Origin of the sequence: Huijunlia imazamoxiresistens (assembly GCF_037132455.1) — a bacterium.
Lineage (GTDB): Bacteria > Bacteroidota > Bacteroidia > Chitinophagales > Chitinophagaceae > Flavisolibacter > Flavisolibacter imazamoxiresistens.
Genome location: NZ_JBBBEI010000004.1, coordinates 115,344 through 230,686 on the forward strand (window position 1 = coordinate 115,344; position 115,343 = coordinate 230,686).

Here is a 115,343-nt window from a genome sequence, read left to right on the forward strand (position 1 = left end):
TATCCAAAAAAAGGCGCCCCAAAAGCTTTCCCTCTACGCCGACACCTTTAAAAAATGGGCGGACCTCATTATCAGGAACGGCGTGCCTTTTAACAACTGGAACCTGTTCGAGGCCCGCTTTATTTCCCTCATCGCCATGGTGCTGGAGGCAGACAAGGACTACAAGGACGGCCGGGGCATGCAGTACTACCTCGACCAGATCCTGAATAAAGATGCTACCCGCCAGTGGGCCTTTACCACCCTGGTGAAAAAAGGCTTTGATCCCAAAACGGCCCTTTGGAGCGAATGCCCGGGCTATTCGGTGAACGTGGTGGGCGATTTTACCGGCTTTGTGCAGCTCTTCGACCGCCTCCTGCACTTTGATCTATTGCAACAGGTGCCCCTCATCGAAAAATCGGTGCTGGCCACCGCCCAATACCTCTATCCCAATGGGTATACCGTGGGCTTTGGCGACACCCATTACGGCCGCCTGTCCACCGCCCCCGCGGAGCAACTGGTACAGAACGCCCAAAAGAATAACAAGCCCGCACAGGAAGAACGTTTTACGGGCTTCGTCAAAATGATCGAAGCGCTGAACCGCCAAACCGCCGGTTACGGCGGCACGGCTGCAGGCGGGCATGGGGGCGGCGGCCTGAACGCCCTGCTGAACCGGTCCGCCTTTTCCCTAAAGGCATCCATACCGGCTGGCCGGCTGGAAGACTTTGTGAGCCCCACCTTTTATGCGCCCAACGTGAGCTACTTCGTACAGCGCAACGGCCTCGACCCCGTCAACGGGCTGATGATCTCGCAGGCCGGCTCCGAAGGCAACCATGCCCACGCCAACGGCATCGCCATGGAGCTTTTTGGAAAAGGGGTGGCCCTGGCCCCTGAAATGGGCATCGGCACCTCCTACTTCCAGCCCGACTATGCCGAATACTATTCGCAGTTCCCGGCACACAATACCGTGGTGGTCGACGGCATCTCGGCCTACCCGACCATGAAAAGCCACCATGGCTTTACCGTAAAAAGCTGCTACCCGGCCCCGGAAATGAAGAAAGGCATTTTCCCTTCCGTCACTTTTTCGGACCTCTATTTTCTGGAGCCCGAAACCAATGCCGATCAGGACCGTACCATGAGCATTATCCGCACCTCGGATTACACGGGCTATTACGTGGACGTGTTCCGGTCGCGGCGGAAGGAGGGCGGCGACAAGCGCCACGATTATTTTTACCACAACCTGGGCCAGCAGCTCGAGGTAACGGCCGCCGACGGCAGTGCCCTGGCACTGCAGCCCACCGACAAGCCGGCCTTTGCCGACGGCGACCTCTTTGCCTACGACTACCTCTGGGACCGCCGCTCGGTAAAAACGGCAAAAGATATCAGCGCCACCTACCGACTGAACGTTCCGGGAAGGGAGGAAGTGCGGATGCACGTCTGGATGAAAGGGGTTGGGGGCCGCGAGCTGTTCACGGTGAAGGCGCCGCCCTCCAAAGCGTTCCGGCACGATGCGATGATCCCCGATTCCATTGCGTCCCTGCCGATCCATACCCTTATGGCCCGGCAGACCGGCGAGGCCTGGAGCCGCCCCTTTGTGGCGGTGTACGAGCCTTCCTCCGGCAATACGCCTCCCTCCATCCGTTCCATTTCCCCGCTGGTTTTTGCCAATGCGGCCGGCGTGGAAGGGATTCGGGTAGAGGGTGTACGGGGCGACCGCCAGTATATTTTCTCCGGCGACGGCAGGGGAGGAGCGGTGTACGGCGATAAGGCCTTTACCGGCACCTATGCCGTCATCCATGAAGAAAAGGACGGGAAGGGGTACCTGTTCCTCGGCAACGGCGAAAAACTGGCATCAGGCGGGTATGCGCTTGCCGCCAAAGCGGGCAGCGTAGCGGCCACCCTGGACCGGACGGCCGAAGGGATCTTTGTTGCGGCCAGCCGGCCGGTAACGCTGACCCTTCCGGCGGAAGCTTTGGGCAAAAAGACCGTTATCCGGCTGACTGCCGAAGGCAAACAGCTTTCCCTTACAGGCAAAAAAGGAACCCGGAACGGGAAGGCGGTGCTGTCGTTTGAGCTGCCCGCCCTGCCCTACATCAAAATTCTGAATTGAGCAACCAGAACAAACCATCACAAAACCGTAGCCGTTGGCAGGGGCGGAGCGCCTTTATCCCAACGGCTTTATCCGGAACATTTGCTAAAACGATAAACCAACTCATTTTACTTTATGACCTTCAAGTACGATAAACGGACGGTGCTGACGCTGGATGCCGGGGGAACCAACTTTGTGTTCTCCGCCATCCGGGGCAACGAGCCGGTGACCGAACCCCTTTGCCTGCCCTGCTATGCCGAAGACCTGGAAAAATGCCTGGAGATCTTTGTCCAGGGATTCACCGCCATCATGGAGCGGCTGGAAGAGCCGCCGGTGGCCATCTCCTTTGCCTTTCCCGGTCCCGCCGACTACCCCGGCGGCATCATCGGCGGCCAGCTGCCCAACCTGCCCGCCTTCCGCGGGGGCGTGGCCCTGGGCCCTTTTCTGGAAGAAGCCTTCGGCCTTCCGGTCTTTATCAACAACGACGGCGACCTCTTTGCCTACGGCGAGGCACTGGCGGGTGTTTTACCCGCGATGAACAAACAGCTGGAAGCTGCCGGCAGCGCCAAACGCTTCCGCAACCTGCTGGCCCTGACCCTGGGCACCGGCTTTGGCGCGGGCGTGGTCATCGGCGGCGAGCTGCTGATCGGCGATAACTCCTGCGGGGCCGAGATCTTTCCGAGCCGCAACCACAAATATCCCGACTACATCGTGGAGGAAAGCGTGAGCATCCGGGCGGTGAAACGCGTCTATGCCCGCCTGTCGGACGACCCCACCAACCTGACACCCAAAGAGATCTTCGACATCGCCGAAGGCACCCGCCCCGGCAACCGGGAAGCGGCCCGCCAGTCGTTTGCCGAACTGGGCGAGATCGCCGGCGACGCCATTGCCAACATCATTGCCATGCTCGACGGCCTGATCGTGATCGGCGGCGGCCTGGCCGGCGCCCACAAGTACTTCATGCCTTCCCTGATGGCCCAGTTGAACGGCACCATCGCCATGATGGACGGCACGGTGCTGCCCCGCATTCCCGCCCGGGTGTACAACCTCGAAGAGGAAAGCGGCCTGGAAGCCTTCCTGAAAGGATCGACTACCCGGATCCAGGTGCACGGCACTAACCGCCTGGTGGATTATGACGGGGCCAAGCGCACCGGCGTGATCCTGTCGCGGCTGGGCGCCAGCAAGGCCATTATGCTGGGGGCCTATGCCTTTGCCCTGAACGAGCTGGATAAGAAGGCCTCCTTTGTGGCGTCTTCCCTGCTCTAACCTTTTTGCCGTTGCTCCGGCCCCGCTGGACGAAAGGTTTTGAAAATGCCCCCATTGTTCCGGATTTTCGAATTTCCTGGTTACCCGATATTGTAAACAACCAAACAAACGACCATGTCCCTTTTATTGGAAAAACAACAAACGATTGCTCCCTCCGCGGCGCCCCCAAAAGCCCGCTTTACTGAAAAGAAATTCCTCGTTACCCTGGTGTTCGTCACCTCCCTGTTCCTGCTGTGGGGACTGGCCATCTCCATGGGCGACGTGCTGAACAAGCACTTCCAGAACGTGCTCAACGTGTCCAAGGCCGACTCCACCCTGGTACAGTTCTCCATCTTTACCGCCTATGCCGTCATGGGTATCCCGGCCGGCCTGTTTATGAAAAAGTTCGGCTACAAGAACGGCGTGCTGCTGGGACTGCTGCTCTACGCCGCCGGGGCCTTCCTGTTCGTGCCGGCCGCCAATGCCGAATCCTTTACCTTCTTCCGCCTGGCCCTGTTCGTGCTGGCCTGCGGCCTGGCCACCCTGGAAACCGTTGCCCACCCCTTCGTGGCGTCCCTGGGCGACCAGCGCACCTCCGACCAGCGCATCAACTTTGCCCAGTCGTTCAACGGCCTGGGTGCCATCATCGGCCCCTTTATCGGTGCCGAAGTGCTCTTTGGCGCCGGCGAAGCTGCGGGCAGTGAAGGACTGGCTTCGGTAAAAACCCTCTACATCGTCATCGGCTCGGTGATCGCCGCTATTGCCCTTGCCTTCAGCTTTGTAAAGGTGCCGAAGCTGCAGGATCCCCATGCCATCGTGGAGGCCGAGGCCGACGCCTATGCCGTTCCCTCCGATGTGGAAGACCTCAAACACCCAAGAAAGCTGTTCCAGCACCGCCACTTCGTGTGGGCGGCCATCACCCAGTTCTTCAACGTGGCGGCGCAGGCCGGCACCTGGGCGTTCTTCATCAACTTCGGCGTGGAGAAAATGGGTTTTACCGACCAGCAGGCCAGCCGCTACATGATGCTCTTTATGGTGATGATGATGGTGGGCCGCTTCGTGGGTACGGCGCTGATGCGGTTTATCGCCCCCAACAAGCTGCTGGCGACCTTTGCCCTCGGCAGCATCATCTGTTGCCTGGTGGTGGCGCAAAGCCTGGGCTGGACCTCCTTTATCGCCCTGCTGATGATCAACTTTTTCTTCAGCATCATGTTCCCCACCATCTTCTCCCTGGGCTTAAAGAACCTGGGGCCCAAAACGCAGCAGGGTTCTTCCTTTATCGTGATGGGTGTTGTGGGCGGAGCCGTCTTCCCCTACTTCATGGGCCTGATTGCCGACAAGGACATCGCCCATGCCTACTACCTGCCCATCCTTTGCTACGCCATCATCTTTATGTTCGGTGCGAGGCTGTATAAGGTGAGGAAATAAGGGCCACTGCCTGTTGACTATTGACTATTGACTATTGACTATTCCGCAATTTATGAAGAAATATATTTTAGCCGGAGCCGTAACCTTTGCCCTGCTGGGCGGCCTGGCCGCTTTTAAAAGCGCCTTTGACGTGAACAAGGCGCTGGATTACAGCGTGGGGCAGGTGGCCAGAACCACCCGCATCGCGAAGGCGTATAACCTGCTGCCCCGCAGCATAGCCAATGGAAAACAGGAGTGGCGCCAGGTGCCCATCGACGACTGGTGCAGCGGCTTCTGGCCCGGTCTGCTCTGGTACACCTACGAATACACCAGGGACCGCCGCTGGCTGGAGAAAGCCGACGGCTTTACCGCCGCCCTCACGCCCCTGGCCTACCGGCAGGCCACCGACCACGACCTGGGCTTCCAGATGCTCTGTTCCTTTGGCAACGGCTACCGCCTGACCAGGGACCCCTACTACCGCCGCGTGCTCCGGGCGGCCGCCGACACGCTGGCCACCCTGTACAACCCGAAAGTGGGCACCATCCTTTCCTGGCCCCGGCCCGTTCCGGGCACCGATTACCCGTTGCGCCACAACACCATCATGGACAACATGATCAACCTGGAGCTGCTGTTCTGGGCATCGAAAAACGGCGGAAGCCCTCGGCTCTTTGATATAGCGGTAAAGCATGCGACTACCACCATGAAGAACCACTTCCGCCCCGACTACACTTCGTACCACGTGGTGGTGTACGATACCGCCACCGGCAAAAAGGTAAAAGGCATCACCCACCAGGGTTATTCCGACAGCAGCCTGTGGGCAAGGGGCCAGTCGTGGGCCATCTACGGTTATACCATGTGCTACCGCGAAAGCAAAAAGCCTGAATTCCTGGACTTCGCCCAAAAGGTGACGGACGTGTACCTGGAGCGGCTGCCGCAGGACGGCATCCCCTACTGGGACTTTAACGACCCCGCTATTCCCAATGCCCCGAAAGACGCTTCGACGGCCTGCGTGGTGGCCTCGGGCCTGCTGGAGCTTTCCACCTTTGTCAAGGACAAAGCCAAGGCGGCGCACTACCGGGCTAAGGCTGAAAAGATGCTGGAAGTCCTCTCTTCGGATCCATACCGGAGCGGGTCGGCCAACCCGGCGCTGCTGCTGCATTCCACCGGCCACAAGCCGGCAGGAGGGGAGATCGACGCCTCCATCATCTATGCCGATTACTACTACATGGAAGCGCTGTTGCGGTTGAAAAAACTGAAAGCAGGCAAAAGCATTTACAGCTCCCTCCCGGCCTCCCCCGGTGGGGGAGGAGTGGGGGCGCACTCCGCAGAGAATTAGCACAGGTAATTATCAGAAAAGCTATATGAAGAAGCTGCACATTTTAGTATTAAAATTATTATCCTATTGTAATAAGTATCTGTGCCCTCAATGGCGGAGGGCGCCCCAGCTCCTCCCCCACCGGGGGAGGCTGGGAGGAGGCTTGCTTATTGCAGGCCTGCTGGCCCAAACGGCAGGGGCGCAGAAAACCGCTTCGTTTAGGGTGCGGAACCCGCTGAACAGCGAATGCACGGACGAACTGGTGGTCCTGAAACGAAAGGACATCGAAAAGAAATTGGGCGCTGTTCCCGAAGGCAAATTTTTGACCGTGACCGCAGCGGGGAAACCGGTGGTGGTGCAGCTGGACGATGTGACCGGCGACCGGCGCTGGGATGAAGCCTTGTTCCTCCATTCCTTCGGGCCGAAAGAGGCGGCCGTCTTTAAGCTGGCGGTTGCGGATAAAGGAGCCGAAGGGGCGGTCCGCGCCCATGTGCGGTTGAAAAAGAAGGCCGCGGATGACAGCTGGGGGCCGGCCATTGCCCGCGAGGAAATGCCCCTGCGGCGGCCGGCGACGGATTTTTCCAAAAACCCGCTGCCCGACTACCTCACCGAAGGACCCGCCTGGGAAAACGACAAGGTGGCTTTTCGTCTTTATCTCGATGTCCGCAACAACAAAGACATCTACGGCAAGACCACGGCCCGCATGGTCCTGGACAGCGTGGGCACGAAGGCGCAGCCTTCCTACCACGAGCTGCACGACTGGGGCATGGACATCCTGCACGTGGTGAAATCGCTGGGCGCCGGCGCCCTGGCCCTGCAGGTGCCCCGAGGGGATGGCACCGACACCCTCATCCGCCTGGGCGGGCAAAACGTCAAACGAACGGTGTATGAAGCGCTGGCCGACGGTCCGGTGCGGGCCCGTTTTCGCATGACGTATGACTGGGAGGTAGGAGGCAAACCGGTGCAGGTGGCAGAGGAGATCCGCATCTGGGGCGGCCAGTACTTCTATGAAAGCAAGGTTACGGTGAAGGGCGCGCCTGCCGGCACGAAGCTGGTCACGGGCATCGCCGATTTTTATGACAACGTGTTTCAATGTTTTCCTGCGGGATCGTCGCAGGTAGTTTTTAGCCACGGCCGGCAGTCGGAAAACAAGGATTTTTTGGGGATGGCAATATTAATGCCTCGAAGAGGCTTTGCCTTTGCCGGATCGGCCCCGGCGGCGGGCTCGGAAGTGCTCACTTCCTGGCTGGCGGCCCAGGATATCCGGGAAGGCGCGCCCTGCACCTATCGCTATTATGCGGGGTGGGAGCGGACCGACCAGCGCTTTGCCCGGTTGCCCGGTTTCAGGGATTTTCTACGGGAGCAGGCGGTCCGGGAGGGCCAGCCGGTGACCATTCACTGGTAAGTCCGTTACGTTGTTTGCCGCCCGGGTCCTCCCGGGCGGTTTCTTTTTAAAAAGAGGGCGGAAAATTTGGTGCGAATGCCGCTTTTGTGCTAATATTGCTAAATCGATTAAATGATAAATCGATTTAGCGAAAAACCTGCCGCTGATAACGATTGAAAACTTCTAAACGCTTGCACACATGAAACGCTTAACGCTTCCTTCTGCCCGGGGCGCCTGAGGGCCCGCCCTTCCTGCCGCAGGGCTGTATCCAGAAAAAATTGATCAAGATCTAATCCTTCCCGGCCCCTTCCGCCGGAGGAAATTCATAACCCCTTCTTCTTCCTCAACAACCTGATATGTCAAAACAGAAAAACAAAGCTGGTGGCTTTATCCCCGGAAAAGCGCCCGCTCAACGATTCTTGCGCCGGGGCGTACCGGCCCTATTCCTGGGTGCCCTGCTGTGTTTCAGCGACGCCGCTTCCGCACAGGAAGGCTTCCATACCGTTACCGGTGTCGTCAAAGGCGCCAACGGCGAACCCATTCCCGGGGTTACCGTAACGGTGAAAGGCTCGGCCATCGCCGTCGCCACTGCCGCCGACGGTACCTACACCATCAAAGTGCCCTCCTCCAAAACCGTGCTCCGGTTCAGCTCCGTGGGCTTTGCCCCGCAGGAACAGGCCGTGGGCAATAAAAATACCCTGGCCATTTCCCTGGCATCCGAAGCCGCCGCCATGCAGGACGTGGTGGTGGTGGGCTACGGCACCCAGAAGAAAGGCTCCCTTACCGGCGCCGTGGCCTCGGTCAACTCCAAAACCTTCCAGGACCGCGGACCCGTGGCCAGCCCGCTGGCCGCCCTGCAGGGCCAGGTGGCCGGCGTCACCGTTACCCGTACCTCGGCCCAGCCGGGCCGCGAGGGCTGGAACTTTCAGATGCGGGGACAAACCTCCGTTAACGGCTCCGACCCCCTGATCATCGTGGACGGCGTTCCGGTGCCCAACACCAGCGCCCTGAACTCTATGAACCCCAATGACATCGACAATATCTCCTTCCTGAAGGACGCCGCCGCTTCCATTTACGGCTCCCGGGCTTCCGGGGGCGTGGTGCTGATTACCACCAAAAGGGCCAAAGCCGGTAAGGTGAACGTGGATTACAACGGTTCGGTTTCCCGCAAAGTGCTCGGCCTGCAGCCTAACCTGGTGGACGTTTCGGGCTGGGGTCCCATGATCAAAGAAGCCCGCGCCGCCGACGGCTACGGCGCCGCCGACCTCTGGTACAGCCTGGCCAGCGCCGCCATCTATGCCAAGGAGCACGGCTGGAACTGGATGAACAAAAAGCAGTACGATTCCCTGGGCTTCGTGGGCTTTGCCGACGTAAAGGATTTTATGTTCTTTCCCGGCACCATGCAGGATGTGCTCTGGGGCAACACCACCTCCACCGAGCACCAGCTGAGCGTTTCCTCCCGCACAGAGAAGCAGGGCTACCGCATTTCGCTGGGCTATCTCAACGACGGCAGCCTGCTCAAATGGGGCAACAACACCAACCGCCGCTACAACGTACGCCTGGCGCATGACTACCAGTTTTCTCCTAAGCTGAAGCTGGAAAGCAATGTGTCGCTGGAAAAGACCGATATCATCCAGCCCACCGGCATCGGCGCCGTCCTGAACAACGGTGTGCAGCCCGGCCTGCCTACCGCCACCATCGATGGCAAGCCCTACCTTTGGGGCACCGGCATCGGCAATGCGGCTCCCAACGCCATCGCCGAATCGGGAGGCGACAACAAGGAATACAATACCCGCCTGACCACCAACTTCAACCTCACCTACAACGTGAGGAAGCACCTGAAGGCCGTGGGCAGCGCCGGCTATTATTTCAACAATACCGACTACCGCACCCGCGAGAACATTATTCCGTTTTACGACTACAGCGGTACCACTAACATCGCCAACCTGGCGCCGACCGGCTCGCGCAGCTACTACCAGCGCGGCGCCCGCAAGGAAGGGTACTACAGCCTGAACGGTTACCTCGATTGGGGAAAAGCATTTGGCGACCACGACGTAAAAGCCATGGCCGGCGCCCAATATGAGCGATTCGAGTGGAACCGCTTTTTCGCCAGAACCTGGGATGTGCTGAACGATGTGCCTTCTTCCCTGGGCAACAGCTTTGGCGACAATACCTCCAAAACGGTGGTGGAAGCCCAAAGTCACAACGCCCTGGCCGCTTATTTCGGCCGCCTGAACTATGCCTATAAAGGAAAATACCTGCTGGAAGCCAACGCCCGCTACGACGGCAGCTCCAAGTTCGCCCCGGCCGACCGCTGGAAACTGTTCTACGGGTTTTCCGCCGGCTGGCGGGTGCTGCAGGAGGAATTCATGAAGGATGTCACCTTCCTCAACGACCTGAAGCTGCGCGCCTCCTGGGGGAAAGTGGCCAACCAGAACGGCATCAGCGATTACGACTATATCCAGTTCCTGGACCTGAAATACGCTACCGGCGCTTCCTCCAATCCCTTCCCTATTGTGGGAACGGCCCCGGTGGTACGGGTGGTTCCGGGTACCCTGGCGGCTCCTGACCGCACTTGGGAAACCGTGCAAACCTCCAATGCCGGCCTGGACTTCAGCCTGCTGAACAGCCGCCTGTCCGGTACCGCCGACTACTATATCAAGCGCAACATCAATATGTTGCTGCCCCGGACGTATCCCGATATCTTGGGCACTACCGCTCCCAGAGGTAACAACGGCGAGCTGAGATCCTGGGGATGGGAAGCCTCGCTGAACTGGCGCGATAAGATCGGCGCCGTTACCTACCGCATCGGCGGCAATATTTCCGACAACCAGAACAAGCTGGTGGATTACGGCGGCCAAAAGCTGATCAACTATTCGACGACCGACCTCGGGTTCAACTCCACGGTGGAAGGTTATCCCATGAACTCTTATTTCGGCCTGGAGTACGGCGGCCGCATCCAGACGCAGAAAGAACTGGATGAGTATAAAAAGCTGGCCACCAACTCCAACGTACTGCCCCTGGGCACCGGCGTGACCAATGGCCTGCAGCTGGGCGACAATAGGTATGTGGACAGGAACGGTGACGGCAAGATCTCCTTCCCCGAAGACGCCGTCTTCCTGGGCACCGACGATCCCCGCTTTACCTACTCCTTTACCGGCGGCGCGGAGTACAAAGGATTCGACTTCGGCTTTATCTTCCAGGGCGTGGGCAAAAGAGGCCTGCAGCGACTGGGCAACTGGCGGATGCCGGCACAGGTGATCTACCAGGCGCAGAACGCCGCTTTCGAAAACCAGTGGTGGACGCCTTCCCGCACCGACGCTTATTATCCCCGGATCTCCACCACGGGCACGATCAACAACTACAACTATTACCCTTCCGACTGGCTGATGGAAAACGGTGCGTACCTGCGCCTGAAGAACGTGGTGCTGGGATATACATTGCCCAAAACACTGGCGCAACGGGCAAAGCTTCAGAAAGTGCGGGTATACTTCTCCGGTAATGACCTGTGGGAAGCCAGCAACATCCGCGACGGCTGGGACCCCGAATCGCCCCGCGGCGTTTCCAACAGCGGCGACAACAACAACAACGGTGTGGCCACTTTCAGCCAGCGTTTTCCCTTCTACCGCAACATGACCTTCGGCGTCAACGTAACCTTCTAATGTACCCCTCAACGCAACGATTAAAATGCGCGTGCACATGAAAAAGACAACCTTCAAATACCTGCCTCTCCTTGCCGCGGCCCTGGCCTTTGTACAGGCCGGCTGCAACAAGATCACCGACATGAAACCGATCCAGGAAATCTCCGATGCGGATTACTGGAAAACCGCCGACCAGTTCCGGCTGGCCGCCAACGAGTTCCTGACCTTCGAACGCAGCTTTACCGACGTGCTCCAGGATGGTCCGCATTCCGAACTGCGCAGCGACCTGCTCACCGGCAGCAGCAAGAACGTGTTCAGCAGCGGCGTCAATGCCATCACCGCTTCGGACGGCAACTGGAAAACCGGCTTTTCCCGGATCCGCTCCGTGAACTACCTGCTGGAAAAAGCGGCCACCTATGCCCGGCCGGCCGAGATCGCCCAGTACGTGGCGGAAGCCAAATTCTTCCGGGCCTATGTGTACTTCGACCTGCTGCAGCAGTTTGGCGGCGTGCCCATCCTCACCAAACCGCTCAATACCACTTCCCCCGAGCTGTCGCTTTCGCGCAGCGGCCGCGATGCGGTGGTGGATTTTATCATCCAGGACCTGGAAGCAGCTATTCCGGTACTGGCCCTGGAAAGTGCCCTGCCCGCCGCCCAGAAAGGCCGCGTGAGCAAGGGCGCCGCCCAATCCTTCCTGGCCCGGGTGGCCCTGTACGAAGGTACCTGGCAGAAGGCGCGCAGCGGTGCCGCCGCCCGCTACAACGGCCTGCTGGACAAGGCCATCGCCGCCAGCGACTCCGTGATCGCCTCCAACCAGTATGCGCTCTACGCCCCGGCCGCCCTGGGCGACTCGGCCCAGAAATACCTCTTCATCCTGGAAGACGCCAAGTCCAACCCGGCCGGCCTGAACAAGTCCACCAACAAGGAGTACATCCTGGCCAACCGCTATGACCAGGCCTCCCGCCAGGTACGGTTCAACATTACCCAAACGGTGACCAACAATGCCGCCGTCAACTGGCCGACGCGCAAGCTGGCCGATATGTATCTGATGCAGAACGGCCTGCCCATCGACCATCCCAAATCGGGTTTCGGCAATCCCGATTCCGCCCATAAAGGCTATGCCACCACCCGGTCGGAATACGAGAAACGGGACAACCGCATGAGGTACACCCTGATGATCGACTCCAACTATTACTGGGACAACAAAGCCGTCAGCAGCCGGGTGAGCTGGGCCGGCGATGCCGCCGATATTGCGCACTCCAGGGGCCGTCACAACGCGGCTTCCGGCACCGGCTATGCCAACCAGAAATGGGCGGCGGAGCGGCTGGTGGCCGACCAGGAAGAGTCGTACGACTACCCGGTGATCCGTTTTTCGGAAGTGCTGCTGACCTATGCCGAAGCCAGGTTCGAGCGGGACGGGGCTATCAGCGACGCGGACCTGGACAAATCCCTCAACAAGGTGCGCCAGCGTGTGAACAAGAACATGCCGAAGCTGACCAATGCTTTTGTGGCCGCCAACGGGCTGGACCTTCGCAAAGAACTGCGCCGCGAACGGACCGTGGAGCTGTATTACGAAGGTTTCCGCCTGGACGACCTGAAACGCTGGAAAACAGCGGAAGTGGAAATGCCGATGGACCTCCAGGGCATTACCTGGAAAGGATCCCGCTGGGAAACCCGCTGGACCGCCATCAGCAACCAGGTGAAGAACAACATTTATACCCTGGAACAGGGCCGGAAGTGGGAGCAGAAACACTACCTGCTGCCCATTCCCACCCAGCAGATCACGCTCATGGGATGGGAACCCTCAAAGGACCAGAACCCCGGCTGGTAACGGGCCAACTTCAGGATTCCGGGACGGTTTTGTCCTTCCGCCTCTTTTCTTTCGATTCCTTTTGCAACAGCCGGTGGGTCCGCCCTCCGGCTGTTTTCTTTCCCCTAATTTCAACCGACATGCATAAACCCTTTTTGTTCTTTTTCCTTTGCTGCCTGTTTTGCCGTTCGGCCTCCTGCCAGGAGTGGCAGTGGATGGTGCCGGTGGAGGGCGCCGTATCGAATGAGACCGGTGAACGGCCCCGGGCCTTCCTGTGGATCCCGCCCGCCTGCCGGCAGGTGCGGGGCGTAGTGGTGGGCCAGCACAACATGCTCGAGGAAGGCATCCTGGAGCATCCCGCCTTCCGCCGCGAGCTCGCCCGCCTGGGCTTTGCCGAGATCTGGGTCAGTCCCTATTTCGACCTCACCTTCGACTTTACCCGGGGAGCGGGCGGCCGCTTTGCGGCCCTGTTACAGGCGCTGACCGTGGAATCGGGTTATTCCGAGCTGGAGTGGGCCCCCGTTGTGCCCATCGGCCATTCGGCCCTGGCGTCCTATCCCTGGAATTTCGCGGCCTGGAACCCCGGGCGTACCCTGGCGGTGATCTCCCTGAAAGGCGATGCTCCCCTGACCACCCTTACCGGCAGCGGCCGGCCCAACCCCGCCTGGGGCGACCGCAATATGGAAGGCGTGCCCGGGCTGATGGTCATGGGCGAATACGAATGGGGCGAAAAGCGGCTGCAGCCCGCCCTGGATTTTCAGGAACAGTATGGGGCCGCCCCCATCGCCCTGCTGGCCGATGCCGGCCGCGGGCATTTTGATTATTCCGACGAGCTGGTGGCTTACCTCGCCCTGTTCCTCCGCAAGGCCGCAAAATTTCGGTTACCCAAAGCCGTTATACCCGGCCAGCCGCCCCGGCTGCAAGCCGTCGATCCCCGTAACGGCTGGCTGATCGACCGCTGGCGGGGCGACAGCGCCCTGCAGGCAAAGGCGGCGCCTTACCACCGCTACAGGGGCAACCGCAGGGAAGCCTTCTGGTGTTTCGATGAAGAAATGGCCCGGGCCACGGAGCGCCATTATGCCCGCAACCGGGGAAAGCGGCCCCAATCCCTGGTATGGGTGCAGCAGGGCAAAACCGTTCCCCGCTCCCCTTCCCATGCCCAAATGCACCTCCAATGGCAACCGCAGGAAGATGGCGTGACGTTTTCTGTAGCGGTCGCCTTTCCGGATTCCTTTCTCCATCCCGGCAAAGGGAAAATAAGCATAACGCGTATCTGCGGCCCCGTGGAACAGGTAAATGATACTACCTGCCGTGTTTCCTTTTACCGCATGGGCCTGAACAATCCCAAGCGCACCGGCGACGTCTGGCTGCTGGCCAGCCATCCCGGCGACCGGCGCTACAAAAGCGCCGTGCAGCAGGCCAACCTGCGCATTCCCCAAAAAAATACCGGAGGGGAGGAGCAGCGGATTACCTTTCCGCCCATCGATGCGATCAAAAAGGGTACTGCCTCCCTTGCCTTAAACGCCCTATCCACTTCCGGCCTGCCGGTTTCTTATTACGTGCAGCAGGGACCCGCGGAGGTGCGCAACGGCCGGCTGGTGTTGACGAAAATCCCGCCGCGCAGTCGCTTCCCCATCAAGGTCACCGTCGTGGCCTGGCAATACGGAAAAGCCGGCAAGGTGCAAACCGCCGCACCCCTGGAACAGACCTTTTTTATTAGGGATTAGGGGAGAGGTTTTACGCCACACAAAAAAGTTTTGGAAATGTAGAGGACTTTTTCCGATCTTTGCTAAATCGATTAACCAATAAGGCCGCTGTCACAAGCGCTGCTCCGTAAAACCGAAACGATCACCTCCTAAAACGATTGCCATGTTACCCGACACTTCCAAAAAATACACCCTGCCGCCGGCGGAAAACGGTTTACCGTTATCCTTTACCCAAAAACATTTCGATACAAGCAAGCAATAGTTGAAGGCCGCTGTTTCCACAGCGGCCATTTCTCCATCTAAAAATCCCTGTTCGCATAATGACCCTCTTTTCCCGGCCTACCCTTTCGCTCCTGCGGTATGCATGCCTGCTGCTCCTCCTCACCGGCAGCCTTTCCGCCCGGGCGCAACAAGTCCTTGCCCCCACCCGCCAGGACCTGGCCTCTCCCGACAGCAATTACCTTTTTGCCTTTTACCAAAAATCCCTGGCCGATGGTAAAAAGCAGATGTACTACACCCTTTCCTACAAGGGACGGCCGGTAGTGCTGGAATCCGAACTGGGCGTGCAGGTGGAAAACGGCCTGTTCGAGTCGGCCCTGGCGATCCCCAACGATTCCAGCCGCCTGTGGTGCGAGAACCTGGATTTTCAAAAAGCCTCCCGTTCATCGCAGAACGAAACCTGGAGACCGCTTTACGGCGAACGCAGCTCCATCCCCGACCACTACAACGAACTGGTACTGGATTTCCAGAAATACGGCAGCGGCGATGCGCCCACCGAAGGGCATTCGGGTACCATCTACGACAAGCGCCGCAGCTACCAGCTGCAGCTGGTGGTGCGGGCCTACAACGAAGGCGTGGCCTTCCGCTACCGCTTTCCCGAAAACAGCAACGGCCTCTTCATGCACATCACCGGCGAGCAAACGGCTTTTACCCTGCCTGCCGGCACCCAGGCCTGGTACGAGCGCTGGGCCCAGGGCCCCTACCAGAAGCGGCCCCTGGAGGGCTGGACCGACGAGTGCGAACGTCCCCTGACCCTGGAGCTTCCCGGCGGCCTGACCGTTTGCCTGGCCGAGGCCATGATGGTGGATTATGCCCGCACGAAGTTCCGCCTCCAAAAACCAAATACCCTCGTGGCGTCCCTCTACGGCAGCGTGGACGTGATCACGCCCTACGCCACCCCCTGGCGCGTGCTGATGGCCGCCGAACAACCGGGCCGCCTGCTGGAAAATAATTACCTTATTCTCAACCTCAACCCCGCCAGCCGCCTGCAGGGAAATACCTCCTGGATCAAACCGGGAAAAGTGTTCCGTTCGGGCCTGACCTCCAAAGAAGCGCTGGCAGCCGTAGACTTTGCCGCCGCCCGCAACCTCCAGTATGTGCACCTCGATGCCGGCTGGTACGGTCCCGAAATGAAGGTGGCTTCCGATGCCTCCAAAGTAGCGGAGGGCCGCGACCTCGACCTGCAACAGCTGATCAAATACGGCGCTTCCAAAAACGTGGGCATCATGCTGTACGTGAACCAGCGTGCCTTGTACCGCCAGGCGGATTCGCTGTTCCCCCTCTACCGGAAATGGGGCCTGAAAGGCCTCAAATTCGGCTTTGTGCAGATCGGCTCGCAGCACTGGAGCACCTGGCTGCACGAGGCGGTACGCAAGGCGGCGGAAAACGAGCTGATGGTGGACATCCACGACGAGTACCGGCCAACGGGCGTCAGCCGCACCTGGCCCAACCTGATGACCCAGGAAGGGGTCCGCGGCAACGAGGAAATGCCCGACGCCGCCCACAACACCACCCTGCCCTTTACCCGCTATATTGCCGGCGCCGGCGACTATACCGTTTGCTACTACAACAGCCGCATCCAAAATACCCATGCCCACCAACTGGCCCTGTCGGTGGTGAATTACAGCCCCCTGCAATTTCTCTACTGGTACGACAAGCCGTCCAACTACGGCGGCGAACCGGAAGTGGAATTTTTCGATAAGGTAAAAACCGTCTGGGACGAGACCCGCGTGCTGAGCGGCGCCATCGGCGGGCACATCGTCACCGCCCGCCGCAGCGGCGAAGAATGGTTCGTGGGCGCCCTCACCAATACCGGGGCCCGCCAGCTGAAGGTGCCCCTGGGCTTTTTGGAAAAGGGCAAAAAGTTTGTGGCCCACCTGTACGTGGATGATAACAGCGTGCCCACCAAAACCAAGGTGGCCGTGCGCCGCTACCTGGTGGAGGCCAAAGACGTGCTGTCGCTGTCGCTGAAAGCCAGCGGGGGCGCGGCCCTGCACCTGCTGCCCGCTACTGCCGCCCAGGTGAAGGCCCTGAAAAAGCTGCCTTCTTCGGTACAGTAATGTCCGGATCGCATTCTATTTTTTCATCATTGCCTATTGCCCATTGTCTAATGTCTATTGCTTATGTGTCAGAATTTAGTTTTTAACAAGTTCGCCCGCACGGCGCCGCTCCTGAAAGCCGGGCTGTTGTTCCTGCTGCTGTTCCTGTTCGTCGTCCCTGCCGCCCTGGCGCAGCTGCGGGCCATCAGCGGCGAAGTAAAGGATAGTAAAGGCGCCGCCCTGGAAGGGGTGAGCGTGGCCCTGAAAAATACGGCCACCCTGGTGCTCAGCGACAAAAGCGGTCGCTTTTCGCTGAACGTCCCCGAAGCGCTGCCACAGCCCGTGCTGGTGTTTTCTTCCGTGGGCTTTTCCAAAAAAGAAGTACCCGTGACCGGTACCGCTCCTTTGCTGGTGGTGCTGCAGGAAGACGTCGCCTCCCTGGGCGATGTGGTGGTGATCGGCTATGGTACCGTGCGCAAAACCGACGCTACCGGCTCGGTGGCCAAAGTGAACATGGCCGACCTTCAAAAGGCGCCGGTGACCTCCTTCGAACAGGCCCTGGCGGGCCGCGTGGCGGGCGTGCAGGTAAGCTCCACCGACGGCCAGCCCGGCGAAGCCTTCAACATCGTTATCCGCGGCAACAACTCCGTTACCGGCAACAACTCGCCGCTCTACGTGATCGACGGCTTTCCCATCGAAAGCCCCGACAACAACGTGCTGAACCCGGCCGAGATCGAAAGCATCAACGTGCTGAAGGACGCCTCCGCCACCGCCATCTACGGCGCCCGGGGCGCCAACGGCGTCATCGTCATTACCACCAAAAGAGGAAAGGCGGGCGCCCCCGTGGTGACCTACAACGGCTACCAGGGTTTTTCCAAAGTGACCCGCCGCATGGAGCTGATGAACCCCTACGATTTCGTGCGCCTGCAGCTGGAGATCAACCCTTCGCTCAACACGGCCACCTACCTTACCCGCGGCGGCAAAAGCCTCGAAGACTACCGCAACGTTCAGGGGGTGGACTTCCAGGACCAGCTGTTCCGCAACGGCCCCTTTTCCAACCATTACCTGTCGCTTTCCGGCGGCAACACGCAAACCCGCTACACCCTGTCCGGCTCCTACACCGACCAGAAGGGTGTGGTGGTGGCCAGCGGCTTCAAACGGGCCCAGGGCCGCTTCACCCTCGACCAGCAGGTGCGCCGCAATTTCAAAGTAGGCCTCAATGCCAACTATACTTACAGCCTGGCAGACGGCACCCAGCCGCGCAACCAGACCTCGGCCATCGGCGGCAACGACATCGCCTTCAACCTGCTTCAAAATGTCTGGTCGTACCGCCCCGTAACGGGCAGGGACAGCCTGGACGCCGACCTGCTCAACGAGCTGGCCGACCCCGATGCCGTTCCCGGCGACCCAAGGGTGAACCCCCTGTTCTCGGCCCTCAACGAGTACAACAAACGGAAGAACAACACCTTCGTGGCCAACCTTTATGCCGAGTGGGACATTACCCGCAACTTGAAGTTCCGAACTACCGGAGGCGCCAACCTTTCCAGGGGCCGCAACGAGGTGTTTAACAATACCAAAACCCGCGGCGGCAGCCCGCTGACCAGCCAGGGCCAGAACAACGGCGTGAACGGCAGCGTCCTCACCCCCGAGGTCAACGACTTCGTCAACGAAAACACCCTGACCTATACCAGGCGCTTTAACCGCGACCACGAGCTGACCCTGCTGGGCATCTACTCCTTGCAGTACAACCGCACGAGGGCCACGGGCTTTTCCGCCATCAAGGTGCCCAACGAAAGCCTCGGCATCGCCGGCCTCGACGAAGGGCAGATCGCCACCACCACCTCCACGGAGTCGGAATTCGGCCTGCAGTCCTTTGCCGCCCGTGTCAACTACAACCTGTTTCAAAAGTACCTGTTCACCGCCTCGCTGCGTGCCGACGGCTCCTCCAAGTTCGACCCCAACAGCGGCAACCAGTACGGCTATTTCCCTTCGGGCGCCGTTGCCTGGAAGCTGGGCGAAGAACGGTTTATTAAAAACATCAAGGCCATTTCCAGCGCCAAGGTCCGTGCATCTTACGGCGTTACCGGCAACAACCGGATCGGGCCGTTCGACTACCTTTCGCAGATCACCTTTTACAACAACCGCAACGCGTATTACTCTTTTGGCAATGCGCTTACCCAGGCCTTTGCCATCGAGCGGCTGGGCAACGCGGACCTGAAATGGGAAAGCACCGGCCAGGTCGATATGGGACTGGAACTGGGCTTTTTGAAAGACCGCATCCTGTTCGAGGCCGACGTGTACCGCAAGCGCACCTACGACCTGCTCCTGAGCACGCCCCTGGCGCCGGGTTCGGGCTACACCACCATCACCGCCAACGTGGGCAAGACCGAGAACAAAGGCCTGGAGCTGACCCTCAATACCGTGAATGTGAAACAGCGGGACTACAGTTGGAGCACCAACTTCAATATCTCCTTTAACCGCAACAAGGTGCTGGCGCTGAACGGATCCGACGACCGCATCATCTCCATTGTGGGCGGGCAGGGCAACGCCCTGGCCAACGTGCCGGGCTATATCGCCAAGATCGGCCGGCCCATCTCCCAGATGTATGGTTTTGTGTACGTGGGCAACTACCAGCTCGAAGACTTCGACCTCCTGCCTAACGGCGTGTACCAGTTAAAAGACAACGTGCCCCATGCCGGCGGCAGCGCCAACGTGACCCGCGCCAACCAGAAGCCCGGTGACCCGAAATACGCCGATATCAACGGCGACGGACTGGTGAACGACGACGACATCACCATCATCGGTGATCCCAACCCGGTGCACATCGGCGGCTTTACCAACAATTTTACCTACAAAAATTTCGACCTCAACGTGTTTTTCCAGTGGTCGTACGGCAACGAGGTGTACAATGCCAACCGCGTGCATTTCGAGGGCGGCACGCCCCTGGGCGCCACCAATACGGCCAACCAGTTCGCCTCCTACAATGACCGCTGGACGTTTGACAACCCCGGCAACAAGTACTACCGGGCCTTTGCCATCAACAGCCAGTACGCCAACGGCACCCGCGTCACCAGCAGCAGGGTAGTGGAGGACGCCTCCTTCCTGCGCCTGAAGACCGTGCAGCTGGGGTATAACGTCGACGCACACCTGCTGAAGCGCACCGGCATCAAATCGCTCCGCGCTTATGCCGGCGCCCAGAACCTGTATACCTGGACGAAGTACACCGGCATGGATCCCGAGGTGAATACCAGGGGTACCGGCCTCACGGCAGGCTATGATTTCTCGGCTTACCCCCGGGCCCTGACCTATACGTTCGGTCTCAACCTTTCCTTTTAATCCAAACGACGACTCCGCATGAAAAATAAGCTACTGGCACTAACGCTCCTGGCCCTGCTGGCCGGAGGCGCTTCCTGCAAAAAGATCCTCGAGGCCGAGCCTTCCGATTTCTCGGTCCCCGGCAATTATTTCCAGACCGAGACGCAGGTGAATTCCTACCTCGCCTCGGTGTACGATGTGCTCAACGACGGCAACTGGTACAACAACCAGTTCCGTGCGAATATATCCGAAGGCACCGACGAATCCTACAATACGGCCAGCATCGGTTCGCCCTACCCGGCCCATTACAGCGCCTCCTCCAGCGATGCCAGCATCACGGGCTTCTGGCAGGCCATTTACCGCGGCCTCGACCGGGCCAACACCCTGCTGGAAAACCTGGACCGGGCTTCCCTTTCCGCCGATAAAAAAGCCCGCGTGCTGGGCGAAGCAAAGTTTTTACGCGCCTATTACCTCTTTACCGCCACCCAGTGGTTCGGCGACGTGCCCCTGAAGACCACCTCCACCAAAACCCAGGGAGATGCCCAAATTGCCTTTACGCCCTCGAAAGAGGTATACGATTTCGTGATCAGGGAAATGACCGAGGCCGAAGGCCTGCTGGCGGCGCAAAAGGCCAGTACCCTGGCCTATAACGAGCGGGTAACCTACACCACGGTGCAGGGCATGCTGGCAAGGGTCTGCCTGTTTGCCGCCGGCAACCCCGTCAACGACACGAAGCGGTATGCCGAGGCCCTGGACTGGGCGAAGAAGGTCAAGGCTTCGGGCGAACACAGCCTTCACCCCGACTACCGCCAGGTTTTTATCAACCATTCCGCCGATGCCTACGACAACGTGAACCGCGAAAGCATGTGGGAGGTGGGCTTCAAGACCGATGCCGCCAATACCGCCCTGCGCGAGCAGATGTCCAATAACGTGGGCGTATCGGTGGGAATCAACAAATGGGGCCGGATCACCAGCACCACCCGTACCACGGCGGTGTTGTACCGGACCTACGGGTCCACCTATGATGCGGCCAGAAAGCAGGACCTGACCCCCGACCTGCGCCGCGACTGGAACGTGGCGCCCTACACCCTGGGCGGCGTGCCGTCCACCTCCTCGCAGGAAACCGTGCCCACCATCGAGCCGGTGGCCTGGAACTCGTGGTGGATGCGCTTCAGCGGCAAATGGCGCCGGCAGTACGAAGTGGTGGTGCCCCGCGACAACAACAACCTGCCCCAGAACTTCCCGCTGCTGCGCTATGCCGACGTGCTGCTGATGCTGGCCGAGGCCGAGAACGAAGTGAACGGACCTACCGATATCGCCTATGCGGCCGTTAACGAAGTGCGCCGCCGCGCCTGGGGCAAGGGCAACCGCGTGACGGGGGTGACCGTGACCAATGGCGGTTCGGGCTATACCGCCGCGCCCCGGGTGACCATCGCGCCTAGTTTGACGGGGCCCGGCGAAGGCTATGATGCCGCGCTGGCCACCGCCACCGTTTCGGGCGGCAAGGTCACGGCCATCAACGTTACCTCCTCGGTAGGTTTTTACAACAGCGTGCCGGCGGTGATCCTCACCGGCCTGGGCACCGGCGCTACCGCCACGGCCGAATTGACGCCGGTAGATCCCGCTACTGCCGATGTGCCCCTCGGCCTGTCCAGGGAAGCTTTCCGGAAATTCCTGCAGGACGAGCGCCTGCGCGAGCTGGCGGGGGAGGCCCTCCGCCGGGCGGACCTGAAGCGCTGGAATGTGCTGGAGGCGACCGTGAAAAGCCGGTCCGACCTGGCGGTGAACGGCTCCGCGCAGCGGTTCTCCGACAACACGCAGGTGATCCCGCCGGTCAGCAATGCGGGCGACCGCACGACGGCTTCCCATGACGGCGCCAACGTGTCGGCCCGCAGCATGTTCCTGCCCATCCCGCTTTCGGAGATCCTGAACAACCGCCTGGCCAAGCAAAACAACGGTTATTAACAACAACCCCATTCTTTCAACTCCTTTTCTGCGATTAATATGAAAAAGCTATTTTTTGGTTTGTTCGGGCTCTGCCTGCTGCAGACTGCCTGTAAAAAAATGCAGGTAGACGCACCCGACCTGGACATTACCCTGGAGAACGCCAGCCTGAAAGCCGGCGACACCGCCCGGTTCCGCTTTTCGGGTTATGCCGATTACATCAGCTTTTACTCCGGCGAGCCGGGGCGGGACTACGAGCGCCGCGACAGCTTTACCCGTACCGACGGCGTGCCGGAGCTCCAGTTCAGTACGGCGGTGAGCGCCGCGGGTACCGGCATTACCACCGGCCGCAACCTCTCGGTGCTGGTCTCTTCCGACTTCAGCGGCGTGTATACGGCCGAAGGGGTGGCCCGGGCCACCTGGACCGATATCACCGGCCGGGCCACCCTAGCCACCGGCACCAGCACGGTGGCGTCGCCCGTCATAAAGCTGGACGACCTGAAGGTCGCCGGCAAGCCCCTGTATGTTGCGTTCAAATACGTGACGTCCGACGCGGCGCTGAAGCAGCGGCAGTGGACCGTCTCCGCCTTCCAGTTCCGCACCCGCTTCCCCGACAGCACGGTGTACACGCATGCCGCCGCCAATGCCGATGCGGTCCTTACTCCCGTCAACGCAGCCGGGGATTCGGCCACCTGGGTGTCCGGCACTACGCTGACGCACGTGGGCCTGAACGCCGCTTACCCGGTAGATGAGGACTGGGCCATCTCCCGCCCCTTCGACCTTACCCGTGCCGCCTCCCTGGACGCTGCCCGCGGCGGTGCCAACGCCCTGGGCGTAGTGACCGTCAAGAACCTGGCCCTGACCGGCACCGTACCGGAGCAGTTTGTTTGGAGATATGCTAAAGCCGGCACGTATAAAGCGGTCTTTATCCTGCGCAATGCCACCATTGAGGAAAGCAGGGAGGAGAAAAAGGAGTTTACCATAACGGTTGCGCCGTAGGGCGCAGGCGGGCGTAAAACCTCTCCCCCGCCAAAAATACTTTCCCTAATTTGCTAAACCGATTTAGTTTTTCGCTTACTTTTGTTTTCGGCGCTATCTGCTAAATCGATTAACGGTTGCACATCGCTGCCGCTGCCATTTACCACGCTTAAATACGCTACAACAATGACGAACGTTTGCTTTGCCCCGTTCCGGCTCCTCCGGACCGTGAACCCCTACTTTTTGTCAAAACCCCGATGGGGCCTGGTGGCTTCCCTTTTAGCCATTTTATTGTTCCCTTCCGGCGCCTTTGCCCAGGAGGGCGCCCTCCAGGACGACTTTTCCACCGGCAACCTGAATAACTGGAAAACTTCTACTGCCGGGGCCTCGGCCCAGCTGGTGAACAACCGCCTGGTGATCACCGCCGCCCTGCAGGCGAATGGAAAATACCGCGGCGACCTCCAGAAAACCGGCGGCGCCACCCTCCATGCCGGCACGTATCCCATCGTCGCCATCAGGATCAACAAGCCGCCCCGCTGCAACTGGTTTTTCGACACCAACCTCGGCTCGTACAACAATGCCAACAACAACGCCACCAAGATCGTGACCACCGGCGGCAACGTGTACTACTGGGACCTCTCCACAGGCAAGCTGGGTACCACTACGCTCTCCACTACCCAGCCCACCACGCTCTCCACCTTCCAGTTCAAGATCGCCGACATCGATTTCTCCTCCACCGAGCGGACCGCCCAGGATTATTCCTATGAAGTGGACTGGGTACAAACCTTCCGTTCGGTAGATGAATTGCGGACCTTCCTGAATCCTTCGGGCACCGCCGACCCGGTCTTCGAATACACCGGTGCCTTTACCCATCCCGGCCTGCTGCACACCACCGCCGACCTGGCCCGTATAAAGGACCTGGTGACCCGCCAGGTGAGCCGCCCCTGGAAAAGCTACCAGCTGTTGCTGGCCTCTGCGCGCTCTTCCGCTTCCTACGTCAAGGCCGGACCCTTTAAATACCTCACCCGCGATGCGTCGCTGACCGTGCAGACCCCCACGGGTACCGCCTCGGGCGGCGCCGTCAAAAACGGCGTGGAAGCGGACTTCCTGGCCGCCTACTACAACGCCCTGCTATGGAACATCACCGGCAACGAAGCCCATGCCCAGAAGGCCGTGGAGATCATTGACGCTTATTCGGCCTACACCGTGGGCATCCAGGGGGCAGACGAAGAGCTGAACGGCCTGTACGGCTTTATCCTGGCCAACGCGGCGGAGCTGATGCGCTATACCTATCCTTTATGGGCACCCGAAAAAGTGCAGCAGTGCCAGGACATGCTCCGAAACGTGTTTTATCCCACCCTCCAGTACTTCCGCCCCTGCGGCCACGGCAACTGGGATATTATCTGCATGAAGGCCCTGATGGCCATTGCCGTCTTCAGTAACGACAACGCCATGTACAACAAAGTAGTGAACTATTTTTACTACGGCGAGGGCAACGGCAGCATCAAAAACTACGTACTCACCGATGCCGGCCAGCTGCAGGAAAGCAACCGCGACCAGCCCCACAGCATGCTGGCGATCGGCTCAATGGCCGAACTGGCCGAAATGGCCCTCAAACAGGGTCACGACCTCTATTCGGCCCACAACAACGCCATCCTGCGGGGCTACGAGTATACCGCCAAATACAACCTGGGCTACGACGTGCCCTACCAGACCAGCTACGACTTTTGCGAAAAGAATTACCAGGACTATACGCCGGAAGCGATTTCCGCCGTGGGCCGCGGGCAGTTCCGCGCCGTATTCGAGATCGGCTACAACCACTACGTTTTTCGCAAGAGCAAATCCATGCCCTACACCCTGGAGGCCCTGGGTACCGTGCTCAACCCCGAAGGCGCCCCCTTTGGCGCCGACAACCCGGGCTACGGCTCGCTGTTCTTTTACCTGAACGCAGCAAGCGACTATACCTTCAGCGGGGGTAGCAACACCACCGCCGGCCTGGTGAATGATAACTTCAACGGTGTTGCCGACGGCTGGGTGGCCGCCACTTCCGGCGCCACCGCCACCACCGGGGCGCAGGAGCTCACCATCAGCATGAAGCAACAAACCAACGGCACCTACCGCGGCGACTTCAAACGCAGCGCCGGCGCCGTGGTGCACGCGGGCAATTATCCCATCCTGGCCATCAGGATCAAAAAGCCGCCGGTCGTGAACATGACCTTCGATACCAACCTCGGCGCCTTCGGCAACGGGGCCAACAAATGGACCGGCAAGGTGGGCGACGACATTTACTATTACGACCTGACCAGGGGTTTCGGCGCCGCCCCCAGCTTCCTGTCCACCACGGCGCAAACGAACCTGACCACCTTCCAGTTCAAGATGGCCGACGTGCCGGCCACAGGGCAGACCTCCTATACCGTGGACTGGGTGAAAACTTTCCGCAGCCTGAACGAGGTGCTGGCCTATGACCCGAAAGCCGGCCTGGTCGACGATAACTTTACCACTACTACCGACGGCTGGGCAACTGCCACTACCGGCGCCACGGCTGCTGCGGCCAATGGCCAGCTGCAGGTAGCCCTGGCCCCGCAGGCCAACGGCTCCTTCCGCGGCGACATCAGGCGCACGGCCGGCGCCCTGCTGTACCCCGGCAACTATCCCATCCTGGCGGTCAAGATGAAACGGCCCCCCACCGCCAGGCTGACGTTTGATTCCAACCTGGGCGCCCTGGGCAACGGCAGCAACCAATGGACGGGCAAGGTGGGCGACGATATATACTATTACGACCTTTCCCGGACCGGCTTTGGAGCTTCCGGCACGCTGCTGACCGCGCCTACCTCCCTGACCCTCTTCCAGCTGAAAGTAGCGGACATTACTTCAGGGGAGACCAGCTACCAGGCAGACTGGGTAAAAACCGTAAAGACGGTGGAGGAGCTGCAGCAGTTCGTGGCACCCCGTTACCAGGACATCCTGTTCCCGCTGCCGCAGGAGAAGAAGGTGGGCGATGCGGACTTTTCCCCGGCTACCGCCACTTCGGGACTGGCAGTTACCTACACTTCCTCCAATAGCGAGGTGGCCACCGTGGTGGACGGCCGGTTGCATCTTGTCGGTGCCGGCACCACCGCCATCACCGCCAGCCAGCCCGGCGACGCCGGTTATGTGGCCGCCGAACCGGTGACCCGCAGCCTGACCGTCAGCAAGATCGAACAGGTCATCAGCTTTGGCCCCCTGGAGGAGCAAGCCTATGGCGGGGCCGACTTCGATGCCGGCGCCACCGCTTCTTCCGGCCTGCCGGTAACCTACACCTCCTCCCATCCGGAAGTCGCCGAGATCGTGAACGGCCAGGTGCGGATCAACGGCCTGGGCACTACTGTCCTTACGGCGGCGCAGGAAGGAAATAAGCAGTACGAAGCGGCACCGGCAGTAGTGCAAACGTTAACCGTAAAGGATAAGAAAGCCCCCGCCCAGCCCCAGGCGCTGACCACCACCAAAACCGCCGACGGCAAGGTGGGACTGATGTGGCAGGCTTCCTCCGACGATATCGGCGTAGCGGGTTACTATGTATTCCTTAACGGGCAGCAACTCAACGAACAGCCGGTGAACGCCACCAGCTATGTCACCGAAGTGCCTGCCGGCAGCCTGGTGTATGCGTATACCGTCATTGCAGCCGATGCGGCCGGCAACCTCTCTGCCGAAAGCGCCACGGCCCTTTTTTCCAACAGCAACGGGGGTGGCAGCGTCAACAGCTCGCTGGAGATCCTCAAAATATTCCCGAACCCCAACGGGGGCAACTTCAAGGTGCGGCTGAACAGCGAGCAAACCGGCACGGTGACCACCAGCATTTTCAACAGCAGCGGCTTGCCGGTGCAAAGCGTCAGCGAAGGCAAGAGCGGGGAGGTGTACCAGCGGGAGTTCAGGCTGCAAAGCCTGCCCAAAGGCATGTACCTGGTACGGGTAGCCATAGGCTCCTTTGTACAAACCGCCATCGTCCTGATCCAATAAACCCATTCAGACCATTATTCACAAGAACAACACAGCATGCAACAAAAAATATTTCCGTTGGAAGGGCAGGTGCAGCCCTATAACTGGGGCGGCTTTACGTTTATCCCGCAATTGCTCGGTAAAGAGGAAAATGGCCGGCAACCCAGTGCCGAATATTGGCTGGGCGCCCATCCCAATTATCCCGGCTTTGTGCAGGCGGGCGACGTCCGCCTGTCGCTGGACCGGTTCATTTCCTTGAACCCGGAAGAAGTGCTCGGGCAGGACGTGGCCCGGACCTTTGGCGCCCTTCCGTTTTTGCTAAAAGTGCTGGATGTGCGCCAGATGCTGTCCATCCAGGTGCATCCCTCCAAAGCGGCCGCCGCTGCGGCGTTTGCGGACGAAGACAAAGCCGGCATCCCGGTTTCGGCGCCCCACCGCAACTACAAGGACAGGAACCACAAGCCCGAACTGATGGTAGCCCTGGGCGACTTCTGGCTGCTCCACGGATTTAAGGCGGAAACCGCCCTGCTGCAAACCCTTTCGGAAGTGCCGGAATTCCAATGCCTGGCGGAAGCATTTCAAAACGGGAGCTACCGGGGCCTGTATGAAAAAGTGATGCTGCTGGAACCATCCGAAGTGGACCGCATGCTGTCGCCCCTGGTGGCGCGCATCCGGCCGCTCTACGCCCGGGGCGTCCTGCCCAAGAGCAGCGCCGACTTCTGGGCGGCCCGGGCGGTGGAAACCTTTTGCCAAAAAGGGCAGTATGACCGCGGCATTTTTTCCATTTACTTTTTCAACCTCCTGCACCTGCGCCGGGGCGAAGGCATTTACCAGCCCGCGGGCATGCCCCATGCCTACCTGGAAGGGCAGAACGTGGAGATCATGGCCAATTCCGACAACGTGCTGCGGGCAGGGCTGACCGACAAGCACATCGACGTACCGGAACTGCTAAAACACACCCGCTTTGAAGCCACCCTTCCCAGCGTGCTGGGGTCGGCTGCCGGAACCGAAAGGGAAACCTGTTTTCAAACCGAGGCCGCCGAATTTGAATTGCGGCAGTACCGCCTGGCGGCAGGAGAGGAGCTGCAGCTGCAGGCCGGTAGTTCTGAGATCCTGCTGGCGCTGTGGGGCAGCCTGTCGGTGCAGGCCGGCAGCGCGCAGCGGCCGCTGGGCCGGGGGGCTTCCCTGTTCCTGGCAGCCGGCACCCCGTACACCGTTACGGCCGGCGCCGCTTCCGAGCTGTTCCGCGCCACCGTGCCGGGGAAATAAATCTGTAAAGGCCTGTATAAGCTAAATCGATTTAGGTGTATATTTGTGTTTCTGTGATGGGATACAACGATAAACGACGTATGAAAATGAATTTTCTATCCGCTAAGGTTTTGCCTGACTTCCCCGGACGCCCGAAAGCACAGGGTTCGAAACCCTGCACAGCCGTTGGCAGGGGCGAGCAGTCTTTCCCAGGGTTCCGAACCCTTTTACGGCCTTTTCTGCTGGCGGGTTTGCTGGCTGCCGGCACGGTGGGGCAGGCCCAGTCGCACTACCCCGGGCAACACGTGGGTAAATTTGTCGTGAACGACCAACTCCGCCCGGAAGTGTCCGCCTTCGACCTGTCGGACGTGCGCCTGCTGGACAGCCGCTTTCTGCAAAACATGCAGCGGGAGCAAAAGTGGCTGCAATCGCTGGAGACCGCCCGCCTGCTGCATTCCTTCCGCACCACCGCCGGCGTATATGCCGGCAACGAAGGCGGCTATTTTACCGTGAAAAAACTGGCGGGCTGGGAAGCCCTGGACTGCGAGCTCCGCGGCCATACCACCGGCCACCTCCTCTCCGGCCTGGCCCTGATGTATGCCTCCACCGGCGACGATCAATACAAGCGCAAAGGCGACAGCCTGGTCGCCGGCCTGGCCGAAGTGCAAAAGGCCCTGAACCAGGACGGCTACCTGGGCGCATTTCCCCAGGAACTCATTAACCGCAACCTGGCCGGCCAAAAGGTATGGGCGCCCTGGTACACCCTGCACAAAATCCTGTCGGGACTGATGGACCAGTACCTGTACACCGGCAACAAGGAAGCGCTGGACGTGGCTTCCCGCATGGGTTCCTGGGCCTACAAAAAGCTGCAACCCGTAACGCAGGAGCAGCGGGCCCGCATGCTGCGCAACGAATTCGGCGGCATCAACGAATCCTTTTACAACCTCTATGCTCTTACCGGCAACAAGGACTACCAGTGGGTGGCCCGCTTCTTCTACCACAATGAAATGCTGGACCCGCTGAAGGAAGGCAGGGATATCCTGGAAAAGAAACACGCCAATACCTACATCCCCAAGCTGCTGGGTGTGACCCGCGACTACGAGCTCGAAGGCAAAGGCGACGGCGGGGCCCTGGCCGCCTTTTTCTGGCAAACGGTTACCGGCCACCACTCCTTCGCCACCGGCAGCAATTCCGATAAGGAAAAATTTTTCGCCCCCGACCACCTGTCCGAACACCTGACCGGCTATACGGGCGAGACCTGCAATACCTACAACATGCTCAAGCTGACGCGGCACCTGTTTGCGCAGACCGCCGACGTGAAGTATGCCGATTTTTATGAAAAAGCCCTGTACAACCATATCCTGGGCCAGCAGGACCCGGCCACCGGCATGGTCGCCTATTTCCTGCCGATGCTGCCCGGCGCCCATAAAGTATACAGCACCCCGGACAGCTCGTTCTGGTGCTGCGTCGGCAGCGGCTTTGAGAACCACGCCAAGTACGGCGAAGCGATTTATTACCACAGCGCCGGCGGGCTGTACGTGAACCTGTTCATTCCCTCCGAACTGGACTGGAAGGATAAAGGCATCCGGCTGCGCCAGGAAACCAGCTTTCCCGAAGAGGGCAGCACGAGGTTCACGATCGAGGCGGCCAAGCCCGTTGCCACGGCGCTGCACATCCGGTATCCTTCCTGGGCGGTGGCCGGCGCTACCGTGAAGGTAAATGGCAAAAGCGTCCCGGTGAAAGCAAAGCCGGGCAGCTATATCACGCTGACGCGTACCTGGAAAACAGGCGACCGCGTGGAGGTGACCTATCCCATGACCCTGCGGGCGGTTCCCGCCAACGACAATCCGAACGTCGTGGCCTTTGCCTACGGGCCGGTGGTACTGGCCGGGAAGATGGGCACCCAAGGTATGGAGGCGCCCGCCCCCCATTCCAATCCGAACCTGTACAACGATTATTACACCTACGAGTACCATGTGCCCCAAGGCCTTCAAACGTCATTGAAAGGGGATGTGAAAAAGCCCCAAACCATCCTGGGCCCCGTGGCCGGTGAAAAGCTCACGTTCCAAACAAAAGAGGGAATAACGTTCAAACCCCTGTACGACATCCACCGGGAGCGCTACGTAGTGTACTGGCAAATCCAGTAGGGTCTTTGGCCCCTTGAATCGTTTAAAAAGACTTTTATCAACCAGAGATGAAAACGATCCGTTTTTTTATCAGCATCCTTTTGCTGGCGCTTTCCCAGGAGCTGCTGGCCCAGGCCTTTACGCATCCCGGCATCCTGCACGGCCGTGACGACCTGGAGCGCATGAAGGCCGCCGTGGCGGCCAAAGCGCAACCCATTTTTGCCGGCTACGAGCTGTTTTTGCAAAACCCCGCTTCCCAGTACACCTACAAGATGCAGGGCCCGCTGGAAATGGTCGGCCGCAACCCCACGGTGGGGCAGGGCACCTACGACAGCGACGCCAATGCCGCCCACCAGAATGCGCTGCTGTGGGCGATCACCGGCGACCGGCGCTATGCCGACAAAGCACGGGAGATCGTGAACGCCTGGTCCGCCACCCTCAAAAGCATCACCGGCCGCGATGCGGTGCTGATGGCCGGCCTCGGGCCGTTTAAGATGGTGAATGCCGCCGAACTCCTGCGCCATACCGGTGCCGGCTGGCCTGAAGCGGAGGTGCAACAAACGGAAAAGCATTTTAAGGAAGTGATCTACCCGGTGCTCCAAAACTTTGCGCCCTTTGCCAACGGCAACTGGGATGCCGCCGCCATCAAAACGGTGATGGCCATCGGGGTGTTCTGCAACGACCGCGACATATTTGAGCGGGCCCTCCGCTATTACGTGAACGGGCACGGCAACGGCCGGCTGACCCACTACATCCTCAACGAAGACGGGCAGATCCAGGAAAGCGGCCGCGACCAGGGCCATACCCAGTTGGGTATCGGCATGCTGGCCGAGTGCTCGGAGATCGCCTGGAAGCAGGGCCTCGACCTTTATGGCTATGCCGACAACCGCCTGCTGAAAGGATTCGAATACGTCGCCAAATTCAACCTCGGGAGCGAGGTGCCTTTCGTGGAAACCCTGGACCGCACCGGCAAGTACCACCATAAAACTATTGCCCGCCAGGACCGGGGTCCCCTGCGGGCCGTGTACGAGCAGGTGTATAACCATTACGTAAAACGGAAGGGGCTGTCGGCTCCATATACGCAGCAGGCAGCGGAAAAGCTCCGGCCCGAAGGCCCCGGCCGCCCCGGCGCCGACCACCCCGGCTACGGCACCCTGTTCTTTACCCGCCCTGTTGACGATCAAAAAATTATTTCTATCCCCCCTACTCCCGGCGGGCTGATCGCCACAGGTTCGCCCAAAGAAATTCGACTCTCCTGGATCGCTTCGGCTACAGCCGCCCGTTATACCGTGAAAAGAGCCACCCATAGCGGCGGTCCGTATACCACGGTGGCCCGCGACCTGTCCGCTTCCCATTTCACCGACAAGGGCGTGAAGCGGGGCGTAGTGTATTACTATACCGTTGCGGCGGCCAACGCCGGCGGCGAAAGCGGCAACGCTGTGGAAGCCACCCAATGCGCCGGCCTGCCCCAGCACTGGCAGCAGCAGGATATCGGGTCGGTAACCGCCGGCCATACGCAGTTCGACGGCCGGCAGTGGACCCTTACCGGCAGCGGCGGGGGCGTGGACAGCACCCGCGACGGCTTTCACTTTACCGGGCTTCCGCTGGTCGGCGATGGCACCCTGACCGTTCGCTTCGTGCCACAGCCCGGCTCGCAGTTTTCGCGGATGGGACTGATGCTGCGCGAGGGCGGGAGTGACAGCGCCCCCTTCGTGTCGCTGCTGCTGTATCCCGGAAAGACCGGCCAGGTGGAAGCGCCCGACTGGCACGTGCGCCTGCTGGCGCGCCGGAAGCCCGGGGCACCGGCCGCCGCGGCCTTCACCGGCCCGGGGCTGGCCGAACCCGCCGTTACCTTCGGCCGCCTGACAGGCTATTTCTGGCTGCGCCTGCAGCGGAAGGGTAAGGACGTTTCCGCCTTCACCTCCTACGACGGCCGCACCTGGACGCCGGCTGGCAGCGTGACCGCCTTTTTGGGGAAAAGCCTGCGCGCCGGCCTGGCCGTAGCCTCCGGCATGCCGAACCCCACTACGGTATTCTTCGACCAGTTTTCCATAAACGGGAAGGCGGTTGCCGCGAACCTCGAAATGCCCGCCGCTCCCAACCGGTCGCAGGCATGGGTGGCCGATCAGGGCAACGGTACCTACACCAACCCCGTCCTGTACGCCGATTATTCCGATCCCGATATCATCCGGGTGGGCGACGATTATTTCATGACGGCCTCCAGCTTCCATTGCATGCCGGGGCTGCCCATCCTGCATTCCAGGGACCTGGTGAACTGGCGCATCCTCAACTATGCCCTTCAAAAGCAGGTGCCTTCCGATTTTTTTGACGTGCCCCGCCACGGCTACGGCGTCTGGGCGCCGGCCCTCCGCTACCATAAGGGCACGTACTATATTTTCTGGGGCGACCCTGATCACGGCATCTACCGGGTGAAGACTAAAAACCCGGCGGGCAAATGGGAAGAGCCGGTACTGGTAAAAGGGGGCCGTGGCCTGATCGATCCCTGCCCGCTCTGGGATGCCGACGGCAAGGCCTACTTGGTGCATGCCTGGGCGGCCAGCAGGGCGGGAGTGAACAGCCTGCTCACCGTTTACCAAATGAGCCCCGACGGCGCGCGGCTGCTCGACGAGGGAAAGAACGTTTTTTCCGGCCACGACTTCCACCACACTACCGAAGGGCCCAAGCTGTATCAACGCGACGGCTACTACTATATCATGGCGCCCGCCGGCGGCGTGGCAACGGGCTGGCAGCTGGTGCTGCGGTCCCAAAACATTTACGGTCCCTATGAGGACAGGATCGTCATGGACCAGGGAAGCACCAACATCAACGGTCCCCACCAGGGCGCCTACGTGGAAACGCCCGGGGGCGAGCCCTGGTTTTTACATTTCCAGGACCTGGGCGCCTACGGCCGCGTGCTGCACCTGCAGCCCGTAACCTGGAAGGACGGCTGGCCCGTGATGGGAACGGACAAGGACGGCGACGGCAAAGGCGAGCCGGTGCGGACGCACCAAAAGCCGCGGGTGGGGAGACCCTACCCGGTGGCTACGCCCCAGGAAAGCGACGAATTCAATTCCGATACCCTGGGGCTGCAGTGGCAGTGGCAGGCCAACCCCAAAGTAACCTGGAGCGCCCTGCTGCGGGAGAAAGGCTTTTTGCGGCTCTTCGCCTTCCCGCTGCCCAAAGAGGCGGTCAACCTGTGGCCCGTACCCAACCTGCTGTTGCAAAAATTCCCGGCCCCCTCTTTTACCGCTACCACCAAGGTGAAACTGAATATCGAGTGGGACGTGTGGGAAAGCAAGAAGGCCGGCCTGCTGGTCATGGGGAACGATTATGCCTACCTCTCCGTTTCGAAAAATGAAAAAGGTTTTAGCGTGTCCCAAATAACCTGCTCCGATGCCCTGAACGGGGGGGAAGAGGAAGTGCTGGCGGCGCAGCCTATTGGCGGCAGCACCGTTTATTTGCGGGTGGAGGTCAAAGCGCCGGACGCCACCTGCCGGTTCAGTTACAGCGAGGACGGCCAGACCTTCCGCCCGCTGGGAAAGCCCTTTACGGCCAAACCCGATAAATGGGTAGGGGCCAAGCTGGGACTTTTCTGTACCAGCCGCCCCGACGTGCGCACCGGCAGCTATGCCGATTTCGACTGGTTCCGCATTTCCAGATAAAGCAGCCGGACGGGACACTTTTAAAGCTGATGACAACCCGTAAGACTGTCATGCCTCACTGCGTTCGGCATGACAGTCTTACGGGTTGTCACCCGGCTTATGGTGGCTGCTCTAAAAGGTTCCCGGCCTGACCATCTTAAAATTGAGCTTTTCCCTCTGCTCCCTCTTTTGCAGGATTGCCGTAATTTCCCCTCCAGCCTGCAATCCCTAACCGTAATAGATCAACGAATCGGCGTACGGATGGTCGGCGCCGGCGACCCGGCCGCCCCCAAAAGGCTTCCAGGGTACGGTCCTGGCCGGGGGCGTCACATTAAAATCTGATTAAAATTGCCCGCAGCTTGCCCAGTAAGTAAAAACATTAGAAATATTTATTTCCGTATCCAGTTTGTCATTAATTACTTTTGTCGCCTTAACTATGAAACGATCAGTACTGTTTTACCTGGTGGACGACGATGCCGACGATGCGTCGATATTTGAAGAAGTGCTCCTGGAAGTGGCGCCTGCAGCCTGTTTGCAATGGGCCAAGGACGGGGAGGAGGCCCTGGAGCTGCTGCGGGCGGCCGAAGTGTTGCCCGACCTGGTGTTCCTGGACCTGAACATGCCGCGGCTCAACGGAATGGAATGTTTAAAGCAACTGAAAAGCGAATCCCGGTTACAGGAAATCCCCGTGATCATGTACACCACTTCCTCGCAGGCCAAGGACATCGAGGAAGCGCTGCTGACCGGCGCCCTGTGCTTTATTACCAAGCCTTCCAGCATGAAGGGGCTGCGCGACATACTCGCCTCCTTCAGCGGGACCCTGCCCGGCGACCTGCCCGGTACGCTGCGCTCCCTGAGTAAGACGGCCGATACCTTTATCGCCTGCTGACCGGAAAGCAGACCAGATAATTTTTACCTTGAAACCCTATTGATCCCGGGATACCGTACCGTCCAAGGAGAATCAGCATACCCTTAACCATATGATTCTGATTGTTGACGACAAGGAAGAAAACCTGTTTTCTTTAAAAACCCTGCTCCGTTTGCACGCCTATACGGTGGATACCGCATCGTCCGGCGAAGAGGCCCTGAAAAAGATCCTGATCTACGACTATGCCCTCATCATCCTCGATGTGCAGATGCCGGGCATGGATGGTTACGAGGTGGCCGAGACCATTATGGGCTACAGCAAAACCCGCCACATCCCCATCATCTTCCTGTCGGCGGTGAACATCGACAAGCGCTTTATTTCCAAAGGCTATGAGTCCGGCGGCGTGGACTACGTGACCAAACCCTTCGACGCCGACCTGCTGCTGCTGAAGGTAAAGACCTTTTACCGCCTGTCCGAGCAGACCCGGGCGCTCAAAAAGGCCCAGGAGGCGCTGAAGGAAGAAGTCGAAAACCGCAAAGCCGCCCAAAGGGCCGTGGAGAACGCCAACCTGCAGCTGGAGGAAAAGGTGGAGGAGCGCACCCGCGACCTGGTGCAAACCAACCGCGAGCTGGAGATCCGCAACGCCGAACTGCAGCAGTTTGCCTCCCTGGCCACCCACGACCTGCAGGAGCCGCTGCGCAAGATCATCACCTTCTGCAACCTGGTACGCGACCGGTACCTGGACCAGGCCCCCGAAGCAGAGGCCTACATGACCAAGATCATCGCCTCCTCCGAACGGATGCGCAGCCTGATCAACGACCTGCTGAACTATTCGAAGCTGTCCATCCAATCCTCCTTCCGCCATACGCCCCTCGACGAGGTGCTGAACGAAACCCTGGCCGACCTGGAGCTGTCGGTGCGGGAAAAAAACGCCACCCTGCTGATCGAGCCGCTGCCGGCCGCCGAAATCGTGCCCGGGCAGATCCGCCAGGTGTTCCAAAACCTGATCAGCAATGCCCTGAAGTTCGCCAAAAAGGATGCCGCCCCCGTTATTCGCATCTGGAGCGAACGGGTGGAAGAGCACATGCCGGGCGAGGAGCCGGGCGAAAGCTTTGTCCAGGTGTGCATCCGCGACCACGGCATCGGCTTCAATGAGCTCTACCTGAAAAAAATCTTTACCATCTTCCAGCGGCTCCACCGCGGCTCGGAATACGAAGGCACGGGCATCGGCCTGGCCATCGTGAAGAAGATCGTGGAAAAGCACAACGGCTCGGTAACCGCCAGCAGCAAGGAAGGCGAGGGCGCCACCTTTGTCATCCGGCTGCCGCTGCGCCAAACCCCCGTCTGCCAACCAGCCATTCAATAGATTTCGGATTTCGGATTTCGTCTCGCCTCAGGCGAGAGGAACCCTTCAAAGAAGAAAGACTCCTACAACGATCAAGGGGATCCGACATCCGACATCCCAAATCCGAAATTTCATTTGCCCTGTACCCTTTAAATAACCGTACATGAACGTATTTAAACGCAACCTGCTGGCAGGTTACGGCCTGTCTCTTTTTTTACTGGTCATCAGCGCGGTGGCCTCTTATATCAGCATCCGCAACCTGCTGTATCATGCCACCATGGTCAACCATACCAACGAAGTCATTAAACAGCTCGATGCCGTGCTGGCATCGGTGCGGGAGGGCGAAACCGGCCAGCGGGGCTACCTGCTCACCGGCGATGAAAAATTCCTCGCCCCTTACCGGGGCGCCTACAACCGGGCCCGCGAAACCCAACGCGACCTGGTGGCGCTGACCACCGACAACCTGCGCCAGCAACGGGATATCGAAACCATGAAAGGCCTGGTGGACGAGCGCTTTGTCATCCTCCAAAGCGTTATCGACCACAAGCTGCGCACCGGCAAGCTGAGCACGGAAGACCTGGAAAAGGGCCGCAGCACGATGCAGCGGCTGGCCTCCCTGGTAAAGCAGATGCAGCAACGCGAGCAAGCCCTGCTGACCGCCCGTACCGAAAGCATGAACCGGTTTGCAGCCGCCACCCCTGCCTTTATTATCGTGGCGGCCCTGCTGTCGGTGCTGGTGACCGTCGTGTCCTTCCTGCGGGTGAACCGTGACTTTAAAGCCCGCCTGGCCCTTCAAAAACAGCTGGAGCTGAAAGACCGGGAGGTATCGCGCCGCATCGACGTAATCCAGGGAATAGCCGAAAAGATCTCCTCCGGCGACTACAAGACCCGGGTGAACGTGGAGCACAACGACCTGCTGGGCACCATGGCCGGCTCGCTGAATAAAATGGCCGAATCGCTGGACTATTCCTTTGCTTCCCTGTCGGAAAAAGAATGGCTGCAGACCGGCGCCGCCACCCTCAACGACGAAATGATCGGCGACAAGGACGTGCCCACCCTGGCCCAGAATATTTTGGATTTCATTACCGGGTATTCGGGCAGCCTGGCGGGCGCCTTTTACGTACAGAACGATGAAGAACAGCTGCAGCTGGTGGGCAGCTACGGGCTGCCCGCCGGCGTCCGCAAGCAACGGCTGCAGATCGGCGAGGGGCTGGCCGGCCAGTGCGCCGCCTCGGGCAGGATGATGGAAGTGAGCGGCCTGTCGGACAGGGATTTCGTGGTCAGCTTTGCCGCCGGCGACGTACGTCCCCATTCCATTATCGCTATCCCCGTGCTGTTCAACCGGGCCGTGAAAGGGGTCATCGAGCTGGCCAGCCTCAACGGCTATTCGGCCACGGTCCGGACGTTTCTGAAAACCGTTTCGTTCAATACGGGCATTGCCCTCAATACCGCCCAGGACCGCCGGCGCGTGCAGGAGCTGCTGGAGGAAACCCAGGCCCAGGCCGAGGAGCTGCAGGCCCAGCACAGCGAGCTGGAAAACAGTAACGCGGAGCTGGAGGCCCAGGCCGAAAAGCTGCAGGCCTCGGAAGAGGAATTAAAGGTGCAGCAGGAAGAGCTGCTGCAGGCCAACCAGGAGCTGGTGGAGCGCAGCCGGATGCTGGAGGAAAAAACGGGGCTGGTGCTGGAGCGCAACCTCGAGATCCAGCGGCAGTCCGAAGAACTGCGGCTGAGCAGCAAGTACAAGTCGGAATTTTTGGCCAATATGTCGCACGAGCTGCGCACGCCGCTGAATTCCGTACTGCTGTTGTCGCGGCTGCTGTCCGAAAACCATGAAGGCAACCTCTCGGAAGGCCAGGTGGAGTATGCCCAGGTGATCCAGAAGTCCGGCCGGGGCCTGCTGCTGCTGATCGACGAGATCCTCGACCTGTCGCGGATCGAAGCGGGCAAGATGGAGGTGGAAGCCGGCGAGGTGCCGGTCGACACCCTGGCCGCCGACCTGCGCGGGCTCTTCCTGCCACTGGCCATGGAAAAAGGCGTGGTCTTTTCCGTGGAAAAGGCCGCCGGGGCGCCGGGCCTGCTCCAGACCGACCGGATGAAGGTGGAACAGATCCTGCGCAACCTGATTTCCAACGCCCTCAAATTCACCCGCCAGGGTTCCGTGGTCCTGCACATTGCGGCCCGGGAACAGGGCATCGCCTTTACCGTGAAGGATACGGGCATCGGCATCCCCAGGGAAAAGCAGCAAAGCATTTTCGAGGCCTTCCAGCAGGCCGACGGCTCCACCCGCCGCCAGTACGGCGGCACCGGCCTGGGCCTGTCCATCAGCCGGCAGCTGGCCCGCCTGCTGGGTGGCGAGATCTACCTGGCCAGCGAGGAAGGCAGGGGCAGCGAATTTACCCTGGTGCTGCCGCTGCAGGCGCCCAAGGCCGCCGCACCCCTGCCCGAGGTGCCGCTGGCAGTGCCTGCTGCCGACGGGCAATTCCTCGCCGGGCAGATCCCGGCCCCCGTGCCCGATGACCGCGACAATATTACCAACGGCGACCGGGTGATCCTGGTCATCGAGGACGATACGGCCTTTGCCCAGGCGCTGCTCGAATATACCCGCGGCAAGGGCTATAAGGGCCTGGTAGCTGTTCGGGGCGATGAAGGCATCGAGCTGGCCCGCCGGTTTTTGCCTGCAGGCATCCTGCTGGACCTGCAGCTGCCCGTCAAAAGCGGCTGGGAGGTGATGGAAGCCCTCAAAAGCGACAAGGCCACCCGGCCGATACCGGTGCATATGATGTCGGTGCACGAGATGAAAACGAAATGCCTGTCGAAGGGAGCGGTGGATTTTCTGAACAAGCCGGCCTCTCCCGGGCAGATGGACGAAATGTTCCGTAAGATCGAGGAGGTCCTGAGCCGTCATCCCAAGAAGGTGCTGATCGTAGAGGAGAACCTGCAGCATGCGCAGGCGCTGGCGTATTTCCTGGAAAACCACCAGGTAAGCGCCGAAATCGAGAAATCCGTGGGCGAGGGCATCCGGTCCCTGGACCGCAGCGGCGTGGATTGCGTCATCCTCGACATGGGCATTCCCGCCCACCTGTCGTACGAGGTGCTGGAGGAAGTGAAGCGGACGCCGGGTTACGAGCACCTGCCCGTGATCATTTTTACCGGCAAGAACCTTTCGCCGGCCGAGGAGCTGCGCATCAAGCAATACGCCGATTCCATCGTGGTGAAGACCGCCCATTCCTACCAGCGCATCCTCGACGAGGTGTCGCTTTTCCTGCACCTGGTGGAGGAGCACCAGACGGGCGCCAAAACCACCCGCTACAAAAAGCTGGGCGACCTGGGCGAAGTGCTGCAGGGCAAGACCGTGCTGGTGGCCGACGACGACGTGCGGAACATCTTTTCGCTGACCAAGTCGCTGGAGCCTTATGGCGTGGAGGTGGTTTCCGCCATCGACGGGCAGCATGCGCTGAAGCTGCTGGAGGAGAACCCGCAGGTGAACCTGGTGCTGATGGACATGATGATGCCCGAGCTGGACGGCTACGAGGCTACCCGGCGCATCCGCGAGAACCCGGGCTACCGCGACCTGCCCATCATTGCCGTAACGGCCAAGGCCATGACCGGCGACCGCGAGAAATGCATCAATGCCGGCGCGTCGGATTACATCACCAAGCCGGTGGACGTGGACCAGCTGATCTCGCTGCTAAGGGTATGGTTGTACAGTTAACAGGCGGCCTGCCGCCAGCAAATAAAGAAACAGGAGTTGAAGGATATGCATAGTGTCGAACACATGGTAAAGGACGAGGAGCTGGAGCTGTTGCTGGCCGAGCTGCACCAGGCGTATGGGTACGATTTTTCCAACTACGCCCGGGCCTCCCTGAAAAGAAGGGTGAACCGCCTGCTGATCATCGACCGGCTGCCCGGCTTTGCCGAGCTGTTTTCCCGGTTGAAGAACGATCCGGCCTACCTGCCCCACGTGGTGCAGGAGCTGACGGTCAACGTCACGGAAATGTTCCGCGATCCGCAGGTGTTCAAAACCCTGAGGGAAAAGATCTTGCCGGTGCTGGCCACCCATCCCTTCATCCGGGTATGGCATGCGGGCTGCTCCTCGGGGGAGGAGGTGTACTCCATGGCCATCCTGCTGCAGGAGGCGAACCTGCTGCACAAGTCGCTGCTCTACGCCACGGACCTCAATCCGTCGGTGCTGGAGAGCATCCGCAACGGCGTGTTCCCATTAAGCCAGATGAAGCAGTATTCCGAGAACTACATTTTGTCGGGCGGCAAGGGCGAGTTTTCTTCCTATTACACCACCAAGTACCAGTGGGCGAAGTTCGATGAAGGCCTGCGGCGGCGGATGGTGGTGTCCACGCACAACCTGGTGTCCGACCGTTCGTTCAACGAGTTCCAGCTGATCCTGTGCCGCAACGTGCTGATCTACTTCAACAAGGAGCTGCAGGACCGGGTGCTGACCCTGTTCGACGACAGCCTGGAGAAGCTGGGCTTTTTGGTGCTGGGCGCCAAGGAAAGCCTGCGGTTTTCCACCGTGGCGCCCAAATACGTACAACTGGAACCCAAAGAAAAGATCTGGCGGAAGATGAAGTAGCTTTTGCAACAGTAATAATTCTGGCGGCCACCTGTGAAACTGTCATGCCGAACGAAGTGAGGCATCTCCTCGATAACAAAGGAACGCTTCTATTTGAAGGAGGGTTTACTTTACCTGCAATAGGCTTTTCGTGTCCCGAGGAGATTCCTCACTGCGTTTATAATGACAGCTCTACAGGTTGTCACCAGCTTTGGAATAGCTGTTTTGAAAGAAGTCCAAGGGTGGAGAAATCTATTCGGCTTTCTGATCCTTTATTGCGGCTTTTTCTAATTGTATGCTTATTTTATTTAATGAATATTCCTGTTCTTCTTTCCTGTATATTTTTTAGAAAAGCCCTTCATAGACTTTCCTCAAATAACCTTCTCTGGTAAAAAAGCGTGGCCATTTTTTCTTCTTTCAATATTAAAAAAATAAAAATTTTTCTTTTATTGGAAAATGCCCCAATTTTGCCCCATTGAAATCGTAACGATACCGAAAAGGTATTGTCCTTCCTCCCCGGTTTGGGGAATAACGGACAGAGTCAATACCTTTTCATTTTTGCTAAAGTGAGGGTTATTACATGAGCGCTGGTTTTAATGTTTGAAGTGCGTTCCCTCCTTTCCGGATTGCTGCCCATATTTTTTACTAAAAATAAAAGTCAATATTAATATGTCAATCGCCAAATTAGAGTACATCTGGCTGGATGGCTATCAGCCTATGCAAAGCCTGCGCAGCAAAACCAAAATTGAAAGAAACTTCTCCGGCAAGCTGGAAGACTGCGCCATGTGGTGCTTCGACGGTTCTTCTACCGAGCAAGCCCTGGGCGGTTCTTCTGACTGCCTGCTGAAGCCCGTGTACATTGTGAAAGACCCGCAGCGTAAGAATGGTTACCTGGTAATGTGCGAAGTGCTGAACCCCAACGGCACCCCCCACGAAACCAACGGCCGTGCAATGATCGAAGATGATGATAATGACTTCTGGTTTGGCTTTGAACAAGAATATTTCCTGTGGAACCCCGCTACCGACAAGCCCCTGGGCTTCCCCGAAGGCGGCTACCCCCGTCCCCAGGGTCCTTACTACTGCTCCGTAGGCGCCCAGAACGCCTTTGGCCGCGACATGGTGGAAGAGCACCTGGACGTATGCCTGGAAGCTGGTCTGAACGTGGAAGGCATCAACGCCGAAGTAGCTGCCGGCCAGTGGGAATTCCAGATCTTCTCCAAAGGCGCCAAAGAAGCCGGCGACCAGATCTGGATTGCCCGCTACCTGCTGGAAAGAATCGGTGAAAAATACGGAGTAACCGTGAACTGGCATTGCAAGCCCCTGGGCACCCTGGATTGGAACGGCAGCGGCATGCACGCCAACTTCTCCAACACTGTCCTGAGAACCTGCGGCAGCAAAGAAACGTACGAAAAGATCTGTGAAGCTTTCCGCCCCGTGGTGACCGAGCACATCGAAGTTTACGGCCCCGACAACCACCTGCGTCTGACCGGCAAGCACGAGACTGCCGCCATCACCGACTTCAAATACGGTGTATCTGACCGTGGCGCTTCGATCCGTATTCCCATCGGAACCGTGGAAAGAGGCTGGAAAGGCTGGCTGGAAGACCGTCGTCCCAACAGCGCCGCCGATCCGTACAAAGTAGCTGCACGGATTATCAAGACCGTGAAGTCTGCTGAAGTGGAAGAGCAACTGGAAGCCGAGCAAAGAGCTTAGTGCCTGGGGGAACAGGGGCAACCCATTCCTGCAGTGATTAGAAAATATGTTCATGATCGTATAGGATGCCGGGACTGGTCCCGGCATCCTTGTTTTTTTACCGTTCTGCCTACATTTGGTTAAATTTCGTTTATGAAAAAGCTGCTGTCTTTTTGCATGGGTATGCTGCTGGCCGTTCCGGCGCTGTATGCCCAGAAGGGAAACAACCAGTTGAAGCTGCTGGCGGAAACGGGCCTGCCGGGGCGGCAGGACAAGATCGGCTGGGGGGTGCAGGTAAAAGGCGCGTATGGAGCCGGCCGGGCGGCACAGCTGACGCTGATGACCGGGCTGTCGCGGTTCTCCTCGCGGGAGGGGCATGTGCAAACGGTGACCCGGCTGGTGCCGGTGCTGGTGGGGTATAAGAAAAATGTGGGGCGGGTGTACGTGGAGCCCCAGGCCGGTTACGGCGAGCTGGGCGGGAAGGTCGACCTGGGCGGCGATTTTGCCCGGCCGTCGGTGGGCGCCTTTTTCTGGGCCGTGGGTGGAGGCTACGACCACGGGCGCCTCGATGTAGGCGTGCGGTACCAAAGCGCCCACGAAGCCGAGGGCGCTGCTGCCGGCATCTGGCGCAACAAGGCCTTTCATTTTACCGGCCTGCATATCGGCTATAACCTCTTTGCCCCAAAGAAATAAAAATAGGGGCCCGTACCGTTGCTGTATAACCGAAGCCCCTATTCTTGCGAATCGATCCGACAGGTGAATGCTAAACTACGCGAAGGCATTTTGTCAGAATACCTCCAGTGATGAACTTTCCCAAACGGTTTTTTCCGTGGCTTTTACCTGGATGGAGCCGTTGGACGAAAGCACCACGTTTCTCAGGGTGTATAAGCCGGGTTTGAAATTTTCAGGAAAGGTCAGACCCTCCACGATAGCCTGGGCAGGAATGTTGCCGCCATCGCCGCCTTCCAGTGTTTCCAGTACCTCGATGGATTTCATCGGGCAGAAATACATCACCATCTTGCCTTGTTCGTTTTCCAGGCGCACCGGCGATAAGTTGGCGGTTACGGTTTCGCCGTGGGTCAGTTTTTCTTCGTTCATCTTTTGCCGCAGCACATGTGGTTGTGAGTAGGAAGAGATCACCACCGGGGCTGATTTTTCTGTTTCCGGGTTATAAGCCCTTTTGGCACCGAAAAGGTTGCTGAAAAAGGAAGTTTGTTCTTGTTTCATAACTCTTAATTTTAAATGTTATCGAATGGCTGTGAAGCGCGAAGCATGGGGCCTGGCAACAGGCTCCCCGGACCCTCCAGTCCAGGAGCTCGGGTCCTCCGTATCCAGGCAGCAAATTGGTATGGTTGTTCTCCTTTGGAATGTATGGTCCGTAGCAGCTATGGTAGCGGCTGTATAAGAGTTATCCGGAAAAGTTGTTGATCAGCTATTGGGCTAAATTGTGGCTAAAAAGAAGAACGTGCTCTATTAATTATTTGACAATTATGGAATAGGGTATGCTGCATGAGAAGGTAAAATTCTTTAGAAAAAAAGAGGCGTTGCGGCCGGGCTTTGAAGGGGGCCGCCGCTCCTGTTTCCAACAACCGTGCACATGGCAAAATTTATCTCTACCACCGACCTGGCAAAGGCGCTGCAGCTGTCGCCCTCTACCATTTCCCGGGCGTTGAACGACCATTATTCCATCAGCGCCGCCACCAAGAAGCGGGTGCTGGAATACGCCCGCAAGGTGGGCTTTCAGAAAAACGCCAACGCCCTGAAGCTGCTGCACCATAAAACCAATACGGTGGGCATCCTGCTGCCCGAGGTTACTTCCTATTTTTCTTCCGAACTCATCAAAGGCCTCAAGGAAGTGTTTGACCCCTCCGGGCTCGACATGATCATCCTGCAGTCGGGCGAGCGCCTCGACAAGGAAAAGCAGAACCTCAAATTCCTCCTGTCCGCCCGGGTGGACGGCCTGGTATATTCGCCCTCCAAGGAAACGGCCACACCCCACCACCTGGAGCCGGCTTTCAAGAACCGGATCCCCTTTGTCAACCTCGACCGCGGCCTGGCCGGGCTGAACTGCAGCCGGGTGATGGTGGACGACGAGAACGGCGCCTTCCAGGCGGTGCAGCACCTGGTGCGGGGCGGATGCCGCCGCATCGCCCACCTGGCCGGTCCCGCCAATGTGCTGAACGCACAGAACCGCCTGAAGGGCTACCGGCGGGCCCTGGCCGCCTACGGCCTGCCCTTCGACCCGGCGCTGGTGCGGGAAACGGGCTTTAAGCTGCGCGAAGGCATCGGGCGGATCGAACAGTTTTTCGATGCGGCGCCGCCCCTCGACGGCATCTTTGCCGCCAATGACGAGATCGCCCTGGGCTGCCTGTTCGTGGCCCGTCAACGGGGCAGAGGGGTGCCGGAAGACCTGGCGGTGGTAGGCTTTGATGATGAAGTATACGCCTCTTATTCCCATCCTTCCCTGACCAGCGTGCACAGCCCCATCGTGGAAATGGGCCGCCTGGCTGCCCAGTACTGCCTGCAGCAGATCAATGACGAAGCACCGGTCAGCCATGAAATCACCCTGTTGCAACCCCAACTCGTGATCCGGGAGTCGTCGCTGCGCAAATAATTTACGGGTTTGCTTTCCTGCGCCAGCGCAAAGGTTTGCGTGAATTCCCGGGCGTATTCTTGGAAGGGGCGAACCTTGCATTCTAATTTTGCTGCAACTATTGCGGCCCGGCTACGGGCCGTCTTTTATTCACATAACCAATTCCTTATACATGAACCAAGTATCCGTAAAGGACGGGCAGGAGCAGGTAGTGCGCCTGCAGGCAGGCGCTATGGCCGTGCCGGCCGGGCCATCCGTCCGGAACAGGAAGCTGCAGCTGGCCGTGATGGCGTTCTTTTTTGCCCAGGGCCTGTGCTTCGCTTCCTGGGCCAGCCGTATCCCCGATATCAAAAGCATGCTCCAGCTGAGCGAGGGGGGCTTGGGCAGCATCCTCATGGCCCTGCCGGCCGGGCAGCTGACCGCCATGCCGGTCTCCGGCCGCCTGGTCACCCGCTTCGGCAGCAAGAAGATGGTGCTGCTGGCGATCCTGCTGTATTCGGCGGCGCTGATCAACATCGGCATGGCCTCCCAGGTGTGGCAACTGGTACTGGCCCTCTACCTGTTCGGCATCTGCGGCAACCTGGCCAATATTTCCGTGAACACGCAGGGCGTGCTGGCCGAAACCCAGCTGAAGCGCCCCGTTATGGGGTCCTTTCACGGCAGTTGGAGCCTGGCGGGCTTTACCGGTGCCTTCCTGGGTACCCTGCTGGTGGCGCAGCACCTGACGCCCGTGGCCCACTTCGGGATCATCGTCGGCCTGGTCGGCCTCCTGGTCTTTTTTGCCCACCGCCACCTCATCCCCGGCACCGAAGCGGCAGGAAAAGGCGCCCGGCGCCCCCTGTTTTCGTTGCCCGACAAACGGCTGCTGCAACTGGGCGTAATCGGTTTTTGCTGCATGGCCACCGAAGGCGCCATGTTCGACTGGAGCGGCGTGTATTTTCAAAAAGTGGTGCAGGCGCCGGCAGCGCTGGTGACCCTGGGCTATACGGCCTTTATGTGCACCATGGCTACCGGCCGCTTCCTGGGCGACCGCCTGGTGCGCCGCTTCGGCCAGAAGCAGCTGGTCCGGGCCAGCGGGGTGCTGATCGCCGCCGGCCTTGGCCTGTCGGTGGCCCTGCCTTCGCTGGTACCGGTGACCGTAGGCTTCCTGATGGTGGGCTTTGGGGTGTCTACCGTGATCCCCACGGTCTACAGCGCTGCCGGCAAGGCTACCTTCATTGCACCCGGCCTGGCACTGGCTACGATCTCCAGCATCAGTTTCCTGGGCTTCCTTATCGGGCCGCCCCTGATCGGCTACATCGCCGAGCTGGCCAGCCTGCGCTACTCCTTTGCGGTGATCGCCCTGCTGGGATTCGGCACCAGCCTGCTGGCCAGCCGGGCCCGGCTGATAAAATAGGTCAAAAAAAAAGACGCTGCGGTGGCAGCGTCTTTTTTTTTTGGGGCACAGGCGAAGCTTAGCGGGACAGGATGTCCTGGCGGGCCACATCCTCGGTGATGAGGCAGCGTTCGCCTTTCAGGATGTCGAAGATCTCGCCGTTGGCGCCGGTCACCTTCAGCTCGGCTTCTTCCTTCTTATAATTTTTCTTGAGTTCCTTGCGGCGCAGGGCTTCGTAGAAGCGGCGCACCTCGGTGCGGTTTTGCAGGATGAGGCCGGGTACCTGCACCGGCTTGTTGCCTTCCATGGCCACCATGGTAAAATAGCTGGTGTTGGTATGTTTGGCCAGGTGGGTCTTCACATTCTCGGTAATGACCTTGATGCCGATCACGATCGAAGAATTGCCCACGTAATTTACCGAGGCCAGCAGTGAAACGATCTCGCCCACTTCCACCGGGGCCAGGAAATCCACCGTATCGATCGAAGCGGTCACGCAATAGGCGTCGGCATGCTTGGCGGCACACACATACGCCACCTTGTCCATCAGCGACAGGATCACCCCGCCATGGATCTTTCCCCCGAAATTGGAGTACGAAGGGATCATCAGTTCGGTCAGCGTCGTTTCGGAAGCGGAAACGGTTTTGTAGCCCTCTGTCATAAGCTTGGAATAAGAGTAATAAGTTATTTATATAAAAAATTGCTATACAAGGCAATTGGGCAAATTTAAGCAATTGTTTGATGAGCTTGTCGTAAATATTTTAGGTTGGCGTATTGTTATAATATGTGTCTGTTGAAAACGATCCCCGTTTTTGGAAAAGGATTTTTGGAACGGCTTTTTGTACTTTTTTTTTAGTTATGTTTCTTTGTCCTTCCGTACCCTGCCACGAATAGGCAGGGATCTCCTTCAGGACCCGTTTGCGGCCGTTGGCCGGGGCCGGTACCGGGGAGATCGAAAACGTTAAGGTGTCCTAGTTCTCAGCCGGGTCTGTACGTTCCCGGGACAATTTTAACAGTACCGTATATGATCCTGATCGTTGACGATAAGCCGGAAAACCTCTTTTCGCTGAAAAGTATCCTTGAAAGAAATCAGTTTGAGGTGGATACCGCTTTGTCCGGCGAGGAAGCGCTGAAAAAAGTGCTGAAGTCCACCTATGCCCTCATCATCCTGGATGTGCAGATGCCGGTGATGGATGGCTTTGAAGTAGCCGAGGCCATCAGCGGTTTCAGCAAGACCAGGGATACGCCGATCATCTTTCTTTCGGCGGTGAATACCGACAAAAAGTTTATTGCCAAAGGCTATGCTTCCGGCGCCATCGACTACGTGACCAAGCCGGTGGATCCCGATATCCTCCTGTTGAAAGTGAAAACCTTTAACCGGCTGTACCAGCAGACCCACGAATTGAAGCGGGTGCAGGCCGCCCTGCAGGAGGAAATAGAAGTGCGGAAGTCGGCCGAAAGGGCGCTGCGCGAAAACGTCCGCGAGCTGCAGTCCATCATCGAATCCGTTCCCCAGATCGCCTTTACCGCCACGGCCGGCGGTACCATCGAATACGTCAACCAGTACTGGTTTCATTTTTCCCCCGGCAAGGACCTGTTTCCCGAAACTCCGCCCGGCGAGGAGCCCCTCCTCCGCAAGTGGAACGAGGCGGTGACCACCGGCGAGCCCCTCGAGCTGGAAGTACAGATCCGGGAGCTCCGCACCGGCGAGTACTACCACCACCTGCTGCGGGCGATGCCGGTCCGGCCCGACGGCACCATCACCCGCTGGGTAGGCACCTTTACCAACATCCACCAGCAGGTACGGCTCAACGAGATCCTGGAGCAGAAAGTGCAGGACCGTACCCACCAGCTGGTAAAGGTCAACAAGGACCTCGAGGCCAGCAACATCGACCTGCAGCACTTCGCCTACGTGGCCTCGCACGACCTGAAGGAGCCCCTGCGCAAGATCCAGACCTTTATCAGCATCATCAAGGACCGGTCCGTGGAGCCCGAAAAGCTCAGTCTCTTCCTGGAGCGCATCCACCGTTCCTCGGAGCGCATGAGCCAGTTGATCAACGACCTGCTCGACTTCGCCCGCCTGTCGGAATCCTACGTGTACGAAATGACGGACCTGGGCGAGCTGCTCCGCGAGGTGCTGGCCGACCTGGAGATCAGCATCCATGAAAAGGGCGCCATCATCACTATGGACCCGCTGCCGGGGGCCGAAATCGTCCCGGGGCTGATCCGGCAGGTGTTTCAAAATATCATCAGCAATGCGCTGAAGTTTTCAAAGCCCGGCCTCCCGCCGGTCATCCACATTACCGCCGACCGGGTAAGCGAGGCCGGCCCCGGGGCGGAGCCTTCCCCCACCGGCTGCTACAACCGCCTGGTGGTTTCCGATAACGGCATCGGCTTCGACCAGCAATATGCCGAAAAGATCTTTACCCTGTTCCAGCGGCTCAACACCCGCGAGGAATACGAGGGCACCGGCATCGGGCTGGCCGTGGCCCGGAAGATCATCGATAAGCACCATGGCTTTATTACCGCCCGGGGCGAACCGGGAGCGGGTGCTTCCTTTATCGTGATCCTGCCCATCAGCCAGCAGGCGGCCGCAGCGGAAAATGGGGACAAGGAATGCCCGGCCTGAGAATGGTAGTAGAAACCAGGGTACATTGCCCATTGCTTATTGCCCGTTACTTATTGCCCTTTTACTTCCAAACCCCGATCCTGCATGAACAGGCTTTTCCGATACATACCCCTCCCGGTAAAACTGATTTTGATCGGCTTTTTTCCCCTGCTGTTCCTGGTGTTCCTCTCCTTCCAGGTGTATAAGGAGGAGCGGGCAAAAATAAAGATCCTGGATGGCTACCTGCACAGCATCCGGCAGTGCGGGTATATCACCCGGCTGGTGGACGAGCTGCAGAAAGAAAGGCGCTACAGCTATGGCTTCCTGGTAAAACGGCAGTGGCGGGCCGAGCTGAACCTGCAGCGTACCGCCACCGATGCCGCCTGGAGCACGCTGGCCACCCATACCGGCACGGCGTTGCGGGGCATGGAAAAATACACGCTGCTCTACCGGATCGACAGCCTGCGCCTGCACATCGACGAAGCCAGCCTGCCGCCCAACGAGGTCATGAACTACTATACCAACGTCATGCTCCGGCTGGCCTCGCTCAACAACCTCTCGGCCGGGAATATCGGTTACCTGCACCCGGTAGAAAGGGAGCTGGCCGGCCAGCGGCTGCTCTCCCAGATGTCGGCGTACCTGGGCCTGATGCGGCTGAATGTCTATAATGCCCTCTATAAGCAGGAAACTTCTCCCCAATTCATCACCGACCTGAAGGAAGCATACGACCTGTTCCGGTCGTACGAGGCCGAGTTCAGGCTCCGCTCCACCCCGGAATCGGTGGCGGAGCTGGAGCGCCGCCTGCGCCATACCGCCCTCCTGCCCGTGATCGGCTACCTGGAAACAGCCATCCGCGAGGGCCGGCTGGCACCCGGCTCCGAGCCGGAACGCTGGTGGTACGTTTCCCTGAATGCCGTTCTGCGGCTGAACGAGCTGCAGCAGGGGCTGGTAAAAAATGCGGAGGAAAAGATCAAGGACATCTACGACCAGGAACGAACCAGGCAAACCTATACCGTGATCGTCCTGGCGGCCCTGATTGCCCTGGTGGTCGCCATCATCGCCTTTACCATCCGCAGCATTACCGGGCAGCTGAGCCAGCTGAAAGAGGCGGCGGGCCGGATCGCCTCGGGGGCTACCGGCATCGACCTCCACATTGCGTCCAATGATGCCATCGGCAGCCTGGCCCGGTCGTTCCTGCTGATCGACCAGAACAACCGCGGGCTCACCGAGGCGGCCGATAACATCGGTAAGGGCGATTTTTCGGTTACCGTAAAGCCCCGGGGCGAGGAAGATTTACTGGGAAACGCCATCGTGCGGATGAAGCACCGCCTGCGGCAGTACAAGGCGGACAACGAGAAAAAGCTCTGGATCCTGGGCGGGGTGGAGCAGGTGAATAAATGCCTGCAGGGCGAAAAAGGCCTGCTGCCCCTGGCCGACGACTGCCTGCATGCACTGGCCCAGTACCTGGACGCGCAGGTGGCCCTGTTCTATATCAACCACGACAATGTGCTGCACTTCAGCGCCGGCTATGCCGTGTCCGATTTCAACGAGGTGCCCGACCAGGTGCCGCTGGGCGAAACGGTGCTGGGGCAGGCGCTCAAGCACAAGCAGGTGGTGCGGCTGGCCGGCATGCCCGATGGGTTTTTAAAGATCCGCACCGGCTCGGGAAGCACCCCTCCCAAGCAATTGCTGGTGGTGCCGCTGGTACACAACGATGAGGTGGAAGGGGTGCTGGAGATCGGCGCGCTGCACGAATTCGACGAGGAGGCCCTGGCACTGATCGAGCAGGTGCGGCCCCGCATTGCCGTAGTGGTGCGGACGGCCCGGAACCGGGCCAGGCTGCAGGAGCTGCTGCGCCAGACCGGCGAGCAGGCCGAAGAGCTGCGCCGCCAGCAGGCCGAGCTGGAAAGCATTAACGCCGAGCTGGAAGAACAAACCAACCGCCTCCAGGCATCGGAAGAGGAACTCAAGGTGCAGCAGGAAGAGCTGATGCAGGCCAACAGCGAGCTGGAGGAGCGGTCCGGCCAGCTGGAAGAACGCAACCGCGTCATCCGGGAACGCAACCGCGAGGTCCGTAAAAAGGCCGAGGAGCTGGAACAGAGCGCCCGCTACAAATCGGAATTTTTGGCCAACATGTCGCACGAGCTGCGCACACCGCTCAACTCCATCCTGCTGCTCTCCCGGCTGCTGGCCGAGAACGGCGAACGCAACCTCACGGGCGAACAGGTGGAATATGCCTTGGTGATCCAGAGCTCCGGCAAGGGCCTGCTGGAGCTGATCGACGAGATCCTGGACCTCTCGAAGATCGAGGCCGGCAAGATGGAGCTGGAGTACCGGCCGGTGGCCCTGGAAGATATTACCGCCGACCTGAAGGCCCTGTTCGGACCCGTGGCCCGCGAAAAAAAGATCGAATTCAGCATTCACGAAGCCGCCGGTGTGCCGGCACGCATCGTTACCGATAAAACACGGCTGGAGCAGGTGCTCCGCAACCTGATCGCCAACGCCCTGAAGTTCACGGCGCACGGGTACGTGCACCTGCAGATTGGCCCGGTGCCCAACCGGCCTTCCTACCTGTCGTTTTCGGTAAAAGATACCGGCATCGGCATCCCGAAGGAAAAGCAGCAGCTCATCTTCGAAGCCTTCCAGCAGGCCGACGGTTCCACCAGGCGGGAATACGGCGGCACCGGCCTGGGCCTGTCCATCAGCCGCGAGCTGACCCGGCTGCTGGAAGGGGAAATCACGGTGCGCAGCGTGCCGGGCGAAGGCAGCGAATTCACGGTGACCGTGCCGGTAGGGGCGGGCCGGGCGGAAGCGCCGGCCCCAACGGCCCAACCGGCAGCGGCCCCGGCGGGCGCGGAGGAAGCTACCCCGGCGGCGGCAGTGCCCCGCCTGGTGGTGCCTTCCATCCCGCCCCCGCTTCCGGACGACCGCGAGGCCATCGATCCCGGCGACAAGGTCATCCTGATTGTGGAGGATGATGTGCCGTTTGCCCGGGCCCTGCTGGACTTTACCCGCTCCCAGGGCTTCAAAGGCCTGGTGGCCGTCCGGGGCGACGAAGGGCTGGCGCTAGCCGGCCGCTACCAGCCCGTGGGCATCCTGCTCGACCTGCGCCTGCCGGTCAAGGACGGCTGGGAAGTGATGGAGGAACTGAAGAAAGATCCCGCCACCCGCCATATTCCCGTGCACATCATGTCGTCGGAAGAAGCCAAAAAGGAAAGCCTGTACAAGGGCGCCGTGGACTTTATCAACAAGCCCATGGCGCTGGACCGGATGAAGGAGATCTTTGACCGCATCGAGCAGGCCCGGGAAAGAGGCAGCAAAAAGGTGCTGATCGTGGAAGAGCACGCCCGCCATGCCAGGGCGCTGGCCTACTTCCTGGAGCCCTACGGGGTACATGCCGCTATTTGCGGCAACCGGCATGAATGCCTGGAAGCCCTGCAGCAGGATGGGGTGGACTGCGTGATCCTGGACCTGGACCTGACGGACCGCAGCAGCTTCCCCGTGCTGGAGGCCATCCGCAGGGAATCGGGGCTGGAGCACCTGCCGGTGATCTGGTTCACCGGCAAACAGCCGGGCAAGGCCGACGAGGCCGCCATTCGCCAGTATGCCGATACGATCGTGATCAAAACCGCCCAATCCTACCAGCGCATCCTTGACGAGGTGTCGCTGTTCCTGCACCTGGTGCAGGACGGCGAGGGGGCAACGGCGGGGGCGGGCCCGGGTCCGGCACTGTTTGGCGAGGTATTGGCCCATAAGAAAGTCCTGATCGTCGATGACGACGTGCGCAACATCTTTTCGCTGACCAAGGCCCTGGAGGCGCAGCAGATGACCGTGCTGTCGGCTATGGACGGGGCCGAGGCCCTGCGGCAGCTGGAGGCGGCGCCCGATGTGGATGCCGTGCTGATGGACCTGATGATGCCGGTAATGGATGGATATGAAGCCATCCGGCGGATACGGCTGGCGCCCGCCTTCGCCCACCTGCCGGTCATTGCCGTTACGGCCCGGGCCATGGCGGAGGACCGCGAAAAGTGCATGGAGGCCGGCGCATCGGATTTCATTACCAAGCCCGTCGATACCGACCAGTTGCTGTCGCTGCTGCGGGTGTGGCTGTACGATAAGGGATTTGATCATCATTAAGCGCACATGGAAATCATCATCACGGAGGAGGAGGTGGCGCTCTTGCAGCACGACCTGTTCGAAAAGTATGGATACGACTTTCGCAACTATTCGCTGGCTTCGCTGCAACGGCGTATCCAGCGGCTGGTGGCCCTGGACCGGTTCCGCTCTTTTGCGGAATTCCGGTACGTGCTGCAAAACGATCCTTACTACCTCAAGCGGTTCGTGGAGGAGGTAACGGTCAATGTAACCGAAATGTTCCGGGATCCTCCCTTTTACCAGTTCCTGCGTACGCAGGTGCTGCCGGCGCTGTCGGGGCTTCCGCTGATACGGGTATGGCATGCCGGCTGCGCCACGGGGGAGGAAGTTTTTTCCCTGGCTATTTTGCTCAAGGAGGCCGGGCTGCTGCACAAGTCGCTGCTGTATGCCACCGACCTGAATCCCGCCGTGGTGCAGAAAGCCATGACCGGCGTGTTTCCCCTGCAGCAGATGCGGCTGTATTCCGCCAACTATTTACGTGCCGGCGGTCGCCAGGATTTTTCGGCCTACTATTCGGCCAAGTACAACGTGGCGAAGTTCGACGAATCGCTGCGCCACAAAATGATCTTTGCCACGCACAACCTGGTTTCCGACCGTTCCTTTCACGAGTTCCAGCTGATCCTCTGCCGTAATGTGCTGATTTATTTCGACCAGCAGCTCCAGGCGAAAGTTCTGGATACCTTTGACAGGAGCCTGGAGGTGCTGGGCTTTTTAGCGCTGGGGGCGCGGGAAACCCTGCGCTTCAGTTCCCTTGCTTCCCGGTACAAGGAATTTTCATCGGGCCAGAAAATATGGAGAAAGATATCCTGAATATAAACTACAGCCTGCTGGTCATCGGCGGTTCGGCGGGAAGCCTGAACGTGCTCTTCGACCTGCTGCCCCGCCTGGACGCCGGCCTGTCGCTTTCGATCCTGATCGTGGTGCACCGGATGCCCAGTGCCGATTCGCAGCTGGCGGAGCTGCTGGCTTCCAAAACGCCGTTGCCGGTAAAGGAGGCCCGCCAGAACGAGCCGATCCTGCCGGGCACCATCTACCTGGCGCCGGCGGATGACCACCTGCTGGTGGAACAGGACCGGCGGCTGACGCTGGACCATTCCCCAAAAGTGCATTACTGCCGGCCTTCCATCGACCGGACGTTTGCCTCGGCGGCGGAAGTTTACGGCCCTTCGCTGGTCGGCCTGCTCCTGTCGGGCGCCAATGAGGACGGCACCGACGGGCTGCGGGCCGTGCGGGCGGCGGGCGGCCTGAGCCTGGCGCAGGACCCCGACACCGCGGAGATGGCCTACATGCCCCGCAAGGCTATTGAAAGCGGGGTGGTGAACCGGGTGCTGCAACCGGAGGAGCTGGCCGAAACCGTGAATGGTTTAAATGCCTGAGCCCATAAAATCCTTTTCATTTACTTTAACAAACTCCCGTCAAACTTCTTCTTTATCACCCCGTCTCAGTATTCAGAACACCGGCACCCCGGTACCATCATTAAAAAAACAAAAAAAATAAAACCAGGCGTATGAAGAAGTTTTTTACCATCATGAGTGTAGCAGCAGTAATGACCGCTTGCACGACCACACCGAATAATGTAGCTCCTGTAACCGCCGCACCGGCTGTGCAACCCGCTCCCGCAGCGGCTGCCGATACCGCCGGCCTCGCACAGTACAAGGAGTGGAAAGAACAACAGGCAGAGGAAGCCGTTAAAGAAAGCAAACCGGCCGTTCATTATGCAGTAGCCAAGGCTCCTGTGAAAAAAGTAAAAAGATCCTACCAGGCACCTGTAAGCAGGCCGGTGGAAAGCGAGCCGGTGGCTGCCCCTGTACCTGCCACACCCCCGGTTGCGGAAACCCCCGCCACTCCTGCACATGAGGAAGTAGCCATGAACGACGAATCTTCGAATACTGCGCAGGCCGAAGAAAAGAAAGGCTGGAGCAACAAGGCTAAAGGCGCCGTGATCGGTGGTGCTGCCGGTGCAGCCGCCGGGGCCATCATCAACAAAAAGAACCGGGCCGTAGGTGCCGTGATCGGTGGCGTAGTAGGCGCCGGTGGCGGTTTGATCATCGGCAACAAAATGGATAAAAAAGCCGGACGATAGTTTTTATGTGAATGTTGGACTTATGGTCGGCAGGGTCTTATCGGAAGATAAGGCCCTGCTTTTTTTATGCCCTTAGAATAATTTCACGGTGGCCTTCCGGTCCACCCGCAACACCGATTGCTGGCGGAACAGCGTTTTATAGTGCCCGCGCAGGCTGTCGATCTGCCGGTTCAGCCGCGGCGTCATCCGGTTGACCGAAGTAACGATATAGGAGGGTTCGCGTACCAGGCGGTGTAGGGCCGTATCATACCAGTTGCCCATGGCCGCGGTGACGGTGCTGCCGTTGGCGAACACGGCTCCGATGTGGCGTTCGGCAAAAGCATTCCATTCCTGTTCGCTCACTTTTCCGCCTCCGGGTTTCAGTTGGCCGAAGTACAGGTCCGTCTGTACCATCCGGGGGCCGGAGCAGGCGCAAAGCAGGAGGCAGGGGAGGAGGAGGCGCATGTTTTTGCATAAAGGTAGGAACTTGCCTGCGGGACCCCTTTACCCGGAAGGCGGGAAAATTACCCAATATTAGGTATTGGAACGGACCTGTTGCCCTTACTACCTTTGCCCGAACAATCGCAACCGAAACTAACTATTTATGGGGATCGCCTTTTTGAAGCTTCAGGTGCCGTGTCGTCCCCGGGATTACAGAAAAGAGGTAAAGTAAGCGAAAGAATAATCATCTTTTTTCATACGAAAAAGGCCTTCCTGCATGTGTTGCCGGAAGGCCTTTTTCGTATGCGGCTGTTCGTTTAGCTTCTTATGGCTTGCCGGCGTTGGCAGGGTCGGCATACACCACCTTATTCCCTCCCTCATCCACATTGTAGTTTTCGCAACAGGAATTCAGGTAGTACTTTTTTTGCTTTGCTTCGGGTTTGGTAAAGTTGAAGGTGCAGTTTTTGTACCGCATGCCCCGTACGACGGCCACAAAGTCCCTGCGGGGCAGGCTGTCGTTGTTGATGCTAAACCTGCAGTTGTCGAACTGGTATTTTTCTTCAGGAGCCCAGGCGGCACTGGCCTGGATCCATACCAGCTTCTTTGTATTGGAAACAAAGCTGCAATCCCGGAACGACACTCTTTTCCGGCCGTTCGATTCCACCAGGAAATTTCCATAGGGCAATTTCCCCTCATAAGGCTTGTCCTCGAAGTGGCAGCCTATAAAGCGGGTGGCATCAGCATCCGTTTCAGCTTTGTAGCCATGCACGAACGATCCGTAGATCTTGCAGTCGGTAAAGGTGAACGCAGGCCTGTTTACCCAGATGGACCAGGTTTTTGTTCCCCAGAACGTGCATTTTTTGAACGTACAGTTGCGGCTCGGCCCATTGTCGGCCACCATTCCTACGCCTCTGTTGTTGATGAATTCACAGTTTTCAAACCGGCCGTTGGTGATCGGCCCCCTTTCCGCTTCAATGTCCACCCCTGCTCCGGGGGGCGAAAAGAACCCGGCCTGTCCGGTATGGTTGAATTTGCTGTCTTTTACCAGCAGGTCGTTGCCGCCGATCCAGGAAAGTCCCTGCCGGCCGTTGTATTCAAAGACAGAGTTCAGGATCTTTATTTCGTCCTTGGTATTGGTTTCCTTGTTGCCGACGCTGATGCCGTCAAGGGCAAAGTGGTGGGCGTTGATGCCGGAGACGGTGACCTTTTTGCTGTTCCAGATGAACAGGGCGGTATGCGGCAACTGGATGCCCTTGTCGCCATAAACGCCGCCCCGGATCGTACCCTGGAGGTTGCCGTCCAGTTCCAGGTTTTTGATTTCCACCTCCCGGCAATCCCGCAGGTTGATGAAGTGGCCGATGGTGGCGGCCCAGGCGTACTTGGTAAAGTATTTGGAGTTGCTGAATTTCTGGCCGGTCTGGGGGTTAAAGGCGCCGAAGCGCAGGCTGTCGGCGTATACCACCCGGGCTTTGTCCTTTCCTTCGATGATCAGGTTGCGCACGCCGGTCAGCAACAGGGCATCGTAACCCAGGTAGGCCGGCTTTCCTTCGGCTCCCTGGGTGAAGTCCTGTTTGCCGATAAGGTAGGTGCCCCTGGAGATGACCAGCCGGCCATTTCCGCCCCTGCTGTTAAAAAAAGCGGCGGCCTTTTCAAAGGCGGCATGGTCGTTTGTTTTGCCATCGCCCCTGGCCCCGAACGATTTGATGTCTTTGGTCACAAAATTCTGGGCATAACCCTGGAAGGAGAGCAAAAGAAGAAGAGTGGTGAGCATTTTGATCATGGTTAAAAGTAGCCCATCATGCAGGCGGGCGCCGCAAACAAATCGTTAATAATCTTTTTCGGCGGCCCTTTTGTCCCTTTAGCCCTTTGCGTCCTTCATCCTATCTTGCCGGCCAATATGCTGAGGCGGATGAAAAAGTTTTTCCAATCCTTTGAACAGGTGCAGGTGGCCCGCCACCTGCTGTACTGGACGCTGCTGGTGCTGCCGGTGGCGGTGGCGGTGGGCGCCTTCGTGGCCCTGTTCCTGTGGCTGCTCGACTGGGCGACCGTGACCCGCTGGAACCACCTGTGGCTGGTGGGGTTGCTGCCGCTGGCCGGCCTGCTGATTGTGTGGGGGTACCGGCAGTGGGGAAAAAATGCCGCCGCCGGCAACAACCTGATCCTGGAGGAGATCCATAAACCCGGGGGCGGCGTGCCGGCCCGGATGGCGCCGCTGGTGCTGGTGTCCACCGTGCTGACGCATTTGTTCGGCGGCTCGGCCGGCCGCGAGGGCACGGCCGTCCAGATGGGCGGCTCCCTGGCGGCCCTGTTTGCGCGCTGGTACCGGCTGAAGCAGGCGGACAAGCGCATCCTGCTGCTCTGCGGCATGTCGGCCGGCTTCGGCGCCGTGTTCGGCACCCCCCTGGCCGGAACGGTCTTTGCCCTGGAAGTGCTGGCCATCGGCCGCATCCGTTATGAAGCCCTGGTGCCCTGCCTGATCGCTGCCCTGGCAGCCGACGGCACCTGTTCGGCCCTGGGCATTCACCATACCAAGTACAGCATTGCGTTTAGCCACCAGGGGCAGGCGCTTCCCCTGGTGTCGTTCGACCTGCTGTTGCTGGCCCAGGTGGCGGCCGCAGGAGTGGCTTTCGGGCTGGCAGGCTACCTGTTTGCCGCCCTGTCGCACCGCATCAGGGACGCCTCGGCCCGCTACCTTCCCTATCCGTGGCTGCCGCCGCTGGCGGGCGCCGCCCTGGTGCTGGGGATCAGCTATGCCCTGGGTACCTTCGATTACCTGGGGTTGGGGGTGACTCACCCGCGGGGCGGCGTCAGCATCCTGTCGGCTTTCCAGGAAGGGGGAGCCGACACCTGGAGCTGGCTGTGGAAACTGCTGCTGACCGCCCTGACCCTCCATACGGGCTTCAAGGGCGGGGAGGTGACCCCCCTGTTCTTTATCGGCGCTACCCTGGGCAATACCCTGGCGGGGCTGGCCGGCGCCCCGGTTGATTTATTTGCCGGCCTTGGCTTTATTGCTGTATTTTCGGGCGCAACCAACACCCCCCTGGCCTGTACGCTCATGGGGGTGGAACTTTTTGGTTCCGGCAACGTGCTGTATTATGCGGTGGCCTGCTTTACCGCCTATTATTTCAGCGGGCATGCCGGCATTTATTCGGCCCAGCGGGTGGCCGTTACCAAGCTGCACCAGCCGGCAGGGGAGCGGTAAGCAGACATTATTTTTTGAACAGAATTTATTATAGTTTTTCTATGTTTTGGTACGAAGAGGAAGTTAAGCGGGTGGAAAAGGAGTCGGGCCGGTGTGCCTACGTACCCGAAGTGATTTTTTACGGCAGCTCGTCGATCCGGCAATGGGACAGCCTGTACAAGGATTTTCGGGAATATAAGCCGCTGAACCTGGGTTTTGGCGGCTCTACCCTGGCGGCCTGCGTCTGGTATTTCGACCGCATCATGGCCCCGCTGGAAAAGGCGAAGTCCCTGATCATCTATGCCGGCGATAACGACCTGGGCGACGGGCGGCACCCCGAAGAGGTGTTCATCTCCTTCCGCCAGCTGGTGGCGCAGGTGCGGGAAAAGTTCGGGAATATCCCCATCGGCTTTATTTCCATCAAGCCCTCCTTCAGTCGCTGGCACATCATCGACCGCATCCGGTTTACCAACAAGATCATTGAAGCGGACGTAGCCCGGAAAAAGGATAACCTGTATTTTATTAACACCTATGATGCAATGACGGATAAGAACGGTTTGCCGATCCATAAGTTTTTCGGGGCGGACGGGCTGCACCTCAGTGCCGAGGGCTATGCCCTGTGGAAAGAGATATTGTTCGGTCAATATTCATTTATTCTATAGTCTGCTGATTTAACTTGCACCTTCAATTTACCATTCTACAACTGTGAACAGAGAATATCATAAATGGTATAGTCCGAGCCTGGGGCGGGATATGGAGCTCCTGGTTTTTGGCAATGCGGGTGTACCCGTTGTATTTTTCCCTACCCGTACGGCCCGTTTCTACGATTATGAGAACTGGAAGATCATCGAGGCCCTGCGGGGCAAGATCGAAAAGGGGCTGTTGCAGGTGTACTGTGTGGACAGCATCGATGCCGAAAGCTTTTATTCGGCCCATACCCATCCCGGCCAGCGAATCAACCGGCATATGCAGTACGAGCAGTACATTATCAACGAAGTGCTGCCGCTGATCCGGAAGAAAAACAGCAACGACTACCTGATTTCTGCGGGCTGCAGCCTGGGCGCCTACCATGCCGTGAACATTGCCTTCAAGCATCCGCAACTGTTTCGCAAGGCCGTGGGCATGAGCGGCCGCTACGACCTGACGGTGGCCCTGGATAACTTCCGCGACCTGTTTGACGGCTACCGCGACGAGGCCATTTTTTCCAACATGCCCAACCAGTTCGTTCCCCACCTGACCGATCCGCGCGCCCTGGACGCGCTGAAGAAAATGGACATCGTTTTCGCCATCGGCAAGGAGGACGCCTTCTTCGACAGCAACCGGAGCCTGAGCCAGTCGCTGCGCGAAAAGAAAGTGCTCCACGCCATGCACGTCTGGGAAGAAGAAGCCCATCGCCCGAGGTACTGGCGGCGTATGGTTCAATTGTATTTGTAAATTCACATGCGAAATAGGAATTGGTTAATTGGTTAATTGGGATATTAGGGCCTAAAGGCGGCGACGATGGAGCCGAAGGTTCCACCAAATTCCCAATTTCCCAATTAACCAATTAACCAATTAACCAATCCCTCATACTTTCCGCCTCTTTCCACTCCTCGAATCACTCCATTCATTGATCTTCGTCACCTGGTTTGCTGCGGCACTGACCGTTCTTTGCCTCCTGACCTTTCAACTGCAGCACCATGAGTTATTATGCTCCTTCCGAAATAGCGGCGCATTTTAATAAAAGCGCCCAACAAAAAGATTCCTATACCACGCCGCGTTTGCTGATCTACTCCCTGCTGGGGGGCGCTTTTATTGCGCTGGGCGGCCTGCTGGCCCTGGTGGTGACCGGCGGTATGCCGGGAGTGGCGGCCGCCAACCCCGGCCTGAACAAACTGCTGTTTGGCGCCCTCTTCCCCCTGGGGCTGATCATGGTGGTGGTCGGCGGGGCCCAGCTGTTTACCAGCGACTGCGCCGTCATGCCGTTCGGCGCGCTGAACAAGGGCGTTTCCTGGATGCGGGTGGCCCGGATCTGGATCCTGGTGTACCTCGGCAATTTCGTCGGCGCCCTGCTGGTTGCCTGGCTGTTCGGGTATGAAACCCATATCCTGGCCGCCGACCCCTGGCTGACGGCGGCCCGCAGGATTGGCGAGCTGAAGACCTCCCATTCCTTCTGGACCACTTTCGTTAAAGGTGTAGGGGCCAACTGGCTGGTATGTATGGCCGTTTGGCTGGCCTATGCGGCCAAAAGCGCCGGCAGCAAGGCGCTGCTGCTCTGGTTTCCCGTGATGTGCTTTGTGACCTTTGGATTCGAGCACAGCATTGCCAATATGTTCTTTATCCCGCTGTCGATGCTGCTGGGATCGCCCATCAGCCTGTACGACTTCCTGGTGGTCAACCTGGTGCCGGCCACCCTGGGCAATATCGTGGGCGGGGCCTTGTTGGTAGCGCTGCCCTACTGGTATATGTTCGGAAAAGGCGGTACGCCTGCCGGGCAGCCGACAGTGGTTCCGGACCTGAAGAAAAACGGCCTCCTGGAGCAGCGGTTCAACTGATCGCCGAAAAGAACAAGGAATACACCGGCTCTTTCGACTTTCCTGCCTACGTATTTCTATGGAGTGAACCGGGCGGCCTACCTTTGCGCCGCCTTTATTTTCGTTTGCCTGCCCCATGAAAGCGCCCCGTTGCGGGCGTCCTGTTCCTAACGTTCCTAAAAACAACTGCTTTTGGTTATGCGTTTTTTTTCAGCGGCCTGCGGCCTCGTCTTTGGTTTGTTCGGTTCCCTGCTGGCAGGGGCACAGGGTTCGGCCGATTACGGCTCGGGTCTTAAAGTCAACCTCAATGCCGAGGGGAGTAAGTACGTACGATTTATGATCTGGAACCAGATATGGGCGCGCAGCGTGAAAAACAATCCCGGCACCCTGGTGGGCGACGAGCCTGCCGACCACACCCTGGATATCGGCGCCCGCCGGATCCGCGGCCTGGTCTATGCCCAGATCTCGCCCCGCTACCTCATCCTGGCGCACATAGGCGTGAACAACCAGACTTTTATCAATGGCGGCTCTATCGGTACGGAGGGCACCGGCGCCAATGGTGCGGGAAAGAAACCCAGTATCTTTTTCCACGACGTGTGGAACGAATATGCCGTGGTGCCGGCGGTCAACCCGGCGACCGGCAAAGCCAATAACACCAACCTGTTCGTAGGGGCGGGACTGCACTACTGGAACGGCCTTTCGCGGCTGACATCGGCCAGCACCGTAAACTACCTGATGGTGGATGCACCCGTGTTCAACTGGCCTACCCTGGAGGTTTCCGACCAGTTTACCCGGCAGTTCGGCCTGTATGCCAAGGGAAAAACGGGCAAGCTGCACTACCGCTTCCATGTCAACAAACCCTTTGCCACCAACACGGTGCCCGTGGCCGGTGGTGCGGCCGTCGACAACAACGGCAATGCCCGGGCGGCCCTGAGCGGTTATGCCGACTACGAATTCCTGGAGCAGGAGGCCGACCAGTTGCCTTTCCGCGTGGGTTCGTACGTGGGTACCAGGAAAGTGTTCAATATCGGCGCGGGCTTTTACCATGTGAAGAACGGGACCCAGAGCCTGACGGTCGACAATGTGCTGAAAAAGCACGATATCAGCCTGCTGTCCGCCGACGTCTTTGCCGACCTGCCCGTGGGTCCCAAAGAAAAGAACATGGCCCTGACAGCGTACAGCGTGCTGTATGATTATGATTTCGGTCCCCGCTACCTGCGTGCCACCGGGGTGATGAATACCGGCCTGCCCGATACCGCCTTCAAAGGGGTAAAAGCCCAGGAGGGCCTCGGCAATGCCCGCATGTCACTGGGTACCGGCAAGATCTGGTACACCCAGGCCGGCTTCCTGCTGCCGAAGAGCATCAGCAAGAAAGTACGGGTGCAGCCCGTGGCCGCCTACACCCTCAAGGAACTGGAGGCCCTGGACCAGGTGGGTCATTTTTATGATATCGGCTCCAACTTCTTCCTCGACGGCCACCATTCCAAGCTGACGCTCCAGTACAGCAGCCGCCCCCTCTATAACCACAACAAGGTATTTAAGCGGGCAGGGGAGTGGGTGATGCAGTTCCAGATCTATTTGTAAAAAATTTGCTTGTATAGGATTCCCGTTGCCGGCCTCGTGGCCGGCATTTTTTTGCCCTGCCTGCCGGGCCTGGAAAGCATGTGGTTTTGTTATATATAAATAATAACTAAATTAGTGCGGGTTAATTGTCAGGCTTAAGAGGAGGCTGGCAGCAGCCTTGACCGGTTTCGTTTTGATTTTCGGTTGCGATTCTTACCTGGGCAGGATGGTGGGTAACAGGGTATTTCCTATCTAAAAGTCACTCTTTCTTATGACCTGCATCACCTTTAAGCTTCCGGGCGCATAGTAGGTTTGCTCTGTCAATTACCGGGGCGCCGAAAAGGAAAGGCGAACAGCTTTCCACCGGAAGCAGCCCTGGAGAACAAGCAACAGCTATTCAAAATTAAATGCATAAGATTATGGTAAGTTTAGAAGATGTCATCGTATCGTTTGAGAAGGGAACCTGGAACGAACAGATTGACGTAAAAGACTTTGTCAGAAGGAATGTCTCTCCCTATAACGGTGATGCGTCCTTCCTGGCTGCCGCCACCGCAAACACCAAGGAGCTTTGGCAGATCTGCCTGGCAGCCATGAAAGAAGAGCGGGAACGCAACGGTTGCCGCGCCATAGATACCGAAACCATTTCCACCATCACCAGCCACGGTCCCGGCTACATCAAAAAAGAGCTGGAAGTGATCGTGGGCCTGCAGACCGACGAGCTCCTGAAAAGAGCCATGAAGCCCTTTGGCGGCATCCGCGTGGTGGAAGGGGCCGTAGAGGAAAAAGGCGGCAAGGTGGCCGACAAAGTGAAAGAAGTCTTCAAATATGCCAAAGACCATAACAGCGCCGTGTTTTCGGCCTATGATGCCGAGATCCTGAAATTCCGCTCCAAAGGCATCCTGACCGGGCTGCCCGATAACTATGCCCGTGGCCGGATTATTGGCGACTACCGCCGCCTGGCCCTCTACGGCGTCGACCGCCTGATCCAGGCCAAGGAAGCCGACAAGGCCGCCATCGAAGGCGAGCTGACCGAGCACCTGATCCGCCTGCGCGAAGAAGTCTTCGACCAGCTGGGCGCCCTGAAAGCCATCAAGGAACTGGGAGCCGCTTACGGCCTGGACCTGGCGCGCCCCGCCCGGAACGCCACCGAGGCCGTTCAGTGGGTGTACATGGCCTACCTGGCCGCCGTCAAAGAACAGGACGGCGCCGCCATGTCGCTGGGCAACGTCTCTACCTTCCTGGATATTTTTATTGAAAAAGACCTGGCGGAAGGACGGCTGACCGAAGTGGAGGCCCAGGAGCTGATCGACCAGTTCGTGATGAAGCTGCGCCTGGTACGCCACCTGCGCCCCGCCGCGTACGACGAAATCTTCGGCGGCGACCCCACCTGGGTGACCGAAGCCATCGGCGGACAGTTCGACGACGGCCGCACCAAGGTGACCAAGACCTCCTTCCGCTTTTTGCAAACCCTGTACAACCTCGGCCCTTCTCCCGAACCGAACCTGACCGTGCTGTGGTCCGGCCAGCTGCCCCAGGGCTTTAAGGAGTTCTGCGCCCAGGTATCCATCGATACCTCCTCCATCCAATACGAGAACGACGACCTGATGCGCCCCAACCGCGGCTCCGATGACTACGGCATCGCCTGCTGCGTGTCGTACCAGGAGATCGGCAAACGCATCCAGTTCTTCGGCGCCCGCACCAACCTGCCCAAGACCCTGCTGCTGGCCCTCAACGCCGGCCGCGAAGAGTTTTCCGGCGTGCCCCTGATCAAGGGCGTCGCGCCCATCGAAGGCGAGGTGCTGCAGTACGAGGACGTGCTGGAGAAATTTAAAAAAGCCATGAAGGAAGTGGCCCGCGTCTATGCCAAGTCGATGAACATCATCCACTACATGCACGACAAGTATTATTACGAGAAAGCCCAGTTTGCCTTCCTCGATACCGACCCCGGCATCGACATCGCTTACGGCGCCGCCGGCATCAGCATCATCGCCGACTCGCTTTCCGCCATCAAGTATGCCAAGGTAAAAGCCGTGCGCAACGAGGACGGCCTGACCACCGGTTTCGAAGTGGAAGGCGACTATCCCCAGTACGGCAACGACGACGACCGGGTGGACAGCATCGCACAGGAAATCGCCCGCTACTTTTTCAACGAGCTGGCTTCGCATAAAACCTACAAAAACGCCGTGCCGACCCTATCGCTGCTGACCATTACTTCGAACGTGATGTACGGCAAGAAAACCGGCGCCACCCCCGACGGCCGCAAGGCCGGTGAGGCCTTCGCCCCGGGCGCCAACCCGATGCACGGCCGCGACACCAAGGGCGCCATCGCTTCGCTGAACTCGGTTGCCAAGCTCGATTATACCTATGCGCAGGACGGTGTTTCCAACACCTTCTCCATGGTGCCAAAATCCTTGGGCAGCACCCGGGAAGACCAGGTGGATAACCTGATCGGTCTGCTCGACGGCTATTTCAGCAAGGACGCCCAGCACCTGAACGTGAACGTGCTGAACCGGGAAACCCTCCTGGATGCCTACCACCATCCCGAGAACTATCCCCAGCTCACCATCCGGGTTTCGGGCTACGCGGTCAACTTTATCCGCCTGTCCAAAGCCCACCAGATGGAAGTGATCGCCCGTACGTTCCACGAACGGATGTAAGCTTCTACGTTTACGGGTTTACGAGTTCGTTTCCAGGCCTGGCAGGTTCTTTTAACCTGCCAGGTTTTATAAGGTCGGTCCAATGACCAATGTCCATTGACGTTAAAACGTGTTTTATGTTACAAGACGAATTGCTGGCGCAGCAGGAAGTAATCAGCCTCAACGTAGATGCGCCGGATAAGCTGCGCATCCATTCCCTCGAAACCTTTGGTACCCACGATGGGCCGGGCATCCGGATGGTGGTGTTTACCCAGGGTTGCCAGTTTCGCTGCCTCTATTGCGCCAACCCCGATACCTGGGATGTAAAGGGCGGCCGGTTTATTGAAATCGAGGAGATCGTACGCATGGCCAAAAATGCCAAACCCTATTTCGGAAGAAAGGGTGGCGTGACCGTGTCGGGCGGCGAGCCCACGCTGCAGCGCACCAAGCTGATCACGCTTTTCCGGCGCCTGCACGAAGAAGGCATCAGCACCGCCCTGGATTCCAACGGCCGGCTGCTGAACGAAGAAGTGAAGGAGCTGCTGGAAGAGACCGACTACCTGCTGCTGGACGTAAAGCATTTTGACGACGACTGGCACCACCGGCTGACAGGCCTGAGCAACAAAAGCGTCTTTAAAGTGGCCGAGCACCGCGAGTATACCGGCAAGCCCATGTGGATCCGCTACGTGCTGGTGCCCGGCTGGTCGGACCAGGAAGAATACCTGCATGCCCTGGGCCAGTACTTTAAGGACTATAAAAGCATCGAAAAGATCGAGATCCAGCCCTACCATGTGCTGGGGGTGCATAAATGGGAAGCCCTCGGCTGGGAATACAAGCTGAAAGGAGTGGAGCCGCCCACCCGCGAACAGCTCCAGAAAGCGGCCGCCATCTTCGGGCAGTATTTTAAGGAAGTGAAAGTGAATTAAGCGTAGCAATTAAAATAATTAGATCGTTTCATCTGCAGGGGATGGGCACCGTAGGTGCCACCTGTTTATAGTAACGAGCCAATAGAGCATCCTCGCTCCGGAGGAGCGCCCTGTGCAAAAAGGAGCGATCCCTTCCTGTAAAGAAAGCCTCTCTGCTGCACAGGGGGCTCCCATGGAGCCCTGGCACTCTACTTCGAATGTTCTATAAACAGGTGGCACCTACGGTGCCTATACCTTCAAAGGAAACAATTTTATTATTTCAATTAAGTTGAATTAAGAACCTTTTCCTGTTCGTGTATAAAGGCTTCACCCCGGTGAAGCCTTATTTTTTTGGAATCGGTTCCAGCGTGCAGCCACCTGTTTTTGAGCCGTTTCGTTCCTGTGTAACGGTGTTGCCGGAACATGCTTACTGCCGCTGCCCGGACAGGGAACAGGATTGGTTACCAGTGGGAAACATATTCGGCTGTGCTTCATGGTGAGCCGTTTTTAGATTTTTGTCGGGATGGGGCAGGACAGTTGCGCTTTTGCAATGCGTTAACATTGGATTCCTGTAACGATTGCCGATAATTTATAATTATACTTGCCATGAGAATTTTTACCCCAGGCAGGCGGAACCTCCTGTTAGGTGCTGCCCTGGCCTTCTCGCTCTTTTCCCATGAAAAGGCAAAGGCGCAGACCCTTGCCTTCCCCGGCGCCGAAGGATTCGGCCGCTTTGCCAAAGGCGCCCGTGGCGCCGCTACCCGTGACGTTTATGTAGTGACCAACCTCAATGATGCCGGTGCCGGCTCGTTCCGCGATGCGGTCAGCCAACCCGGGCGCATCGTGGTGTTTGCCGTGGGCGGGATCGTCAACCTGCTCTCGGACGTGGTGGTCAAAAACAACATTTACATCGCGGGCCAGACCGCCCCGGGCGACGGCATCGTGTTCTTCGGAAAACGGGTCACCTTCACCGGCGCTACCAACACCATCGCCCGTTACCTGCGGGTGCGCCTGGGAGCCAACAACATCAGCGGTTCCAGCAACCAGGGAAATGACGCCTCCGGCCTGGCCAACGGTTCGGATATGGTGTTCGACCACATGTCCTTTACCTGGGGCATGGACGAAGTGTTTTCCATCAACTGGGACAGCAAAGGCACTGCTCCCGACAACATTACGATCCAGAACTCCATCATCGGCCAGGGCCTGCACCGCGACAACCACTCCGCCGGCGGCCTGATCCAGACGCCCGACGGCGGGAAGGTGAGCCTGCTGAAAAACCTCTATATCAGCAACAAAACCCGCAACCCCAAAGTAAAAGGGGTGAACGAGTTTGTGAACAACGTGGTGTACAACTGGGGCAACGGCAACCGCCTCGACGCGAATATGAACTACGGCTGGTCCGGCGACGCCTACATCATGGGCGGCTCCTCGGGCGTGTCGGAAGTGAACGTGATCAACAACTACTTCGTGGGCGGACCGCTGACGCCTCCCAGCAAGACCACGCCGTTCTCCCGCGGTACCGGCACCTTCAACATCTGGGGCTCGGGCAACTATTTCGACAACGACCGCGACGGGGTGCTCAACGGTACCCTGGTGCCTTTTGATTCGACAGGCTATCCCGGCATTTCCGGCGACGCTTTCCAGTCCCAGGCCTTCCCGTACCCGGCGGCCAACCCCGCTCTCTCCGCCGCACAGGCCTACCAGTATATTATCGATAACGTGGGGGCCAACTATCCCCGCCGCGACCAGGTGGACCTGTTCCTGGTCGACGAGGTGCAATCGAAAGGTACCAAGGGCCACTACGTGTACCGCCAGACCGACCTGCCGCTGGCCAACGGCGGCCTGGGTTCCGTATTCGGCGCCCCGGCTCCCCTGGATTCCGACAGCGACGGTATGCCCGACGCCTGGGAAGATGCCAACGGCCTGAACAAAAACAACAAGGCCGATGCGGTTGCTTTCAGCGCCTCCCAGCCCGCCTACCTGAATATCGAAGTGTATGTCAACTCCCTGACCGCCACGCCGCCGCCCGTTTTCGTGAAGCCGCCCACGGCCCTGAACCTGAGCGCCACCTCCGTGGAAACCCCCGCCCCGGCCAGCACCGTAGTGGTGAAATGGACGGATAACTCGGACAACGAAGACTTCTTCGTGCTGGAACGTTCAGCTGACGGCCTCAGCTATACCGACATCTACCATCCCGCCGCCGGCGCTACCCAGTATTCCGATGCCGGGCTGACCCCTAATACCACCTATTATTACCGGATAAAGGCAGTCAGCGGAACGGAGGCTTCGGCCTATGCAACGGCCGTTTCCGTAAAAACACCGCAGCTGCCCACGGCTCCTTCCGCTGCGGCCACGCCTACGCCCGCCAACGGCTTCCAGTACGCAGAGCTGGCAGGTGGTACTATTACCCTGAAGTGGACCGGCAGCAGCAATACCACTACCTATGCCGTATACTTCGGAACGGATCCCGCCGCCCTGACCAAAAAGGCCGACGTGGCCTACTCCGCGGCGCCTTCCTACCAGGTAAGCGGCCTGTCGGATTATGAGACCTATTACTGGCGCGTGGATGCGGTGAACGCCAAAGGCGCCTCCGAAGGAGCTGTCTGGTGGTTCCGCACCACCAAAACATTCCCTTCCGCCCTTGTGGGCCACTGGAGTTTCGATGAAACCGAAGGCCGCGAGGTGTTCGACTCCTCTTCCTTCGCCAACCACGGTATCCTGGGCCTGGACGAGGACGACGAAAGCATCCGGGTGCCGGGTAAAGTAAAGAACGCCCTGAGCTTTGCCACCGCCAGCACCGACCGGTACGTGGTGAGCGTGCCGCACCAGGACCAGGTGTACCTGGATAAAGGTTCCTTCTCGCTTTCCTTCTGGATGAAAGCCGCGCCTGCCCTGCTGCCCACCGGCACGAACAGCGCTTATATACTATGTAAGGGATCCATCACCAAGAATGCAGCTACCGGTGCCACCGGCAACCGCTTCAACATCGAGTGCAAGAGCGGTGAGCTCCGCTTTGCCATTGACGACGATGCCAAGGGCAAGGATGAACTGGCGACCAGTGGTACGCCGTTCTTTACCGGCAACTGGGTGCACGTGGTAGCGATAAGGGATACCACGACCAAAAAGCTGCGGGTGTTCCTCAACGGTACCTTCGTAAAGGAGCAGGCAATCACCAAGGCGGTTTCCATCGGTGAAGCCAGCGCCCTGGTAATAGGGAACATCGGTGAGCTGGAGTTTTTGTCTTCGGCCAACCAGCCGGCGCCCTACAAAGGCTCCTTCGACGAATTGAAGATTTTTAACTATTCGCTCAGTGACGAACAGATCCTGAACCTGTTCCATACCAGCCCGCTGCCGATGCAGACGGCTACGCCCGGCATCCCCAACGGCGCGGCCCTGGAAGGTTATTCCGAAACCCTGCCGGTAAGCTGGAAGGGCGGGCTGAAAACCACCGGTTATAAAGTTTACTTTGGAACAGACCAGAACAACCTGGGCTTTGTTGCCGATGTGCCGGTGGCGGCTCCGAACTATTCGTTTGCCAGCCTGCAAAAAGGCACCACCTACTACTGGCGCGTAGATGCCGTGAACGAGCTGGGCGTCACTGCCGGCGAGGTATGGTCGTTCAAAGCCGTTTCGCCCAAAGGCCTGGTGGGACACTGGAGCCTGGATGAGACCGCCGGCACCGTGGCTGCCGACCTGAGCAGCTATCGCCGCAACGGCACCATCACCGCTATGCCCGAAGCTACCTGGTCCGCCGGTAAATTCGGAAACGCCCTGCTGTATAAAAATCCTGCTACCACCGGCGCCGTCAGCGTGCCCCATGCCGAGCACCTGCTGTTCAACCAGAACGCGTTTACCATTTCGATGTGGGTGAAGCTGACCAGCGGCAGCAGCAACTACAATTCCGCGGCCCCCGCCAAGGATTGCTACCTGATCCAGAAGGGCCAGTTTACCGACCCGGGCGGCAAATGGTACGGCATCCAGCTGCGCGACAGCGCCCTGGTCTTTTCCGTGGACGATGCCGTGGCGAAATCCTCCGTAACGGTAAGCATCAAAAAAGCAACCGCCTACAATATTTTCAATAACGCATGGACCAATATCGCGGCGGTAGCGGATACCTCCAGCAAGCTGCTGCGGTTGTACATCAACGGGGTACAGGCGGCTTCCGCTTCCTTCTCCGGTACGGCCACCGGCGTCGGCAAGGAGCTGCCCCTGCTGATCGGGAACTCCGCCGAAAACAAGCCGTACCACGACCTGCTGGATGACGTACGCCTGTACAACTATGCCTTATCGCAAACCGATATCCTGAAGCTGGTCAACGCTGCGGCCCCCGTGGTCCAGGCTGCCGGTACCCTGGACGGTTTTTGTCCCAAGCCCGGTACGCCTTCTGCGGCGCAAACCCTGGCGGCTTCCGGTGCCAACCTGTATGGTGCTGTCACCATCACGCCTCCGGCCGCTTACGAGGTATCGGCCGATGGCGGAACCTCCTGGTTCACCAACGCCAGCCCGCTGGTGCTGAACGGTACCGACGGCACGCTGGCCGGCACCTCCATCAGTGTACGCCTGAATGCCCCTGCTGCCGGCGCTTACGGTGGCAATATCGCCATCGCCAGCCCCGGAGCCACCACCGTGCTCGCCCCGGTTGCCAGCAGTCCCCTGCTGACGCCTGCCCTGGGGATCACGGCCTCTGCCGCCTCCATCCACCCCGGAACCACGGTAACCTTTACCGCTACCCCGGAAAACGGGGGAACAGCGCCCCAGTACCAGTGGTTTAAAAATGGCGTGGTGGTGCCGGATGCTACCGGCGACACCTTTGCCACCAATGCCCTGGCGAACGGCGACGGCATCCATGCGGTGCTGACCAGCAACGAAGGTTGCGTGGCCACCTCCACTGCTACCGGCAATACCCTTTCGGTACCCGTGCTGCCCCTGCGCCTGCAGGTACAGCATAAGGACGGCGATGGCGGCAACACGGCCAACAACAACCTGCGGCCCTACCTGAAGATCGTGAACAATGACACCGTTCCGGTGCTGTTCAGCGAGCTCACCGCCCGCTACTGGTTCACCACCGAAAGCACTTCTTCGGTGGTCACCAACATCGACTGGGCCAAAATGGGCGCGGCCAATGTAAAAGCCCGGTACGTGGCCCTGGCGACACCGCTGACGAATGCCACCGGCTACGTCGAGTACAGCTTTGAGGCCTCCGCCGGCCAGCTGAAGGCGGGCGCCAACTCCGGCGAGATCTTTTCCAAAGTATACCACAGCAACTGGAAGGCCCTCGATGAGCTGAACGACTACTCCTATGCCGCCAACAGCACCTACACGGCGCAGGCGAAAATCACCCTGTACCGCAACGGCCAGCTGATCTGGGGGGTAGAGCCTGCTGCAGGCGTTCCCACGGCTGCACGCATCGGCCTGCCGGAAGAAGCAGCCCAATCCTCTGCCTTTACGGTCAGTGCTGTGCGGAATCCTTCCACTACCCGGTTTACCCTGGCCATCAGCGGCGGCGACAACAGCGCCCTCACCCTTCGGGTGTTTGATTTGGCGGGCCGTATGGTGGAAGCCAAGGCCGGCCTGGCACCGAACCAGACGCTGCAACTGGGTGGCCATTACCGCCCGGGCCTGTACCTGGCAGAAGTGATCCAGGGCAACGAACGCCGGATCGTGAAGCTGGTGAAAGAATAAGTCAATGGATTCTTTGTTTGATAAAAGGCGGCACCCCGGTGCCGCCTTTGTTTTTTAGGTGTTGCTGCCAAGAAATATTTCTCTGGGGATCGTGCGCCTGTGGTGGTAAAAGGGAAGCCCGGAGGGCTTCACTGTGAATAGCCCCGGGTGCAAGCCGGGGAACGGCCTGGATTTATCACGACAACCCTGAAGGGGTTGATGGTGGGACCTGCAGCAAACGGACCGTCCGGGATCAGGCAGACTTTGCGGATAATCTTTCAAGGATGAAAATTGTTGTAAATCGAACAGGACACATTCAACCCCACCCGGGGTTGGGGGTAACGAACTACGGCTGACCCCGGGTTTCACCCGGGGCTATTCACAATGAAGCCCTCCGGGCTTCCGGTTCCCTGGCTGGATTCTTTATAATAGGGCGATTTGTTCCGATGATTATTTATTGCGTAAGGTGGGCTAGGAGTTCTTTTTTTCTTTGGATTTTTTGTCCTTGGGCGGGAAGATCAGCAGGGTGTTGATGTAGATCCGGCGGTTGTCGCGCAGCAGGTCCTGCGAGTTGATCAGGCCGTTTTTGGTATAATACCGGTCTTCGTTGCAGTCGAGGCAGGTCAGTTGGGCGCCGATGGTCTTGAAGTCGATATTGCCACTGCTGGTTTTGCTGATGAGGCCGGCCTGCTCGCTTTCAAAGCCGTAGAGGCTCAGGTGCTGGCCGTTCACCAGGTACAAGTCCTTTAGGCTCATGCCGGAATAAATGCCCATGCGCGACTGCCATTTGTTCAGCTCAATGGGCTTGTAATAAGTCGCCGAGCTCTGGGACCTCAGGCTGCCGCCAATGATCAGGAAGTCGATGTTCTTGAGGTTCGGTTCGTCCTTCCAGAGGAAGATCACCTGTAGACTGGTGTTGGGAAAGAGCACGGAGCACCTGCTCAACTCTTTCTCGGAAAAGTAAAAGACGTCGCGCCGGACGTTTTGCGGACCAAAGACGGCCGTCAGGATCTCGTGGGAGGAGAGCTGCAGCAGGTCCTCGGCAAATACAATGTCCCGCGCCTTGGGCAGCACTTTTCTTTCGATCAGGAAGCTGTAGTTGGTTTTGTCGCCTTCCTGGCTGATGATCGGTTGTACGGTGATGTTGGCTTTCTGGTAAAGCGGCAGCGGTTCGCCCTCGGGAGCGGCAAAGCCCAGGTCCTTCATGCTTTCCTTCATCTGGTTGAATTCGGCAACCGAGGTGGTTTTGTAGAGCAGCGAGGAGGCTTCGTTTTCGCCGCTGAGGCCAATGATCTTTTCGATCGTGCTGTCCTTGGAGATCTTCCGGTAGGTGTTGGCCGATACGCTGGCCAGGGAGTCGGTGCCATTCGGCTTATAGCCTTTGCGGGAAAGGTAGTTGTCGAATTTGTTGGTGGAATAGGTCGTAAACGATACGAGGTCGTCGATGGAGAATTCAGGCCTGTAGGCCTTTTGGGCGTGGAGGGAAAGAGCGGGAAAAAGTAACAGCAGTAAAAATCTTTTCATAAGCCTATGAGTTTGTCAGGCGCCACCACCTGCTTTCGCGGAAAAGCAACCGGCCGCACCAATGAAAAAATTGACTGGCAGGGAACGAATCGTTCGTAGGGTATGAAAAGCGCGGCGTTCTTACAGGTAATGGAAATGCCCGGTGGGGTTATCCGTAGGAAGGTATTTCAGGCTCAACTGTTACTAAGTTAAAACTTTCTTTGGTAAATAAATAGGTGCGGGCGCAAAGATAGTCCGAAAGAGGGGAAGTCCGGGCGTCCAAAAGCATTTTGCCTTTGGGGCAAACCTCTTTCGCACGCCCGGACTTCCCCTCTTTCGGACTTCCGGTCTTATAAGGGCGTGGGTTACTTTCCGGGATCGATCCCCGCTACCCGGCCTATAATAATAATGGAGGGGTGGGTCAGGTGGTGGTCGGCGGCCATTTGCTGGAGGTCCTGTACCCGGCCTCTGACCATTTTCTGCTTGGGCAGCGAGGCGTGCTGGATGATGGCGGCCGGCAGCTCGCCGCAACCCTGCTGCACAAAGGTCTCTGAAATTTCCTTCAGCTTTTTCATGCCCATGTAGATGACGACCGTAGCCTTGCTCTTTATGGCCAGGGCCAGGTCGTCCGAAAGGGAGCCGTCCTTCTTGGTGCCGGTCACCACCCAGATGCTTTCGCAAACGTTGCGGTGGGTAAGGGGGATGTCTTCCAGCCCGGCGGCCTGCATGCTGGTGATGCCCGGCACGTAGGAGGCTTCGATGCCGTGTTCGCGGGCGTAGAGCACTTCTTCGAAGCCGCGGCCGAAGATATAGGGGTCGCCGCCCTTCAGGCGCACCACCGTGCCTTTTTCCAGCGCCTTCTGGCGAATCAGTTCGTGAATGGTTTCCTGGGGGGTGTAGGCTCCGTATGGCATTTTCCCTACATATATCTTTTCACAGCGGTCTGGTGCGTAGGAAAGAAGTTCTTGGTTGGCAAGATTGTCATATAATATTACATCTGCATGTTTTAAAATACGGTACGCCTTCAGGGTAATCAGCTCCGGATCGCCCGGTCCCGCGCCAACAACGTACAATTTCGCGGGTTTTGGGGAGCTGTTCAGGTCTTCATTCATATTATAAATAGATTAATATAATAAAATCTGGTGTTTTGCTTCGAAAATTTCTAGTTATCACCTAATTTTGACAATAATACAAACAAATCTACTTGTTTGTCGATCTTTCAAAGGAAAACAGGGAACAAATAAGGTAAAAACGAAATATATTTTGCTTCCGTAAATGTATTTTGTTTCGAAATCTAAATGTCTTAAAAAATCAAACAGTGACTATGGCTGCAGAAAAACTGACTATTGTTGTGGTGGGCAACGGAATGGTGGGATACAAGTTTTGCGAAAAACTGGTGGCGAAATCCAAGGACTTCAACATCGTGGTTTTTGGCGAGGAACCCCGTCATGCATACGACCGTGTGCACCTGAGCGAATATTTTGCCGGAAAATCCGCCGACGATCTGAGTCTTTCTGCTCTGCAATGGTACGGCGATAATGATATTACCCTGCACCTGGGCGACCCCGTTCAGGAAATCAACCGGCAAACCAAAACCATCCACTCCCTCCATGGCCTGTCCATCCGCTACGACTACCTGGTGCTGGCCACCGGCTCCTCGGCCTTCGTGCCGCCGATCCCGGGCGTGGAAAAAGACGGCGTGTTTGTCTACCGCACCATTGAAGACCTGGAACTGATAAAAGCCTATGCCGCCAAGTCGCGTACGGGCGCCGTTATGGGTGGCGGCCTGCTGGGCCTGGAAGCCGCCAAGGCCCTGATCGACCTGGGCGTTCCCGAAACCCACGTCGTTGAATTTGCCCCCCGCCTCATGCCCCGCCAGATCGACAGCGCCGGCAGCGACCTGCTGGTGTCCAAGCTGAAAGCCCTCGGCATGGAGGTGCACCTCAATAAAGCCACTTCCGCCATCACCGGCGACGAGAAAATGGAAGGCCTCAAATTTGCCGACGACAGCTTCCTGCCCCTCGATATGCTGGTGATCTCCGCCGGTATCCGTCCCCGCGACGAGCTGGCCAAAGCCGCCGGCCTCGACGTAGGCAACCGGGGCGGCATCCTGGTCAACGAACAACTGCAAACTTCCGACCCCCATATCTTTGCCATCGGCGAATGCGCCCTGGCCCAGAACATGATCTACGGCCTGGTGGCCCCCGGTTATGAAATGGCCGAGATCGTAGCTGCTTACCTGATGGGCATCCAGAAGTGCTTCAAGGGCTTCGACATGAGCACCAAGCTGAAGCTGATCGGCACCGACGTGGCCTCCTTCGGCGACCCCTTCATCTCCGAGCCCGAAGCCCGCACCATCGTTTTCGAAGACAAACATAAAGGTATCTACAAGCGCATCAACATCAGCAACGACGGCAAGTACCTGCTGGGCGGCGTGCTGGTGGGCGATGCCGGTGCCTACAACATCCTGCTGCAGACGGTGAACAACAAGATCGTGCTGCCGGCCGATCCCGAGGACCTGATCCTGGGCAGCCGCGGCGGTGCGGCCAGCGAAGGCGCCGGTGTGATGAACCTGCCCGACGACGCGCTGATCTGCTCTTGTGAAGCCGTGACCAAAGGCGATATCTGCTCCGCTGTAAAAGATGGGGGCATCACCACCCTGGACGGCATCAAAAAATGCTGCAAGGCCGGTACCGGCTGCGGCGGCTGTGTGCCCCTGGTGAAAGACCTCATTGCCGGCACCATGAAGGAACAGGGCCTGTACGTGAAGAACGTTATTTGCGAACATTTCGATTACTCCCGCCAGGAACTGCTGGACCTGGTAAAACTCAATAAAGTAAAGACCTACGATGAGGTGCTGACCACCTTCGGCAAGGGCGACGGCTGCGAAGTGTGCAAGCCGGCCGTAGCCTCCCTGCTGGCCAGCCTGTGGAACGAGCCGATCCTGAAGCAGGATACCATCCAGGACAGCAACGACCGCTTCCTGGCCAACATCCAAAAGGGTGGTACCTACTCGGTGGTACCCCGGATCCCCGGCGGTGAGCTCACCCCCGAAAAACTGATCGTCATTGGCCAGGTTGCCCAGAAGTACGGCCTGTACACCAAGATCACCGGCGGCCAGCGCATCGACCTGTTCGGCGCGCACCTGAACGACCTGCCCCTGATCTGGAGTGAACTGATCGCCGCCGGCTTCGAAAGCGGCCACGCCTACGGCAAGTCGCTGCGTACCGTGAAAAGCTGCGTGGGCAGCACCTGGTGCCGCTTCGGCTTGCAGGACAGCGTTTCCTTTGCCATTGAAGTGGAAGAGCGCTACAAAGGCGTACGTTCCCCCCACAAGCTGAAAGGCGGTGTGAGCGGCTGTATCCGCGAGTGCGCCGAAGCCCAGGGCAAGGATTTTGGCATCATCGCCACCGAAAAAGGCTGGAATCTCTATGTGTGCGGCAACGGCGGCTCCAAGCCCCAGCACGCCCTGCTGATCGCCTCCGATATCGACAAGGAAACCTGTATCAAATACCTCGACCGCTTCCTGATGTTCTACATCCGCACGGCCGACCCGCTGACCCGTACCGCCACCTGGCTGAACAAGATGGAGGGCGGCATCACCTACCTGAAAAACGTAGTGGTGAACGACAGCCTCGGTATCGGCGAACAGCTGGAAGCCGAAATGCAACTGCTGGTAGATACCTACAAATGCGAGTGGAAAGAAGCGGTGGAAAACCCCGAAATGCGCAAGCGGTTCAGCCACTTCATCAACGCTCCCGAAGAAAAGGACCCCTCGGTGCAGTTCGACGCGATGCGCGAACAGATCAAGGCAAAGGAGTGGTAAGAATAGTTCACGAGTTGGCTGCGCCACTGACCCTTTCACGATTCACAATACACTTTTAAAAAAAACATAAATAAAAATATTTCTATGGAATTAGCAGTATCGGTAAAATGGTTTTATGCCTGTAACGCAACGGATGTTCCCGAAAACGGTGGTGCCTGTGTGAAATACAAGGACGAACAAATAGCCGTCTACAACTTCACCCGCCGCGGTGAATGGTACGCTACCCAGAACCTGTGCCCCCACAAGCAGCAAATGGTGCTTTCCCGCGGCATGATCGGCAGCACCGGCGACAACTGCGAGCCCAAAGTAGCCTGCCCGTTTCATAAAAAAGCTTTTTCCCTCATCTCCGGCGAATGCATGGGCGAAGAGGAATACAAAATCAAGACCTACCCGATCAAAGTGGTGGAAGGAAAGGTGTATATAGGCGTAGAAGATTAGGCGAACGATTGCTTTTATTTGTGCTTTTTTTTAAGAGGACAGTCCCTTTATTCATAAAGGGACTTTTTTTATTTACGAACGTTTGGGTTTATGGGTCAGGTTAATGAGCGGCAGGTCTACGGCCAGGAAAAGATTCCATCGCCAGGAGGGATTTTTTAAGACCGTAGGGTTATTCGATTCGATTTTGGAAAGGCCCGGGCCGTATTGTGCGCCGAACCCGAGGGCCAGCGGCAGGTTGCACCCGAAGCCGTAAACCGCGTAGGCGCCCGGCGAGAAGATCTGGCCCAGTTCCACTTTATAATCCTTGACCAGGACGGTGGCATTGGGGTTTGCGCTGGTGGGGTCGGGCTCTTTTTGCAGCTTGTAGTCCACGATGGCGCCGATGTCGAAAAGGGCGGTAAACAGGCTGAGCGCGCCCCCTTTCTCCCAGCTCAGGCAGCCGGGTGTCCAGGAAATGCCTACAGGGGCCGTCACGCCGAACTTGTCCGACCACGTGCCTTCTATAGCGGTTTTTCTTTGTGAGGTGGTTAGGAAGGCGCCCAGGTAGGATTGGACGGATACGTTGCCTCTTGCGTATTTTTTTATAGAGGAGCTGCCAACCGGGAGGATGACGTTTTCGAGTGCGGCCTTTACCCCGCGCTCATTTTCGGCCTCCACCATATTGGCCATAAACAAGCCATAAGGCTTGGCCTTTTCGGTAAAGTCGGCGATTTTTTTCAATGCCTTCATTTTGTCCCAGGCATAGGCGGGTTTCGCTACCGTTTCCGCCTTGTTGCTGTTCTTCGCCAGGTCTGCCACGTCATTCAGCAGGTCAATAGCGTCATTTACCAGTTTGGTGTATTGTTCGCTGTAGCTGTCCTTGTATAAGGCATTGGCCTTTTTGACCACCTGTATGTATTGGTCCGCTACCATGTCTTCGTCAAATATTTTGGCGACGCTGAAGCCGTAATCCGTAATGTCTATGGAGATGCTGATATAGTTGGATACCTCCTCGCTGGTGGGGTTTACGTTTGCCCTCATTTTGTGCTTCAGATCGTTATACGCGTTTTGCACCTTTTCCGACAGGTTGACGAATTCGGAAAGCTTATTCTGAAATAGGAGCAGGTTGTTCTTTTGTTCCTTTATGATGTCTGCAAGGTATTTCGGCCCGGCGTTGCCTGCCGGATAAAACCGGATGCTGTCCTTTTTTATCTGCTGGTACAGCAGTCCCATGAAGATCCGTACGTATACCTCGTTCTGTAATTCTTCCTTTGCTTCCCGTGCCGATACCCAGATCCTGGTAGTGTCCTGGTAACGCAGGCTTTCGGAAAACAGGGCGGCAAGCTTTACGGCACTGCCCATGTTTTTAAAATCCCTGCTGCCTTCTTCCTGCCATTCCCCGAATAGGGCATACCGCTTCAGTACATCGGCTGCCGTTGCGGTGCCGTCTTCGATATCCTGCATGAGGCGAATGGATCGTACCGCGATCCTTATTTCGGGAAAGTTGTTCAGGAGGTGCCGGTACCGGGGCAGTTCCAGCACATCGTCCAGGTGGTAGGTTACCTGTTTGATATCTTCGAAAAAGCTGGTGCGCAGCGAGGGAAGCATTTGCGGGTAAGCGTAGGTGGCCAGGCGGTTCAGGTTGTCCGTGGTTTTGGGAAAAAGGATCTGGAATTCCGGGTTGTCCCGGGTGGCAAATTTTTTAAACCGGTCGAAGAAGGCCACGGTCAGTTCCTGTTTTGACCGTTCGATCATGATGTCGGCTAAGGCATTGGCAATTTTGGTAACATCCAGGCCGCTTATGGAAGCGAAAAGGCCGGGCCCTCCTCCTGCAAGTTGCGCATGGGTAAAGTTCGGGTCAAATACGATAAACGGATTGTCTGCAAACGCCTGGGCAATGGAGTCTTTTGAGTCGGTTTTATAAGGAGCATAGCTTTTCAGCAATTGAAATACCCCCGGAGCGTCCGGAAGGACGATGCGTGTGGTGTCGCCTGCAAGTTTACCGGCGCCTATTCTAAAGCCGGTTTTCAACTGCCGGGCGTCGTAAAAAGGGTTTTGGGAATAAGAGGCCCCGCAGTGGATCAACGCCAACAGGAAAAGGCAAAGCCTGATTGTCTTCATTCTTTTGCTTTTATGAGATTAAAGGTGTTAAATGCGGATTCATTGGACCAGGAAGCGGAAATACCTGCTAATGCGTTCTTGATGGAGGTGAGTTCGTAACCGGCTTTTCCCGAGGATATCAGCAGTGCAATAACTGCCGAAACCACAGCGCACGAATAACTGTCGCCTTGTTCTTTGACAAACTCCATATCCGATGCGCCGTAGGAGATAAAACCGAAATTGGGAAGTACAAAGTCCACTTTTGGGTCCAGGGAGGGCAACAGGCCGGGGCGTTTATTAATGGCGCCTACTGTGATGACATTCGGTAGCGAAGCCGGGTGCCGGGTGATGGGCCGGGTCAGTTCATAGTCTATCCCGGCGCAGGCAACGACTATTTTATTGGACGGGAAATTCCGGATGGCCGCATTGTATTTGCTTTGCAGTCCCAGGCTTATGTTGATGATCATGGGCTCATCCTGTTCGTGAATGAACTTCAAAGAAGCTTCCAGGTTTGCTTCGTCCGTAAGGGCTTCTGCCGTAAACATGGGAAGTTCCAGGAGTTTGCAATTGCTGGCGACTCCCGTCAGGGCTTTTGTTCCGGCTATTAACCCGGCAATAAAGTTGGAATGATAATTAAACAGGGAGTCCTGGGTGTGAAAAGGCCGGATGATGGTGGCAGTGGAATCGATCGACATGCTGAGCGGGTGGTCCAGTATAGCGATGGTCACTCCCTGTCCCTTTCTCGCCTTTATGCTATTGTCGATATTCAGCAATGCATTGTAATTGATCGGGGATTGTAAACGGGTGCCGTCAAACTTCGAATCGACCAGCGGCTGGAAGCTGGATTTTAATTCCTCCGTGTTGGAGAAGATGCTGCTGACGCCTCCGCTCCAGTAGTAGTTGCCGGCTTTGTCCCTGAACCAGGTGTTGATCTCGCTGTCGCCGAATTTGTCACCCTTGTATAATTTGCCGTCCACCTCTATTTCGCTGCCGGGGGCCAGGTACTGGTAACAGGGAGCGTTCACGCTCGGTTTGCCGAACCGAACGTTCAGGAACTTGTCTTTTACCGTCACTTTCATTACCCTACCCTGTTTAAAGGTGAAACATAATCATCGCTATGGAGGCCGCCACTGTAGTTCGGGGTGTGGATCGGCTGCTTGACGGCCGTTCTGAACTTCATGAGTTTGTTGAGCAGGTCGAACCAGAAGGGGGCGCCCAGTGAAATGGCAATGGCGGTAATAAGAAAGCCGAAAAAATGCAGCGTCAACAGCCGGACGAAGTATTCCCACTTATCCCCGAGGGAGCGGAAATGAATGTAATGGTCTCCCCGTTGAATAAATGAACCCCGCATGTCGTGCACCACCTCCGGGTCCACCTGTGGCTGGAACGACACACCGGTAGCGGCGTCCCGGATCACTTTTACGGAATCCGCAGGCCATCCGCCGCTCCCGAGCAGGCTGTTGGCATTGTTGATATCCTGCTGCAGGTGTTTCTGCACCGCCAGTATGGAGTCTGTTTTTGCGGCGGAGATCCCGGGGGCCGCCTGGTTCGCCTTTTCGCTATAGGCCGCTGCCAGGGTCACCATCTTTTCCCGGGCATCCTTATCATTGGCCAGCTTGTGGATAATGGTAAACGTATCGGCATTAAAGCTCCAGGCCAGCATCAGGCCCAGGAACAGCAGGATGGTCTGTATTTTTCGCTTATACCATTCCAGGGCCTGCTCCATGGTCCGGTCGAACCAGGTTTCCAGGTGCAGCCTGAATTTCTGCAGGTCGCCATAGGACTCGTGCCACAGGCTCAATACGTATTTTGCGGATTCTTCGTCCAGTACGATGGCCGCTTTTGTGTCCCCGGTCAACGTCTTGTGGTCGCTGATGATGCCTTCCAGGGCCAGCTCGATCCTTTCCCGTGTAGGGGGTGTGACGGGGATCCACCTGATGTCGCCTTTATCGGGGTCGGGTGTGGCGGTATCGCCGCCCATTGACTTTTTATAACCTATTTCGTTAAGGAGTAAGATAATGGTTTTGGAAAAGCTGACCGCCTTGAAGTTGGAAGGGTTGCGAAAGATGCCGGTGCTTCCCAGGTACCGGATCTCGGGGTGATTGTAGAAGTTGACGATCCTTGGGTTGCGCGGGTTTTTCATCAGTTTGAAAGAATCCCACAAGCGCTTCAGGCTGTCCTGAATGCCGCTTTTTGCTTGCGGTTCATCGTTGAGCATCCGGTCCACCGCTTCTTTCAGGTTCCTGGAGCGCAACCCGATGCCGGTAGCGATCATTTCTGCCAGCACGGACGCAAATAAGCTGTAAAGAAGAAACACAAATACAAGTCCGATTACTACGTCCAGGGCTACATTGTTGAACATAATTATATCGTTGAAGGGGATCTGTTCAAAATAAACCGTTGCCTGCGGCATGAAGCAGCCGTTGCCGGCAAGGCAGGGAATTGGGTCGTGTCTTTCGGGCAGCCGGGTTATCTTACAAAGGGTATGGAAGGTTTTGGTAACCTGCACGTTTCCCGGGGGAAACGGCCTTATGATCGGGCCGTGATAAATTTCTGGAATATTATTGAGAATCACAATGCTTTCCGGAAGATTCCCGGAAATTTAAAAGTGGGGGTTTTCAGGGCCAGGAGCAGCCGGAACCTTGCCGGGAAAGTATGCCGGCTGTAACAGAAAGGGTAGGGGTGGTGCCCTTATATTTGCTGTCCAAAATCTCCTGTATGATCACCAGTCTCAACCAGGTAAATAACATTTTCTTCATCGGCGTGGCCGGCAGCGGCATGAGCGCGCTGGCGCAATACCTCCGGGGTACCGGCAAAGAGGTGGGCGGCTCCGACCGCTACTTCCTGCCCGGCCAACCCAACGAAACCCGTGACAAGCTGGAGGCCGAAGGCATCCGCTGCTTTCTGCAGAACGGCGAGGGCATTACCCCCGAAACCGGCCTGGTGGTGGTGTCCACAGCCATAGAAGACACGGTGCCCGAAGTGCAGAAAACAAAGCAGCTGGGCATCCCCATCCTGAAGCGGAGCGAGCTGCTGGCGCTGATCGCAGGGAGCAAAAAGACCATCGCCGTGGGCGGCACCTCGGGCAAAAGCACCACTGCCGCCATGCTGTTCGATATCCTGCAGCAGGGGGGGCTGGCGCCGGGCATCATCAGCGGTGCCGGACTGACCAGCCTGATCAAACAGGGCAAGATCGGCAATGCCCTTACGGGCACCGGCGACTGGCTGGTGATCGAGGCCGACGAAAGCGACGGCTCCATTGTGCAGTACCGCCCCGAAGTAGGCCTGCTGCTGAACGTGGACAAGGACCACAAGGAGCTGGACGTGCTGATGGACATTTTTGGCACCTTCAAGGCCAACAGCGCCCGGTTCGTGGTAAACCGGTCGCACCCCCTGGCGGCGCAGCTGTCGCAGGAGGAGTCCCGTGACTTTTCCCTGGAGCCCTCCTCCGGTGCAGGCTACGTGGCCACGGACTTCGAACAGGAGGGGCTGGCCATCCGTTTCCGCATCAACAACGTTCCCTTCGAGCTGCATACGGTGGGCCGCCACAATATGGAAAATGCCCTGGCCGCTGCTGCCGTGGCTGCCGGCATCGGCGTGGACCTGGCTACCAGCGCCCAGGCGCTGCAGCGCTACGAGGGCATCTACCGCCGCCACCAGGTGCTGGGCCGCCGGGACGACGTGTGGGTAATTGACGATTATGCCCATAACCCCGCCAAGTGCGCTGCCAGCATCCGCGCCTGCCAGCCGCTGGCCAACAAAGTGGTCGCCTGGTTCCAGCCGCACGGTTATGGCCCCACGAAATTCCTGCGTCCTGAGTTTGTCGAAGAGATCGCCGCCGCCCTGCGCCCCCAGGACGAGATCTGGATGAGCGAGATCTTTTATGCCGGCGGCACGGCCGAAAAAGATATTTCCGCCGGCGATTTGATTAATGATCTGAAAGCCCGGGGCAAGGCCGCCTTCTTCGTGGCCGACCGCAACGAATTTGTCGAAGTGGTACGCCCGCACCTTCAGGGCGATGGCGTGCTGCTGCTGATGGGCGCCCGCGACCCTTCGCTGGAAGATTTTGCCAAACAGGTATACGAAAAATTATAAGTTCCACAACGCATAAGAATACCGCATTCCCATGCTCCATGTCAGCCAGCTGTTTATTTATCCTGTAAAATCCCTCGGGGGCATTTCCCTGCCTTCGGCCCAGGTCACCGACAGGGGCCTGCAATACGACCGGCGCTGGATGCTGGTGGACGGGGACGGCCATTTTATGACCCAGCGCACCCTGCCGCAAATGGCCCTGCTGCAGCCTGAGTTAACGGAGAGCGGGCTGAGGGTGGTACATAAAAAAAATGGGAACACGCTGGAAGTGCCCTTTGCGCCTGCCGGGGATTTTTTCCAGGTAAAGGTCTGGAGCAATCGCTGCCGGGCACAGGAGGTAAGCAGGGAAGCCGGCCAGTGGTTTTCCGACATGCTGGGCGTCGCTTCCCGGCTGGTGTACATGCCCGACACCACCCGCCGCCGCGTGGACGGCCGCTACACCCGGGGCGGGCAGATCACGGCCTTTTCCGACGGCTACCCCCTGCTGCTGATCGGCCAATCCTCGCTCGATGATGTAAATGCCCGCCTTGCAGCGGCGCTGCCGATGAACCGCTTCCGCCCCAACCTGGTGGTGGCCGGCGGCCTGCCCTTCGAAGAGGACGGCTGGGCGGAGTTTTCCATCAGCGGCATTCCTTTTTCCGGCGTGAAGCTCTGTGCCCGCTGCGTGGTGACCACCATCAACCAGGACGAGGCCACCAAGGCCAAAGAGCCGCTGAAGACCCTGTCGACCTACCGGATGCGGAACAACAAAATCTATTTCGGACAAAACGTGGTGCACGGGGGCGAAGGCCTTATCCGCCTGGGCGATGCCGTGGAGGTAACCCGCCGCAAGCCCCTCAAGAATTTTAACCCCATTTCCTGATCTTTTCCCATATTTGGCGCATGCGCGACATCACTCACAAGCAGATCACCCTGCGTACGGCAAAAGCGGTCGGGATCATTTTTTGTTCTCCCGCCACCATCGACCTCATTAAAAACAATGAACTGCCCAAGGGCAACCTGTTCGACGTGGCCCGGGCCGCGGCCTTCCTCGGCGCCAAAAGCACCCCGCAGCTGCTGCCGCACTGCCACCCCGTAACCATCGACGGCATGGACGTACAGTTCGACTTTCTGGAAAAGGAGCAGCATGCCGACCTGTTCGACAGCCGCGTGTTCGAACGTTCGGGCATTGTCATCCAGGGTGAGGCCAAATCCATCGGCCGTACCGGCATCGAAATGGAGATCCTGGCCGGCGTGTCGGTGGCCGCCCTGGAAATTTACGATATGCTGAAGCCGGTGGATACGCAACTGGAGATCGGCTCCATCAAGCTGATGGAAAAAAAAGGCGGCAAAAGCGACCGCAAAAAATATTTCGCCACGCCGCCGACCTGCGCGGTGCTGGTGTGTTCCGATTCCACCGCCGCCGGTACCCGCGAGGACAAGAGCGGCAAGCTCATTATCGACATGCTGCAGGCCGTCAATGCCTCGGTGCCGCATTATAAGGTGGTCCCCGACAACAAGGAAGATATCCAGCAGCAGATACGGGCATGGGTAGCCGAAGACGTGCAGTTCATCTTCACTACCGGCGGCACCGGCCTGGGTCCCCGCGACAATACCGTGGCGGCCGTTAAGGAGATCATCGAACGCGATGCCGACGGCATTACCGAGGCCATGCGGTCCTTCGGGCAGATGCGTACCCCCATGGCCATGATGAGCAGGGCGGTCGCCGGCTCCATCGCCCACACCCTGGTGGTTACCCTGCCCGGCAGCACCGACGGCGCCCGCGAATCGCTGGAAGCGATCCTGCCCGCTGTATTCCACGCCCGCAAAATGATGAAAGGCGGCGGGCACTGACGTGCAGGGAATTGGGAATTGGGGTATTTGTTCATTAGGTCCTCCGGCGGTAACTGTACTTCAGGAAGGCTCCCCCCTCATTCCCAATGAACTAATTAACCAATTAACCAATTACATGATTACTTTTCCCGAAGTACATGCATTGTTAGCGGCACAAGCCCGGTCGTTTGGCGTGGAAGAAGTGAAGCTGGAAGAGGCTTCGGGCAGGGTGCTGGCGGAGAATGTCCGCGCCGACCGGCCCTACCCTCCCTTTAACCGTTCGGCCATGGACGGCTATGCCCTGAAGTACAGCGACTGGGAACAGGGCATCCGCCGGTTCCGGGTAGCCGAAACCCTTTATGCGGGTTCGGTTCCTACCCGCGAGCTGCAAAGCGGCCAGTGCTTCAAGATCATGACCGGCGCCGCCGTTCCCGAAGGGGCGGATACCGTTGTCCGCCGGGAAGATACCTCGGAATGGGGCAGTGATAAAAGCGCCTATGTGGATCTATTGTTAGACGGCTGCCGTCCCTTTCAAAATATTTCCCGCAAGGGCGAGGACCTGAAGGCGCAGGCCGAAATCATCGATACTGCTATCCGCCTCGAACCTTCCGTCATCGGGCTGCTGGCGACGCTGGGAAAAAGCACCGTGCTGGTGGAGCGGCTGCCAAGGGTGGCGCTGTTTACCACCGGCAACGAGGTGGTGCCCGTGGAGGCGCCTGTAGGGCCGGTACAGATCCGCAACAGCAACCGCTGGCTGCTGCAGTCTTTTTTAGGCAGGTGGGGCATTGCGCCTTTTATCTGCCGGCACCTGCCCGATGATGTCGACAGCTTGCGCTCCGCCCTGCAATCGGCCCTGGAGGCCGATATCCTGATCCTCAGCGGCGGCGTGTCGGCGGGCGATGCCGACTACGTGCCCCAGGTGCTGGAGGAACTGGGGGTGAAGAAGCTGTTTCACAAGGTAGCCATCAAGCCCGGCAAGCCGCTCTGGTGCGGGCAGTTGCCCGGGGGCGGGATGGTGTTTGCCCTGCCGGGGAACCCGTTCTCCTGCCTGGTGAATGCCAACCTGTTTATTCAACACTACCTGCAGTGCTGTTTTGGCCTGCCGGGGGTGCAGCCGGTTTTTTTGCCCTTGTATGGAGGGCGGTCGAAGAAAACAAAGCTCGACGAATTCTTCCCGGTGCGGCTGTCGGGGCGGCCGACGGGCCTGGTGCCGGTAGTGCTCAATGGCTCCGGCGACATCCGCCTGGGGCTGGGCGCCCAGGGCCTGGCCCTGCATGCTGCGGGGCAGGAAGATCTTCCGGAAGGGGAGATTGTGCCCTGTTATATGCTGTGAGGATCGGGGAAATAAAAAAGCGGCATTCCGGAAAATGCCGCTACTAACCCATCTAATAATCAAACAAAGTTTTTAGTTCATTTTTTTCTTCAGGGAACTTACCTGCTGCTGGAGGTTGTTGACGATGCTGGCCAGTTGGTTGACGTCCCAGCGCGCCTGGGTATTGGCTTTGGACAGGATCATCTGGGCCTGCCAGAGTTCCAGGATGTCTTCGGCGCTCAGCACGTAGGGCTGGTAGGCGGGGTTGTCGCTGACCATGGTAAACTTGTTTTTCTGGCGGCTGGTCTTCATGATCCGCTTGTACACGATGCCGTCGGTACGGGAGACCACGATATAGGTATCATTGCTTTTGATCTCTTCCAGGTTGTTCACCTTTTCGCCCACGATCACCGACCCGCTGGGGGTAGGCATCATGGAGTCGCCGATGATCTCGAAGGCGCGGTAATCGCCTCCGCTCAGCATGGGCAGGGTAAAGGTGTTCAGTTCGTCGATGAATTCGGGGTCGGCATAACCGGCCAGGTAGCCCGCCGCCGCTTTTACGGGCACAAAGGGAATATCGGCCCGGCCGTTCGCCAGCTTCTGCGCCCGGCGCTTGGCGATATAATTTCCCTTGCTTTCGCTCAGGTCCTTCCGCAGCAGTTCGTCCAGCGTCAGCTTAAACATGTCGGCCACCACTTCCAGCACTTCCATGCGGGGGTCGGCCCTTTCTTCTTCGTAAGCGCCCAGCAGCGAGCGTTTGATGCGAAGCTTTTGGGCAAACTCTTCCTGGGTCCAGCCCCGCAGCTTCCGTAGGTATTTGAGGTTTCTGTTGGCAAAAGACATACGGCTAATTTATTTAGTTGCAAAATACTAATTTATTTAGATATCGCAGTTGTGTAAATTTTGGATTCCGTAAAAAGTTCGACATCTTTGTTAGGAACCAACGATTCCAGCATGGCAATTAATAAAAGTGAGCCTGTAATTCTAGTAACGAACGACGATGGAATAACCGCTCCGGGCATCCACAACCTCGTGGAAGCGGTCAAAGACCTGGGAAAAGTGATTGTCGTAGCGCCCGATAAGCCCCAGTCCGGTATGGGGCATGCCATCACCATCGGGGTTCCCCTGCGCCTGAACAAAGTGAACGCTTTTGAAGGCATCGAATCCTACCAGTGCACCGGCACCCCGGTGGACTGCGTCAAACTGGCCGTGGACAAGATCCTGCACCATAAGCCCGACATCTGCCTCAGCGGCATCAACCACGGGGCCAACCACAGCATTAACGTCATCTACTCCGGCACCATGTCGGCCGCCGTGGAAGCGGCCATCGAAAGCATTCCCTCGGTCGGCTTTTCCCTGCTCGATTACAGCCTCGAGGCCGATTTCACCGCCGCCCGTAAGTATGCCCACATGATCGTGAAGCAGATGCTGAGCACCAAGCTCGACAAGCATACCGTGCTCAACGTCAACTTCCCCAAGGCAAGGGTCGACGAGATCAAAGGCATCAAGGTATGCCGGCAGGCCTATGCCAAGTACGAAGAGGACTTTATCGAGCGGCTGGACCCCCACGGGCGCAAGTATTACTGGCTGACCGGCGAGTTCGTCAACTTCGATGAAGGCACGGATACCGACGTTTGGGCGCTGGCCAACAACTTTGTCAGCCTGGTGCCGGTGCAGTTCGACATGACCCATTACTCCTTAAAGCAAAACATTGAAAAAAACTGGCGCTTTGATGCTGAAAAGTGACAACTTCCGGCTGGGGCTGGTGTTGGGGTTGCTGCTGCCGGTGGGCGTGTTTTTCCTGATCTATTTTATCCGGTTCTCCACCCTGTCGCTGTCGGAGTTTTCGGCCGTGTTGCGGCAGGAGCCGCGGCTGATCACGTTTTTAAGCGTGTGGTGCCTGGTGGCCAATATCGGGCTGTTTACCCTGTATATCAATACCAGCCGGTATGCCACCGCCCGGGGCGTGTTTATCATTACGGTGCTCTACGGCCTGCTGTTCCTGGCCACCAAATTCCTGGTATAACGGCCCCGGCACGGTAAGCACGAACCACAAACGGTAAACCACAAACTCCAAACGGCCCTTATCTTCGCCCCGTATGAAGTACTACCTCATTGCCGGCGAAGCCTCGGGCGACCTGCACGGAAGCAACCTCATTAAGGAGCTGAAGCAGCTCGACGCCGGCGCCGATATCCGCTGCTGGGGCGGCGACCTGATGGCCGCTGCCGGCGGCACCGTGGTGAAGCATTACCGCGACCTGGCCTTCATGGGCTTTGCCGAGGTGGTGAAGAACCTGCCGACCATCCTCGGCAACCTCCGGTTCTGCAAGCAGGATATTGCCGCAAACCGGCCCGACGTGCTGGTGCTGATCGACTATCCCGGCTTCAACCTGCGGATCGCCAAATGGGCCAAGGCCGCCGGCTTCCGGGTAGTGTATTACATTTCGCCCCAGGTATGGGCCTGGAAGGAAAGCCGGGTAAAGCTGATCCGCCAGGTGGTGGATAAAATGCTGGTGATCCTGCCGTTCGAGAAAGAATATTTTGAAAACAAATGGGACTACAAGGTGGAGTTCGTGGGCCATCCGCTGGTGCAGGTGGTAAACGATTTCCGCAGCCGGCCCGCTACCGCTGCCATCAGCGACAAGCCAGTAATAGCCCTGCTGCCCGGCAGCCGCCGGCAGGAGATCGCCAAAAAGCTGCCCGTGATGCTGGAAGTGGCGCGTGCCTTTCCCCAATACCAGTTTGTAGTGGCCCGGGCCGCCTCGCTGGAAGATGAATTTTATGCCCCTTTCCTGGAGGGCTATCCCAACGTTTCCTCCGTCAAAAATGAAACCTACCGCCTGCTGTCGCAGGCCGATGCCGCGCTGGTGACCTCGGGCACGGCCACCCTGGAAACCGCCCTCTTCGGCGTGCCGCAGGTGGTGTGTTACAAAGGTTCCAAAATCTCCTACGAGATCGCCAAGCGCCTGATCACGATCAAATACATTTCGCTGGTAAACCTGATCATGGATAAAAAGGTGGTCACGGAATTGATCCAGGACGACATGAACGTGGCTGCCGTCACCCGCGAGCTAGGCCTGATCCTGCAAAAAGGGGAGCGCTACCACCAGATCAAACAGGACTACGACGCCCTCCGCAGCCTGCTGCAGCAGCATGGGAACGCATCCCGGAAGGCCGCCGAAATAATTGTGGATTTCCTCCAATAAGTTTCTGAGTTTCTAAGTTCCTGAGTTGTTTGGATGGATAAAGGCATGTTCCACCTACAGAACTCAGGAACTTAGAAACTCAGAAACTTTTAAGAATGGCGCATCAACTTAATAGCTAATATAATCAGCGACAGGAGGAATAAAAAGATGCTGAGGCGGTTGATGCCGTGCATATACTTTACCCACTGCGATTTTGGCCGGTTGGGATCGGGCTTGCGCAGGTATAAATATTCGGCGATCTGTTTCCAAACACCCATAGAATAAACGTAAGGTAAAGGTACGTTTTTTCGGTCCGAAAAAAGATAGGCGCCTCCCGGATCAGGGAGCCGGGTTATACCGGGTGGAGTTTTGTTTTTTGTGCAGGCCCCTTGACTGGACGCTGTCTGGGGAAAAGGAAGTGCCGGTACTTCTCTGGGTTTTGCTTTTACGCTTTTCCAGCTTGGCTTTGAACCAGCCGCTGGCCGGGTGGGATAGCAGTGCGATGTTTAAAAATTTCACCATATTCATTTCTCGCTCCTTGAAAAAGAATTAGACAAAGTTTTTTATAAGGTCAGGTTGCTTTGCCGGTCGCTGCGCCCCCATGGAAGCAGGTCCCGGGCCGGTCATATGGCAAAATTCAGCGTAATCGTATGGAAAATAAAGAAATAGGTCGCTGCCCGTGGACGCCGCTGCCGCCGTTATGTGTAATGTTCTAAGAATCAGTGGCTGCACCGCTTCAGGAAGCTCTGCAAATATAAAAACAAGCCGGCGAATTTTTTCCCGGACAGGAAATTTTTTCAAAATTATAAATATATCTTATTGCTTTAATGTTTGCTGGGAGCGTTTGGGGTCCGGGCTAGGGTAAAAAGCGGTGGTGTTTGTCTTCCAGGGACCGGATGGTCTGCTTGAGCACTTCTTCAGGGGTTTTGATGCTGTTGTACCGGAGCTTCAGGGCGGCGGCATAGCCGTCGAGGTCGGGGAAAAGGCTGGCCCGGTTCAGGTTCATGCGCTGCAGGTCGCGGAGTACGCTTTTCTGCAGCAGGGAAGGCATTTCGATCTTGATGATCGCCTGCTCGGCCTGGTCGCCGATAAAGAGCAGCTGGTCCATGAACGGCTCGGACGATATGCCCGTGCTGACGAAGATGGACTGCTGCAGGGAATACCGCCGGTTCATGCGGAAGGGCTGGACGGGAAATACCAGGGGCTGGTTGTTGTCGTTAAAAATTTTTTCAAACAACCGTTCGTTGATCAGGTTTTTGGTGAATTTGAGCTCTTCGGGGAAGATGGAGGACAGTTCCTCCGTGGCCCGGAGCTTCAGATAATTGACGTTGATGGCCCAGACGGCAATGTCGTGGTCCGGCCGGGGGTTACATTGCTCGAAGGCAAAAAAGGAGGCGATGAAGGGCGACTTGGTAAAGTCGAGCAGCCGGGTGGGCGCCCCATGGTGCTGCATCAGGGCCAGCCATTCGATGATGTGGCCGGGAAGGTCTTCCTTGTTCAGGTAGTTGCGGGCCCCCCGCTGGAACTCGTGCAGGAACTCGGTTTCGATACCCTTGTACAGCTTGATGAAGTCGGTTCGTTCAATAGCATTGTTCAGCACCCAGTGGGCGTTGCCCTGCCCGCGGTAGGCCCAGTTCTCCGATAATTCGTCTACAAAGCTTTTGTACTCGTTCCAGGAAGTCAGCCGGATGGTGGTATACGTCTTCATTTCCATCACTTGTACCCATAGAAATTTTGCGCCAGTCTTTTGTTTGCCGCCCGGACCGGGTTATAAGGAGTTGGGATGCCGGCACACGCTCCAGTAATCATAGATCATCTTTATCAGCTTCTGGATGGCGGCAAAACTGCTTTCTTTCTGAAAAAATCCCTGCACCTGCATGGAATACGCCTTCTTTACCGCGTGCATATCGGCGGAAGTGGAGAGGAAGACATAGGGAACGCTTTTTTTCCGCAACTGCTCGTCTTTGTAAATTTCTTCCCGCAGCTGGATGCCGCCCATGATGGGAAGGTTCATGTCGGTAAGGATCAGGAAGGGTTGCTCCGGAGTGCTTCTGAGATACTCCAGGACTTTCAGCCCGTTTTCAAAAAATATGAGCTCGTTGGGGATGTTCAGGCTCAGGAAAACTTCCCGCAGGATTTCCTGGTCTTCATCATCGTCCTCTACGATTATAATCGGCCCCTGGTTTGGCATTGTTGTACGTTATGAATGAAATTATCTTAGCAGTGAGTTAGCAATAAAAGTGCCCGGGTCGGAAAAGCGGGCAGGAACGGGGCTGCCTAGCCTCCCTGCATAAAAAAAGCAGTGCGGGGCGCACTGCTTTTTTTCGGGCATGCCGGTGTTAATACACGTGCACGTCGTGTACTCTTTTATGCATTTCCACGGCCTTCATAAATTCACCCATTTCCTTGTCGGCATACAGGCCATAGGCGTCCACCAGGGTTCCTTTGCGCCCGTCGTGGGTTTCCACGGCAAACAGGATAGACATGTCGTCAGGGTTGGAAGGGCCTTCAAAACGGTAGAAGTTCACGGCCTTTACTTCTTCCGGGGAAAATTTTCGGTTGGTGGTCAGGCAGCGCAAACGGCCGTTTTCCACTTTATACTGATCGGTAAAGCCCTGGGCATCCAGCTTATTCAAACATTTTTCCAGGTCCGTCATATACGTCAGTCTGTCATTCGCTTGTTGTATCATGGCATTCGTTTATTTTATGAACAATCAATTGGTGTTTATTATAAAACAATTGAATGACTAGCGAATATAATGCCTCAGTTTTGGGCCCCGGCACGGGCGGTGGGCGTCAATGGCTTTTCCCCGCCCAAGTCCGGCGCGGTGGGCTTTCGCAGTGTAGCCTGCTGTATAGAAACTTCCACACAAAAGGGCATGGTGCGGCAGGCAACGGCCGGAAATAAAAGGAAAGGAGCGGGGGCAGACCGCAGTCTTTAATGTTCTACATAACTTTTCAGGTAATCCTGGATGGCGGTCCGGGTGCATACCAGCAATTCGACGGCGGCCTCCGGGGACTGGCCGGACGCGGAGGAGGACCCTTCGCTAAGGCTGACCAGCAGGCTGCCCTCGGGCAGGAGGCGTTCGATTTCGTTATCCGGCTCCAGGAAGCGGACGTAGAAGGACCGGTAATACTCGTGCAGGCGAGGGGTTACCAGGGCGGTTCGCAACTTATGTTTAAAGTAAAAATCCAGGGTAAAGAGCCGTGCCATGGTTGCCGTATTTCCGGTAAGTTATTATGTTTCCGTTACCTTTTTCCTTTTTTCTTATACAGAAGGGATGGGGCAGGGGGGAAAAAAAGGGGGCGGAAAAATATGTGCATAACCTGCCTGTGCTTTTTCTTGCTGCCGGTTTCCGTTCTTTGCATATGCTTTCTCCCGGGGTGCTGAAGACGACAGGTCATGTGGCGGGCTGGATCCTTTTTTTCAGCCTGGTCGTTGCCTTTGTGGCCGCAGGGCCGGTTGGCGCCGGCTGGCGGCAGGTATGGTCCCCTTCCTACCTTCTTTTTTACCTGGTGTACCTGTTCCTCTTTTATGTGCACCTGGGTTTTCTTTTTCCCCAGTTGTTTTTGCGGAAACGGTATGTTGCCTATTTTCTTACCCTGGTGCTGCTGGCCGGGGCGCTTTTTTACCTGAAGCCCTTTGAGCACCTGATGATGCAGCCCTCGCGGGCGTTCGCGGGCCGGCCACCGGCGCCTCCCGGCCCCGGGCCCCGGGGGGTGCCTTTTCCCCGCCAGGGCCACCGCATCGACATCATCAGCCTGATCCTGTTTTTCGTCACCACCTCGGTGGGCGCCGCCCTCCAGTTCGTGGACCAGTGGCGCCGCACCGAGCGCCGGGCCGACCGGGCCGAGACCGACAAGGCCCAGGCGGAGCTGTCCTTCCTGAAGGCCCAGATCAACCCCCACTTTTTATTCAATACGCTCAATAATATTTATGCGCTGGCCCTGGCCAAAAGCGACCATGCCGCCCCCGCCATCCTGCAGCTGTCGCACATCATGCGCTACGTAACCGACGAAGTGCGGCAGGATTATGTGCCGCTGGAGAGCGAGCTGGATTGCATCCGCAATTACATCAACCTGCAGCGCCTGCGCCTGACCGGGAAGGTACGTATCGACTTCGAGGTGACCGGGAACCCCGCAGGCCGCTCCATTGCCCCGCTGGTGCTGATGACCTTTATCGAGAACGTGTTTAAATACGGCATCAGCGGGCACGAGCCTTCCGTGATCACCATCCGGCTGGAGGCCGGCGAAGCGGCGCTGGATTTTTTCTGCCGCAACCGCATCTTCCCGGCCACCACCGGCGAGCGGTCGGGTATCGGCCTGGAAAATACCCGGAAGCGGCTGGCCCATTTATACCCGGCGGCCCATGCGCTGGATATTCGTTCAGAGAATGGTTTTTTCACCGTTCATTTGCAGTTGCCGTTCTAAAAGAATCCTTTTATGCAAATCAAGTGCATTGCCATAGACGATGAACCGCTGGCGCTGGAAGTGCTGAAGCAGTATATTGCCCGGATACCCGTGCTGCAGCTGGTGCACACCTTCAACGATCCCATCGCGGGGTCCGAATTCCTGCGGCACCACCCCGTGGACCTGCTGTTCCTCGATATCAACATGCCCGACATCAACGGGCTGGAGCTGGTGCGGCTGCTGCCCGTAAAACCGATGGTGATCTTTACCACCGCCCACAAGGAGTTTGCCCTGGAGGGTTTCGAGCTGGATGCGCTGGACTACCTGCTAAAGCCCTTCGAGTTCGAGCGCTTTGCCAAGGCCGTGAACAAGGCCGTGGAGTACTACCAGTATAAAAAGTCCGAAAAGCCGGAAGCTGCCGGCCACCTGTTTGTGCGTTCGGAATATCAGTTGGTCAAAATTGAGCTGGAGGAGATCGAGTATATCGAAAGCGTGGAGGATTATTTGAAGATCCACCGCAGCGGCCAGAAGCCGGTGATGACCCTCATGACCCTGAAGGCCATGCTGCAAAAGCTGCCCCAGGACCGCTTCGTACGCATCCACCGCAGCTACGTGGTGCCCCTGGCCAGGATCCGGTCCATCGTCAACCGCAAAGTGCGCCTCTCCTCCGTGGAGCTCCCCCTCAGCGACAGCTATGCGGCCGTGATCAAGAACTGGAAAGGCAAGTAATAGTTTACGGGTTTACGAGTTGGGTTTTAGTTGGGGCAATACGGTAAATTTTGCCCTTTTTCCGGTTTTTTGTTAAAGCGAATTAAACCTTAAAAGTTCAGGGCCGTCTTTAAGTGCAGAAAACAGAATTTAATAACCTGCATGTTACGCGAATGACGCTTTTCTACTTTGGTTGATGCAACCGGAATAATTTTCAAAACCACAATTCAAACATGAATACCATGAAGCAATTCAAAACACACTTCGCTGTGTTTGCCGGCCTCCTTTTGGCCCTGACCGCCTGCCAGAAATCCGAAACCGTGGAATCCACCGACGAATCCACTTCCCCCACCATCGCGGTTGCCGCCACCGTTTCGGCTGACCCTTCCGTTACGGTTACCGATTCGGTCTATATCCTTCAGCGCTGCGACCGCGGCTTTAGAAGAGAAGCCCTGGCACAGGCCAGCCTTCCCGCCGATGTAACCACCTATCTGTCGGCCAACTATTCCGGCTATGTGTTTCACAAGGCTTTTGCCATCAAATCTTCCACCGATGTCACTGCCGGTTACGTGGTGATCGTGTATTACAACAGCAAGCCTGTTGCCCTGGCATTTAGCAGCGCCGGCGCTTTTGAAAAAGTGCTGGAGCAGCGCGAGAAGGGCGACCTCGATGGCAAGGGCTGGCACCATGGCGGACGCTTTGCCGACCGCGAGGGAAAGGGTAAGGATACCGTAGCCCTGGCCTCCCTGTCTGCCGCCATCAAAACTTATTTTTCGGCCAACTATCCCGGCGACACGCTGCTGAAGGCCTTCCGCAACCGCGACAGCAGCTACGTGGTGCTGTCGAAGAACAACGGCGCTTATGCTACCGTGTTTACCTCCGCCAGCGTATTTGTAAAGCGGGTGCAGTTGCCGGTTAAAGAGATCACTGCGGTAGCTTCCCTGATCGATGTCAGCGCCCTGCCCGTTTTGGCCCGTACCTTCCTGGAAGCTGCGTTTCCCAACTTTGTGTTCAAGTCGGCCTTCAGCCTGACCGTGAACAACGTGCTGCGGGGTTTTGTAGTGGTGTTTGACGCCAACAATACCAAGTATGCCGTAGAGTTCAATGCCGCCGGAACCTTTGTCAGGGGAAAAGTGATTTATTAACCACGTTCATTGATGTGTGTCGGATACCATCAACGTTGCCCCGGGGTCTTTACCCCGGGGTTTTTTTGTGAATACGTTTATAAAATTCAGATGGACGCATGTTTTAAACAATGATGCTGAGGACCAATTTTGAAACAACAATCATTTTCGAAGCAACAATCCCAAAGCTGGTGACAACTTGTAGAGCTGTCACCAGCTTTGGGATTGTTGCTTCGAAATGGAGGCCTCAGGATGACAGTCTTAAAGGTTGTCACCAGCTTTATGATTTTATAGGCCGCAGCAAATGCTTAACGCAGCCCATAGCTTACCGATACGCCCAGGCCGTGCTCTTTGTAATAAAAGCGATTTTGCTGCCGGTCGTTTTTAAAGAGGAAATCGTAGTGCAGGGAAAGGCCCAGCCGGCGGGAGAGTTGCCGGCTGTAGGCCAGGCGGGCATCCACCGCCCGGTAGTTGTGCAGCGACACAAAGGAGCTGCCGGTATACAGCGAGGCCAGGACGTTATCGGTCGTGTAGTTATCGCCCGTGTGGTACCAGCCCGCAGGACGCGAATAAAGTCCGGCCAGCGGCACACTCACTTCCAGTGACAACGCATGACTGCCTGCCGTATACGCTACCGACTGGTAAAGCGACAACGTGGTGAAGGTATTCCAGGAGGAGCGGCCCGTAGCTTTTCCCGTGGAAGAAGCGCCGAGGGCGGCGGCCTCGATCCGGTAACCGGTATAAGCCGACAGCCGGTTCGAAGCCTTTTTGAAGACCCGGAATCCGTCGCTCCAGGAAAGGGATACTGAATGTGCTTTCAAGGCCGCATCGGATGCGGAGGCATTGTTTTGGCCGTAACCGGCCGTAAGGGAAGAATAGCGGTTGCTGCTGCGAGCGGAGAATTTGTATTGGAAGCTCGTAGTGGCGCCCGATGCCGTATCGGGCGCAAGGAATGCATCGTGCAGCAGCGTGGTTCCGCGACGGATCGTTGCGGTATGTTGGCGTTGAACGGTATCGGGCTGCTGCGCAACGGAAAGCAGGGGAGATGCGAGCAGCGCAAAGCCGGCGAGGGCGGTGACTTTTATTCGTCGGTATGAGGACATAAGAGGGTTGGTTTTCCTTTTTCTTAATTAAACCGGTGCCCTTTGCTGTACAGGAAGTCGCGGAAGGAAAGCGACAGGGACAGCTGGACATAGTTTTCTTTGATGAGGCCCGATTGGATGGTGCCCCGGGTGCCGGCTTCGGCGCTGACCGTATACAGCAGGCCGTTGCGCAGCGAACGCGAGAGGCCGGCCGTGACCCCGTAATCCCGGATCGGCTGGTTGCTGACCTGTAAATACGAGCTGTTGTAAAAAGCGCCCAGCTGGAAGGCTTTCTTCTGTGCGTTCTTATCCCAGCCTTTGCGGAAGGAGGCAAATTCGGCCCCGACCGAATAGCGGTCGCTGTTGACCAGCTTCCAGCCGGTGCCGCGCTGCTGCAGCGACGACCAGTCTTCATGGGTGTAGTCGGCGGAAAAGGTGGTGGTGCCCGCCTTCCTGCCCAGGGCCAGCCCGGCGCCATACGACTGCGGCAGGTTGTAGGTGCTGTTCCTGACCACCTCTTCGCTTACCAGCGTGGTGCTGTTGTCGGTAACGCTCAGCGACCGCTCGGACTGCAGCGCCGTTTTGTAGGCGTAGCGCCCGCCGACAGAGGCATTCCATCCTTTTGAAATGGAGGCGGTGTAGAGCAGGCCGTAGTCGAGGCGCAGCCCGCGGTAATAATCCCGCCGCTTGCTGTCGATGGTGGCGCCGGAAGCATCGGTGATGGTTTCCGTCTGGTTGATGGCCCCGGCCACCAGCGACGAGGTAACGCCCAGCGACAGGTGCTTGCCCAGGGCAAAGGCGTTGTTCCAGAAAAAGTGGTTCAGGCCGCCGTCGCCGTTGTAGTCGATGGTGTAGTTCTGGCTGGAGCCTTCCACTGGCTTGGTGTTTTGAAACTTGTAGTTGACGCTGCTGTATTGGCGGAAGCCGATGCCGCTGGCCCAGAAGTTCGTGACCTTGGTGGTGAGTCCCAGCCGTTTGATGGTGAAGTCGCGGTTGGTGCTGTTTTCCGTGGAGATGGGATTGCCCGAGTAGGTGACGCCCCGGAAGGTGCCGTTGGCTTCGAGCATGAAAAAGCTTTTATCCAGGCCGGTGGCCGAGGCCGGGTTGTTGCCCGAGGTGAAGAGGCCGGTCTTCAGGGCCAGCCCGGTGGAAGCCATGCCGGTGGTGTGGTTGTAGCTGCGCGGGTCGATATCGCCGATGCCGTAAACGGAATAGGGCGTGCTCATGGTTTGTGCGAAGGCCGTGCCGCCGCAGGCGGTAAGGGCCAGGGCAAACAGGGAACGGATACAGGCGGGGAGGTGCATGTGTTAGTCTTTAATGGTTAAAACGGAAAGAACCAGTTGGGTGCCGGAAGCCCCGTTGCCGGATGCCTCGAGGAGGGCCCGGTTTACCTGGGCGCCCTCCGCCGGGCTGTTCTCCAGCAGGAAGAAGCCGTCTTCCGCGCTGCCGGGTGTCGTGAGCAGGCTATTGATCGCAGAGGTAAGGTCGAAGGCATAGTACGGGAGCTTGTTGTAGATCGGGTCGGTAACCGGCTGGGCAAACAGCACACTGGAGGAGGTGGAGTCGTATACATAGCTGCCGATGGCATTGCTGCCGTTGGTGGCGGCCAGGTAATAGTGCTGCGGCAGCTTCAGTTTGCCCGCATCATAGGTGCCGTCGGCTACACGGACCACGAGGGTGGCTTTCAGCAGCTTGACCGTGGAGCTGACCTGCAGGATGTTGCGCAGCGAAGGGAAGGTCAGCTTCGCCAGCACCCCCAGCGTAGTTTGTGAAAAAGCCCGGTTGCCGGTGGCGGTTGTGGGCAGTTCCGTAGTGCCGGTTGCCGGTGCCTTCAGCAGGGTGCCCGTCCGCTCGGCGGTGATGTGGTTGAAGTACTTGGTTTTTGAAAAAACAAAGTCTTTATATGCCTGTTCGGGGTAAGGCGTGCGGGTATGGTAGTACAGGCGCATGGCCAGGGCGCTGTCGGAGGTTTTCAGGCCGTAGACGGCCCCGTTGTCGTTACCGGAAAGCGAAAGGGTAAGGCCCCGGAAATAGTTCAGAAAAGCGTCGGCATCCAGCGTCTCGTCTTCCTTGTTTTTGAGTTTGTTCAGCAGCTCGGTGCCTTTGGCATCGTTGAGGCGGATGGTGACCAGCGTGTCGCGTCCCGGGTACAGGGGGAGGGCAGCGGTGCCCAGGGGTACGGGCTTTGCGGCGAAGCGGGAGGTGTTGTAAAAGTTGGAGGAGTAGGTGTAGTCCATGTACTCCGATAGTTCGTTTACCTGCAGGGTGGGGGCTTTGGTCGTGTCGCCATAATAATAGCCGTTGAGTGTAAAGCGAAATACGAGGGAGTCGTAAGCGGCATCGCTGCTCACCGAGAGGTCGGTGGGCAGGGCCAGCTGCAGGTAGGGCGCCGCCTCGATCTGCCCGAAATACGGATCGTTGTAACGTCCCAGCAGGAAATGATCCGGCGAGGTGGTGGCGAAGGAGTCGAGCAGCACGGTGGACAGCTCCACGGCCACCGTATCGATCTGCGCCAGGCGGGTGTAGGTCTCGCCGAGCTCATTGCCGAACTGGATGCTTTTTTTATAGCAGGAGGAAAGCAGCAATACCAGCAGCAGGGCCGGCAGCAGCGGCGTCTTCGTCTTCATCATCGTGAATTGTTTTTAGGGGAAAGCGGCTGCAAAATATTTCCGGCGGCGGTTGGAGGCTTGTTATAGTAGATCAACAAGCCGGATAAATCTGCCATCCCGCACTTTCCATATACGAGGCTGAAAATGAAGGGGCGCCGGCCCGCTAAACGCCTTCTGGGCGCGGATTTGGGGCAGGTAGATAAAGAACGGAGGTTTGTCTATGCAGAGCCGTTGCTGGTCTATTTTATGACCGGCTTAGAACCCCCTGCCGATACTTTAGCACAAAAAAAATTACGAGATGAATAAGGCTACTTTCCTGGGAGCTGCACTTTTAAGCAGTATCATTTTTACGGGTTGCACCAAGGATTCCTCCGATGATTCGGATGATGTGATCGGCAACTGGGTGACCGCTTCGGACTTTGACGGCAATGCCCGCAGCGAGGCCGTCACCTTCACCATCGGCGACAAGACCTACCTGACCACCGGCACCACCGACAGGGACCGTTTTGCCGATCTCTGGGAATATGATGCCGATAAAAAGTTCTGGACGCAGAAGGCTGCCTTTCCCGGCAATGCCCGCAGTTCGGCCGTGGCTTTTGTGATCGGGGACAAGGGCTACATAGGCACCGGCTATGACGGCAGCAACAAGCTGAATGATTTCTGGGAGTACGATCCCGCCGCCGACAAATGGACCCGCAAGGCCGACTTCCCCGGCTCCGCCCGTTATGATGCGGTAGGCTTCAGCCTGGAGGGCAAGGGCTACCTCTGCTCGGGCTTCGACGGCAACTACCTCAAGGACCTGTGGCAGTACGATGCCGCTGCGGACAGCTGGACGCAGAAGGCCAGCCTGGGCGGCACCAAGCGCTCCGCCGCCACGGCGTTTGTGCTGAACAACAAAGCCTATGTATGCTCGGGCAATAACAACGGCAGCGCCCTGAACGACCTGTGGCAGTACGATGCCGCTACGGACACCTGGACGCAGAAAAGAAAGATCTCGAACGTGGAAGACGAAAGCTACGACGACGACTATAGTACCATCCTGCGCTACAATGCCGTATCTTTTGTGCTGGGCGGCAAAGCCTATATAACCACCGGCGAGAACGGTTCCCTGAATTCCGACACCTGGGAATACAACGATGCCACGGACCTCTGGACGAAGAAGACCGCCTTCGAGGGCACGGCCCGTACCGGCGCGGTGGCCTTTACCCAAAAGGACCGCAGCTTTGTGCTGACCGGCCGAAGCGGCTCGCTTTCTTTCGATAACATGTACGAACTCCACCCGTCCGAAGAATCGGATACGGACGACTAAAAGATGCAAGTAGTTAATTGGTTAATTGGGAATTAGGAGGGGGCAATCTGATTCCTAATTAACCAATTAACAAATAACCCATATCCTATGACCTTCCGAACCAACTAATGAGCATGACGCACATCGCTACCTACAGTACCCGTATGTCGGGTTTTTTTTATTCCCTGTTTGGGTTCCGCAAGGCCACCACGGGGGCGCAGCTGTCCGTTATTATCCTGGCGCATATGTTTATCTGGCTGCTGTTCCTGTGCCTGCCCCTGCTGTTTTATCCCCTGCAGCTGGGCAGCAAGGTGTTTTTGTACCGGGCAGGTGTGGATAAGCTGTTCATCATTGGGTTCTTTTATTACCATCACTATTACCTGGTGCCCCGGTTATTCCTGGTGCCCCGGAAGTCCGCTTATTTTTTGTCCCTGTTGTTGTCGCTGGTGGTGGTGGTGCTGCTGCACCTGCTGGTGGAGCACCTGTTCCGGCAATACTTTTTAAAAGGCACAGAGGCCGTTCCCCGCTTCCTGTTCCCGGGCGGGCACCTGGGCCCCGGTATGCCGGTGCGGCCCTTCGACCCGCTGGGCGGCAGGGGATTCCCCCCGGATGGTACTTCCCTGCTGGGGGTGCCCCTGCGGGTGTTCTTCATGCTGCTGCGCAATGCCCTGTCCTCTTTCCTGATGCTGCTGTTCATCAGCTGCTTCCTGCATGTGTTCTTTTCGCTGGTACGCACCCAGAACGAAAAGAAAGCCCTGGAAAATGCCCACCTGCATGCCGAGATCAACCTGCTGCGTTCGCAGATCCACCCGCACTTTTTGTTCAATACGCTGAACAGCATTTATGCCCAGGCCGTCAGTCGCCCGGAACAGGCCCAGCAGTCCATCCTGAAGCTGTCGGAGATTTTGCGTTACATGCTGTATGAAACCTCTTCGGAAAAAATCTCCCTGGAAAAGGACGTCCAGTACCTATCGAGCTATATCGACCTGCAGCGGATGCGCCTGTCGCAGAAAATCACCATCCATTATACCGTTAGGGGCGGCCTGAAGGGACTGACCATTGCACCGCTGCTGTTGATTACCTTTGTGGAGAATGCCTTCAAGCACGGCATCAGCTATTCGCCGCCCTCCACCATCAGCATTCACCTGGAAGTGGTGGACAACGCCCTGACGCTGCTGGTGCGCAACCCCGTGGTTGGGGGGCATATATCCGAACCCGGCGGCATGGGACTGCAGAATGCCCGCCGGCGGCTGGAGCTGCTGTACCCCCGCCAGTACTGGCTGGAGATCGAAGAAAATAAAAACCAGTTTGTCGTGAACCTGAAAATCCTTTTAACGTGATCAACTGCCTGATTATAGACGATGAGCCGCTGGCCCTGGAAGTGCTGGAAACCTATATCCGCAAAGTGCCTTTTCTAAAGCTGGTGGCCCAGTGCAACGAGCCGCTCCAGGCCCTTCATTATTTCGATGAGCACGATATCGACCTGCTGTTCCTGGACATCCACATGCCGGATATTTCCGGGATCGAATTTTTCAAGGCCCTGCCCAAGAAGCCGGAGGTGATCTTTACCACCGCCTTCAGCGAGTACGCCCTTGCCGGCTTCGAGCTCAATGCCATCGATTACCTGCTAAAGCCTATTTCCTTCGAGCGCTTTATGACGGCGGTGAACCGGGCCAAGGAGTACATCGAGTTCAAGGGCAGCAAGACCTCCTCCAACAAAGAATACTTCTTCATCAATGCGGCGCACAAGATCCATAAGATCCTGTACAACGATATTCTTTATCTCGAAGGCCTGAAGGATTACACCAAGATCTTCCTGGCCAACACCACCAACCCCTTACTGATCCTGCAGAACCTGAAATACTTCGAGGATTTTTTGCCGGGCAACGAGTTCGTCCGCATCCATCGTTCCTATATCGTGCCGGTGAGCAAGCTGAATACCATTACCAAAAAAGAGGTGACCATCGGCGGCCACGCCATGCCGGTCAGCGATAACTACCGCGACCGGTTGTTCGCTTTAATACAGAAGTAAACGAAAGAAAAGCTACAGCTATAGGGATGTCATGTCTTGCCTCAGGCGAGACGAAGCATCCCGTTGGAACCTGTAAAACTGTTTCAGGCTGAAGGAACCTTTTCCTCAACCTGATAAATACTTTACAGGTCTCGATGGGATGCTTCGCTGCGCTGCCAATGACAAGAAGGAAACGCGCTACTTTAAGGCTGTCACCTGGCTTTTGATTGTTCCTCCGAAATGAGTCCTCAGGATGACAGCTTTACAGGTTGTCACGGGGCTAAAAATTGTTGCTTCAGATTAATCGTCTACCCACAAAAAAACGGCACAGGGAATATGGCTGGACAACCTTTCCCGTGCCGTTTCAAACCAACTTAATGAAGAACCAACTAAAACCGTCTTTGGTGCGGTGGCGGCCTTACAGCCGCACCACCTTGCGCACTATAATTTTATCGGCGAAGAGCACCTTCAGCATATAGATCCCCGGGGCCTGGCCCGACAGGTCGAACTGGTAATGGCTGCCGGCAGTTTGACTGACGGCTCTCCGGGCGATGGCCTGGCCCGAGGAATTATACAGGACCATTCCTTTGAGGTTGGCCGGCGGGGGATAAAAGTCGATGTTGATCGTTCCGGAGGTGGGATTGGGTGTAACTAAAAACCCTTCCTGCTTTAAATTGGGATTTACCGTTACCCGGCTTACCTGTACGTCGTCGAGGTACAGGTTGTTCCCCGCTTCGGTGGTGTTGACAAAGGCCAGCAGGACGGTGCCGTAAGGAATATAACCGGTAAGGTTTACCGAGTCTTTGCGCCATTGACTACCGGTGGGAACAAAGGCGGCGGAGGTTTGCGCCGTTGCCAGTGCAGCGCCCCACTTTTTATAGAGGCTGGTGTACGTCTGGCCGCAGTCGGTGCTCGCCAGCACCTGCAGGGTGTCCCACAGGCTGCCGGCGGAAAGCGGTTTCACGGCTGCCGCCACCTGGAACGTCAGGTAGGCGGAGTCCAGGCCCGACAGGTCGGCCAGGGGCAGGCGCAGGTAATCGCGGGGGCCGTTTTGCCCGTAGTCGAAGTTGCGGAGCACCACCGAGGCGGTGCCGGTCCTGGCGGCGTCGGTAGTCCGCTGCCACGCGTAGGAGCCGTCGGCGTTCAGCGTGTCCCAGCCCCTGGGCGGAAAGACAGTCCCTTCAAAGCTTTCGCTCACCGCGGTTACCGTCGGGTAGTACATCAGGCGCTGCACGAGGGTGTCGTTGGACAGGTTTTCATCCGCGCTGCCGTTTACCTGGGTAATAAATATTTTCAGCAGGTGTTCGCCTTCGGGGATGGTGATTCCCGGCAGGCTCACGGTGGCGGAGCTGTTGTATGAAAGCGTTTGGGTAAAGGTGGTTGCCTGCGGCGTGCCGTTGTCCAGCTGGAATGCAACGCTGTAGCTGGTAAGGGTTTGCGTGCCCTTGTTTTTCAGCACGGCCCGGGGCGTAAACGAAGGAGCGCACAGGCGGGTATAGGGTTCCGATACCGGCTGTAGCAGGCCGTCGAGGGCATACTGCACCACCGGCACGCAACCGTCGGAAACCAGCAGCGATGAACGGTAGGCGGCCAGCGAGGTTTCCATGCGGGCCACCTGGTCGTGGGTGAATAGAACCATGCAGTCGTCGCTGGTATAATCCATGTAATTCTGGTACAGGATGCCGGGGGCCGTGCTGGTACAGCGGTCGGTGCGCAGGCCGCTGGGGCAACCCGTGGTTTCTCCTGCCTGTCCGGGGGTGTCGTCAATCTCGTCCGAGCCGGTGCAGGCGGTGCCGTCGTCGCCCCAGATGTGCAGCAGGTCGAAGTAGTGGCCGGTTTCGTGCACCAGGGTCTTGCCCTTGTTGTAGCCCGGGGCGGCGCCCCCCGGCAGGGTGGTGTAGTCGATCACGATGCCCTGTTCGTCGGCGGTGGACGACTCGGGAAAAGTAGCGTACCCCAGCACGCTGTTCGACAGCCGGCAGATCCAGATGTTCAGGTATTGCGCCGTATTCCAGGCCGCCGCGCCCCCGCCGGACGCATGTTTTACCCCTTCATTGGTGGTGAAGGAAGAACGGGTGGTGGTGTAGCGTACGATGCCCCCGGAAGGTTCGTCATCGGGCGTGCGCCGGGCCAGGCAGAAGCGGATGTTGCTGTGGCCGAAAAGATGCTGGAAATAGGAGGGGAGCTTTACCGAATCGGCATTGGTGCCTCCGAAGGCTTTGTTCAGCGTATCGAGCTGTGCCAGCAGCTGGGCGTCGGTGACCAGGGAAGGGTTTTGCAGCACAATATGGAATACTACGGGTATGCTGGTGGCGACGGCCTGGAGGCGGCGCCCTTTGAGGCCATTACCGGCGGTTTTGTTGCGGAGGTCCGCCTTGCGGCTGGCGAACCGCTGCTGCAGCGCAGGCGCTTTTTGGATATTGTTTTCCAGCACTTCCAGGGTGGCGCAGGTGCGGGTTTGCGTCCTGCCGGTAAGTGCCGGCAGCAGCAGGGCCAGGAAGGACAGGCAGGATAGAAAGGTCTTTCTCATAAATAAAAGGATGCATGAAGGTTTTGTTCCGCAGGCAATCGCCGGCAGTTACGAATGACAACAGGGAAGGCCCGGGGTTTAGCGGGGGATGGTTTTTATAGACAGAACCCCCGGAATAATCGACGGAAGGCTTTGGGCCCTTCCTGGGGTGCTTTTCTCAAAAAATCGTTGCGCCTGCCTGTACGTTTAAGCATTTCCGTTGTTGCTGTTCGAACAAGGAGCCTGCCGGAAACGGAGCGCTGGCTGTCAGGTGCCAGGGGCCGTTAGTAGAGACAAAGGGGCTGTTGGTCGATTATTGCGCGGCGGGCTAAACTATTTATCCCATTTTCCATCCAATCGGGTTTCCGTATGCCTTGCTTCCTTAAGGGAATTTTTCCCGGGCTCCAGCTTGTTTATTGCCGGGTACAGCGATACCGGTTGCCGGTCCGGAAGGCCGGCAGCCGCTGTGCCTGCCGGGGTGCGGGAAAAGGTTGTACCTTTAGTAAGGACGGAAATTTCTATTATAATTATTAAAATTATTTTATGCGATTGTATGCTGCCTGCATGACAGGTCTGCTGGTGCTGGCTGGCCTGGCGGCCGGGGCCCAGCGCTCCCGCAATTACCATGATGCTTACCGTTCGTATCCTTCCCGGCACCACCGGGTAGTGTACCGCTCTTACCCGCAGCCGGTTTACCGCTCGTACCCGCGGCCGGTGGTGGTCGTGCCCCGGGCCGTGGTTCCATACCGTTATTATCCCGGGCCGGTCTACCCGCGCATCGGCGCTTCGGTCAGCATTTTTACCCCCAATATCGGGGTACATATCAGCACCCTGCCTTTTGGCTACCGGCCGGTCTGGCTCGGGCCCAGCCTGTTCTTTTATTACCAGGGAACCTTTTACCGACGCACCTCCCGCGATTACGAGGTGGTCAACGCCCCCATCGGGGCCGAAGTGCCCGACCTTCCGGAGCGGGCCAGGGTAGTGGTGATCGACAACAACAAGTATTATGAGCTGGACGGCACCTTCTTCCGCGAAACCATCCGGCCCAACGGCGACACCTGGTATACCGTCACCGGCAAGGACGGCGGGCAGGTGGTGCAGCTGCCACCGCAAAGCAGTGCGCCGGCGGCTGTCGGCGATGTGCTGACCGCCCTGCCCCAGGGCTGCAAGGTGATCGTGCTGAACAACCAGAAATACTACGTGGCGCCCGACGACACCTATTACCAGGAGGTGATTGAAAACAACCAGATATTTTATAAAGTGGCCGGTACGCCGGCAGCCCAGTGATGGGGCAATAGTCAATAGTCATTGGTCAATGTCCAATGTCCCCTCCTTATCCCGACCATCTAATTCGCTATGAAGAAATTCCTGACCTTCTTCCTGTTGCTTGCGGGTGTCTGCCTGACGGCCCGCGCCAGCCATATCACCGGCGGTGAAATGTATTATACCCTGACCGGTGTGTCGGGCAGCCAGTACACCTATCATGTGACCATGAAGCTGTTCATCCGCTGCAATTCCAACCGGCAGCTGGGTACTTCCATTTCCATTTCCGCCTTCGACCGGGCTTCCTTCGCCCGGATAAGCGACGTCACCGCTCCGCGGACGAAGCTGGAAACACTGAGCCTGACCGATCCCAATAAATGCATTACCGATCCGCCCACGGTTTGCTTCGAGGTCGGTTCTTACGAGACTGACCTGACGTTGGATTTGGGACAACACCCGAGCGGCTTCCTGCTGGCCACCCAGGAAAATTACCGGATCAACGGCATGACCAACCTGGCCGGCGGCTACAACCAGATAGGCGCTACCTATACGGCCGAGGTGCCGGGAACCACTACAGTAGCCAACGGGCCTTCCAACAACAGCGCCCATTTTATTGGCAGCGACCTGGTGGCCATTTGCGCCGACAACGCCTTTACTTACAGCTTTGCCGCCGAAGACAAGGATGGCGACGAGCTGCGCTACAGCTTTTGCAATGCTTACGAATCGAACAACGGCGGACCCAATGCCGTCCGGTCGGGTGCACCGCCCTTCAATTCCGTGCCGTACGGGTCCGACTTCAGCGGCTCCACCCCTTTGGGAAGCTCCGTGACGGTGGATCCCAAAACGGGCCTGGTCTCGGGCCGGGCCCCCGGCTCGGGTACATATGTGATCACGGTTTGCGTAGAGGAGGTCCGCAACGGCAAGGTGATTGCCACCCAGCGCAAGGACGTGCAGATCAATATCGCCTCCTGCACCATCGCCTCCGCCCAGCTGGAGTCCGACTATTCGCTTTGCAAGGACACCCGCTCCCTTACCCTGACCAACCTGTCCAACAGCCCGCTGATCAACGGGTACCGCTGGGAGGTGCGCAATCCTTCCGGCACCTTGCTGTTCACGTCCACTTCGGCCACCTTTTCCTATACCTTCCCCACCGTGGGCAACTACGCCATCAAGCTGGTCACCAACCCCGGTGCCGACTGCTCCGACTCTACCATCGCCACGGCCCACGTCTGGCCCGGCTTCAAACCTGATTTCACTTATAGCGGCATCTGTTTTACCAAACCCACAAATTTTACGGATGCCACCACCACCGTCTACGGATCGGTGAATTCCTGGAAGTGGGACTTTGGCGAAGGCACCACCACCACCGACATTGCGTCGGAAAAAGCTCCTTCCTATACCTATCCCGTACAGGGCGCCAAAACCGTTCGCCTCATTGTGGGCAACGACCGGGGTTGCCTGGATACCGTTCGGAATACCCTGACCATCACCGCCCAGCCGCCCATTGACTTGGCCTTCCGCGATACGCTCATCTGCGTTCCCGACCGGCTGCAACTGGCCGCTGCAGGAAGCGGGGCATTTAGCTGGACGCCGGCTGCCGGCATGACCGGCGCCAACACGGCCAACCCGGTCGTGGCGCCCGTGGCCACTACCACCTATCACCTGCAACTGGACCAGGGCGGCTGCGTCAGCACCGATTCGGTGCGGGTACGCGTGGTGACCGCCGTAACCCTGCAGGCCATGAGGGATACCTCCATCTGCCAGGGCGACGCGCTTACCCTGCGCGTCCTGTCGGACGCCCTGCGCTATGCCTGGACGGCCTCGCCTGCCGCGGCACTCTCCGACCCGTCGGCCGCGGCGCCCACCTCCGCCCCGCGGGAAAAAACCACCTACAGCGTCACCGGCACCATCGGGTCGTGTTCGGCTACGGGGCAGGTGGTGGTGACCACGGTGCCTTACCCGGTAGCCCATGCCGGCGGCGACACCATCATCTGCGCGGCAACGTCCGCCCAGCTTTTGGGGAGCATGGACGGCGATTCGCTGGTGTGGACGCCGGCGGCTTCGTTGAGCAATCGGGGCATCCTGAACCCGGTGGCACGGCCATCGGGCACCACCGACTACGTGTTGTGGGCGTATGACCACAAGGGTTGCCCCAAGCCCGGTCGCGATACGATGCGGGTAACCGTACTGCCCCCCATCAATGCCTTTGCCGGCCGCGATACGGCAGTTATCGTGGGTCAGCCCCTGCAGCTGCAGGCAACGGGTGTGGGCACGGGTTTCCAGTGGTCGCCAGCGCTGTACCTGTCGTCCGCTGCGGCGGCCAACCCGGTGGCCCTGTTCCCCGAGGGTTCAGAAGGAGCGAAGTATAGGGTAACGGTGAGGAATGAGGCCGGTTGTACCGATTCGGCTTACCTGACCGTTAAAGTGTTTGTCACGCCGCCTTCCGTGTTTGTGCCCACGGGCTTTACGCCCAACGGTGATGGGTTGAACGATGTGCTGCGGCCGATTGCAGTGGGCATGACCCGAATCGAGCGCTTCAGTGTGTTCAACCGCTGGGGGCAGCAGGTATTTGCCACTGCTGTCAACAAGCAGGGTTGGGACGGTAGGTTTGGCGGCATGCTGCAGGCCTCCGGCACTTTTGTGTGGCAGGTGACAGCCACTGACTACCTGGGGAAGAAATATTTTTTGAAAGGTACCTCCACGCTGATTCGTTAGGGTGGGCCTTAAAAAAGAACAGGAAAAGTTCGAAAACTTTTCCTGTTCAAAACTACTGTGTTCCGGAAAAAAGTTTCCGCCGGAACAACTATTCCTGTTGTCCTTGCAGCAGGGTTACCCTTGCTGTCCGGGACATGGCTTCAAAGGGAGCAGATTGTCCGAAACCGCCGGTTGCCCGTATCGCTTTCGCTTCTGTCGTCAATCATCACTAACGGATCAAATCCCTGCTCCGCGGTTGGTATCGTCGCCTTGGCGGTTTTGCCGGGTATCATGAGGGACATCGCCCTTTTTTTCGTCTTCGTAATTGCTCTGCGCCGTTCCGCCGACCAGGCCGGTGCGGACGTGGTCCGGTTGGTCCCGGTCATGTCCTGCGGGGGTGCGGTGCGTGTTGGGGTTACCTTCGTTCAGGCCCGTATTCGTTTCCGGACCTCCGGAAGTGGTTTTTTCTTTCATGTCGCTCATAGCTGTATTTTTTAGGTTCGTCAATGGTCAAAAGCCAGTGGTCATTGGTGCATGTCCCCATGAACTCGTGGACTTGTGAACAAGTGAACTCGTGAACGTTTCGTTTACGCTTCCTTGCTGGCTTCTACGTTGGCATAGCTTTCCGCGATCTGGGTCAGCAGCACGTCGGTTTGTTTCTCCTCGCTGAGGGTTTGTCCCAGCAGCTCCTTTGCTTCGTTCATGCCAATGGTTTTGGCTAATTGCGCCAGGCCGCCATAGGTAGCGATCTCGTAGTGTTCGGCTTTTTGAGCGGCAAGGATCAGCGCGGCATCCCGCTGGGCGGTGCCTTCTTCCGTTTCACTGATGATATGTTCTCCTTCTTCCACAATACCAGCCATGGCCGGGCAATGCTTGCCCTGCACCTGTTCGCCGAGAATATTGAACACCTGTTCCAGCCGGTTCACATGCGTTTTCGTTTCCTGCAGGTGGGTGGCAAAAGCATTCTTCAGTTGTTGCGAGGTAGCTGCCTGCTGCAGCTTGGGTAAGGTCTGCACCAGTTTGTTTTCTGCCCAGTAAATGTCCTGAAGCTGTTCCACCAGCAGTTCTTTTAATTTCGAGTGCGTGGCTGTATTACTCATATCCCTTGTTGCCATATGTTTTGTTTTAGGTTAACAAAATGAACTCTATCCGTAATTCCATAAATAATGCCAGACCAATCTGAGCAGCTGTACCGGTAAATGGAAGAGGGCGCTGTACCGCTTTGAAGCGCAATATTTTATTTGTGTTACGGGCAGCCAAGGCCCGGCCAAAAGCCAAAAATGGGGAAGGGATCACTCTTTTTGTTTCGAACCGCCTAGTCGAGGTGGTACAGGTCTTTGGCCAGGCGAAACGTGTTGCAATGGGCTTCGACAATGGTTTTCACATCGGGCGAATACCCGCCGCCCATGGCCACGGTGCAGGGGATGCCTTTTTGCCGCAGGGTGGAAAAGACCAGCTCGTCGCGGCGGGCGCAATCCTTCAGCGATACCTTCAGCTTGCCGAACTTGTCGGTCTCCAAAATATCCACCCCCGACAGGTAAAAGACGAAGTCGGGTTGCGCCGCTTCCAGCAGGCGGGGCAGCAGGGCTTCCAGGCGGTGCAGGTATTCGGGGCCCGTCGTGCCGTCTTCCAGTTCTTCGTCCCAGTCGCTTTTTTCTTTATGAAAGGGATAGTTGTTGCGGCCGTGCATGCTGAAGGTGTACACCCGCTGCTCGCCTTCGAATATTTTGGCCGTGCCGTTGCCCTGGTGCACGTCCAGGTCGATGACCAGCACCTGGCGGGCAAGGCCCCGGTGCAGCAGGTAGTTGGCCGCCACGGCAAAGTCGTTGAGCAGGCAAAAGCCTTCGCCCCGTTCGGCAAAGGCATGGTGGGTGCCGCCGGCGACGTTCAGCGATATGCCGTCGTGCAGGGCGTAGTGGCAGCAATCGATGGTGCCCTGGGTGATCACCAGCTCGCGCTGCGTGAGGGCCGGGGACTGGGGAAAGCCGATCTGCCGTTGTTCTTTTGCGGACAGCGTCTGGTGCTGCAGCTTGTGGAGGTAGTCGGCCGTATGCGTTTGCAGCACCACGGCCCCGGGGCAGGCCTCCGGTGCAAACAGGTGGTGTGCTTTGATGGTGCCTTCGTACAGCAGCTGGCCGGGGATGAGCTCGTATTTCAGCATGGGAAAGCGGTGGCCTTCCGGCAGGGGATGGGCATAGATGGGATCGAAGGCAATATGAAGGGCCGGGCGCTTTTTCATTGGAGTTGGATGAGGCTGTTTTCCACGACGGCAAAGACCGAGTCGGCCCGGGTAGGCCGGACGATGGCCAGGCCGGTAAACTTGCTGAAGGCCGGCAGCACGCAGTGGCTGGGGGTGAAGTAAAAACAGGGGAACCGCAGGCTTTGCCGGCCGGGACCGCTGATGGAAACGCCGGGGTGCAGGTGCCCGCAAAAGGTAAAGGGGCGGGTGCCGCAGCCCTGTTCGTGCACAAAGCCGATGTCGTCGATGATCCGCTCCTGGTCCCAGAGCCGGATGCCGGCCTGGTGGTACCAGTCGTCGGCGAGGATGTCGTGGTTGCCTTTTACCAGGTGGAAGTCGAGGGCGGGAAAGCCCTCGCGCCAGCGGCGGAACTGGTCCAGCTCGCGGTTGGCGCGGCTGTGGAACAGGTCGCCCACGGCAATGAGCTGGGAGGGTCGGAACTGTTCGAGCAGCTGGGTCAACCGCTGCAGGTCGTGGGCATAAACGGCCTGCGGCACGGCAATGCCTTCTTTCCGGAAGTGGCCGGTTTTGCCGAAGTGCAGGTCGGACAGGATCAGGGCTTGTTGCTCTTCCCAGAACAGGGCCCGCAGGGGCGACAGCCAGAAGGTTTGCCGGTGGATCTTATGAAGGACGGGGGCGTACATGAAGCGGCTGCAAAAGTAGCCAAAACAGGTGGCGCGCAGCGGCCCGGAATGCAAAAGGATTGAAAATATTGGCCTATTCCAGCCGTTCCAGCTGGGCCTGCATCTTGCGTACCCGGTCCTCCAGCTTTTCGGAGGTGAGGTTTTCGCGCATGCTGTCCACTTTTATGGGGAAGCAGAGGGGCGTGAGCCGTTTGGGGAAAGTTAGGACGATGCGGGAGTGGCGGATGCGGTGGAGCATGGCCCGCAGGCGCACCTCCTCCATCTGCTGGTCGAACACTTCCTGGAAGGCCTGGCGCAGCAGCACGTTGCCGGGGTCGTACTCGTTAAAAACGTTGAACAGCAGGCCGGCGGAGGCCTGCAGGTGGCGGGCCTTTTTGAACTCGCCGGGATAACCCTGGAAGATCAGGCCGCCGATGACGGCGATGTCGCGGAATTTTCGTTTGGCCATTTCCGTGGAATTCACGCTGCGCTGGATGTCCTCCATCAGGTTGTCGGTGGTGAACAGGTCGTACACGTTGCTGTCGTCGACCGGTATGGGCTGGTCGCTCAGGAGCTCGAAGCCGTAGTCGTTCATGGCCAGGGAAAAGGTGATGGGCAGGATGCGGCCGATGCGGTAGGCCAGTACCGCCGCCATGGCTTCGTGCACCAGGCGCCCCTCGAAGGGATAGACGAACAGGTGAAAGCCGTCGCGGGTCTCGATCTGTTCCACCAGCAGCTCGTCCTTGCGGGGCAGGTGCGACAGGCGGGCCTGCAGCTCGAACAGGGGGCGCAGGGCGTTCAGCTCTTCGCCGGCAACCTTTTTTTGATCCAGCACCATCCGGGCCGCCTCGTCAAACTTTTCCCGTACCACCGTTCCCAGGCTGGCGGAAAGCGACATGCGGCTGCCGCCCCAGTTGGGCACCAGGGCCTTGGTGGCGTTCGATTTGCGTACCAGCACCGTCATTTCCTTGATCATCACCAGCTCCAGCTGGCGGCCGGCCAGGGTAAAGGCATCGCCGGGCTCCAGGCGGGCAATAAAGCCTTCCTCCACCATGCCCACGTAGCCGCCGGTAATGAATTTTACCTTCAGCATCGAGTCGGATACGATGGTGCCGATGTGCATGCGGTGGCGCATGGCCATGCGGCGGCTGGTGATCTTATACAGACCGTCCTCCACTTCGGCTTTTTTGTATTCGTCGTACTGCTGCAGGGCGTTACCGCCGGAGGTGATGAAATACAGCAGCTCCTGCCATTCCTCCGCCGTCAGGTCGCGGTAGCAGTAGGTGGAGGTGACTTCCCGGAACAGCTCCTGGGCGGCAAAGCCGTCCGAAACCGCCAGGGTGCAGAGGTACTGCACCAACACGTCGTAGCAGAGCAGCTGGGGCTCGCGGCTTTCGTTGAGGGTTTCCTCGATGGCATCCTTCAGGGCGGCCGCTTCTACCAGTTCCAGGGAGTTGGTGGGCAGGAAGTAGATGCGGCTGACCTCGTCGGGACTGTGGCCGCTGCGGCCGGCACGCTGCAGGAAGCGGGCGACGCTTTTGGGCGAGCCTACCTGGATGACCGTTTCCACGGGCCGGAAGTCGACGCCCAGGTCGAGGCTGGCGGTAGCCACCACGGCTTTGAGCTTTCCTTCGTGCAGGGCGTCCTCCACCCAGGTACGCAGCTCGTTTTCGATGCTGCCGTGGTGCAGGGCGATCTGGCCGGCCAGCCAGGGGGCAATGGTCAGCAGGGTCTGGTACCACACTTCGCTCATGGCCCGGGTGTTGATAAAGATGAGCGTGGTGCGGCTTTGGTCGAGTATGGGCAGTACGCGGTGGGCCAGCTTCACGCCCAGGTGGCCGGCCCAGGGATATTTTTCGATCTCTTCGGGCACGATGGATTCCACCACGATGTCCTTGCGCAGGCGTGCCCGCACAATCGCCCCACCGCCGGCAAGTGCCAGGGGCGCCAGCAACACTTCCTTGGCCTGCTCCAGGTTGCCGATGGTAGCGCTGATGCCCCAAACGGACAGGGGGGAAGTTTGCTTATTGCTTATTGCATATTGCTTATTGATGGCAACGATGCGGCTGATGGCCAGCTCTACCTGCACGCCCCGCTTACTGCTCATCAGCTCGTGCCATTCGTCGGCGGCGATGATTTTGAGGTGTTTGAACACCTCGGGATAGTCTTTCTGGGCCAGCAGCAGGTGCAGGCTTTCGGGGGTGATCACCAGCACTTCGGGCATCTGCCGCTTCTGGCGCTGGCGCTCGGCGGTCG

79 protein-coding genes (2 of these 79 cut by a window edge) are annotated in these 115,343 nt (G+C 58.1%); 54 read left to right on the forward strand and 25 right to left on the reverse strand.

Annotated features, from left to right (window positions below; translation table 11 throughout):
* The 22 genes from V9K67_RS06360 to V9K67_RS06465 form a co-directional block, all read left to right on the forward strand.
* A protein-coding gene (locus tag V9K67_RS06360) for an endo-acting ulvan lysase-like protein (RefSeq protein WP_336720894.1) crosses the window boundary here: on the forward strand, positions 1-2,086 show its 3' portion. 809 nt of this gene lie to the left of the window's left edge; the window shows 2,086 of its 2,895 coding nt (coding positions 810-2,895); the start codon falls outside the window, past its left edge; the stop codon is at positions 2,084-2,086.
* Between the two features lie 114 nt (positions 2,087-2,200).
* Complete coding sequence (locus V9K67_RS06365; RefSeq protein WP_336720896.1) at positions 2,201-3,331, forward strand: ROK family protein; 1,131 nt, start codon at positions 2,201-2,203, stop codon at positions 3,329-3,331.
* Between the two features lie 114 nt (positions 3,332-3,445).
* Positions 3,446-4,738: an L-fucose:H+ symporter permease gene (gene fucP / locus V9K67_RS06370; protein WP_336720897.1), complete on the forward strand. Its 1,293-nt coding sequence runs from the start codon at positions 3,446-3,448 to the stop codon at positions 4,736-4,738.
* A gap of 52 nt (positions 4,739-4,790) precedes the next feature.
* Positions 4,791-6,053, forward strand: coding sequence for a glycoside hydrolase family 88 protein (locus V9K67_RS06375; RefSeq protein ID WP_336720898.1), 1,263 nt, complete (start codon positions 4,791-4,793; stop codon positions 6,051-6,053).
* A 142-nt stretch (positions 6,054-6,195) separates the two neighbouring features.
* Entirely contained in the window at positions 6,196-7,437 is a 1,242-nt protein-coding gene (locus V9K67_RS06380; protein WP_336720899.1) for a DUF4861 domain-containing protein, read from the forward strand.
* 335 nt (positions 7,438-7,772) lie between these two features.
* On the forward strand, positions 7,773-11,078 hold the full coding sequence (locus V9K67_RS06385) for a SusC/RagA family TonB-linked outer membrane protein (protein ID WP_336720900.1): 3,306 nt from the start codon (positions 7,773-7,775) through the stop codon (positions 11,076-11,078).
* A 37-nt stretch (positions 11,079-11,115) separates the two neighbouring features.
* A complete protein-coding gene (locus V9K67_RS06390) occupies positions 11,116-12,888 on the forward strand; it encodes a RagB/SusD family nutrient uptake outer membrane protein (protein ID WP_336720901.1) in 1,773 nt (590 codons plus the stop codon).
* 119 nt (positions 12,889-13,007) lie between these two features.
* Entirely contained in the window at positions 13,008-14,594 is a 1,587-nt protein-coding gene (locus V9K67_RS06395; RefSeq protein ID WP_336720902.1) for a hypothetical protein, read from the forward strand.
* A 299-nt stretch (positions 14,595-14,893) separates the two neighbouring features.
* A complete protein-coding gene (locus V9K67_RS06400) occupies positions 14,894-16,912 on the forward strand; it encodes a glycoside hydrolase family 97 protein (protein ID WP_336720903.1) in 2,019 nt (672 codons plus the stop codon).
* Positions 16,913-16,975: 63 nt separating this feature from the next.
* Positions 16,976-20,227 carry a SusC/RagA family TonB-linked outer membrane protein gene (locus V9K67_RS06405; RefSeq protein WP_336720904.1) on the forward strand — a complete coding sequence of 1,084 codons (3,252 nt, stop codon included), beginning with the start codon at positions 16,976-16,978 and terminating at the stop codon, positions 20,225-20,227.
* Between the two features lie 18 nt (positions 20,228-20,245).
* Positions 20,246-22,171 carry a RagB/SusD family nutrient uptake outer membrane protein gene (locus V9K67_RS06410; RefSeq protein WP_336720905.1) on the forward strand — a complete coding sequence of 642 codons (1,926 nt, stop codon included), beginning with the start codon at positions 20,246-20,248 and terminating at the stop codon, positions 22,169-22,171.
* A 39-nt stretch (positions 22,172-22,210) separates the two neighbouring features.
* Entirely contained in the window at positions 22,211-23,149 is a 939-nt protein-coding gene (locus V9K67_RS06415) for a DUF5017 domain-containing protein (RefSeq protein WP_336720907.1), read from the forward strand.
* Positions 23,150-23,371: 222 nt separating this feature from the next.
* On the forward strand, positions 23,372-27,124 hold the full coding sequence (locus V9K67_RS06420; protein WP_336720909.1) for a DUF4979 domain-containing protein: 3,753 nt from the start codon (positions 23,372-23,374) through the stop codon (positions 27,122-27,124).
* A gap of 36 nt (positions 27,125-27,160) precedes the next feature.
* A complete protein-coding gene (gene manA, locus V9K67_RS06425) occupies positions 27,161-28,372 on the forward strand; it encodes a mannose-6-phosphate isomerase, class I (RefSeq protein ID WP_336720910.1) in 1,212 nt (403 codons plus the stop codon).
* A 299-nt stretch (positions 28,373-28,671) separates the two neighbouring features.
* On the forward strand, positions 28,672-30,498 hold the full coding sequence (locus V9K67_RS06430; protein WP_336720911.1) for a glycoside hydrolase family 127 protein: 1,827 nt from the start codon (positions 28,672-28,674) through the stop codon (positions 30,496-30,498).
* Between the two features lie 47 nt (positions 30,499-30,545).
* Positions 30,546-34,139, forward strand: a complete 3,594-nt coding sequence (locus V9K67_RS06435) for a family 43 glycosylhydrolase (RefSeq protein ID WP_336720913.1) — start codon at positions 30,546-30,548, stop codon at positions 34,137-34,139.
* Between the two features lie 415 nt (positions 34,140-34,554).
* The gene (locus V9K67_RS06440) at positions 34,555-35,007 is read left to right on the forward strand and encodes a response regulator (RefSeq protein ID WP_336720915.1); all 453 of its coding nucleotides are present in this window, start codon (positions 34,555-34,557) and stop codon (positions 35,005-35,007) included.
* 91 nt (positions 35,008-35,098) lie between these two features.
* Positions 35,099-36,352, forward strand: coding sequence for a sensor histidine kinase (locus tag V9K67_RS06445; protein WP_336720917.1), 1,254 nt, complete (start codon positions 35,099-35,101; stop codon positions 36,350-36,352).
* 142 nt (positions 36,353-36,494) lie between these two features.
* Positions 36,495-40,043 (forward strand): response regulator, encoded by a 3,549-nt coding sequence (locus V9K67_RS06450; RefSeq protein ID WP_336720919.1) that lies wholly within the window; start codon positions 36,495-36,497, stop codon positions 40,041-40,043.
* A gap of 45 nt (positions 40,044-40,088) precedes the next feature.
* The gene (locus V9K67_RS06455; RefSeq protein WP_336720920.1) at positions 40,089-40,919 is read left to right on the forward strand and encodes a CheR family methyltransferase; all 831 of its coding nucleotides are present in this window, start codon (positions 40,089-40,091) and stop codon (positions 40,917-40,919) included.
* A 648-nt stretch (positions 40,920-41,567) separates the two neighbouring features.
* Positions 41,568-42,611 (forward strand): glutamine synthetase beta-grasp domain-containing protein, encoded by a 1,044-nt coding sequence (locus V9K67_RS06460; RefSeq protein WP_336720921.1) that lies wholly within the window; start codon positions 41,568-41,570, stop codon positions 42,609-42,611.
* Positions 42,612-42,743: 132 nt separating this feature from the next.
* Positions 42,744-43,283, forward strand: coding sequence for a hypothetical protein (locus V9K67_RS06465; protein ID WP_336720922.1), 540 nt, complete (start codon positions 42,744-42,746; stop codon positions 43,281-43,283).
* Between the two features lie 93 nt (positions 43,284-43,376).
* On the opposite strand, the gene V9K67_RS06470 is transcribed toward V9K67_RS06465, so the two are convergent.
* The gene (locus V9K67_RS06470; protein ID WP_336720923.1) at positions 43,377-43,817 is read right to left on the reverse strand and encodes a hypothetical protein; all 441 of its coding nucleotides are present in this window, start codon (positions 43,815-43,817) and stop codon (positions 43,377-43,379) included.
* 370 nt (positions 43,818-44,187) lie between these two features.
* Between V9K67_RS06470 and V9K67_RS06475 the strand changes: the two genes are divergently transcribed.
* Both V9K67_RS06475 and V9K67_RS06480 read left to right on the forward strand, forming a co-directional pair.
* On the forward strand, positions 44,188-45,204 hold the full coding sequence (locus V9K67_RS06475) for a LacI family DNA-binding transcriptional regulator (protein ID WP_336720924.1): 1,017 nt from the start codon (positions 44,188-44,190) through the stop codon (positions 45,202-45,204).
* A gap of 151 nt (positions 45,205-45,355) precedes the next feature.
* Positions 45,356-46,579 (forward strand): MFS transporter, encoded by a 1,224-nt coding sequence (locus V9K67_RS06480; RefSeq protein WP_336720925.1) that lies wholly within the window; start codon positions 45,356-45,358, stop codon positions 46,577-46,579.
* A gap of 58 nt (positions 46,580-46,637) precedes the next feature.
* Here the strand turns inward: V9K67_RS06480 and V9K67_RS06485 are convergent, their stop codons facing one another.
* A complete protein-coding gene (locus tag V9K67_RS06485; protein ID WP_336720926.1) occupies positions 46,638-47,216 on the reverse strand; it encodes an acyl-CoA thioesterase in 579 nt (192 codons plus the stop codon).
* Between the two features lie 363 nt (positions 47,217-47,579).
* Here V9K67_RS06485 and V9K67_RS06490 point away from each other — a divergent pair, with 363 nt between their 5' ends.
* The 5 genes from V9K67_RS06490 to V9K67_RS06510 all read left to right on the forward strand — a co-directional run bounded on the left by V9K67_RS06490 (position 47,580) and on the right by V9K67_RS06510 (position 55,401).
* Complete coding sequence (locus V9K67_RS06490) at positions 47,580-49,184, forward strand: sensor histidine kinase (RefSeq protein ID WP_336720927.1); 1,605 nt, start codon at positions 47,580-47,582, stop codon at positions 49,182-49,184.
* Between the two features lie 84 nt (positions 49,185-49,268).
* Positions 49,269-53,300: a response regulator gene (locus V9K67_RS06495; RefSeq protein ID WP_336720928.1), complete on the forward strand. Its 4,032-nt coding sequence runs from the start codon at positions 49,269-49,271 to the stop codon at positions 53,298-53,300.
* 6 nt (positions 53,301-53,306) lie between these two features.
* Positions 53,307-54,128 (forward strand): CheR family methyltransferase, encoded by an 822-nt coding sequence (locus V9K67_RS06500; RefSeq protein WP_336720929.1) that lies wholly within the window; start codon positions 53,307-53,309, stop codon positions 54,126-54,128.
* Positions 54,110-54,694: a chemotaxis protein CheB gene (locus V9K67_RS06505; protein WP_336720930.1), complete on the forward strand. Its 585-nt coding sequence runs from the start codon at positions 54,110-54,112 to the stop codon at positions 54,692-54,694. Before V9K67_RS06500 ends, V9K67_RS06505 begins: the two co-directional genes overlap by 19 nt.
* Before the next feature lie 131 nt (positions 54,695-54,825).
* A complete protein-coding gene (locus tag V9K67_RS06510; protein ID WP_336720931.1) occupies positions 54,826-55,401 on the forward strand; it encodes a glycine zipper domain-containing protein in 576 nt (191 codons plus the stop codon).
* A gap of 72 nt (positions 55,402-55,473) precedes the next feature.
* On the opposite strand, the gene V9K67_RS06515 is transcribed toward V9K67_RS06510, so the two are convergent.
* Both V9K67_RS06515 and V9K67_RS06520 read right to left on the reverse strand, forming a co-directional pair.
* Complete coding sequence (locus V9K67_RS06515) at positions 55,474-55,845, reverse strand: DUF3574 domain-containing protein (RefSeq protein WP_336720932.1); 372 nt, start codon at positions 55,843-55,845, stop codon at positions 55,474-55,476.
* Positions 55,846-56,146: 301 nt separating this feature from the next.
* Positions 56,147-57,601, reverse strand: coding sequence for a right-handed parallel beta-helix repeat-containing protein (locus V9K67_RS06520; RefSeq protein WP_336720933.1), 1,455 nt, complete (start codon positions 57,599-57,601; stop codon positions 56,147-56,149).
* A gap of 129 nt (positions 57,602-57,730) precedes the next feature.
* Between V9K67_RS06520 and V9K67_RS06525 the strand changes: the two genes are divergently transcribed.
* The 8 genes from V9K67_RS06525 to V9K67_RS06560 all read left to right on the forward strand — a co-directional run bounded on the left by V9K67_RS06525 (position 57,731) and on the right by V9K67_RS06560 (position 72,301).
* Positions 57,731-59,023: a voltage-gated chloride channel family protein gene (locus V9K67_RS06525; protein WP_336720934.1), complete on the forward strand. Its 1,293-nt coding sequence runs from the start codon at positions 57,731-57,733 to the stop codon at positions 59,021-59,023.
* A gap of 41 nt (positions 59,024-59,064) precedes the next feature.
* The gene (locus V9K67_RS06530) at positions 59,065-59,664 is read left to right on the forward strand and encodes a GDSL-type esterase/lipase family protein (RefSeq protein WP_336720935.1); all 600 of its coding nucleotides are present in this window, start codon (positions 59,065-59,067) and stop codon (positions 59,662-59,664) included.
* 43 nt (positions 59,665-59,707) lie between these two features.
* The gene (locus V9K67_RS06535) at positions 59,708-60,436 is read left to right on the forward strand and encodes an esterase family protein (protein WP_336720936.1); all 729 of its coding nucleotides are present in this window, start codon (positions 59,708-59,710) and stop codon (positions 60,434-60,436) included.
* Between the two features lie 245 nt (positions 60,437-60,681).
* Positions 60,682-61,536: a formate/nitrite transporter family protein gene (locus V9K67_RS06540; protein ID WP_336720937.1), complete on the forward strand. Its 855-nt coding sequence runs from the start codon at positions 60,682-60,684 to the stop codon at positions 61,534-61,536.
* Between the two features lie 177 nt (positions 61,537-61,713).
* Positions 61,714-63,099 (forward strand): hypothetical protein, encoded by a 1,386-nt coding sequence (locus V9K67_RS06545; RefSeq protein WP_336720938.1) that lies wholly within the window; start codon positions 61,714-61,716, stop codon positions 63,097-63,099.
* Between the two features lie 398 nt (positions 63,100-63,497).
* Complete coding sequence (gene pflB / locus V9K67_RS06550; RefSeq protein WP_336720939.1) at positions 63,498-65,735, forward strand: formate C-acetyltransferase; 2,238 nt, start codon at positions 63,498-63,500, stop codon at positions 65,733-65,735.
* Between the two features lie 116 nt (positions 65,736-65,851).
* Entirely contained in the window at positions 65,852-66,640 is a 789-nt protein-coding gene (pflA, locus tag V9K67_RS06555; protein WP_336720940.1) for a pyruvate formate-lyase-activating protein, read from the forward strand.
* Between the two features lie 585 nt (positions 66,641-67,225).
* A complete protein-coding gene (locus V9K67_RS06560; protein ID WP_336720941.1) occupies positions 67,226-72,301 on the forward strand; it encodes a LamG-like jellyroll fold domain-containing protein in 5,076 nt (1,691 codons plus the stop codon).
* Between the two features lie 450 nt (positions 72,302-72,751).
* On the opposite strand, the gene V9K67_RS06565 is transcribed toward V9K67_RS06560, so the two are convergent.
* Together V9K67_RS06565 and cobA are read right to left on the reverse strand one after the other, a co-directional pair.
* Positions 72,752-73,804, reverse strand: coding sequence for a hypothetical protein (locus V9K67_RS06565; protein ID WP_336720943.1), 1,053 nt, complete (start codon positions 73,802-73,804; stop codon positions 72,752-72,754).
* 344 nt (positions 73,805-74,148) lie between these two features.
* Entirely contained in the window at positions 74,149-74,895 is a 747-nt protein-coding gene (gene cobA / locus V9K67_RS06570; RefSeq protein WP_336720944.1) for a uroporphyrinogen-III C-methyltransferase, read from the reverse strand.
* Between the two features lie 212 nt (positions 74,896-75,107).
* On the opposite strand from cobA, the gene nirB reads away from it, so the two are divergent.
* Positions 75,108-77,609, forward strand: coding sequence for a nitrite reductase large subunit NirB (nirB, locus tag V9K67_RS06575; RefSeq protein ID WP_336720945.1), 2,502 nt, complete (start codon positions 75,108-75,110; stop codon positions 77,607-77,609).
* Positions 77,610-77,693: 84 nt separating this feature from the next.
* The gene (gene nirD, locus V9K67_RS06580) at positions 77,694-78,047 is read left to right on the forward strand and encodes a nitrite reductase small subunit NirD (RefSeq protein ID WP_336720946.1); all 354 of its coding nucleotides are present in this window, start codon (positions 77,694-77,696) and stop codon (positions 78,045-78,047) included.
* 72 nt (positions 78,048-78,119) lie between these two features.
* On the opposite strand, the gene V9K67_RS06585 is transcribed toward nirD, so the two are convergent.
* From V9K67_RS06585 to V9K67_RS06595, 3 genes are read right to left on the reverse strand one after another with little or no spacing between them, the layout of a single operon-like run.
* Entirely contained in the window at positions 78,120-80,147 is a 2,028-nt protein-coding gene (locus V9K67_RS06585) for a hypothetical protein (RefSeq protein ID WP_336720948.1), read from the reverse strand.
* Positions 80,144-81,205 carry a S8/S53 family peptidase gene (locus V9K67_RS06590; protein WP_336720950.1) on the reverse strand — a complete coding sequence of 354 codons (1,062 nt, stop codon included), beginning with the start codon at positions 81,203-81,205 and terminating at the stop codon, positions 80,144-80,146. Before V9K67_RS06590 ends, V9K67_RS06585 begins: the two co-directional genes overlap by 4 nt.
* Positions 81,205-82,488 (reverse strand): hypothetical protein, encoded by a 1,284-nt coding sequence (locus V9K67_RS06595; protein ID WP_336720951.1) that lies wholly within the window; start codon positions 82,486-82,488, stop codon positions 81,205-81,207. Before V9K67_RS06595 ends, V9K67_RS06590 begins: the two co-directional genes overlap by 1 nt.
* Before the next feature lie 356 nt (positions 82,489-82,844).
* On the opposite strand from V9K67_RS06595, the gene V9K67_RS06600 reads away from it, so the two are divergent.
* From V9K67_RS06600 to V9K67_RS06615, 4 genes are all read left to right on the forward strand, one after another.
* The gene (locus V9K67_RS06600) at positions 82,845-84,221 is read left to right on the forward strand and encodes a UDP-N-acetylmuramate--L-alanine ligase (RefSeq protein WP_336720952.1); all 1,377 of its coding nucleotides are present in this window, start codon (positions 82,845-82,847) and stop codon (positions 84,219-84,221) included.
* 31 nt (positions 84,222-84,252) lie between these two features.
* Positions 84,253-85,080, forward strand: coding sequence for an MOSC domain-containing protein (locus V9K67_RS06605; RefSeq protein WP_336720954.1), 828 nt, complete (start codon positions 84,253-84,255; stop codon positions 85,078-85,080).
* Between the two features lie 20 nt (positions 85,081-85,100).
* On the forward strand, positions 85,101-86,051 hold the full coding sequence (gene moaCB, locus V9K67_RS06610) for a bifunctional molybdenum cofactor biosynthesis protein MoaC/MoaB (RefSeq protein ID WP_336720955.1): 951 nt from the start codon (positions 85,101-85,103) through the stop codon (positions 86,049-86,051).
* A gap of 115 nt (positions 86,052-86,166) precedes the next feature.
* Positions 86,167-87,363 (forward strand): molybdopterin molybdotransferase MoeA, encoded by a 1,197-nt coding sequence (locus V9K67_RS06615; protein ID WP_336720956.1) that lies wholly within the window; start codon positions 86,167-86,169, stop codon positions 87,361-87,363.
* A gap of 72 nt (positions 87,364-87,435) precedes the next feature.
* Here V9K67_RS06615 and V9K67_RS06620 read toward each other — a convergent pair whose 3' ends face one another.
* Positions 87,436-88,185, reverse strand: coding sequence for an XRE family transcriptional regulator (locus V9K67_RS06620; protein WP_336720957.1), 750 nt, complete (start codon positions 88,183-88,185; stop codon positions 87,436-87,438).
* Between the two features lie 111 nt (positions 88,186-88,296).
* Between V9K67_RS06620 and surE the strand changes: the two genes are divergently transcribed.
* The 3 genes from surE (at position 88,297) to lpxB (ending at position 90,548) form a co-directional block, all read left to right on the forward strand.
* On the forward strand, positions 88,297-89,088 hold the full coding sequence (gene surE, locus V9K67_RS06625) for a 5'/3'-nucleotidase SurE (protein WP_336720958.1): 792 nt from the start codon (positions 88,297-88,299) through the stop codon (positions 89,086-89,088).
* Positions 89,072-89,368 carry a hypothetical protein gene (locus V9K67_RS06630; RefSeq protein ID WP_336720959.1) on the forward strand — a complete coding sequence of 99 codons (297 nt, stop codon included), beginning with the start codon at positions 89,072-89,074 and terminating at the stop codon, positions 89,366-89,368. The genes surE and V9K67_RS06630 overlap by 17 nt, the downstream gene beginning before the upstream one ends.
* 73 nt (positions 89,369-89,441) lie before the next feature.
* Positions 89,442-90,548, forward strand: a complete 1,107-nt coding sequence (lpxB, locus tag V9K67_RS06635) for a lipid-A-disaccharide synthase (protein WP_336720961.1) — start codon at positions 89,442-89,444, stop codon at positions 90,546-90,548.
* Positions 90,549-90,637: 89 nt separating this feature from the next.
* Here the strand turns inward: lpxB and V9K67_RS06640 are convergent, their stop codons facing one another.
* From V9K67_RS06640 to V9K67_RS06665, 6 genes are all read right to left on the reverse strand, one after another.
* Entirely contained in the window at positions 90,638-90,805 is a 168-nt protein-coding gene (locus V9K67_RS06640) for a DUF6728 family protein (protein WP_336720963.1), read from the reverse strand.
* A gap of 271 nt (positions 90,806-91,076) precedes the next feature.
* A complete protein-coding gene (locus tag V9K67_RS06645) occupies positions 91,077-91,328 on the reverse strand; it encodes a hypothetical protein (protein WP_336720965.1) in 252 nt (83 codons plus the stop codon).
* Positions 91,329-91,383: 55 nt separating this feature from the next.
* Positions 91,384-92,235, reverse strand: a complete 852-nt coding sequence (locus tag V9K67_RS06650; RefSeq protein WP_336720966.1) for an FRG domain-containing protein — start codon at positions 92,233-92,235, stop codon at positions 91,384-91,386.
* 60 nt (positions 92,236-92,295) lie between these two features.
* Positions 92,296-92,718: a response regulator gene (locus V9K67_RS06655; RefSeq protein WP_336720967.1), complete on the reverse strand. Its 423-nt coding sequence runs from the start codon at positions 92,716-92,718 to the stop codon at positions 92,296-92,298.
* Positions 92,719-92,866: 148 nt separating this feature from the next.
* Positions 92,867-93,217 carry a hypothetical protein gene (locus V9K67_RS06660; protein ID WP_336720968.1) on the reverse strand — a complete coding sequence of 117 codons (351 nt, stop codon included), beginning with the start codon at positions 93,215-93,217 and terminating at the stop codon, positions 92,867-92,869.
* A gap of 248 nt (positions 93,218-93,465) precedes the next feature.
* Complete coding sequence (locus V9K67_RS06665; RefSeq protein ID WP_336720970.1) at positions 93,466-93,741, reverse strand: hypothetical protein; 276 nt, start codon at positions 93,739-93,741, stop codon at positions 93,466-93,468.
* 170 nt (positions 93,742-93,911) lie between these two features.
* On the opposite strand from V9K67_RS06665, the gene V9K67_RS06670 reads away from it, so the two are divergent.
* The 3 genes from V9K67_RS06670 (at position 93,912) to V9K67_RS06680 (ending at position 96,790) form a co-directional block, all read left to right on the forward strand.
* Complete coding sequence (locus V9K67_RS06670; RefSeq protein ID WP_336720971.1) at positions 93,912-94,958, forward strand: sensor histidine kinase; 1,047 nt, start codon at positions 93,912-93,914, stop codon at positions 94,956-94,958.
* A 12-nt stretch (positions 94,959-94,970) separates the two neighbouring features.
* Complete coding sequence (locus V9K67_RS06675; RefSeq protein ID WP_336720973.1) at positions 94,971-95,666, forward strand: LytR/AlgR family response regulator transcription factor; 696 nt, start codon at positions 94,971-94,973, stop codon at positions 95,664-95,666.
* A gap of 221 nt (positions 95,667-95,887) precedes the next feature.
* Positions 95,888-96,790 (forward strand): hypothetical protein, encoded by a 903-nt coding sequence (locus V9K67_RS06680; protein ID WP_336720975.1) that lies wholly within the window; start codon positions 95,888-95,890, stop codon positions 96,788-96,790.
* A 287-nt stretch (positions 96,791-97,077) separates the two neighbouring features.
* Here the strand turns inward: V9K67_RS06680 and V9K67_RS06685 are convergent, their stop codons facing one another.
* Genes V9K67_RS06685 through V9K67_RS06695 form a run of 3 tightly spaced genes read right to left on the reverse strand, consistent with a single transcriptional unit; the run spans position 97,078 to position 100,481 of the window.
* Positions 97,078-97,872: a hypothetical protein gene (locus V9K67_RS06685; protein WP_336720976.1), complete on the reverse strand. Its 795-nt coding sequence runs from the start codon at positions 97,870-97,872 to the stop codon at positions 97,078-97,080.
* A 23-nt stretch (positions 97,873-97,895) separates the two neighbouring features.
* Positions 97,896-99,155, reverse strand: a complete 1,260-nt coding sequence (gene bamG / locus V9K67_RS06690) for a BamG family beta-barrel-assembly machinery protein (protein ID WP_336720978.1) — start codon at positions 99,153-99,155, stop codon at positions 97,896-97,898.
* 3 nt (positions 99,156-99,158) lie between these two features.
* Positions 99,159-100,481, reverse strand: a complete 1,323-nt coding sequence (locus V9K67_RS06695; RefSeq protein WP_336720979.1) for a DUF4270 family protein — start codon at positions 100,479-100,481, stop codon at positions 99,159-99,161.
* Positions 100,482-100,758: 277 nt separating this feature from the next.
* Here V9K67_RS06695 and V9K67_RS06700 point away from each other — a divergent pair, with 277 nt between their 5' ends.
* The 3 genes from V9K67_RS06700 to V9K67_RS06710 all read left to right on the forward strand — a co-directional run bounded on the left by V9K67_RS06700 (position 100,759) and on the right by V9K67_RS06710 (position 103,780).
* A complete protein-coding gene (locus tag V9K67_RS06700; protein ID WP_336720980.1) occupies positions 100,759-101,769 on the forward strand; it encodes a Kelch repeat-containing protein in 1,011 nt (336 codons plus the stop codon).
* 113 nt (positions 101,770-101,882) lie between these two features.
* On the forward strand, positions 101,883-103,088 hold the full coding sequence (locus V9K67_RS06705; protein ID WP_336720981.1) for a sensor histidine kinase: 1,206 nt from the start codon (positions 101,883-101,885) through the stop codon (positions 103,086-103,088).
* The gene (locus V9K67_RS06710) at positions 103,085-103,780 is read left to right on the forward strand and encodes a LytR/AlgR family response regulator transcription factor (protein WP_336720983.1); all 696 of its coding nucleotides are present in this window, start codon (positions 103,085-103,087) and stop codon (positions 103,778-103,780) included. Before V9K67_RS06705 ends, V9K67_RS06710 begins: the two co-directional genes overlap by 4 nt.
* A 397-nt stretch (positions 103,781-104,177) precedes the next feature.
* Here the strand turns inward: V9K67_RS06710 and V9K67_RS06715 are convergent, their stop codons facing one another.
* Positions 104,178-106,289, reverse strand: a complete 2,112-nt coding sequence (locus tag V9K67_RS06715; RefSeq protein ID WP_336720984.1) for a M43 family zinc metalloprotease — start codon at positions 106,287-106,289, stop codon at positions 104,178-104,180.
* Positions 106,290-106,811: 522 nt separating this feature from the next.
* On the opposite strand from V9K67_RS06715, the gene V9K67_RS06720 reads away from it, so the two are divergent.
* Together V9K67_RS06720 and V9K67_RS06725 are read left to right on the forward strand one after the other, a co-directional pair.
* Positions 106,812-107,555: a DUF6515 family protein gene (locus V9K67_RS06720; RefSeq protein ID WP_336720985.1), complete on the forward strand. Its 744-nt coding sequence runs from the start codon at positions 106,812-106,814 to the stop codon at positions 107,553-107,555.
* 69 nt (positions 107,556-107,624) lie between these two features.
* On the forward strand, positions 107,625-110,246 hold the full coding sequence (locus V9K67_RS06725) for a PKD domain-containing protein (protein WP_336720987.1): 2,622 nt from the start codon (positions 107,625-107,627) through the stop codon (positions 110,244-110,246).
* 216 nt (positions 110,247-110,462) lie between these two features.
* Here the strand turns inward: V9K67_RS06725 and V9K67_RS06730 are convergent, their stop codons facing one another.
* From V9K67_RS06730 to V9K67_RS06750, 5 genes are all read right to left on the reverse strand, one after another.
* Entirely contained in the window at positions 110,463-110,708 is a 246-nt protein-coding gene (locus V9K67_RS06730; RefSeq protein WP_336720989.1) for a hypothetical protein, read from the reverse strand.
* Positions 110,709-110,812: 104 nt separating this feature from the next.
* The gene (locus tag V9K67_RS06735; protein WP_336720991.1) at positions 110,813-111,340 is read right to left on the reverse strand and encodes a YciE/YciF ferroxidase family protein; all 528 of its coding nucleotides are present in this window, start codon (positions 111,338-111,340) and stop codon (positions 110,813-110,815) included.
* Positions 111,341-111,540: 200 nt separating this feature from the next.
* Positions 111,541-112,464 (reverse strand): histone deacetylase family protein, encoded by a 924-nt coding sequence (locus V9K67_RS06740; protein WP_336720992.1) that lies wholly within the window; start codon positions 112,462-112,464, stop codon positions 111,541-111,543.
* Positions 112,461-113,162 carry a ligase-associated DNA damage response endonuclease PdeM gene (gene pdeM, locus V9K67_RS06745; RefSeq protein WP_336720993.1) on the reverse strand — a complete coding sequence of 234 codons (702 nt, stop codon included), beginning with the start codon at positions 113,160-113,162 and terminating at the stop codon, positions 112,461-112,463. Before pdeM ends, V9K67_RS06740 begins: the two co-directional genes overlap by 4 nt.
* A 19-nt stretch (positions 113,163-113,181) precedes the next feature.
* Positions 113,182-115,343: the 3' portion of a ligase-associated DNA damage response DEXH box helicase gene (locus V9K67_RS06750; RefSeq protein WP_336720995.1), read on the reverse strand. The gene runs 352 nt beyond the window's last position; only the last 2,162 of its 2,514 coding nucleotides appear in the window; the start codon falls outside the window, past its right edge; it ends in the stop codon at positions 113,182-113,184.

Excerpts from the sequence above, each read along its gene's own strand:
- V9K67_RS06365 (WP_336720896.1), top strand. The coding sequence starts at position 2,201 with ATGACCTTCAAGTACGATAAACGGACGGTGCTGACGCTGGATGCCGGG.
- fucP (WP_336720897.1), top strand. The coding sequence starts at position 3,446 with ATGTCCCTTTTATTGGAAAAACAACAAACGATTGCTCCCTCCGCGGCG.
- V9K67_RS06375 (WP_336720898.1), top strand. The coding sequence starts at position 4,791 with ATGAAGAAATATATTTTAGCCGGAGCCGTAACCTTTGCCCTGCTGGGC.
- V9K67_RS06385 (WP_336720900.1), top strand. The coding sequence starts at position 7,773 with ATGTCAAAACAGAAAAACAAAGCTGGTGGCTTTATCCCCGGAAAAGCG.
- V9K67_RS06390 (WP_336720901.1), top strand. The coding sequence starts at position 11,116 with ATGAAAAAGACAACCTTCAAATACCTGCCTCTCCTTGCCGCGGCCCTG.
- V9K67_RS06395 (WP_336720902.1), top strand. The coding sequence starts at position 13,008 with ATGCATAAACCCTTTTTGTTCTTTTTCCTTTGCTGCCTGTTTTGCCGT.
- V9K67_RS06400 (WP_336720903.1), top strand. The coding sequence starts at position 14,894 with ATGACCCTCTTTTCCCGGCCTACCCTTTCGCTCCTGCGGTATGCATGC.
- V9K67_RS06405 (WP_336720904.1), top strand. The coding sequence starts at position 16,976 with ATGTGTCAGAATTTAGTTTTTAACAAGTTCGCCCGCACGGCGCCGCTC.
- V9K67_RS06410 (WP_336720905.1), top strand. The coding sequence starts at position 20,246 with ATGAAAAATAAGCTACTGGCACTAACGCTCCTGGCCCTGCTGGCCGGA.
- V9K67_RS06415 (WP_336720907.1), top strand. The coding sequence starts at position 22,211 with ATGAAAAAGCTATTTTTTGGTTTGTTCGGGCTCTGCCTGCTGCAGACT.
- manA (WP_336720910.1), top strand. The coding sequence starts at position 27,161 with ATGCAACAAAAAATATTTCCGTTGGAAGGGCAGGTGCAGCCCTATAAC.
- V9K67_RS06435 (WP_336720913.1), top strand. The coding sequence starts at position 30,546 with ATGAAAACGATCCGTTTTTTTATCAGCATCCTTTTGCTGGCGCTTTCC.
- V9K67_RS06440 (WP_336720915.1), top strand. The coding sequence starts at position 34,555 with ATGAAACGATCAGTACTGTTTTACCTGGTGGACGACGATGCCGACGAT.
- V9K67_RS06445 (WP_336720917.1), top strand. The coding sequence starts at position 35,099 with ATGATTCTGATTGTTGACGACAAGGAAGAAAACCTGTTTTCTTTAAAA.
- V9K67_RS06450 (WP_336720919.1), top strand. The coding sequence starts at position 36,495 with ATGAACGTATTTAAACGCAACCTGCTGGCAGGTTACGGCCTGTCTCTT.
- V9K67_RS06455 (WP_336720920.1), top strand. The coding sequence starts at position 40,089 with ATGCATAGTGTCGAACACATGGTAAAGGACGAGGAGCTGGAGCTGTTG.
- V9K67_RS06460 (WP_336720921.1), top strand. The coding sequence starts at position 41,568 with ATGTCAATCGCCAAATTAGAGTACATCTGGCTGGATGGCTATCAGCCT.
- V9K67_RS06465 (WP_336720922.1), top strand. The coding sequence starts at position 42,744 with ATGAAAAAGCTGCTGTCTTTTTGCATGGGTATGCTGCTGGCCGTTCCG.
- V9K67_RS06470 (WP_336720923.1), bottom strand. The coding sequence starts at position 43,817 with ATGAAACAAGAACAAACTTCCTTTTTCAGCAACCTTTTCGGTGCCAAA.
- V9K67_RS06475 (WP_336720924.1), top strand. The coding sequence starts at position 44,188 with ATGGCAAAATTTATCTCTACCACCGACCTGGCAAAGGCGCTGCAGCTG.
- V9K67_RS06480 (WP_336720925.1), top strand. The coding sequence starts at position 45,356 with ATGAACCAAGTATCCGTAAAGGACGGGCAGGAGCAGGTAGTGCGCCTG.
- V9K67_RS06485 (WP_336720926.1), bottom strand. The coding sequence starts at position 47,216 with ATGACAGAGGGCTACAAAACCGTTTCCGCTTCCGAAACGACGCTGACC.
- V9K67_RS06490 (WP_336720927.1), top strand. The coding sequence starts at position 47,580 with ATGATCCTGATCGTTGACGATAAGCCGGAAAACCTCTTTTCGCTGAAA.
- V9K67_RS06495 (WP_336720928.1), top strand. The coding sequence starts at position 49,269 with ATGAACAGGCTTTTCCGATACATACCCCTCCCGGTAAAACTGATTTTG.
- V9K67_RS06500 (WP_336720929.1), top strand. The coding sequence starts at position 53,307 with ATGGAAATCATCATCACGGAGGAGGAGGTGGCGCTCTTGCAGCACGAC.
- V9K67_RS06505 (WP_336720930.1), top strand. The coding sequence starts at position 54,110 with ATGGAGAAAGATATCCTGAATATAAACTACAGCCTGCTGGTCATCGGC.
- V9K67_RS06510 (WP_336720931.1), top strand. The coding sequence starts at position 54,826 with ATGAAGAAGTTTTTTACCATCATGAGTGTAGCAGCAGTAATGACCGCT.
- V9K67_RS06515 (WP_336720932.1), bottom strand. The coding sequence starts at position 55,845 with ATGCGCCTCCTCCTCCCCTGCCTCCTGCTTTGCGCCTGCTCCGGCCCC.
- V9K67_RS06520 (WP_336720933.1), bottom strand. The coding sequence starts at position 57,601 with ATGATCAAAATGCTCACCACTCTTCTTCTTTTGCTCTCCTTCCAGGGT.
- V9K67_RS06525 (WP_336720934.1), top strand. The coding sequence starts at position 57,731 with ATGAAAAAGTTTTTCCAATCCTTTGAACAGGTGCAGGTGGCCCGCCAC.
- V9K67_RS06530 (WP_336720935.1), top strand. The coding sequence starts at position 59,065 with ATGTTTTGGTACGAAGAGGAAGTTAAGCGGGTGGAAAAGGAGTCGGGC.
- V9K67_RS06540 (WP_336720937.1), top strand. The coding sequence starts at position 60,682 with ATGAGTTATTATGCTCCTTCCGAAATAGCGGCGCATTTTAATAAAAGC.
- V9K67_RS06545 (WP_336720938.1), top strand. The coding sequence starts at position 61,714 with ATGCGTTTTTTTTCAGCGGCCTGCGGCCTCGTCTTTGGTTTGTTCGGT.
- pflB (WP_336720939.1), top strand. The coding sequence starts at position 63,498 with ATGGTAAGTTTAGAAGATGTCATCGTATCGTTTGAGAAGGGAACCTGG.
- pflA (WP_336720940.1), top strand. The coding sequence starts at position 65,852 with ATGTTACAAGACGAATTGCTGGCGCAGCAGGAAGTAATCAGCCTCAAC.
- V9K67_RS06560 (WP_336720941.1), top strand. The coding sequence starts at position 67,226 with ATGAGAATTTTTACCCCAGGCAGGCGGAACCTCCTGTTAGGTGCTGCC.
- V9K67_RS06565 (WP_336720943.1), bottom strand. The coding sequence starts at position 73,804 with ATGAAAAGATTTTTACTGCTGTTACTTTTTCCCGCTCTTTCCCTCCAC.
- cobA (WP_336720944.1), bottom strand. The coding sequence starts at position 74,895 with ATGAATGAAGACCTGAACAGCTCCCCAAAACCCGCGAAATTGTACGTT.
- nirB (WP_336720945.1), top strand. The coding sequence starts at position 75,108 with ATGGCTGCAGAAAAACTGACTATTGTTGTGGTGGGCAACGGAATGGTG.
- nirD (WP_336720946.1), top strand. The coding sequence starts at position 77,694 with ATGGAATTAGCAGTATCGGTAAAATGGTTTTATGCCTGTAACGCAACG.
- V9K67_RS06585 (WP_336720948.1), bottom strand. The coding sequence starts at position 80,147 with ATGAAGACAATCAGGCTTTGCCTTTTCCTGTTGGCGTTGATCCACTGC.
- V9K67_RS06590 (WP_336720950.1), bottom strand. The coding sequence starts at position 81,205 with ATGAAAGTGACGGTAAAAGACAAGTTCCTGAACGTTCGGTTCGGCAAA.
- V9K67_RS06595 (WP_336720951.1), bottom strand. The coding sequence starts at position 82,488 with ATGTTCAACAATGTAGCCCTGGACGTAGTAATCGGACTTGTATTTGTG.
- V9K67_RS06600 (WP_336720952.1), top strand. The coding sequence starts at position 82,845 with ATGATCACCAGTCTCAACCAGGTAAATAACATTTTCTTCATCGGCGTG.
- V9K67_RS06605 (WP_336720954.1), top strand. The coding sequence starts at position 84,253 with ATGCTCCATGTCAGCCAGCTGTTTATTTATCCTGTAAAATCCCTCGGG.
- moaCB (WP_336720955.1), top strand. The coding sequence starts at position 85,101 with ATGCGCGACATCACTCACAAGCAGATCACCCTGCGTACGGCAAAAGCG.
- V9K67_RS06615 (WP_336720956.1), top strand. The coding sequence starts at position 86,167 with ATGATTACTTTTCCCGAAGTACATGCATTGTTAGCGGCACAAGCCCGG.
- V9K67_RS06620 (WP_336720957.1), bottom strand. The coding sequence starts at position 88,185 with ATGTCTTTTGCCAACAGAAACCTCAAATACCTACGGAAGCTGCGGGGC.
- surE (WP_336720958.1), top strand. The coding sequence starts at position 88,297 with ATGGCAATTAATAAAAGTGAGCCTGTAATTCTAGTAACGAACGACGAT.
- lpxB (WP_336720961.1), top strand. The coding sequence starts at position 89,442 with ATGAAGTACTACCTCATTGCCGGCGAAGCCTCGGGCGACCTGCACGGA.
- V9K67_RS06640 (WP_336720963.1), bottom strand. The coding sequence starts at position 90,805 with ATGGGTGTTTGGAAACAGATCGCCGAATATTTATACCTGCGCAAGCCC.
- V9K67_RS06650 (WP_336720966.1), bottom strand. The coding sequence starts at position 92,235 with ATGAAGACGTATACCACCATCCGGCTGACTTCCTGGAACGAGTACAAA.
- V9K67_RS06655 (WP_336720967.1), bottom strand. The coding sequence starts at position 92,718 with ATGCCAAACCAGGGGCCGATTATAATCGTAGAGGACGATGATGAAGAC.
- V9K67_RS06660 (WP_336720968.1), bottom strand. The coding sequence starts at position 93,217 with ATGATACAACAAGCGAATGACAGACTGACGTATATGACGGACCTGGAA.
- V9K67_RS06665 (WP_336720970.1), bottom strand. The coding sequence starts at position 93,741 with ATGGCACGGCTCTTTACCCTGGATTTTTACTTTAAACATAAGTTGCGA.
- V9K67_RS06675 (WP_336720973.1), top strand. The coding sequence starts at position 94,971 with ATGCAAATCAAGTGCATTGCCATAGACGATGAACCGCTGGCGCTGGAA.
- V9K67_RS06680 (WP_336720975.1), top strand. The coding sequence starts at position 95,888 with ATGAAGCAATTCAAAACACACTTCGCTGTGTTTGCCGGCCTCCTTTTG.
- V9K67_RS06685 (WP_336720976.1), bottom strand. The coding sequence starts at position 97,872 with ATGTCCTCATACCGACGAATAAAAGTCACCGCCCTCGCCGGCTTTGCG.
- bamG (WP_336720978.1), bottom strand. The coding sequence starts at position 99,155 with ATGCACCTCCCCGCCTGTATCCGTTCCCTGTTTGCCCTGGCCCTTACC.
- V9K67_RS06695 (WP_336720979.1), bottom strand. The coding sequence starts at position 100,481 with ATGATGAAGACGAAGACGCCGCTGCTGCCGGCCCTGCTGCTGGTATTG.
- V9K67_RS06700 (WP_336720980.1), top strand. The coding sequence starts at position 100,759 with ATGAATAAGGCTACTTTCCTGGGAGCTGCACTTTTAAGCAGTATCATT.
- V9K67_RS06705 (WP_336720981.1), top strand. The coding sequence starts at position 101,883 with ATGACGCACATCGCTACCTACAGTACCCGTATGTCGGGTTTTTTTTAT.
- V9K67_RS06715 (WP_336720984.1), bottom strand. The coding sequence starts at position 106,289 with ATGAGAAAGACCTTTCTATCCTGCCTGTCCTTCCTGGCCCTGCTGCTG.
- V9K67_RS06720 (WP_336720985.1), top strand. The coding sequence starts at position 106,812 with ATGCGATTGTATGCTGCCTGCATGACAGGTCTGCTGGTGCTGGCTGGC.
- V9K67_RS06725 (WP_336720987.1), top strand. The coding sequence starts at position 107,625 with ATGAAGAAATTCCTGACCTTCTTCCTGTTGCTTGCGGGTGTCTGCCTG.
- V9K67_RS06730 (WP_336720989.1), bottom strand. The coding sequence starts at position 110,708 with ATGAGCGACATGAAAGAAAAAACCACTTCCGGAGGTCCGGAAACGAAT.
- V9K67_RS06735 (WP_336720991.1), bottom strand. The coding sequence starts at position 111,340 with ATGGCAACAAGGGATATGAGTAATACAGCCACGCACTCGAAATTAAAA.
- V9K67_RS06740 (WP_336720992.1), bottom strand. The coding sequence starts at position 112,464 with ATGAAAAAGCGCCCGGCCCTTCATATTGCCTTCGATCCCATCTATGCC.